Raw genomic sequence first — 111,840 nt, 5'->3', positions numbered from 1 at the left:
CAGGTCAAGGTCGTCGGCTGGTACGACAACGAGTGGGGCTACTCCAACCGCCTCATCGACCTCGCCAAGCTGATCGGCACCTCACTCTGACCCCTGCTCACCTCTCCTCGCCATGGCAGCCGTCCGCCGGACGGGCGGCTGCCGTTGCGCCGTGCCTGCGGCACGGCGCGCCGCGCTCGCCGGCGGCCGCCGATGGAAATCGGTCGGCCCCGCCGCTGACAGGCATGCAGAAGTACAGTTGTCGCAGTTCCCCGGAGGCTGAGTCGGCGCAATTCTCCAACATAAGACGAGCGGGGACCCAACTGATTACCGATCAGGTAGTTCCGTCAGTCACTTCGCGCATTGCACCGGAATTCGTCCTGCCCGACATCCTTTCCGCGCATTCGCCGCGAAGCTGATGGGCTGCCATTTATCGCCGCTGCAAAGAAACGGCTCCGGCATTCCACCGGACGTCGAGCACACACGTGCCAGTCGTCACAGTCAAGCCACTCCGACTCTGCCGCCGAAATCCCTGACTCGCACTTATTGACATAGAAACCCGAGCATATGATCGTGATTACATGAAGGAACTCCCCAGGTTACCTTTCGATAATCCGGACATCATCGGCATCGCGCCCCAGATGCGCGCACTGCAGCAGGAGGGGCCGATCACCAGGGTGCGGACCCCCGGTGAAGACGCCTGGCTGGTCACCCGCTACGACGAGGTGAGGACACTGCTCGCCGACCGTCGACTCGGTCTCAGCAATCCCAACCCGGAGCAGTCGGCAAAGAGCGCGGCCAGACGCTTCATGGTCGCGCTGATGGCCGGGGACGACTACGACACCGAGTCCACCAGGCACGCGCAGATGCGCTCGCTGCTCGTGCCCCGGTTCTCCACGCGCCGGATGCGCCTCATGAAGACCCGGATCGAGCACCATGTGGACGACCTGCTCGACCAGTTGGCCGCCAGCACTCCGCCGGTCGACCTGCACCGCGCGCTGTCGTTTCCGTTGCCGACCATGGTGATCTGCGATCTGCTCGGCGTGCCGTTGGACGACCGGGAGCGGTTCGGGCAGTGGGCGAGAGGCACATTCGACCAGAGCGACAACCAGCACTCGGCGAACACCTTTCAACAGGTTGTCGACTACATGACGGACCTGGTGGCGCGCAAGAGAGTCGAGCCGGGCGACGACATTCTGTCCGAGCTGATCGCCGACAAAGACGGCGCACTGTCCGATGCGGACATCGCCCACTTGGGCAACGCCATTCTGTTGTTCGGCTACGAGACCACCATTGTGCGCATCGACCTGGGCACCCTGCTGCTGCTGCGCAATCCGGCCCAGCGTGCCCTGCTGGCCGAGAATCCCGAACTCGCGCCGGCCGCGGTCGAGGAAATCCTGCGTCTGGGCGTCGGCGGCAAGGGATCCAACGCGCTGATACCCCGCTACGCGCACAGCGACATAACCGTCGGCGAGACGGTCATCCGCGCCGGCGACGCGGTGATGCTGGCCATCGGCGCGGCCAACTACGACAGCCGGGCGTTCCCCGACGGCGACCTGTTCGACCTGGCCCGGAACAAGCCCAAGTCGCACCTGGCCTTCGGGCACGGCGTCCGGCACTGCATCGGCCGCACGCTGGCCCGGATCGAGCTGACCGCGGTGTTCGAGCGGCTGTTCCGCAGGCTGCCCGACCTGCGGCTCGCGGTGCCCGAGGAGTCACTGCGCTGGCAGGAGCACCGGATCACCGGCGGGTTCGATGAAATCCCCGTCACCTTCTGAGTGGCATGGCACGAGCGAGAACACAGCCGTCCTCCGTTCAGGGCCTGTATCAACGGTTGCGTCCCTCTGACCGGCCCGGCCCTCACCCTCCTGAACGTCAGCACCGCCGTCCCCGGCGGTCGTCCCTCGTCACCTCCCCCTCGCCCGGCGCCATCGAAGCCGTCGGCCCGCCCCGATGTTTGACGCTCCCTCCCCCAAGCACAGACGTCACGAGGACAAGGAACCATGACGGACACTTTCAGCGACTACGTCGACTGCACGCCTCTTCTCGACGACCGTGAGGCCCTCGACCGGTTCTACGACGAGCACGGCTACCTCTATCTGCGCGACGTTCTGGACGGTGACCTCGTGCGGACCGCCGCCGAGCAGATGCTCCAGGGCCTGATCGCGCTCGGCCACGCCGCCCCCGGCACCACGCTCGACACCCTCACCATCGAGTCCTTCGAGGCGGTCGACGAGGTCGCGATGCACGACTACGTCAAGTACGACGACCTGTGGAACCACCCCTCGACCCTCAAGGTCTGGGAGAAGGTCTTCGGCGAGCCCGTCTTCGTCTTCAAGTCGACGACGATCCGCTACTACCCCTCCGCCGCGGGCTCCGCGGAGCCGAGCTTCCTGACCCCGCTGCACCAGGACGGCTTCTACATCGGCCCGAACAAGGACTTCCGCACCGCCTGGATACCGCTGCTCCCGACGAGCCGCAGCATAGGCGGCGTCGCCGTCGCCGACGGCAGCCACAAGAAGGGCCCGCGCCAGCACGTCGTCACCGAGAACTTCCGCCGCTTCGGCCACCCCGTGCGCGGTATCCCGGCGGAGGAGTTCGGCGCGGACGAGCAGCTGCTGTTCTCACCCATGGAACCGGGCGACGTGATCCTCTTCCACGCCTTCATGTGTCACAAGTCCATCCCGAACGTCTCGGTGGACCCGGCCGGCATGAGGATGTCGATGGACACCCGCATCCAGCCCGCCTCCTCCCACCGCGGGTTCAACGCCCTGACCCCCTGGCCGGAGTCCGCGAAGGACCCCTCCAAGGGAATCCTGTCGAAGATCACCGGCACTCCCACCACCGTCGAGTGACGTTGTCGTCCCCGCACCCGTCTCAACCGTCCCCCACGAACGCCTGGTAGGCAGCACATGACGAAACGCGAGGGCCTCCCCCCTCTGAAGGGGCCCAACGCGACACCGGAGCCCTCGGCCGGCACGACACCGGCCGCCGCGGGGCTCAGTGGCATCGCCCTCGTGGTGGTGCTCACCGGATACGCCCTGTCCATCGTGGACGCCTCCATCGTCAATGTGGCGCTCACCTCGATCAGTGACGACCTCCACGGCGGCCCCGCGGCACTGGAGCTGGTGGTGTCCGGCTACGGCCTCACCTACGCCCTCGGCCTGGTGCTGGGCGGACGGCTGGGCGACGCCTTCGGCAGACGGCGCCTGTACGCCTACGGGCTCGCGGCGTTCACCGTCACCTCGGCGCTGTGCGGACTCGCCCCGACCATCGAGTTCCTCGTCGCGGCCCGGCTGCTGCAGGGCGCCGCCGCCGCCATGCTCGTACCGCAGGTGCTGGCGACGATCCAGGCGGCCACCGAGGGCCAGGCGCGCGCCCGCGCGATCGGCATGTACGGCGCGACCGCGGCCCTCGGCATGGTCACCGGGCAGATCCTGGGCGGGCTGCTGGTCTCGCTGGACGTCGCCGGGATCGGCTGGCGGTCGGTCTTCGCGATCAATGTGCCGATCGGAGTGGCCGCGCTGCTGGCCGTCCGGCGCGTCCCCGCGACCAGGGCCGACAGGAAGCCGAGCTTCGACCCGGTGGGCACCGTGCTGTTCGGTGTCACCATGGTCTGTCTCCTGGCCTTGGTCGTGGCGGGCCCCGACCTGGGCTGGCCGCTGTGGCTGTGGTCGCTGCTCGCGGTCGCCGCGGCGGGGGCGCTGGCACTGGTGCGGGCCGAACGCGGACTGGAGGCGCGGGGCGGCTCACCGCTGCTGTCCCCGTCGGTGCTGTCCCATCCGGGGATGCGCAGAGGGCTGGCGGCGATGGTGCCGTTCTCGGCCGGCTTCGGCGCCTTCCTGTTCGTCTACGCGCTGATCGCGCAGGGGCACTTCGGCCTGGACGGGCTCGCCTCCGGCGGGGTGCTGACGCCGTTCGCCGCGGCGTTCTTCGTGGTGACGCTGTTCACCCCGAGGATCGCGGCGGCCCTGGGCGGCCGGATCGTCACCCTGGGCGCCCTCGTCCAGGGCACGGGGCTGCTGCTGCTGGCGCTGGTGATCCGGCTGGGCTGGCCGCATCCCTCCCTGGCGCTCGTGCTCGTCGGGATCGGCCTGTTCGGCGTGGGCGCGGCGCTGACCGGCCCGACGCTGTTCCGGATGATCCTCGCCGACGTGCCCCCCGCGCAGGCCGGCATGGGCAGCGGTGTGCTGGTGACCAGCCAGCAGATGGCGACCGCGCTGGGCGCGACCGTCGGTGGAACCCTCTATGTCTCCCTGGCCGGTTCGCTGTCGACGGCGTCGGCGGCCGTGCTCGTTCTCGCCCTGTTGACGTGTTTCTCGGTGACGGTTCTCGTGATCAGCCTGAAGCTCCCCGATCCCGGCTGACGCCCGCGCCCCTCGGACCGCGCGATCTGATCCAGACCTTCTCGTGGGCAACGGCGCGCCGTCCTTCGGTGTGCCCGCGCGCAGAAGCGGAGACAGCCAAGTGCAGTCACAGACACAGTTACAGACGCAGTTACAGACGCAGTTACAGACCGGGACAGCCGTGGTGACCGGCGCGGCCAGCGGCATCGGCCTCGCCCTCAGCGCGCGCTTCGCACGGGCCGGCGCCTGCGTGGTCATGGCGGACGTCGAAGGCGACGCCCTGCACCGCCGGGCCGCCGAACTCACCGCTCAGGGCGCTCAGGTCACCGCGGTGACCGCCGACCTGACCGACCCGGACGCCGTCGAACGGCTCGCGGAGGCGGCGTTCGACCTGCACGGCGACATCGACGTGGTGTGCAACAACGCCGGGGTCCTCGGCCCCGTGGGACAGCCCCTGTGGGAGGTGCCGCTGGAACGGATGCGGCAGGTCTTCGAGGTGAACCACTGGGCGCACGTCCTGGTGGCCCGCGCCTTCGTCCCCCGGCTGCTGGAGCGCGGCCGGCCCGCCCATCTGATCCACACCGCCTCGATGTCCGCCTTCGTCGTCGGCGCCGGCAGCGCGGCCTACGCCGCCTCCAAGCACGCCGACCTCGCGGTCGCCCGCAGTCTGCGTGCCGATCTGCGGGGCACCGGGGTCCGGGTGTCAGTGCTGTGTCCCGGCCGGGTCGACACCCCCATGGTCCACGGCCTGACGGCCCCGCGCGGCGCGGGCGGCGCCACCTCGGTGAGCGCCGAGGACGTCGCCGAACTCGTGTGGGAGGCCCTCGGCTCCGACCGCTTCTATCTCTTCAGCAACTCCGACGCGCCGCTGCGGCTGCGCGATCAGTTCGACGACGTATGGCGTCATGTTTCCCTTCCGCCCCCTTCCCCCGAGGAGGAGCTGTGGCACGCGCCGAAAGCGACGACCGAAGCGATGAAACACTGACCATCGACCTGGAAGCGGTGAGGGAGAAATACCGGCAGGAACGCGACAAGCGCAGCGTCGGCCGCACGTACCAGTTCGCGCGCGGTGACTTCAGCCGCTACGCGCGAGACCCCTACACCGAGCGACAGGAGCGCGAGCCGCTCACCGACGAGGTGGACGTCGCCGTCGTCGGCGCCGGCATCGGCGGCCTGCTGACCGGCGCCCATCTGCGCAAGGAGACCGGCCTGAAGCGCATCCGGCTGATCGACGAGGCCGGCGACGTCGGCGGCACCTGGTACTGGAACCGCTTCCCCGGCGTCCGGTGCGACGTCGAGAGCTACATCTACATGCCGCTGCTCGAAGAGATCGGCACGATACCCACCGAGAAGTACGCCACCGGGCCCGAGATCTTCGCCCACCTCCAGCGGATCGCCCACAAGTACGACCTCTACCGCGACGCCCTCTTCCAGACCAACGTCACCGAGCTGCGCTGGGACGAGGCCGCCGGGAAGTGGCTGGTGAGCACCGACCGCGGGGATCTGATCCGGGCCCGGTACGTGGCCATGTCGATCGGTCTGATGCACCGCCCCAAACTCCCCGGGCTGCCGGGCCTGGAGACGTTCGCCGGGCACTCCTTCCACACCAGCCGCTGGGACTTCGACTACACCGGCGGCGACAGCACCGGCGGCCTGACCAAGCTGCAGGACAAGAAGGTCGGCGTCATCGGCACCGGCTCGACGACCGTCCAGCTCGCCCCGCACCTCGCCGAGTGGGCCGAGCAGCTCATCCTCTTCCAGCGCACCCCGGCCGCGGTCGACGTCCGCGGCAACCGGCCCACCCCGCCCGGCTGGGCGGAGAGCCTCGAACCGGGCTGGCAGCAGCGCCGGATGGAGAACTTCCACGCGCTGACCTCAGGTATCCCGCAGGACGAGGACCTGGTCCAGGACCGCTGGACCCAGACCACGGCCAAGCTGGCCGCCGCGATCCTGCCCACCGGCGACACCGGGGGCGATCCCAAGGAGCGGGCGCTCGCGGCCGAGCGGGCCGACTTCCTCAAGATGGAGGAGCTGCGCGCCCGCATCGACAGCGTCGTCACCGACCCCGCGACCGCCGCCGCGCTCAAGCCGTACTACCGCGTGTACTGCAAGCGGCCCTGCTTCCACGACGGCTACCTCCAGACCTTCAACCGGCCCAATGTGACCCTGGTCGACACCCAGGGGCGGGGCGTGGAGCGGCTCACCCCGGCCGGGGTGGTCGCGAACGGCCGGGAGTACCCGGTCGACTGCCTGATCTTCGCCACCGGCTACGAGCACGAGTTCTCCGTCCCGTACACGGACCGCGCCGGCTACGACATCGTCGGCCGCGACGGCGTGAAGCTGTCGGAGAAGTGGGCGGACGGGGCGCGCACCCTGCACGGACTCCAGGTGAACGGCTTCCCCAACTGCTTCATCCTGTCCAAGGTCCAGGCCGGCCGGCACGTCAACATCGCCTACATGCTGGGCGAGCAGACCCGGCACCTCGCGTACATCGTCAAGTCCGTCGAGGAGCGGGGCCACCGGGTCGTGGAGGCCTCCGAGGCCGGCGAGAAGGAATGGGTCGAGGAGATCCTCCGGCTCGCCAGCAACGACATCGACTTCCTCGAGAACTGCACGCCCGGCCTCTACAACAACGAGGGCGACCCGAGGGGACTGCCCCTGCTCAACTCCAGCTACGGCGGCGGCTCGGTGGAGTTCGTGAACATCCTCAGGCGCTGGCGGGAGGCGGGCGACCTCGCCGGTCTCGAACTGCGCTGACCACCTCACCCTTCTGCGAAAGGCGGCAACGCCCATGGACGTAACGCCGATACCCGGCGCCGCTCTCGGCGCCGTCGTGCACGGAGCCCCGGTCACCGGTGACATGGACCAGGCCCAGTTGGAGGAGATCTGGGCGGCGCTCGACGCACATCTCGTACTCGTCTTCCGCGGCCACAAAACCCCTTCCTACGAGGAGTTCCTGGCCTTCGGCCGGCGCTTCGGGTACATCCCGAAGACCGGTCTGACCAGCGGCGCCCACCCCGACCACAACGAGATCCTGATCGTCTCCAACCTGGTGGAGGACGGCCGCAAGATCGGCGTCGGCGACGCCGAGTGGATGGGCTGGCACACCGACTACTCCTTCCGCCCCCGCGTCTCCCAGGTCGGCTTCCTGGAGGCCGTGGAAGTTCCGTCCTCCGGCGGCGGGGAGACCCTCTTCACCGACATGTACGCCCTGTACGAGTCGCTGTCGCCCGAAGAGCGCCGGCGCCTGCACTCCTACCGGGTGCGCCACGCCCTGCGCACCGGGTACGAGGAGACCATCGAAGAGGAGCTCCAGGGCGAGGTGTCCCTCGGCGAGAGCACCGAACACATCCAGCCCGAGGACGGCACCTCCACCATCCACCCGCTGATCGCCCGCAATCCGCGCACCGGCCGCCAGTCGGTCTACATCAGCACCCTGAACACCAAGCGGATCGTGGACCTGTCCCCCGACGACAGCCGCAAGCTGCTCGACGAACTGCTGTCGCACGCGGGCAAGCCCCAGTACACCTACGTCCACACCTGGCAGCCCGGGGACATCGTCATGTGGGACCAGCTCGGCACCGTCCACGCCAAGCAGGCGTTCAACCCGGCCGAACGGCGCATCATGCGCCAGGTCGTCAGCATCTTCGACGACCCGACCGCCCCCTGGCGTGCGGAGGTCGCCGCATGAGCACCGCTCCCGCCTGCCTCAGCCACAGCCGGGACACGATCACCCCGGCGCTGCGCGCCGCCGTCGACCGGCTCGACCACCGCTCACGTCACCAGGCGGCCTACCACTTCGGCTGGATCACCGCCGGCGGCGCGCCCACCAGAGCCGACGCGGGCAAGGCCGTACGGCCGGCGCTCGCGCTGCTGTCGGCCGAGGCGGTCGGCGCACCGCCGGAGGTCGCCCTGCCCGGGGCCGTCGCCGTGGAGCTCGTGCACAACTTCTCCCTGGTGCACGACGATCTGATGGACGGCGACGAGGAGCGCCGCCACCGGCGCACGGTGTGGAAGCTGTGGGGTCCCTCCAGCGCCATCCTGACCGGTGACGCGATGCTGGCGCTCGCCCAGGAGGTGCTGCTGGACACCGGGCTGCCGACGGCGGCGCCCGCCGCCCGGCTGCTGGCACGCACGACTCGGCATCTGATCCGCGGCCAGGTCCAGGACCTGTCCTTCGAACAGCGCTCGCACGTCACGGTCGAGGAGTGCGTCGACATGGCCGCCGGCAAGACCGGCGCGCTGCTGTCGGCGAGCGCCGCGATCGGCGCCGTCCTCGCCGGGGCACCGGAGGCGACGGTGGACGCGCTGGCGCTCTACGGCGACCAGGTCGGTATCGCCTTCCAGCTCGTCGACGACGTTCTCGGCATCTGGGGCGACCCGGCCGTCACCGGCAAGCCGGTCCATTCCGATCTGCGCTCCCGCAAGAAGTCCCTGCCGGTGAGCCACGCGCTGAACCAGGACGGTCCGCTCAGCGCCGAGCTGGCCGCCTGGCTCATCGCCCCCGGCGAACCCGACGAGGAGGAACTGCGGCGCGTGGCCGGCCTGATCGAGGGCGCCGGCGGCCGGGACTGGGCGCTGGCCGAGGCCGCCCGGCGGTTGGCACTGGCCGAGGACGCGCTGCGCGGTGTCGAGCTGGACGCCGGTGCGCGGGACGAACTCCTCGCGCTCGGGCGGTTCGTCGTCGACCGGGAGGTCTGAGACCGGGTTCGCCCCCGTACCCGTATGCCCCTTTCCGACTTCTGAGGCTGCGATCAGCGCAGCGCCCCCGCCAGGGCACCGCCATGCCCGCTGTCCCTCCGCAACCCACTCCCAAGGATTCCCTCATGCCCCAGGACGTCGACTTCTACATACCCCTGCCGGGCCGCCAGAGCCCGGACCATGCGCGGGCCGACGCCGAGCAGCTCGCCTGGCCGCGGTCGCTCGGGCTGATCAAGTCCGAGGCGGCGGCGACGCGTCATCTGCGCGGTGGCTACGCCGACCTGGCCTCCCGTTTCTACCCGCACGCCACCGGCGCCGACCTGGACCTGGGCGTCGACCTGATGTCGTGGTTCTTCCTCTTCGACGACCTCTTCGACGGGCCGCGCGGCGAGAACCCGGAGGAGGCCAAACAGCTCACGGACGCGGTCGCCGCGGCGCTGGACGGCCCCCTCCCCGACACCGCGCCGCCCATCGCCCACGGCTTCGCCGACATCTGGCGGCGCACCTGCGAGGGCATGACGCCCGCCTGGTGCGCGCGCAGCGCCCGGCACTGGCGCAGTTACTTCGACGGCTACGTCGACGAGGCGGAGAGCCGCTTCTGGGACACTCCGTACAACTCCGCGGCCCAGTACCTGGCCGTGCGCCGGCAGACCATCGGGGTGCAGCCGACGGTCGACCTCGCCGAGCGCGCGGGCCGCTTCGAGGTGCCGCACCGGGTCTTCGACAGTGCCGTGCTCTCCGCGATGCTCCAGATCGCCGTCGACGTCAATCTGCTGCTCAACGACATCGCCTCGCTGGAGAAGGAGGAGGCCCGCGGCGAGCAGAACAACATGGTCATGATCCTGCGCCGGGAGCACGGCTGGTCCAAGGCCCGCAGCATCTCCCACATCCAGAACGAGGTGCGCGCCCGCCTGGAGCAGTACCTCCTGCTGGAGTCCTGCCTGCCGCAGGTCGGCGACATCTACCGGCTCGACGAGGCCGAGCGCGAGGCCCTGGAGCGGTACCGCAACGACGCCGTGCGCACCGTGATCAGGGGTTCCTACGACTGGCACCGCTCCTCGGGCCGCTACGACGCCGAGTTCGCGCTCGCCGCCGGTGCCCAGGGCTACCTGGAGGAGCTCGGCAGCACCGCCCGCTAGCAGTACCGCACACCAGCACCACGCACCCGCGCCCGGCCGTCGCGGCGGCACAGCTGTCAACAGACCGGAACAGCCGTCAACAGATCAGTAGAGACGGGAAGTTGAGAATCGAATGACCGAGCAGACCACCTTCTCGGCGGGAGCGGCGCCCGGGGCGCTCCCCATCGTGGGACACGCCCTCCAGATGATGCGTCACCCGGTGAACTTCATGACCTCGCTGTCGGCCCACGGCGACCTGGTCGAGATCAAGATCGGACCCACGACGGCCTACGTCCCGACCCACCCCGAACTGCTGCGGCACGTCCTGACCAACGACCGCGTCTTCGACAAGGGCGGCGTGTTCTACGACCGCGCCCGCGACATCGCCGGCAACGGCCTGGTCACCTGCCCGTTCGCCGACCACCGCCGCCAGCGCCGGCTGATGCAGTCGGCGTTCACCCGCTCCCAGCTCAAACGCTACGCCGAGGCCATGCACGCCGAGATCGAGGCCACGGCGTCGCGCTGGCACGACGGCATGGTCGTCGACGCCTTCCAGGAGATGTACGGCATGGCCCTGCGCACGGTCGGCCGCACCCTGTACTCCACACCCGTCAGCCCCGAGCTGGCGGCGAAGGTGGAGCGTTCCTTCGACGTGGTGCTCAACGGCCTGTTCCGGCAGATGTTCCTGCCGGCCTCGATCCGCCGGCTGCCCCTGCCGTCCCAGCGCCGCTACCGGAGCAATCTGAACTTCCTGCACGAGACCACCCAGCGGCTCATCGACGACTACCGCAGCTCCGGCACCGAGCGCGACGACCTGCTCGCCGCCCTGATCGCCTCCCGCGACGACGACGGCGGCCGGCTCGGCGACAAGGAGATACACGACCAGGTCATCACCGTCATGGCGGCCGGCACCGAGACCGTCGCCGGCACCCTCACCTGGGTCTTCTACCTTCTCTCCCAGCACCCGCAGATCGAGGCCGCGCTCTACGACGAGATCGACACCGTCCTCGACGGCCGCGCCCCGCAGTGGGACGACCTGCCGAACCTCTCCCTGACCGACCGGATCATCTCCGAGACGCTGCGACTGCACCCGCCGGCCTGGCTGTTCACCCGCCTCACCGCCGCCCCGACCGAACTCGCGGGCCGTCGGCTGCCCACCGGCTCCACCGTCGTCTTCAGCCCCGCCGCGGTCGCCCAGTACGAGGACGCCTTCGACAACCCCGGGAAGTTCGACCCCGACCGCTGGCTCCCGGACCGTATCGCGCCGGCCTCCCGCCACGCCTACGTGCCGTTCGGCACCGGCGCCCGCAAGTGCATCGGCGACCTCTACGCACGCACCGAGGCCACCCTGGGGCTCGCCACCATCCTCGGCCGCTGGCGGGTCACCTGCGAGCCCGGCATGGACATCCGCCCGGTCCCGCTGGCCACCGTCTACCACCCGCGCCGGCTGCGCCTGCGGCTGGACGCACGCACCCCGCGCCGGACGGCCTCCGCCGTCCCCGCACCGGCCGGGGGTGACGCGCCGTGAGCGAAGGGAACGTCGTCCTGGCCCAGCCGCGCGGCTTCTGCGCGGGCGTACGGCGCGCCATCGGCATCGTCGAGCGGGCGCTGGACCTGCACGGGGCGCCGGTGTACGTCCGCAAGGAGATCGTGCACAACCACTACATCGTCTCGGAGCTGCAAAAACGCGGCGCGGTCTTCGTCGACAGCGAGGAGGAGGTTCCGCAGGGCGCGGTCTGTGTCTTCTCCGCGCACGGCGTCTCCCCCTCGGTGCGCTCCGCCGCCGCCGGCCGGCAGCTCGACGTCATCGACGCCACCTGCCCGCTGGTCTCCAAGGTTCACCAGGAAGCGGTGCGCTTCGCCCGCGACGGCCGCACCGTCCTCCTCGTCGGGCACGAGGGCCACGAGGAGGTCGAGGGCGTCCTCGGCGAGGCCCCCGACCGGATCGTCGTCATCGGGACCGAGGACGACGTACGGCGCCTCGGCCTGCCCGACGACACCCCGGTCGCCGTCCTCACCCAGACCACCCTCTCGTTCGACGAGACCGAGCGCGTCGTCGAGGCCCTGCGCGCCCGCTTCACCGACCTGATCACCCCCGGCGACGACATCTGCTACGCCAGCCAGAACCGGCAGAACGCCGTCAAGGACCTCGCACGCGACAACGACCTGGTCCTGATCGTCGGCTCGCGCAACTCCAGCAACTCGCTGCGCATGGTGGAGGTGGCCCGCGACCACGGCGCCGCCGCCCATCTGGTGCCCGACGTACAGCACCTCGAAGCGGCCTGGCTGAAGGACGTGTCGTCGATCGGCATCAGCGCCGGGGCCAGTGCCCCGGAGATCCTCGTCGACGGGCTCCTCGCCCGGCTCGCCGAACTCGGCTTCGACCAGGTCGAGCTCCAGCGGGGCATCGCCGAGGACGTCGTGTTCTCCATGCCCGGCCGGCTGGCCGACCCGGTCACAGGCCGCGTCCCGCGGACACCGCTGGCCGGCGAGGTCTCGTCCGCACCCGGTGGGGTGCGATGAATCCACCACTGGAGAGAGAGGGTCGCGCCATGCCACGCCTGGAGGAGATCCGGGGGCCGGAGGACCTGCGCGCCCTGTCCCCGCAGGCGGCCCGTGAACTGGCGCCGCAGATCCGGCGGCTGCTGGTGGACACCTGCACCGCCAACGGCGGCCACCTCGGCCCCAACCTCGGCGTCGTCGAACTGTCCATCGCCCTGCACCGCGTCTTCGACTCCCCGCGCGACAAGATCCTGTGGGACACCGGCCACCAGGCCTACGTCCACAAGATCCTCACCGGCCGCGCCGAGGCCCTCGCCACGCTCCGCCGCACCGGCGGCATGTCCGGCTACCCGTGCCGCGCCGAGTCCGAGCACGACGTCATCGAGAACTCGCACGCCTCGACCGCCCTGTCCTGGGCGGACGGCCTCGCCCGCGCCAACGCCCTGCTCGGGCGGAGCGACCGCGCCGTGGTCGCCGTGCTCGGCGACGGCGCGCTCACCGGGGGCATGGCCTGGGAAGCCCTCAACAACATCGGCGCGGCCCCCGAACGCCCCGTCGTCGTGGTCCTCAACGACAACGGCCGCTCCTACGCCCCCACCGCCGGCGCCATCGCCGGACACCTCGCCGACCTGCGCGCGGGCGAGGCCCCGGGGGCGCTGTTCGAGAACCTGGGGCTCGCCTACGTCGGCCCGGTGGACGGCCATGACATCGAGGCCGTGGAGACGGCGCTGCGCGAGGCCGTCGCCCTGCGCAGGCCCGTGGTGGTGCACTGCGTCACCGAGAAGGGCCGCGGCCACCTCCCCGCCGAGCAGGACGACACGGACCGCTTCCACGCCGTGCGCGCCGCCTCCGCCCGGAAGGCGGGGGGCGCACCCAGCTGGACGTCCGTGTTCGGCAGCGAGCTGGCCGACCTCGCCGCCGACCGGCCGGACCTGGTGGTCATCACCGCGGCCATGCTCGACCCGACCGGGCTCAGCGAGTTCGCCCGCCGCCACCCCGAGCGCGTCATCGACGTCGGCATCGCCGAACAGCACGCCGTGACCACCGCCGCGGGGCTGGCCCTCGGCGGGGTGCACCCGGTCGTCGCGCTGTACTCCACCTTCCTCAACCGGGCCTTCGACCAGCTCCTGATGGATGTGGCCCTGCACCGCGCCCCGGTCACCTTCGTCCTGGACCGGGCCGGCGTGACCGGCGACGACGGCCCCTCGCACAACGGCATGTGGGATCTGTCGCTGCTGAACCTGGTGCCCGGCCTGCGGCTGGCCGCCCCCCGCGACGCCGCCACCCTGCGCCGCGCCCTGCGGGAGGCCGTGGCCTGCGACGACGGCCCCACCGCCCTGCGCTTCCCCAAGGGCTCCAGCGGAACGGACATCCCGGCCGTGGACGTCTACGCCGATCTGGACGTCCTGCACCGCGGCGAGCGTCCGGACATTCTCCTGGTCTCCGTCGGCGCCATGGCCGCCACCTGCCTCGACGTCGCCGAACGGCTGGCCGGGCACGGCGTCGGGGTCACCGTCGTGGACCCCCGCTGGATCAAACCGGTGCCGCCCGAGCTGACCGGGCTGGCCCTGGATCACCTGCTGGTCGCCACGGTCGAGGACAGCGGCCGGGTCGGCGGCGTCGGGGCGCGCGTCGCCCAGGCGCTGAGCGACGCCAAGTCGGGCCTGCCGGTGCACATCTTCGGTATCCCGCAGCGCTTCCTCGACCACGGCTCACGGGCCGACGTCCTGGAGGCCGGCGGCCTCACCCCCCGCCATCTCACCCACGCGCTGCTGGAGGCCCTGCCCTCCAAACGGCAGGCCCGGCAGGGAGCCACCGCCTCCCTCGCCGTCGGCTGACAGCCGGGCACCCCGACGGGCGGTCGGCGCCCACCCGCACGGTGACGACCCCGCCGACCGCCCGAGGGGCCGGCTGCCGGCACCTCCACGGCCCGCAACGGCACACAGTCATCAGCCATGACCCGGTCCGCCCGGACCGGCCGACCATCTTGGGGAACTGCCATGCCTGTCGCTCTCGGAGTGCCGACGGTGCCGCCGAGGCCGGCCCGACGGCGTACCAGCCGTCAGATCCACGTGGGGACCGTACCGGTGGGCGGGGACGCCCCGGTCTCGGTCCAGTCCATGACCACGACCCGCACGTCCGACATCGGCGCGACCCTCCAGCAGATCGCCGAACTCACCGCGTCCGGCTGCCAGATCGTCCGCGTCGCCTGCCCCACGCAGGACGACGCCGACGCGCTGTCGACGATCGCGCGCAAGTCGCAGATCCCGGTGATCGCGGACATCCACTTCCAGCCCAAGTACGTGTTCGCCGCCATCGAGGCCGGCTGCGCGGCCGTGCGCGTCAACCCGGGCAACATCAAGCAGTTCGACGACAAGGTCCGCGAGATCGCGCGGGCCGCCCAGGATCACGGCACTCCGGTCCGTATCGGGGTCAACGCGGGCTCGCTCGACCGCCGTCTGCTGAAGAAGTACGGCAGGGCCACCCCGGAGGCGCTGGTCGAGAGCGCGCTCTGGGAGGCGTCGCTGTTCGAGGAGCACGGCTTCCGGGACATCAAGATCTCCGTCAAGCACAACGACCCCGTCATCATGGTCGAGGCGTACCAGCAGCTCGCGGCGCAGTGCGACTATCCGCTGCACCTCGGTGTGACGGAGGCGGGCCCCGCCTTCCAGGGCACCGTCAAGTCGGCTGTCGCGTTCGGCGCGTTGCTGTCCCAGGGCATCGGCGACACCATCCGCGTCTCCTTGAGCGCGCCGCCCGCCGAGGAGGTCAAGGTCGGCATCCAGATCCTGGAGTCCCTGAACCTCAGGCCGCGCGGACTGGAGATCGTCTCCTGCCCGTCCTGCGGACGCGCCCAGGTCGATGTCTACAGGCTGGCCGACGAGGTCACGGCCGGCCTCGCGGGCATGGACATCCCGCTGCGCGTGGCCGTCATGGGGTGCGTGGTGAACGGCCCCGGGGAGGCCAGGGAAGCGGACCTCGGCGTCGCCTCCGGCAACGGCAAGGGGCAGATCTTCGTCAAGGGCGAGGTCGTCAGGACCGTACCCGAGTCGAAGATCGTCGAGACACTCATCGAGGAGGCGTTCAAGCTCGCCGAGCTGATGCGGCAGGACGAAGAGGACGCCGCCGACGAAACAGGGCGGCACGGGGCACATCTCCTATGACCCCGCCCACCACGGAACCGCACACCGACCACCACCCGAACAAAAGGAAGCATCCGTGACCTACGTCATCGCCCAGCCCTGTGTGGACGTCAAGGACAAGGCCTGCATCGAGGAATGCCCCGTCGACTGCATCTATGAGGGCCGGCGGTCCCTGTACATCCACCCGGACGAATGCGTCGACTGCGGCGCCTGCGAACCGGTCTGCCCCGTCGAGGCGATCTTCTACGAGGACGACGTGCCCGGGGAGTGGGCGGACTACCACAAGGCGAACGTCGAGTTCTTCGACGACCTCGGCTCGCCCGGCGGCGCCGGCAACCTCGGCCCGGTCGAGCGCGACCACCCGCTCGTCGCCGGACAGCCGGTCCGCACGGCGTGAGCCAGGTCGGAGGGGGTGCCGACGCGACGGCCGCGCTGTGGGGTCCCGGCCTCTTCTCCAGGGCCTGTGGCGTGCCGGACGTCGCGCGGCAGGGGCCACGCTCACCACAGGCCCTGGGAGACGACAGGTCCTAGAACAGCGCCGTTCCGCTCTCGAAGTCCAGCAGGCGCTTCTTGCGGTCCAGGCCGCCGCCGTACCCGGTCAGGCTGCCGCCCGCGCCGATGACCCGGTGGCAGGGGACGATGATGCCGATGGGGTTCCTGCCGTTGGCGAGGCCGACGGCGCGGGAGGCGGTGGGGTTGCCGAGGGCGGCGGCCAGGTCGCCGTAGGTGCGGGTCTCGCCGTAGGGGATCCGGCACAGCTGGTCCCAGACGCTGCGCTGGAACGGGGTCCCGGACAGCCGCAGTGGGAGTGTGAACTCCTTCAACTCGCCCGCGAAGTAGGCCTCCAGCTGTTCCTCGGCCTCCCCGAAGAGCGTGTCGTCGCGTGCCCCGAAGGTCTCCTCCGGGGGGCGGTGGCGTTGGCCGGTCATGTAGAGGCCGCACAGGACGCCGTCGTCGGCGACGAGAGTGAGGGGGCCGTACGGGCTGTCGATCACGGTGTGTTGTTTCACGGGGTTCCCTTAGACCGGAAGGAAGTTGATCGGGTGGCTGTCGGTCGCCCACAGATACTGCACCGCGTACGCTCGCCAGGGCCGCCAGGCCGCCGCGCGTGCGGTGAGCGCCGCCGGGGTCGACGGCAGGCCCAGTTCTCGGGCGGCGCGGCGGATGCCGAGGTCGGTGGGGAGGAAGGCGTCGGGGTCGCCGAGGGCGCGCATGGCGATGACGTCGGCCGTCCAGGGGCCGAAGCCGGGGAGGGCGAGCAGGCGGGCGCGGGCCTCGGGCCAGTCGCTCTCGACGCCCAGGTGAAGGGAGCCGTCGGCGAGTTGACCGACGAGGGTGGTGAGGGTGGTCCGGCGGGTGCGGGGCATCGCCAGCGTCTCCGGGTCCACCGACGCCAGCGCCTCGGCCGACGGGAAGAGGTGGGTCAGACCGCCCTCGGGGTCGTCGACCGGTTCGCCGTGTGCGGTGACCAGGCGGGCCGCGTGGGTGCGGGCGGCGGCGGTGGAGACCTGCTGGCCGAGTACGGCCCGTACGGCGAACTCGGCCTCGTCGACCGTACGCGGCACCCGGCGGCCCGGTGCCTTGTCGACCAGGGGCGCGAGGACCGGGTCCGTGCGCAGCTGGTCGTCGACCGCGACCGGGTCGGCGTCCAGGTCGAGCAGGCGGCGGCAGCGGCTGATGGCGACGGTCAGGTCGCGCAGGTCGCTGAGGGTGAGGCGGCAGGAGATGTGGTCGGGGTTCGGGGTGAGCGCCACGATGCCGTGTCCGTACGGCAGCCGGAGCGTGCGCCGGTAGGCGCCGATGGGGGTACCGCCCACGCCGTTGAGGCAGTGGGGGAGCCACTCCTCCACACCGGGTACGGCGGTGGCGGCGAGGTGGCCGAAGAGGTTGTCGGGGTTGAGGGGGGCGCGGAAGGGGAGGCGGAGGGTCAGCGCGCCCGGGGTGCCTGAGGCGGTCCTCTTCGGTGCCCGGGCGCGCAGGTCGCTCGGCGAGAGGGCGAAGACCTCGCGCACGGTGTCGTTGAAGGTGCGGATGGAGGAGAAACCGGCGGCGAAGGCGATCTGCGCCATCGGCAGCTCCGTCGTCTCGATGAGCAGCCGGGCCGCCTGGGCGCGTTGGGCGCGGGCGAGGGCGAGGGGGCCCGCGCCCAGCTCGGCGAGCAGCTGGCGTTCGATCTGCCGGGTGCTGTAGCCGAGCCGGGCGGCGAGGCCGGGCACGCCCTCGCGGTCCACGACGCCGTCGGAGATCAGCCGCATGGCGCGGGCCACCAGGTCGGCGCGCTGGTTCCACTCCGGGGAGCCGGGGCTGGTGTCCGGGCGGCAGCGCTTGCAGGCCCGGAACCCGGCCTGCTGGCAGGCTGCCGCGCTCGGGTGGAACACCATGTTCTCCGGCTTCGGCGGCACCACCGGGCAACTGGGACGGCAGTAGATGCGGGTCGTCAGGACGGCCGTGAAGAACCATCCGTCGAACCGCGCGTCCTTGGACTGGACGGCGCGCACGCAGCGCTCGGTGTCGGTGTGCATCCCCTTCTGCATGCGTCCAGCATCGACTACGGACCGCGCCGGGGCTGGCGAGAATCCGACATCGACCTCAGCTGTCCTGGACCGTCCCGGATCGCCAGGCGGACTCCCGCAGCAGCCGCAGTCCGTTGAGGCCGACCAGCACGGTGGAGCCCTCGTGGCCCGCGACGCCGAGCGGCAGCGGCAGATGTCCGAGCAGGTCCCACAGGACGAGGCCGGTGATGGCCGTGCCCGCGATCACCAGGTTCTGGAGCACCAGGCGGCGGGCGGTCCGGGACAGCCGTACGACCGCTGGTACGGCCGCCAGCTCGTCGCGCACCACCACGGCGTCCGCCGTCTCCAGCGCCAGGTCGGAGCCCGCGCGGCCCATGGCGACACCGGCGTGCGCGGCGGCGAGGGCGGGGGCGTCGTTGACGCCGTCGCCGACGAAGAGGACCTTGCGGCCGCCGTGCTGGAGGTCGCGGACGGCGTTCACCTTGTCCTCGGGGAGCAGGTCCGCGCGGACGTCGGTGAGGCCGGTGGCCTCGGCGACGCGGGCGGCGGCCCGGGCGTTGTCGCCGGTGAGGAGAACGGGAGCGGTGCCGCCCAGGGCGGTGAGCGCGGCGGTGGCCGCGGCGGCGCCGGGGCGGAGGCGGTCGGTGAGGACGAGGGTCCCGGCGGGGGTGCCGTCGCGGGTGACCTGGACGACGGTCGCGTCGCTGTCGGCGTCGTCCGCTCGGCCGACGCCCACCACGCGGCCCTCGACGGTGGCCGTCACCCCACGGCCCGGCGCGGCCGTGAAGTCCTCGGCGGGCGCGATCCGCAGACCGCGGGCCCGTGCCGCGGCCACGATCGCGCGGGCCAGCGGATGCTCGCTGGGGTGCTCGGCCGCGGCGGCCAGCGCGAGCAGGGCGTCCTCGTCCAGGCCGGAGTCCGGCAGCGGCCGTACGGACGTCACCTCGGGGGCGCCTTCGGTGAGGGTGCCGGTCTTGTCGAGGGCGGCGGTGTCGATCTCGCCGAGGCGTTCCATCGCGACGGCCGACTTGACCAGGACACCGTGGCGGCCGGCGTTGGCGATGGCGGACAGCAGGGGCGGCATGGTGGCGAGGACGACCGCGCACGGGGAGGCGACGATCATGAAGGTCATCGCCCGCAGCAGCGCGTCCGTGAGGTCGGCGCCGAAGGCGAGCGGCACGCCGAAGACCGCGAGCGTGGCGGCCACGACGCCCACCGCGTACCGCTGTTCGATCTTCTCGATGAACAGCTGCGTCGGCGCCTTGGTGCGGGACGCCTCCTCGACCAGGGTCACGATCCGGGCGATCACCGAGTCGGCCGGGTCGCGGTCGACGCGGACGCGCAGGGCGCCGGTGCCGTTGAGGGTGCCCGCGAAGACCTCGTCGCCCGGGCTCTTCACGACCGGCAGGGACTCGCCGGTGATGGTCGCCTGGTCGGCCTCACTGGTGCCCTCGACGACCGTGCCGTCGGCGCCGATCCGCTCCCCCGGCCGGACCAGCAGCACGTCGCCGACGGCGAGGGCGGCCGTCGGGACCGTCTCCTCGCCGTCGTCGGTGAGCCGGGTCGCGGTGGTGGGCGCGAGGTCGAGCAGGCCGCGCACGGAGTCGGCGGTGCGGGCGGTGGCCAGGGCCTCCAGGGCGCCGGAGGTGGCGAAGATGACGATCAGCAGCGCGCCGTCCAGGACCTGCCCGATCGCGGCCGCGCCGAGCGCCGCGACGATCATCAGCAGGTCGACGTCCAGGGTCTTCTCGCGCAGCGCCCTGAGGCCTTCGAGGGCCGGTTCCCAGCCGCCGGTGACGTAGGCGACGGCGTACAGGACTCCGTGAGCCCAGGCGGGGGCGCCGCCGAGGTCCAGGGCGAGGCCCAGCAGGAACGCCAGCAGCGAGGCGAGCGCCCAGCGGGCCTCGGGCAGGGCGAGGACGCGGGTGCGGCGGCGGGGCGCCGGGTGGACGGGTGACGGCGTGGCTGTGGGGGTGAGAGTGGCAGACACCCGGCCACCATACAGGAACACATGAAGACTCATTCATTCGTTCATGCGTGATGGGTAAGATGTGGCCATGGGTCATGGAGCCGTCATTCCCGCGCAGGACGCCGAGCGGGTACGCCTGGACGCGGACAACGTCGCGAAGGTCGCCACCACGCTCCAGGCCCTGTCCACCCCCTCACGCCTGCTGATCCTCGCGCGGCTGCGCGAAGGGCCGCTGCCGGCCACGGAGTTGGCCGCCGAGGTGGGGATGGAGCAGTCGGCGTGCTCCCACCAGCTGAGGCTGCTGCGCAACCTCGGGCTCGTGGTGGGTGAGCGGCGCGGCCGGTCGGTGGTGTACGCGCTGCACGACCACCATGTCGCCGAACTGCTCGACCAGGCCGTGTACCACGTGGAGCATCTGCGCCTGGGGATCAGTGACACCGCCGAGTGAGGCGCCGCCGGCCGTGTCGGCGCGCCGGATGTGGCCGCTGTACGCGGCCGGATTCACCACCGCGTTCGGGGCGCACGGCATCGCCGCGAACCTCGGCGGCTCCGGCGAGGACGCGGTCACCTCGCTGCTCGTCCTCGGCGGGCTGCTCGCGCTCTACGACGGCGCGGAGGTGCTGCTGAAGCCGGTCTTCGGCACGCTGGCCGACCGGATCGGGGCGCGCCCGGTGCTGCTCGGCGGGCTGGTGGCCTTCGCGGCCGCGTCCGCGCTGTACGCCCTGGCGGGCAGCCCCGGCTGGCTGTGGGCCGCCCGGCTCGGGCAGGGCGCGGCGGCCTCGGCGTTCTCCCCCGCGGCCTCGGCGCTGGTGGCCCGGCTCAACCCGGCGGCGAAACACGGCCGGGCGTTCGGGAGTTACGGCTTTTACAAGTCGGTCGGCTACACGCTGGGCCCGCTGCTCGGCGGCCTGCTGGCGTGGGCGGGCGGGCTGCGGCTGCTGTTCGCCGTTCTGGCGCTGCTCGGCGCGGGGGTGGCGCTGTGGGCGCTGCTCGCGGTACCGCATGTGCCGCCGCTCCCCCGCGCCCGGCAGACGGTGCTGGATCTGGCGCGCCGCCTCGCCGACCCGGCGTTCCTCGTCCCGACGGCCGCGCTCGCGGGGGCGACCGCCGCGCTGTCGGTCGGCGTCGGTTTCCTGCCGGTGTCGGGCGCGGCCGCGGGGCTGGGCACGGTGGCGACGGGCGCCGCGGTGTCGGTGCTGGCCGCCTGTGCGGCTGTCGTCCAGCCGCGCGCCGGGCGGGCGTTGGACGCGGGCCGGATCACGGCGCGCGCCGGCCTCACCACCGGGCTGCTGCTCACGGCCGCGGGCCTCGCCTGCGCGACGCTGCCCGGTTTGACCGGCGTCCTGCTCGCCGCCGCCCTGATCGGCACCGGCACCGGCCTGATCACCCCGCTCGGTTTCGCCGCCCTCGCCTCGGCCACTCCTCAGGAACGGCTGGGACAGACCATGGGCGCGGCCGAGCTGGGCCGCGAACTGGGCGACGCGGGCGGCCCCTTGCTGGTGGCCGGGGTGGCCGCGGCGGCGACGCTGACCTACGGGTACGGGGCACTGGCGGTGCTGCTGGCAGTGGGGCCGGCGATCGCCGTCCTGACGGGCACCCGGCGGGGCGCGGCCGACGCGGGATGACCGGCTCGGCCACGAGCGACCGTACCCGGTCAACCGGAACACGAGACGCCGACAGTGGAGCCCGCCGACCGCCGTCGCGACGGGACGCGACCGACACCGGGCGACAGGACGCGACCGACGCCGGGCGGCCGGCTCGGCCACGAGCGACCGTACCCGGTCGACCGGAGTACGAGGCGCCGGCGGCGGGGCCGCGGTCGCCGTCCTGACGGGCACCCGGCGGGACATGGACGACGCCGGATGACCGGCTCGGCGCCAAGTGATCATGCCGGCCAACCGGAGTACAGGGCACTGGCAGTGAGGCCGGTAATCGCCGCCGCAGCGGGCACACGGCAAGGCGCGGCCGACGCCGGATGAGCGTGCCCGGTCGGCCGGGCACGAGGTCAGGCCGCCGCGGTCCGCGCCTCCTCCTCCCGCCGGGAAGCGGACATGACGCGGTCCCGGTGCCAGGCGTACCAGCTCAGCAGGATGCCGAGAGCGGTCATCGCGGCGGCGGCGACGTACACGGATCGCAGACCCGGGCCGTCCACCACCCGGCCGCCCAGCCACCCCGCCAGCGCGGCGGCGAGCTGGTAGGCGGAGGCGTTCACCGCGACGGCAAGGGTCGGCGCCGAACCGGCGGAGTCGAGGACCCGGGTCTGCATGCCCGGAATGACCGAGAAGCCCAGCGCGCCGATCAGGAACACCATGACGGTCGTGGCGACCGGGCTGCCGCTGACCGCCCAGGTGAGCAGCAGCCCCGCGGTGAGCAGCCCCAGCAGGCCGATCTGCGACGGCATCAGGGCCCGGTCGGACAGCCGGCCGCCGACGAGGTTGCCGACCGCCGCGCCGACGCCGTACAGCAGCAGCAGTACCGCGATCGCGCCGTCGGCGAACCCGGTGACCGTGGTGAGGAGTGGCGCGAAGAAGGTGAACACCATCAGCAGGCCCATGTTGGTGACGGCGGTGATGACGATCGCGAGCTGCACGCCTCGGTCGCGGAACACCCTCAGCTCCGCCACCGCGGAACTCGCGGGCGTCGCACGGCCCACGTCCGGGACGAAGAACACCACCATCAGCAGGCCCAGCAGGCAGACGACCGCGATGACCCCGAAGGTCGCCCGCCATCCGAAGCGGTCTCCGACGAGGGTGCCGAGGGGCGCGCCCAGCATCATGGACAGGTTCATTCCGAAGACCAGCCGGGAGACGGTCGAGGCCTGCTTTCCCGGCGGGGCGGTGGAGGCGGCGATCACGATCGCGTTGGCGAAGAACGTGGCGGTCACCAGCGCGGTCACCACACGCGCCACGAACAGCACGGAATAGGCGGGAGCCAGTGCGGAGGCGAGATTTCCGGCGACCACGATCACCAGCAGGCCCAGGACGAGCGGTTTACGTGCGCTGCGCGCGGTGAGCGCGGTCAGTACCGGACCACCGATGATCATGCCGATGGCGTACGCGGTGACCAGGAGCCCGGCTGTCGGGACCGACACGGTGAGGTCGTCGGCGACGTCCGGCAGGATGCCGGCGATGACGAACTCACCGGTCGTGATGCCGAATACGCAGAGCATGAGGGAAAAGAGCTTCAACGGCATGCTTTCTCTGGTGGGCTTTTCGAAGACGCTTTCCGGAAAGCGATGCAAGCTTCTCTCCGACGCGCGGATCGGCGCAATCATCGATCGATTAACATGCTTGATGGACAGGGGAGTTGGCGGTGGAGCGAGGGGAGGCGCGGACAGTGCCTGGTGCGAACGACCCGGCCGTTCACCAACTGCGCTCGCTGCTTGTCCTGGCCGAGGAGCTGCATTTCGGCCGTGCCGCCGCACGGCTCTTTCTCACCCAGCCCGCCCTCAGCACACAGATCCGCTCCCTGGAACGCCGCCTGGGCGTACGGCTTTTCAGCCGCACCAGCCGGAAGGTGGAGCTGACCGCGCTGGGCCGGGCATTGCTTCCGCTCGTGCGGAACGTGGTGGAGGCGGCGGACGAACTGGGCGATGCCGTGCGGCGCTCCACGGCCGGCGATGACGGGCTGGTCTTGCGGCTGGGACTCACGGACTGTGCGGCCTCGCTGGCCGCCACGCGCCGTGTGATCGCCGCGCTCACCACCCTGCACCCCTGTCTGGAGGTGGACTTCCGGGTGCTGGACCTTGCCGAGCAACCGTCGGCGCTGGCGGCCGGGAGGATCGACGCGGCCTTCGTCTATCTGCCGGCGCCCGCCGGCTTCCACGCCGAGCCGCTGACCACCGAGCCGCGGGTGGTGTGCCTGTCGTCCCGCGACCCCCTCGCCCGGCGGCCGACGCTGCGGCTGGCGGACCTCGCCGACCGGCCCATGGTGGGTCTGGCTCCGGAGGTCTCCTCCGTCGAACGGCGTTACTGGGCCGCGGATCCCCGTCCCGACGGGACCGCGGTCCGCTACACCGATCACCGTGTGACCCGGGTGGAGTCACTGTTGTCAGCCGTGTCGTTCGACGAGGCCATTGCTTTCCTGCCCGCCGTGGCGGCAGAGCTCTTCCCCCGGCCGGACATCCACTACCGGGCGGTGGCCGATCTGGCACCGTGCACCTTCGCGGTGGCATGGCCCGAGTCGGCCCGGGAGAACTCCGGCGTCACGGTCCTGGCGGACGTGTGCCGTCGGCTGCGCGACCAGGGCGGGCTGCCGGCGGGGGCGATGCGGGAGGCCGACGACCTCTCGACGCCGTCCGGGACGGGGTGTGACACCCGGGCACCGGCCCCCCTCCCCTGCCGGTAGCGGAGGGTGGACCGACGCCACGGGTGTCCGGGCCCGGACACCGGCGCGGATGCGCTCGGACCGCGCTACCCGCCGAAGTCCGTCGCCGTCGGCCGCCGCGAGGCGGTCATCGCCTTGCTCACGTCCGTCAGCGGACGCAGCCGGTAGGTGTACGCGTAGTCGCGGTCGGCGAAGAGCTTGTACTCGTCGTGGGTGTGGGCTCCCCAGCTGTTGTCGCCGCCGACGCCCATCTGCCGGTGGTTCACGCGCAGGACGACCTGCTTGCGCGGGGTGAGCTGGTAGTCGTGCCGTGCTCCGACCGACAGGTCCTCGGGCGTGAAGTGCGAGGCGTTGACCTCCAGCAGCGGTTCGCCGGAGACCAGCAGGCCGGCACCGTCCCGGCCGGTCAGGGCGATCCAGCGGACGTCGGTCTTGTTCCCGTTCTCCTGCGGGCGCAGGTAGGAGGTCCACTGTCCGGAGACGGTGCCCGAGTACAGGCCCACATCGGTGCCGTTGTTGCGGTCCCAGTGGTTCTCCTCGGGGCCGCGCCCGTAGTAGTGCAGGCGGTCCAGGTGGTGCGGCAGGAACAGCAGGTTGCCGACCTCCGGGATGTAGGGCAGGTTCGACGCGCCCGGGTGCAGGGTGTTGTCGACCTTGATCTCACCGTTGCCGAAGACGGTGTACGTGGTGGTGTACGTCGACTCGGTCGTGGTGGGCAGTGTGCCGCTGACCCTGATCTCGACGGCCCGGTCGCGCACCGCGCGCACGCTGACGTCCGTCACCTTGCGGGCGGCCCCGGCGTCGCGCCAGGTCTGGTTGCGGGTGTGCTGGCCGTTGCCCCGGTCGTTGTCGGTCGGCGCCCGCCAGAAGTTCGGCACCGGGCCGGAGGTGATCAGGCGGACGCCTCCGGCCTCGTAGGACGTGATGGTGCCGCTGTTCTTGTCCACGGTGACCGAGAAGCCCCTGCCCTTCACCTTGACGGCGGTCGCGCCGTCGTCGTGCCGCAGGGCGGGGACGCTCTCCAGCGGTACCAGGGGCACGGTGGGGCTGTCCGCGTCCACGGGGAGTTGCTGCTTGGCGACCTCGAAGCCGGCCCTCGCCCACTTCGTGGGCTCCTTGGTGGTGAAGGAGAGGTTCAGGAAGTACTCCGTGCCCGGCTTCGGGTGTGCCGGAAGCCGCACCGGCACCGTGATGTCCTTGCTGGTCAGCGGTGCGACGTCCAGCTGGTCGCGGGTCAGCCTGCCGCGCTGGACGACCTTGCCGTCGGCGGCGAGCTCCCAACGGCCGTCGAACTCACGGAGGTTGGTGAACAGGTACTCGTTGGTGAGGGTGACCGCACCGGGGCCGCCCGAGGCCCGGGTGACGTTGATCGCCTGGTAGATCTGCTTGATCTCGACGGCCTTGCCGGTGTGGCCGCGGTCGGCGGTGACGATGCCGTCCCCGGCGAAGGCACCGTCGTTCGGGTTGTCGCCCCAGTCGCCGCCGTAGGAGTAGAACGTCCTGTCGCGGGGCCGCTTCTCGTCGAGCTCGACGGTGGCGGCATCGAACCAGAACCGCACGCCGTCGTCGCCGGGACCACGGCTGTCGGAGGCCAGTTCGGCGGCGCTCAGGGCACGGGCGTACACCCGGGCCCGCCGGATGGTGCCGCTGAACTCCCGGGTCGGGTTGTCGACGTCGGTGGCGAGCGCGAGGCACGCGGTGTTGTTGCCGGGCCGCCGGGTGGTGGTCCGGGTGGCCTTCACCTCTCCGTCGACATGGAGGGTCAGGGTGCCCGCGTCCGCGTCGAAGACGCCCGCGATGTGGTGCTCGGTGCCGGTCCAGCCGTCGGGCAGCGCCCAGCTCGCCGTGATCCACTGGCCGCCGCCGTGGATGAAGAACTCCAGGTTCCTGTCGGTCTGCTTCAGGGCGTACTGGGTGTCGCCCTTGGCGAGGATCGGCTGGTGGTAGCCGGTCACATGCGGGGTGACCCAGGCCTCCAGGGTGAGGGAGCCGGTGAGGTCCAGGCGCGGGTCGCGGGCGAAGAGGGTGCCGCCGGACACGCCCTTGGCGCGGTCGAAGGTGCCGCTGGGCGCGATGATCTCACCGGCGAGCCCGGCCGGTCCGGTTTCGGTGAGCAGCTTGCGCGACGGGGTGGGCCAGCTCAGGGCCTGGTCGACGAAGTCCCAGATCCAGCCGCCCTGGAGCACGTCGTAGCGGCGGACGATGTCCCAGTACTTCTTGAAGTTGCCGTTGGAGTTACCCATGGCGTGGGAGTACTCGATCATCACGTACGGCCGGGTGTCGCCGGTGTCCTTCGCCCGCTGCTCGACACGCTGGGGGGAGTCGTACATCTCCGAGCGGATGTCACTGATCCCCGGGCGGTCGTCGCCCTCGTACTGGATGACGCGGGTGGGGTCGTAGGAACGGATCCAGTCGTGCATGGCGTTGAAGGTGCTGCCGCCGCCCGCCTCGTTGCCGAGTGACCAGATGACCACCGAGGCGTGGTTCTTGTCGCGGTGGACCATGTTCTGGGCGCGGGCCACGCACGCCTTGGTCCACTCGGGATGGTTGCCCGGGTACTCGCCCCGGATGCCGTGGGTCTCCAGGTTGGTCTCGTCCACGAGGTACAGGCCGTACTCGTCGGCGAGTTCCAGCCACAGCGGGTTGTTGGGGTAGTGCGAGGTGCGGACGCTGTTGATGTTCAGCCGCTTGATGATCTCGATGTCCTCGACCAGCTCCGCACGGGTGAGCGCCGAGCCGCGTACGGGGTGCATCTCGTGCCGGTTGGTGCCGCGGAAGGAGACGGGCTTGCCGTTGATGCGCATCAGCCCGTCCTTGAGCGCGAACTCGCGGATGCCGACCCGGTGCGAGAGGGTCTCGATCACCTTGCCCGCGGGGTCGCGCAGCCGGAGTACGGCGGTGTAGAGGTACGGGTGCTCGGCCGACCAGAGCTTCGGTGCGGGGACGGCCCTGTCGGCCTTGACGGTCACCTCCTCGCCGGCCGGGACTTCGGCGGACCGCTGCAGTGGGCGGGACCAGACGGCGTGCCCGCGCGCGTCGTACAACTGCGTCTCGACCGTGTACTTCCCGGCGCCGTTGCCGCCGTAGTCGCGCACGCTCGCTGTCACTGACAGCCCGGCCGCCTTGTAGTCGTCGCTGAGCGGGGTGTCGAGCTTGAAGTCGCGCAGGTGCACGGCCGGGGTGGAGTACAGGTAGACCGAGCGGAAGATGCCGCTCAGCCGGATCATGTCCTGGTCCTCCAGCCAGTCGCCGTCGGAGTAGCGGTAGACCTCGACGGCGATCTGGTTGGTGCCGGGCTTCAGATGCTCGGTGATGTCGTACTCGGCGGGCGTGTAGGAGTCCTCGCTGTAGCCCACCAGCTCGCCGTTGATCCACACGTAGTGCGCGGACTTGACGCCCTCGAAGTGCAGGAACGTCCGCCGTCCCGCCCAGTCGCGGGGGACCGTGAAGGTGCGCCGGTACTGGCCCACGGGGTTGTAGCGGGTCGGGGCGGCCGGCGGCTGCGCCTCCTCGCCGAGGCCGTTGGGGCCCCACCACGGGTAGGTGATGTTGACGTAGATCGGGAAGTCGTAGCCGTGCAGCTGCCAGCAGGAGGGGACCGGGATGGTGTCCCAGGCGCTGTCGTCGACGTCGGTGCGGTAGAAGTCGGCGTTCCGCTCGTCGGGGCGGTCGGCGTAGGCGAAGCGCCACTTGCCGTCGAGGCTCATCCGGTACGGCGAGCGGCTGCGGTCGGCGGCCAGGGCGCCTCTGACGTCCGCGTACGGCATGAGGGTGGTGTGCGCCGGCTCGGTGCCGATGCGGAAGACGCCGAAGTCGTTCCACTCCGGGGAGCCGTCCGCCGCGGTGCGCCGGCCGGCCGCGTGCGCCGCGGTGGGCGACGCGGACAGGGCGAGGGCGCCGAGGACGGCGGCCCCTGACTCCAGGAGACGGCGTCGGCTGAGCAGTTGCCGGGGGCGGGACGGGTGATCGGCGTTGAGCTCGTGCGGGTGCGGCATGACCGTGCCTTCCTCGGACGGAAGTTGATGATGGGTCAGATCACAACTGGGGGTGACACGGGGGCGTCTGAGACAGCGTCACCCTAGGACCCGAACACAAACGAAGCAATCACCTCGTCGGACTTTGTGCAGTCCTGTTTGTGTCGCCCTGGACACGCGTCCCTATATTGATCCGGTTCGGGATTCGACGAAGCCACTTGATCAACAGGTTGAGGCCATGCACCCCAAGCACGACTGGATCACCACGCCCGTCACCGCCGACCTCCTGCGCGGCGCCCTCGACGTGGAGCGCACCGAGCACGGCCTGCTGCCGCACCGGCTGCCCGGCTGGGCCCGCGCCCAGTGCGCCGACGGCCAGCTGGCCATGGCGGAGGCCCAACCCTCCGGCGTACGGCTCGCCTTCCGCAGCCGGGCCACCACCGTCGAGCTGGACACGCTGCCCACCAAGCGGCTCTACGTGGGCGCGCCGCCCCGTCCGGACGGCGTGTACGACCTGCTCGTCGACGGCCGCCTGACCGGCCGGGCGAGCGCGACGGGCGGCAACACCGTGGCCATCGACATGACCACCGGCTCCGCCGAGCACCGGCCCGGCCCGCCCGGCACCGTCCGCTTCGCCGATCTGCCCGAGGGCGTCAAGGACATCGAGATCTGGCTGCCGCACAACGAGATCACCGAACTGATCGCCCTGCGCACCGACGCCCCGGTCGAGCCGGCGCCGGACCCGGGCCGCAGGGTGTGGCTGCACCACGGCAGCTCGATCAGCCACGGATCCGACGCGGCCAGCCCCACCACCACCTGGCCCGCGCTCGCCGCCTCGCTCGGCGGCGTGGAACTGATCAACCTCGGCCTGGCCGGCAGCGCCCTGCTGGACCCGTTCACCGCCCGTACCCTGCGCGACACCCCCGCCGACCTGATCAGCGTCAAGCTGGGCATCAATCTGGTCAACGCCGACCTGATGCGACTGCGCGCCTTCGGTCCCGCCGTCCATGGCTTCCTCGACACCATCCGCGAAGGCCACCCCACCGCACCCCTGCTGGTCGTCTCCCCCCTCTACTGCCCCATCCACGAGGACACCCCCGGCCCCGGGGCGTTCGACTTCAGCGCGCTCAGTGAAGGAAAGCTGCGGTTCCGGGCCACCGGCGACCCCGCCGAGCGCGCCGCGGGGAAACTGACCCTCACCGTCATCCGGGACGAGCTGTCCCGCATCGTGCGTCAGCGGGCGGAAGACGACCCCCACCTGCACTACCTCGACGGCCTCGATCTCTACGGCGAGGCCGACTTCGCCGAACTGCCGCTCCCCGACCAGCTCCACCCCGACGCCGCCACCCATCGCCGCATCGGCGAACGCTTCGCCCGGCTGGCCTTCTCCGCCGACGGCGCCTTCGCGGACATCGGGCGAGCCGGAGAGGTTTAGATCGCCGAGAAGTGGTGAGGCGGCCGGGATGTCCTCCCTCCACATCCCGGCTGTCACTCCCGCAAGAGGCGTATGCGCCCGTGCCCGTTTCCCACGAGGTGTGGAGGGGGCAGGGTGACGGACACGACCCACACCGCACACGACGACGAGGGGACGGTACTCACCGCGAGGGCGGCCGCCGTCGACGGCGGGGCGGCACCCCGGCCGGCGTCCGCGGCCTCGGCCGCGTCCCGGCCGGCGAAGCACCGCGACGCCTTCTTCGACAACGCCAAGTACCTGGCGATCGTGCTGGTGGCGGTGGGACACGCCTGGGAGCCGCTGCGCTCCGGCGACCGCACGACGACCGCGCTCTACATGCTGGTCTACGCCCTGCACATGCCGGCGTTCATCGTCATCGCCGGGTACTTCTCCCGTAATTTCGACCCGAGCCCCGCTCGCGTCAAACGCCTGGTCACCGGTGTCGTCGTCCCGTACGTCGTCTTCGAGACGGCGTACACCCTGTACACCCGGTGGACCGACAGCGCCCCGGACCGCGCGATCAGCCTCCTGGACCCCCTGTACCTGACCTGGTTCCTCGCGGCGCTGTTCATCTGGCGGCTGACCACACCCCTCTGGCGTCACGTGCGTTGGCCGTTGCCGCTGGCGCTCGCCGTGGCGATGCTGGCCACCCTCTCGCCGTCCATCGGCGAGGACCTCGACCTCCAGCGCACCTTGCAGTTCCTGCCGTACTTCGTGGTGGGCCTGTGCCTGAAGCCGGAGCACCTGCGGCTGGTGCGCCGCCGCGAGGTGCGCATGCTGGCCGTGCCGGTGTTCGTCTGCGCGCTGGCCATGGCGTACTGGGCGGTGCCACGGATGTCGTACGCCTGGTTCTACCACCACGACAGCGCCACGGAACTCGCCGCGCCCGCCTGGTACGGGCCGCTGATGACGCTGGCCACCTTCGGCTGCTCGATGGTCCTGGTCACCTGCTTCCTCGCCCTGGTACCGCGGCGCCGGACGTGGTTCACCGCGCTGGGCGCGGGCACGCTGTACGGCTACCTGCTGCACGGCTTCTTCGCCCAGGGCGCCAAGTTCTGGGGCTGGTACGACCCGGTCTGGATCCATCAGCCGCTCGGCGAGATCACGGTCACGCTCGTCGCGGCGGCGCTCGTCACCGCGCTGTGCACCCCGCCGGTCCGGCGGGTCTTCCGTTGCGTCATGGAGCCGGGGATGGACTGGGCCTTCAGGCCGCACACGGCCGAACCCGGCCGTCGCTGACGGTCGTTCTCGGGGCGCCCTCCCACCGGCCGCCGAGTAACCGGCGCGCACGGCGCCGGCAGCCTGACGGCCTGCGGACGGCGTCACCGGGCCGCCGCGAGGCCGGGGCGAGCGCGCCCCCGGTGCGGTGGTCGCCATCCGCGCCGGGAACGACCAGCCGGACCGGGCCGCTTCGCGCGGGGGCGCGCGCGAAGCGGCCCGGCGGTCAGGTGGCGGCCGGTGCCCGGCCGACCAGCTCGGACAGGACGTCCTCCATCGTCACGAAGCCCAGGACGGCGCCCGTCGCCCCGGTCACGGCGGCCAGGTGGCTGCCGTCGGCGCGCAGGGCCGTGAGGGTGTCGTCCAGCGGGGTGTCGATGCGGACGCGGGTCACCCGGTGCAGGGCGCTGCGGGGGAACGGCTGGTTCCGGTCGGTGACGCCCAGGGTGTCCTTGATGTGCAGATAGCCCAGCAGGGCGCCGCCCGCGCCGGTGACGGGGAACCGGGAGTAGCCCGCCTCGGCGGCGACCCGTTCCAGTTCGGCCGGGGTGACGGTGTGTCCGACGGTGCGCATCTGCTGCGTGGGCACGAGGATCTCGCCGACCGGGCGGGTGCCCAGCTCCAGGGCGTCGCGCAGCCGCTCGCCGTCGGCGGGCGAGAGCAGGCCCGCCTCGCTGGAGTCGACGACCATGCGGGCCAGCTGATCGTCGGTGAAGACCGACTCGACCTCGTCCTTCGGTTCGACGCGCAGCGCCTTCAGCAGGACGTTGGCGAAGGCGTTGATGCCGAAGATCACCGGCCGGAGCGTCCGGGTGAGGGCCACCAGGGGCGGGCCGAGCAGCAACGCGGTGGGGACCGGTGCGGCCAGCGCGATGTTCTTCGGGACCATCTCGCCGACCAGCATGTGCAGATACGTCGCCAGGGTGAGCGCGATGACGAAGGCGGCCGGGTGCACCAGGCCGTGCGGCAGGTGGACGGCCTCGAAGGCGGGCTCCAGCAGGTGCGCGATGGCGGGTTCGGCGACCGCGCCCAGCACCAGCGAGGAGACGGTGATGCCGAGTTGGGCGGTGGCCATCAGCGCGGAGAGGTGCTCCAGGCCCCACAGGGTCATCCGGGCCCGCTTGTCGCCGGCCTCGGCCCGCGGTTCGATCTGACTGCGCCGTACGGAGATCAGGGCGAACTCGCCGCCCACGAAGAAGGCGTTGGTCAGCAGGGTCAGGGCACCGATGGTGAGCTGCAGGACGGTCATCGGGGCTCCTCCCCTGCCTGGGCCGGCACCTGGACCCGGGCCGGTTCGGTGATCAGGACTCGGTCGGCGCGGTGGTGCTCCACAGCGAGGACGTCCAGGCTCCAGCCGTCGTCCAGGTCCACGACGTCCCCCTTGACGGGGATGCGGGCGAGGCGGGTGGCGACCAGACCGGCGACCGTCTCGTACGGTCCCTCCGGCGGCGTCATCCCTATCGCGGCGAGCTGGTCGATACGGACGGAGCCGTCCGCCTCCCAGGCCGCACGGCCGCCCTCGGACCTCGGGTCGGGGAGCAGGTCGGGGGCCTCTACGGGGTCGTGCTCGTCGCGGACCTCGCCGACGACCTCCTCGACGATGTCCTCCACCGTCGCCACACCCGCCGTGCCGCCGTACTCGTCCACGACCACGGCCATGGTGCGCGTCGCGCGCAGCCGCTCCAGCAGCCGGTCGGCGGTGAGGCTGTCGGGGACCAGCAGGGGCGCGGTGGCCAGCTCGGTGACCGGCGTGACCGCGCGCCGGTCCGGGTCCAGGGCGAGGACGTCCCGGATGTGGACGGTGCCGACGACCTCGTCGAGGCTGTCCCGGTAGACGGGGAAGCGGGACAGGCCGGTGGCATGGGTGAGGTTCGCGGCGTCCGCGGCGGTCGCGCGCGCTTCGAGTGCCTTCACGTCGACCCGCGGGGTCATCACGTTCTCGGCCGTCAGCTCGCTCAGGTGCAGCGTGCGGACGAACAGCTCGGCGGAGTCGGCCTCCAGGGCGCCCTCGGCGGCCGAGTGCCGTGCCAGCGCGACCAGTTCCTCGGCGGTGCGGGCGGAGGCCAGCTCTTCGGCGGGCTCCATGCCGACGCGGCGCACGAACCGGTTCGCGGTGTTGTTCAGGTGGTGGATGAAGGGGCCGAAGGCAGCGGTGAAGCCGCGCTGCGGGCCCGCGACCACCTTGGCGACGGCCAGCGGCCGGGAGATCGCCCAGTTCTTCGGCACGAGCTCGCCCACCACCATCAGCACGACGGTGGACAGGGCCACGCCCAGCACGGTGGCCGCCGAAGAGGCGGCACCGCCCAGGCCGGCGGCCTGCAGCGGACCACGCAGCAGCGCCGCGAGGGACGGCTCGGCGAGCATGCCGATCAGCAGGGAGGTCACCGTGATGCCGAGCTGGGCGCCGGACAGCTGGAAGGTCAGACAGCGTACGGCCTTCAGCGCGCCCTCGGCGCCGCGCTCGCCCGCCTGGGCTGCCCTCTCCAGGTCGCCGCGCTCGACGGTGGTCAGCGCGAACTCGGCGGCCACGAACAGGGCACAGGCCAGTGTGAGGAGGAGGGCCAGCAGAAGCAGCAGGACCTCGGTCACCGCGCCACCCCCGCTCCCTCGTGCTCGGGCAGCGGGGGCTGCGGGCGGGGTGTGGCGCGGCTGGTACTGGGAGGCTCACCCATTTGCGGGAGTCCGGCTCCTTCGCGGTTCGGCGTATCGGTACGGGTGTCATCACCCGCCCCTATGGTAAAGGACAAGCAAAGGGAACTGGTCAAGTCTTTTGACGGCCATCGAGGCAAGTCGGCCGGATGGCGGCCGTCCTCGGCCAACCGGTGGCCCGTGCGGGGCTGTTGCCGATCCGGGGCAGGGCGCCGGATCGCCGAGGGGGGCGCCGGGCGTCGGCCGCGTGGACGGGGCCTGTCGTCCGGGGGGACGATGGAGGCCTAAGCGCCTGCAGACAGTGACGGGCCCCGCTTCCACCAGTCCGGCGGAGCCCCGTGCGGCGCGGGCAGGCGGAAGGAGTGCCTGCGATGAGCGGAGCCGGATGGCCCGAGGCGCGCGTCGGCTGGGCGGGCGTCCGCGGCCCGGAGAGCGGGCCGACGCAGCCGAGCGGGCTGCTGGACCTCCTCGGCGTGGCGGCGGTACTGGTGGACGCCGGCGGGCGGGTCGTGCTGTGGAGTCCGCAGGCCGAGGAGCTGTACGGGTACGGCGCCGAGGAGGTGCTGGGAAAGTTCGCCGCACGCCTGCTGGTCGACGAAGAGCAGTGGGACTGGGTGATCAAGAAGTTCGCCGAGGTCATGGAGACCGGACGGAGCTGGAACGGTACGTTCCCCGTCCGGTGCAAGGACGGCAGCACGCGGCTGGTGGAGCTGCGCACCATGCGCCTGCTGAACGACCGCGGCGAGTTCTACGCCCTGGGGCTCGGCACCGACTCCCCCATGCTGCACGAGATCGAGTGGGACGCCGCCCTGTCCACCCGGCTGATCGCCCAGTCCCCCATCGGAATCGCGATCCTCGACACCGAACTGCGGTACGTGGCCATCAACCCCGCTCTGGAGCGGATGCACGGCATTCCCGCGGAGCAGCACCTCGGCCGCCCGTACCGCGAGATCATGCGCGACAAGAGGTTCGAGCCGGCCGAGTCCGCGATGCGGCAGGTCCTGCGGACGGGGGTTCCCCTGGTCGACCGGTCCACCGTCGTCGCCTCCACGCCGGCCGACCCGAAGGACAAGCGCGCCTGGTCGATCTCGCTGTACCGGCTGGAGGACGCACAGGGCCGTGTGCTGGGGGTGGCCGACCTGGTGGTGGACGTCACCGACCGGTACCAGTCGGCCAAGGAGGCCACCGAGACGCGGCGGCGCCTGGCCCTGATCGCCCACGGCACCGCCCGGATCGGCACCACCCTGGAGGTCGACCAGACGGCCCGTGAGCTGGCCGAGGTCACCGTGCCCGACTTCGCCGACCTGGCGGCCGTCGACGTGCTCGACTCCGCGATCGACGAGCACCGCCGGGCCACGAGCGAAGGCCCCGCGGCCTTCCGCGCTCTCGCGGTGAAGGCCGCCTACCCCACCGACGCCGTGGACGCCGCCGATCCGCCCGGGCAGATCGCCTGGTACGGCGCCGACCGTGTGGCCACCTGGTGCGTGCGCACCGGCCGGCCCGTCCTGATCCGCCACGCCGACGGCAACGACCTGACGCGCATCGCCCGCGACGAGACCGCCGCCACCCTGCTGGCCCGCGCCGGAGTCCACTCCTACCTGGCCGTCCCGCTCACCGCGCGCGGCCAGGTCCTCGGCTTCCTGGGCCTCGTCCGGGCCCGCGATCCACGGCCCTTCGACGAGGACGACCTCGCCATCGCGGCGGAGCTGGCCTCCCGTGCCGCGGTGTGCATCGACAACGCCCGTACGCACCAGAGCGTGCGCAACGCCGCGGAGACGCTGCAGCGCAGCCTGCTCCCGGACCACCCGCCCCGGCTCCCCGGCCTGCGGGTCGCCTCCCGCTATCTGCCCGCGCAGGCCGCCTACGAGATCGGCGGCGACTGGTACGACGTCCTCCCGCTGACCGGCGACCGGACCGCGCTGGTGGTGGGCGACGTCATGGGCAGCGGCATCGACGCCGCCGCCACGATGGGCCGGCTGCGCACCGCCACCGCCGCCTTCGCCGAGCTCGACCTCGACCCCGCCCAGGTCCTGCAGCACCTCGACACGCTCACCTCACGGCTGGAGCAGTACATCGCCACCTGCCTCTACGCCGCCTACGACCCCCACCGCGGCGAATGCCACATCGCCAACGCCGGCCACCTGCCTCCCGTGCTCGTCCGCCAGGGCCGGCACCCTCGGCTGCTCGACCTGCCCACCGGCACGCCACTCGGCGTCGGCGGGGTCCCCTTCGAGACCACGACCGTCGGCTTCGGCCCCGCCGACGAGCTGGTCCTGTACACCGACGGACTGGTCGAAACCCGCCGCCGCCCCCTCGACGAACGCCTCGACGCCCTCCTCCAGCTCGTCGACACGCCGGACCTCTCCCTGGAGGAAACCTGCGACCGGCTCCTCCACAGCCTCCGGCACCCCGACGACCCCGACGACGTCGCCCTGCTGATCGCACGGGCGCAGCCCCTGCGCTGACCTTCTCGACACATACCCCTAGGGGGTATACAGTCGAGGTCATGGACCACAGCGCTCACCACACCGGCACCGCCCACGACCAGATGGCGGCTCCTTGGGGGACCGCCGCGAAGGCGACGCTGCACTGCCTGACCGGCTGCGCCATCGGCGAGATCCTCGGCATGGTCATCGGCACGGCCCTGCTGTGGGGCAACGTGCCCACCATGATCCTGGCGATCGCGCTGGCGTTCCTCTTCGGCTACTCGTTCACGCTGTTCGCGGTGCGCCGGGCCGGCCTGGACCTCAAGTCCGCGATCAAGGTCGCGCTCGCCGCGGACACCGTCTCCATCGCCGTGATGGAACTGGTCGACAACGCCATCGTCGCCCTCACCCCGGGCGCCATGGACGCCGGCCTGTCCGACGGCCTGTTCTGGTCGGCCCTGCTGGGCGGCTTCGCGGTGGCCTTCCTGATCACCACTCCGGTGAACAAGTGGATGATCGGCCGCGGCAGGGGCCATGCGGTCGTCCACTCCTACCACTGAGGCAGGCCGGCAGCCGCGCCCTCAGCCCACGTGCGCGGCGAAGGCCGCGTACGCCCGGTCGTCGAAGAGCACGAAGCGCACTTCTTCCACGGCCGTCTCCGTGTTCGCCACCGTCTCCACCGCGATCCGTGCACCGTCGTCCAGCGGCCATCCGTAGACGCCGGTGGAGACGGCCGGGAAGGCCACCGTACGAGCGCCCAGCTCGTCGGCGACGCGCAGGGACTCCCGGTAGCAGGAGGCCAGCAGGCCGGAGCGGTCCTCCGTCGGGCTGTGGACCGGGCCCACCGTGTGGATCACCCACCGCGCGTCCAGCTCACCCGCGGTGGTGGCGACCGCCTGGCCCGTGGGCAGGCCCTTGCCGTACTTCGAGGCGCGGAGCCTGCGGCACTCCTGAAGGATCGCGGGCCCGCCGCGCCGGTGGATCGCGCCGTCCACGCCTCCCCCGCCGAGCAGCGAGGAGTTCGCCGCGTTGACGATCGCGTCCACGCGCTCGCGTGTGATGTCGCCCTGGACGAGCCTGATGCTGGTCATGTCTGCCTCAGCCTCCTCCAGACGGCCTTCGCCGCGTTGTGTCCGGACATGCCGTGCACGCCCGGCCCCGGCGGGGTGGCCGACGAGCAGATGAAGACGGCCGGGTGCGGTGTGGTGTACGGGAACAGGGACAGTTTGGGGCGCAGCAGGAGCTGGAGGCCGGAGACCGCGCCGGAGGCGATGTCTCCGCCGATGTAGTTGGCGTTGCGGGCGGCGATCTCGGGCGGGCCCGCGGTCGCACGGGCCAGGACGCGATCGCGGAAACCGGGGGCGAAGCGCTCCAGTTGGCGTTCGATGGCGTCGGTGAGGTCGCCGGTCCAGCCGCTCGGGACGTGGCCGTACGCCCAGAAGACGTGCTTGCCGGCCGGGGCCCGGGTGGGGTCGACCAGACTGGGCTGCACGGTGATCATGAAGGGTTTGTCGGGCGCGCGGCCCTCGCGGGAGGCGGCGCGCAGGGCGGTGCCGATCTCCGCGCTGCTCGCGCCGATCTGCACGGTGCCCGCGACGCGGGCCTCCCGCGCGGTCCACGGCACCGGACCGTCCAGGGCGTAGTCGATCTTGAAGACGCCGGGGCCGTAGCGATAGCCCTCGTAGTACCGGCCGAAGCCGGCGATCCGGGCGAGGGCGGTGGGCGAGGTATCGAAGACATACGCACGCGCGGGCGGCAGGTCGTCGAGGCGTTTGACCTCGTAGTCGGTGTGGACCGTGCCGCCCAGGTCCTTGAGGTGGGCGGCGAGGGCGTCGGAGATCGACTGGGAGCCGCCGCGGGCGACGGGCCAGCCGCGGGCGTGGGCGGCGAGGGCGAACACCAGGCCGATGGCGCCGGTGGCGAAACCGCCGAGCGGGGCCATGACGTGGGCGACGAGGCCGGAGAACAGTGCCTTGGCCTTCTCGTCGCGGAAGCGGCGCATCAGCCAGGTCGACGGGGGCAGGCCGACGAGGCCGAAGCGGGCGAGGGTCACCGGGTCACGGGGCAGCGCGGTCAGCGGCAGGGACATGAAGTCACGGGCCAGCGTGTCCCACTGAGGCAGGAACGGCTCGACCAGCCTGCGGTACCGGCCCGCGTCGCGTGGTCCGAACGAGGCGGCCGTCTCGCCGACCGACCTCGCCAGCACCGCGGCCGAGCCGTCCGGGAACGGGTGCGCCATGGGCAGCTCGGCGTGCAGCCACTGAAGGCCGTAGCGCTCCAGGGGCAGGGCGCGGAAGGCGGGTGAGTTGATGCCGAGCGGATGCGCCGCGGAGCACGGGTCGTGCCGGAAGCCGGGCAGGGTGAGCTCTTCGGTGCGGGCTCCCCCGCCCACGGTGTCACGCGCCTCGAATATGGCGACGGAGAAGCCGCGGCGGGCCAGCTCCACGGCAGCGGTCAGTCCGTTCGGCCCCGCACCCACCACGACCGCATCGAGCATCGACGGCACCTTCGGACCCCTTCGTCAGCCGACGGCCACTGAGGATCAGGATATGCCGGAGGACTGACAATCTCCGGTCGAGGGGGCGCCCCCGCGATCAGACTGCCCCGCCCGCGAGCAGACCGGCCACCCGTCGGGCCGTGGCCGCGTCGCGGGCCGCGGTGAAGGGGAGGTCGTTGCCGCCCGTGATACGGAAGGGCTCACCCGCGCGGGTCAGGTGGGTGCCGCCCGCCTCCTCGACGAGCAGCACGCCCGCGGCGTGATCCCACGCTGCTTCCCAGGAGAACGCCACGGCGTCCAACTCGCCGCGGGCGACGGCGAGATACTCCAGACCGGCCGAGCCGCAGGGGCGCGGTGCCACGCCCGGCGTCCACAGGCCGAGGAGAGCGCGCTTCTCCTCGTCGGTCGTGTAGTCCGGGTGGGAGGCGGCGATCCGCAGGTCCCGGCCGGGCTCCGGCGGGCCGGCGTGGAGCCGCTCGCCGTCGAGGTGGGCGCCCTGACCCCGCACGGCCGTGGCGAGTTGGTCGAGGGCCGGCGCGTAGGTCCAGGAGGCCAACAGGACTCCGCGGCGCGCCAGCGCGACCAGGGTGCAGAACCCGGACTCGCCGCGCACGAACTGCCGTGTCCCGTCGACGGGATCGACGATCCAGACCGGGGCCTCGCCCCGTATCGCCTCGTACGACGCCGGGTTGGCGTGCACCGCCTCCTCGCCGACCACCACGGAGCCGGGCAGGAGGGAACCGAGCGCGTCGGTGAGCTGCAGTTCGGCCTTGCGGTCGGCGTCCGTCACCAGGTCGTGCGGGCCCGCCTTCTGGTCGACCTCGTGCTCGGCGAGCTGCCGCCAGCGCGGCATGATCTCGGTCGCGGCCGCCTTGCGGACCGCCTCCTCCACGTCGGCCGAGCGCTGGGCGAGAAACTCGTCGATGGTCTCGCTGTCTTCGATCATGACTCCATGAGAGCACGCGCCACTGACAATCCCCACCCGTCCGGTGCACTCCGGGTGGAATCGCCATGAACATGAGGGCGCACGGTCACCGTCCGACCGCGTACCCCTGCATCCCCCGCGGATTGGCCGCCGCCGACAGCACCCCCGTCTCCGGATCCCGCGCGACCGCGCACAGCCGCCCCTCCGACCAGGGGCCGCCGACCGTCACCTCATGGCCACGGCGCCGCAGCTCCTCGACGACGGCCGGGTCCGTGCGGGACTCCACGGTGACGCTGCCCGGCCGCATGCCGCGCGGGAAGAAGGAACCGGGGAAGCTGTCGTTGTGCCAGTTCGGGGCGTCGACGGCGCCCTGGAGGTCGAGGCCGCCGCGCACCGGGGAGCGCAGTGCCACGGCCAGGAAGAAGTGCAGCTGCCACTGGTCCTGCTGGTCTCCGCCGGGGGTGCCGAACGCCATGACGGGCACGCCGTCCCGCAGGGCGATCGAGGGCGTCAGGGTGGTGCGCGGTCGACGGCCCGGCGTCAGCGAGTTCGGCAGGCCCTCCTCCAGCCAGGTCATCTGCAGCCGGGTGCCGAGCGGGAAGCCCAGTTCGGGCACGACGGGGTTGGACTGCAGCCAGCCGCCGCTGGGCGTGGCCGCGATCATGTTGCCCCAGCGGTCCACGACGTCGAGGTGGCAGGTGTCCCCGCGCGTGCTCCCGTCGGCGGCAGTGCCCAATGCGTCTGGTTCGCCCGGCACCGGCGAGGCCGGGCTCTTGGCGACCGTCGGCTCGCCGATGCCCAGCGCGTCGAAGCCGGGTCCCTCGACCGCCGCCACGCGCGCGTGGGCGCACAGCCTCGGAGTGCGCCCACCGGGGCTGCCGGGCCGCAGCTCGAAGGACGCCTTGTCACCGACGAGATGGCGCCGCTCCGCGTTGTACCGGGCCGACAGCAGGTCGCCGAGCGGCACCTCGGCCGCGTCCCCGTACCAGGCCTCCCGGTCGGCCATGGCGAGCTTGCAGCCCTCGATCAGCAGGTGGACGTAGTCGGCGGATCCGTACCGGGGCAGTTCGGGCGGGAGCAGCGCGAGTTGCTGGAGGAGGACCGGTCCCTGGCTCCAGGGGCCGGCCTTGCACACGGTCCAGCCGTTCCAGTCGTATGTCACGGGCGTCTCGTACGTCGCGGACCAGCCGGCGAGGTCGGCGGCCGTGAGGGTGCCGCTGTGGCGCTCGCCGCTGGTGTCCAGGGTGGGCCGCTGGGCCTGCCGTACCAGGGCGTCGGCGATGAATCCGGTGCGCCACACCTCGCGGGCCGCCTCGATCCGCGCCTCCCGGTCGCCCGCCCCGGCGGTCTCGGCGAGCAGCCGCTTCCAGGTGGCGGCGAGCGCGGGGTTGCGGAAGAGTTCGCCGGGCCGTGGAGGCCGCCCGCCGGGCAGGTAGATCTCCGCCGACGAGGTCCACTCCGTCTCGAACAGCTCCCGTACGGTCGCGACGGTCTCGCCGACGCGCTCCACGGGCGCGTGCCCGTGTTCGGCGTACCCGATGGCGTACTTCAGCACGTCGTCGAGGGACTTGGTGCCGTGGTCGCGCAGCAGCAGCATCCAGGCGTCGAAGGCGCCGGGGACGGCCGCGGCGAGCGGGCCGGTACCGGGTACGAGCTCCAGACCCAGTCCCCTGTAGTGCGCGACCGTCGCCCCCGTGGGTGCGACGCCCTGTCCGCACAGCACCCGCACGTCACCGCCCGCCGGGGCGAGCAGGATCGGCACCTCGCCGCCGGGCCCGTTGAGGTGCGGCTCGACGACGTGCAGGACGAACGCGCCCGCCACGGCCGCGTCGTAGGCGTTGCCGCCGTCCTCCAGGACGGCCATCGCCGACTGTGAGGCCAGCCAGTGGGTGGAGGACACCATGCCGAAGGTGCCCTGGAGGGTGGGGCGGGTGGTGAACATGGGCGTCTCACCTCGCTGTTTGTGCCCATCGGTCCTTCTGATCGGCGCTCGGGAACCGGCCTGGGGAGTTTTTGGGGAGTTCGAGTCAGGACCCGCGTTCCCCTGATCACCAAGCAGGCTACCGATCGGCCTGTGCCCCTGAACAAGAGAAGGCCACCGCGCAAGTTCCCCTGGTGAACCGGTGGTTCGACCCGAGGAGCGCGCGATGGCCTTGTCCCGGTCCGTCAGCCGGTCAGGAACCAGAGCTGGGATGCGGTTGCGCGTCCGCCCGGCATCTCCCGTAGCGGCGCAACGTTGTCGTCGCCGTAGGTGGCGGTCACCGCGAGGTCCTCATTGAGGTAGGGCACCAGGGCCCAGGCATCACCGTCGACGGTGGGCCGCAGCCGCCACCACTGAGCCTTCTTCGTGGACTGGCACGGGGCCAGGTAGACGTAGGTGCCGGCGTCGCCTCGTACCTCCGCGCAGTTACCGGTGGTCGTGATCGTCCACTCGTAGACGGTCTCGCCCTGCGCTGTCCGGGTCGGGGTGAACCGGAACGTGCGCGGGAACGGGTGGTCGGCCCGGTAGTACACCTGCAGGTAGGTGTTGTTGCCGCCTGCGGCGTCGTCCGGGATGAGGTAGTTGGTGTGGGCCACGCTGGTGATCACCACGGGCCCCGAGGGAGCAACGGGGGCGGCGGGCGCCGCCTGGGCGGGAGTGCTGAGCGCGAGCCCGATCAGCGCCGCGAGCGCGGCACAGAGGGCAAGGATGCGCTGTCCAACGAGGTTGTGCTGTCGAATCGGCAGGGTCATGGAGAGTTCGCCCTTCCTTTTGAATGCCACGGGATTTCGCCTGTGGCATCTGCGATTCAACCGCGACTGTCTCCTGTTGGGGATCACTCAGGCGGGTGAAGGCAGGGCCCCTGACGTGCAGAAACGACCCTTCTCAAGGATGGGCTTCACAGATCCCGGGGACCGGGTCAGGCCGTCGCCCCAGTCCGCGACCCGCACGGCGGCATCACCGGCGGGACGTCCTGCCCAGGGGCGATCGGCGATCCACGTCATCCGTCCTCGGCGTCCTCGGCCTCCCAGCGCAGCAGGTCGCCCGGCTGGCACTCGAGCACCTCGCAGAGGGCGTCGAGCGTCGCGAAGCGCACCGCCTTGGCGCGGCCGTTCTTGAGCACCGCCAGATTGGCGGGCGTGATCCCTACGCGGTCCGCGAGCTCGCCCACGGACATCTTCCGCCGGGCCAGCATCACGTCGATGTCGACGGCGATCGGCATCAGATCACCTCGTCCAACTCGGCCTGCATCCGCGCCGCTTCGACATCGCGCGCGACGGCCTGGGCGAGCAGCATCCGCAGTACGAGCACGATGAGCGCGACCCCCAGGACGGCCACGCCGATCCCGCCCATGATGACGGTGACGCCCGGGTCGTCCCGCTGGCCCGGCGCGTTGATGATCGTGACCGCGAACCACAGGACAGCAGCCGCCACGATCGCGCCGATCACGCCGTCCACATACCGGAAGGCGGCGTGGGAGAACACGGTTCCGCGTCGCACCATCGTCACCAGCCGCCATACGCAGACCACGGCGACCTGGACCGACACCATGCCCAGGATCGTGATCACGCGCAGTGGGGTCAGCGGGAGCGACCCGTCCTCCGGGTCGGTGGCCAACGCCCACACCATCATTGCCTGCACGAACACCGTGCCGGCGAGCACCACCGCGAGCACGGCGCGCAGCGCACGCACTGTCAGCTTTCCCACGACCCACCCTCTATCGACGCTCTCCTATCGAATTGCGATGGGAATCTATCGAATGTCGATAGGTGCGGCAAGAGGCACGAGGTGAGGCGCAACAGGCCGCAGTCACCGCACATGCACGGAGCGAGTTCACCCTTCCGCACCGCAAGGATGCATGTGACACTGTCATACCGTCCGCTGTGCGGACCTCTCCGCACACCGTCCCCCACGAAAAGTGCGCCGTGCGTTCCCTTCCCCTGCCGCTCGCCCTGACCGCACGTCTGTCCCCGGTGGCCGTGCTCGCCGTCGCGGGCTGGGCGCTGTCGTCAGGCCCGTTCGCCGCGACGCCGGCCGTCGAGCACAAGGCGGAGCAGCAGCCGGACACCCAGTCCGCGTCCGCCCCCGCGACCTCGGCGGCGTCGAAGACGTACGCCTCCTCCCCCGCGCCGTGCACCAGCCTGGCGAAGAAGACGATCAAGTCGCTCGTGCCGGGCGCCAAGACCGCCGGGAAGGAGATCCCGTCGACGGACCGCAGCGTGCGCCGCACCTGCTCGTGGAACGCGTTGGAGGGCTACGACTACCGCTGGCTGGACGTCTCCTACGAGATCATGGAGACGGACGAGGCGGCCGAGAAGGCCTATCGGCAACGCGTCGAGGAGAAGAGCGGCGGAGGCCCGGTCCCCGGCGTCGGCGACGCGGGCTACTCCGTCGTGAACCTCACCACCGAGGACAAGCAGCAGACACGCGAGGGCGTGGTCGTGGTCCGCGCGTCCAACGCGCTGGTGGTCGTCACCTACAACGGCAGCGACTTCGAGACGAAGAAGGCACCCGGTACGGACGTGATCAACAAGGGGGCCATCAAGGCGGCGAAGGAAGCGGTGGCCTCGCTGGAGGACGGTCAGCAGGGCTGACCGTCCTCCAGCGGACGCGTCAGACGGCGGCCCTCCTCGGGGGCAGCGCCAGCATCAGCACCAGGTACAGCACCATCGAGGTGCCGAGGCCCACAGCCCAGCCGTAGTCGGCCAGGCCGGCCAGCGCGGGGATCGGCCGGCCGTCGATCAGCGGCTTGAAGTCGGCACCGCCGACCGCCAGGACACCGCCGGTCGCGAAGGCGACGACGGCCCGCCAGTTCCAGCCGCCCTCGTACCAGTAACGGCCGCCCGTGCGGTACAGGTCGACGAGGTCGAGCCGGGCGCGGCGCAGCAGCCAGTAGTCGGCGATGAGGATGCCGGCGACCGTGCCGAGCAGACCGCCGACCAGCCCGAGCCAGGTGAAGATATAGCCCTGCGGGTCGGAGTAGAGCTTCCAGGGGAAGATGAGCACCCCGAGTACGCAGGTGGCGAGCGCACCCGCCCGGAAACTGATCTTCCGCGGCGCGATGTTGGAGAAGTCGAAGGCCGGGGAGACCAGGTTGGCCGCGACGTTCACGGACAGGGTCGCCACCAGGACCGTGACCAGGGCGAACAGCAGGCCCACGACGTTGTCCGTCTTGGCGGCCAGCTGCACCGGGTCCCAGATCGCCTCCCCGTACACCGCCTGCGAACCCGAGGTGACCATCACGGACAGGAACGCGAACAGCGTCATGGTCGTCGGCAGACCGAGCGCCTGACCCCACGTCTGCGCCTTCTGACTCTTGCCGTACCGCGTGAAGTCCGGGATGTTCAGCGACAAAGTGGACCAAAAGCCGATCATGCCCATGAGTGCGGGCGCGAACAGCTTCCAGAAGTCCGCGCCCCAGCCGAGCTTGGACGGCTGGTCGAACAGCGGGCCGAAACCGCCCGCCTTGCCGCTCATCCACCACAGCATGACGAACGCGCCGACGAGCACGAAGGGCGCCGCCCAGTTCTCGAAGCGGCGGATCGTCTCCATGCCCCGGTAGATGATGACGACCTGGAGCGCCCAGAAGATCGCGAACGACAGCCACATGGTCCAGGCGTAGCCGCCGAACTTCGCGGCGTTCGCCCAGCTGTCGCCGATGAGCTTGCCGGCGAGGAAGTAGATCGCCTCACCGCCGATCCAGGTCTGGATGCCGAACCAGCCGCACGCGACCAACGCCCGTACGACCGCGGGCAGGTTGGCACCGCGGATGCCGAAGGAGGCCCGGGCGAAGACCGGGAAGGGGATGCCGTACTTCGGTCCCGCGTGCCCGGTGAGCAGCATCGGCACCAGCACGATCACATTGGCCAGGGCGATGGTGAACACCGCCTGTTTCCAGTCCATGCCGACGGCGATCAGACCGGAGGCCAGGGTCCAGGAGGCCGTGTTGTGGGCCATGCCGACCCACAGCGCGGAGAAGTTGTACGTGGTCCAGGTGCGCCTTTCGACGGGGACCGGCAGCAGGTCCTCGTTGGCGTACGGACCGCTCGGCAGCGGGGAGCCCTGGGCGATCTCCACGCGCCCGTCGGGGAGGGTGACTTGGGCGGACGGCGGTATCGCCGTGGGAGCGGTGTCGGTCATGGGCAGGCCAATCAATGCGGTGGGTCGGGAAAGGCCGTGCGGGCCGATGGGGGGTGCGCGGATGCGCCCTGGCCCCCTCCCCGGGCCCGGGGAGGGGGAGATCGGAGGAACCAACGGGGACGGGTTCAGCCGTTGACGGCCGGGATCACCTGCGATCCGTACGCGTCGATGACGGCTTCCTGTGCGTCGTGCATGTCGTAGACGGCGAACTGGTCGACGCCCAGCTCTCGCAGGGCGTTCAGCTTCTCCACGTGCTTCTCGACCGGCCCGATGACGCAGAACCGGTCCACGATCTCGTCGGGCACGAACTGGGTGTCGGGATTTCCGCTGCGCCCGTGGTGGGAGTAGTCGTAGCCCTCGCGTGCCTTGATGTAGTCGGTGAGCTCCTCCGGTACGGCGCCCGTGTGCTCGCCGTACTTGGCGACCAGGTCGGCCACGTGGTTGCCGACCATCCCGCCGAACCACCGGCACTGCTCGCGCGCGTGGGCCAGCGCCTCGGGCGAGTCGTCATCGGTGACGTACGCCGGGGCGGCCACGCAGATCTTCACCTCGTCAGGGTCACGGCCGGCCGCCACCGCCGCGTCCTTCACCGCCTTGACCATGTACTCGGTCAGATACAGGTCGGCGAGCTGGAGGATGAACCCGTCGGCCTCCTCGCCGGTCATCTTCAGGGCCTTGGGGCCGTACGCGGCCATCCAGACGGGGAGTTCGGCGCCGGGCCGGATCCACGGGAACCGGACGACCGTGCCTCCGCCCAGGTCGGCCTCCTCGCCGCTGCCCAGGGCCCGGATGACCTTCATGGCCTCGCTGATGCGGGCCAAGGTGTTGGGCTTGCGGCCGGCGACGCGCATGGCGGAGTCGCCGCGGCCGATGCCGCAGATCGTGCGGTTGCCGAACATGTCGTTGAGGGTGGCGAAGGTGGAGGCGGTGACCTCCCAGGTGCGGGTGCCCGGGTTGGTCACCATCGGGCCGACCTTCAGTTTCGTGGTGTTCGCGAGGATCTGGCTGTAGATCACAAACGGCTCCTGCCACAGCACGGCGGAGTCGAAGGTCCAGCCGTGGGTGAAGCCGTTGCGTTCGGCCCGCTTCATCAGGCTGACGACACGGGAGGCCGGCGGGTCGGTCTGCAGGACGAGTCCGAAGTCCATCTGCGCCACTCCTAGTTGAGGTACTGACAGGTGGAGCGCGGGGTGTAGACGCCGTGACCCTTGCGTCCCGTGTACTCCCGCTCGGTGATGACCGGCTCGCCGCGGGAGAGCACCGTCTCGACACGGCCGGTGACCCGCTTGCCCTCGTACGCCGAGTAGTCGACGTTCATGTGGTGCGTCTCGGCGGACATGACCTGCTCGGCGTTCGGGTCGTAGAGGACGACGTCGGCGTCGGCGCCGGGGGCGATGGTGCCCTTCTTCGGGTACAGGCCGAACATCCGGGCCGGGGTGGCGCAGGCGATCTCGATCCAGCGGCGGCGGGAGATGTGCCCGTCGAGGACGGCCTGGTGCAGCAGGTCCATGCGGTTCTCGACGCCCGGAAGGCCGTTGGGGATCTTGGAGAAGTCACCGCGGCCCAGCTCCTTCTGGCCGACGAAGCAGAAGGGGCAGTGGTCGGTGGAGACGACCTGCAGGTCGTTCGTCCTCAGTCCCTTCCACAGCTGGGCCTGGTGCTCGCGGGGCCTCAGCGGCGTGCTGCACACGTACTTCGCGCCCCCGAAGTCCGGTTCCGCGAGGTTGTCGGTCGACAGGAACAGGTACTGCGGGCAGGTCTCCCCGAAGACGTTGAGCCCCTCGTCGCGCGCCCGGGCCAGTTCGGCGACCGCCTCCATCGCCGAGACGTGCACGACGTACAGGGGCGCCCCCGCGACCTGGGCGAGCTTGATGGCGCGGTGGGTGGCCTCGGCCTCGAGGAGAGCCTTCCGCACTTCCCCGTGGTACCGGGGATCCGTCTCTCCCCGGGCCAGCGCCTGTTCCACCAGCACGTCGATCGCGATGCCGTTCTCGGCGTGCATCATGATCAGCCCGCCGTTCTCGGCGGAGCGCTGCATCGCGCGCAGGATCTGGCCGTCGTCGCTGTAGAAGACGCCGGGGTAGGCCATGAACTGCTTGAAGGAGGTGACGCCCTCCTCGACCAGCAGGTCCATCTCCTTCAGCGTCTCCTGGTTCACATCGGAGACGATCATGTGGAAGCCGTAGTCGATGGCGCAGTTGCCCTCGGCCTTGGCGTGCCAGGCGTCCAGGCCCTCACGCAGGGAGTGGCCGACGCTCTGCACCGCGAAGTCGACGATCGTGGTGGTGCCGCCCCAGGCGGCGGCCCGGGTGCCGGTCTCGAAGGTGTCGGAGGCGAAGGTGCCGCCGAACGGCAGCTCCATGTGGGTGTGGACATCGACCCCGCCCGGGATCACGTACTTCCCGGTCGCGTCGATGACCCTCTCCGCCGTGAAGGCCCCGGCGGCCGGGGTGCCGGACGCGGCGAGGGCGGCGATACGGCCGTCCTCGATCAGGACGTCGGCGTGGATCTCGTCGGACGCGGTGATGACGAGGCCACCGCGGATGACGGTACGGCTGCTCATGCTGCTCCCTCTCCCTGTCCTGCCGTGGTCGGTGCGGATGACGTACGGGCCGGCCCGGCGCCCGCCGGGGGAGCGGTGGGCGCCGGGACGACCGTCAGGGGGCGGTCAGCGGCGTGTACGCACCCGGCGCGCGGTCGCGGTAGAACTGCCAGCGGTCGCGGACCTCGCGCAGCTTGGCCATGTCCAGGTCGCGCACGACGAGTTCGGTCTCCTTGTCGCCGGCCACCTCCCCGACGAACTGGGCCTCCGGGTCCACGAAGTACGAGGTGCCGTAGAAGTCGTTGTCGCCGTACTCCTCCACCCCGACCCGGTTGATCGCGCCCACGAAGTACTCGTTGGCGACGGCCGCCGCCGGCTGCTCCAGCTGCCACAGGTAGCCGGACAGGCCGCGCGAGGTGGCCGACGGATTGAAGACGATCTCGGCACCCGCGAGGCCGAGCGCCCGCCAGCCCTCCGGGAAGTGGCGGTCGTAGCAGATGTAGACGCCGATCTTCCCGGCCTTGGTGTCGAAGACCGGCCAGCCGCTGTTGCCCGGGCGGAAGTAGAACTTCTCCCAGAAGCCCCTGACCTGCGGGATGTGGGTCTTGCGGTACTTGCCGAGGTAGGAACCGTCCGCGTCGATCACGGCGGCGGTGTTGTAGAGGACGCCGGGCTGTTCCTCCTCGTACATCGGCAGCACCAGGACGATGCCGTGTTCCTTCGCGAGTGCCTGGAAGCGCTGGACGATGGGGCCCTCGGGGATCTGCTCGGCGTACTCGTAGAAGGCCGGGTCCTGGACCTGGCAGAAGTACGGTCCGTAGAACAGCTCCTGGAAGCACAGGACCTGGGCACCCTGGGCCGCCGCGTCCCGGACCGCCTGCTCGTGTACCTGGATCATGGATTCCTTGTCGCCGGTCCAGGCGGTCTGGAAGACGGCGGCACGGATCACTCTGCTCATCGGGACCTCCGGTCGCTCGGTGTGCGCTGAGCGTAGGAAGTCCGGATGGCCGGTATGAGGTGCACGGTGTCACGTCTGCGGTGGTGCCGCGTGTCACGGTGTCACCCTCGAAGCGCCCCATGTTTCACCGCCGTTTTCCCAGGTCGCCGCGTGTTTCACCGCTGTTGCGCGTCGTGCGCGAGAAGTGCGATGTGCACGGAGGCGGCCTGCTCGAAGTCGTCGAGGTCCACGCCGAGCCGGGCCTGTATCGCCTCCAGGCGGCGGTAGAGCGCGGGCCGGGAGACGTGGTGGAGCTGGGCGGTGCGGGACTTGTTGCGTCCGGTCGCGAGGTAGGTCCGCAGGACGGCGAGCAGGGCCGCCGCCTCGTCGTCCCGCCCGCACAGCAGCCCGTCCAGCTCCCGCTCCGCGAAGGACTGCACGTGGGGGTCGTCGCGCAGCAGCCGTATCAGGCCGCGCAGGTGGACGTCCCTGAGGCGGACGACGGCCGGGAGGTCGAGGGCGTCCGAGGAGTCGGCGACGGCGTCCGCCACGTGCTGTGCCTCGCGCAGGCCGGCCGGTACCTCGTCCCAGGCGGTGCGCGCGTCGGCCGCCGCCACCACGGTCTTCGTCGCCCCGGACTCCGAGCGCAGCCGGGCCGCGAAGTGGGCGGTGAGCGCCTCGGCGTCCTGGTCGCGGGCGAGGCTGAGCAGGACGGCGGTGGCTCCGTCGGCCAGTTCGGCGACGATCCCGGACAGTCCCAGCAGGCGCAGGACCCGGTCGAGCCGGGCCGGTTCGCCGTGCCGGACGACCAGCGGGACGAAGCTGCGCCGGCCCACCGGCAGTCCGGCCGCGCGCGCCCGGGGCAGCAGCTGCCGTACCGGTACGACGCCGCTGACCAGGTCGGTGAGCAGGCTCTGCGCGGACTGCTCCTCCCAGGAGCACGCCGCGTTGCCGCTGAGCATGCGGTGCAGGACGAGGGCCTCGGCGGCGCGGTCGGCGAGCAGCCGCCCGGTGGCGGTGTCGCCGCGGTAGCCGCACAGCACGATCCGGCCCCATCGCTCCCCGCGCCCGGTCAGTTCGGCGCGGATCCAGCCGTCGCCCTCGCTGCCGCCGGCCTGCCGGGCGATGCGCTCCCAGTCGCGCAGCACGTCGTCGACCGCGGGCCGCTCCCCTGCCGTGGCGAGGACGCGGTGGGCGAGGTTGGTGACGACGACGGGGCAGCCGCTGTGCCGGGCCACCTCGTCGAGCAGGCGTTGCAGCGGGGCGCCCGCGGTGATGAGGCCGGTGAGCTCGGTGCGGACGGCCTCGGAGAGGCTGACGGCGGCGAACTTGCGCCGCACCAGCCGGGACTGGACCTCCTCGGTCAGCTGGGCGAAGGGGAAGGGCCGGTGCAGGACGACCATCGGCAGCCCGCACCGCTCCGCCGCCCGGCGCATCACGTCGGGCGGGGCCGGGAAGGCGCGGCCGAGGCCGAGGACGACCGCCGCGGCCTCCGCCCGGTACAGGGACTGGATGTACTCGGCCTGTTTCTCCTCGTCACCGGCGAGCAGTACACCGGTGGTGAGGACCATCTCGCCGCCGCTGAGCATCACGCCGACGTCGGCGGCCTCGGCGACGTGCACCCAGCGCACGGGCCGGTCGAGCTGGCTCGCGCCGGCCACCACCTCGGGATCCCCGGCGAGGACCCGCTCCAGCGTGAGGACCTGGCGGACCGACAGGGCCGGTTCCAGGGGCTCCCAGGTGGTGGTCATGGCGCATTCCCCTTTTTTTGCCGTTCGCCTCCGGGGCGCTGCTACAGGATGCTTCTCAGAGCGCTCTCGAGGATCGCGGCGCCCTCCTCGGCCTCCGCGACGGTGAGGGACAGCGGCGGCGCGATGCGCAGCGCGCTGGTGTTGTGCCCGCCGCCCTTGCCGATGAGCAGCCCGCCCGCGCGGGCCGCCTCCAGCACGGCGGCCGCGGCCTGTGGATCGGCCTCGTCGGTGCCGGGCCTGGTCAGCTCGACGCCGATCATCAGTCCACGGCCCCGCACCTCCCGTACGGCCGGCACCTGCGCGGCGACGCCCCGCAGCCGCTCGATGAGCATCCCGCCGACCCGCCGGGCGTTGCCCTGGAGGTCGTGCTCCAGCAGGTAGGTGAGGTTGGCGAGGCCGGCCGCCATGGTGATCTGCGTGCCGCCGAAGGTGGAGATGCTGTTGGAGTCGATGCAGTTCATGATCTCGGCGCGGGCGACGACCCCGCCGATGGACATGCCGTTGCCGATGCCCTTGGCGAAGGTCATGATGTCCGGCGGTCCGCTCTGCCCGTGCGCCTGCCAGCCCCAGAAGTGGTCGCCGGTACGGCCCCAGCCGGTCTGCACCTCGTCGGCGATCCACAGGATGCCGCGCTCGTTCAGCACCTCGCGGAAGGCGGCGTACAGGCCGTCCGGCGGCGAGGTGAAGCCGCCGACGCCCTGGATGGGCTCGGCGATCAGCGCGGCCGGGGGGCGGGTGTGGCCGAGCAGGTCCTTGAGGTCGTCGACGCAGGCCGCGACGAAGTCCTCGTCGCTCAGCGCGGCGTACGGGCCGCGGGTGCGCACGCCGCCGTGGACGTACAGCGTCTGCAGCGGGGACAGGGACGTGGGCGACCAGCCGCGGTTGCCGGTGATGCCGACGGCGCTGAAGGAGCGGCCGTGGTAGCTGTTGCGCATCGCCAGGATGGTGTTGCTCTGGCGGTACGTCGTCGCCAGCAGCAGGGCCGTGTCGTTGGCCTCCGTGCCGGAGGTAGTGAAGAAGACCCGGGCGTCCGGGATGCCGGACACCTGGGCGATGCGCTCGGCGAGTTCGACCATCGGCCGGTTGAGGTAGAGCGTCGAGGAGTGGATGATCCGCCCGGCCTGCTCGCTGACCGCCTTGGTCACCTCGGGCAGGGCGTGCGCGGTCATCGTGGTGAGGATGCCGCCGAAGAAGTCGAGGTAGCGGTTGCCGTCGGCGTCCCAGACGTGCCGGCCCTCGCCGTGCGTGATCTCGATGGGCTCCTCGTAGTAGAGGGCGAGCCAGTCCGGGAGGACGGCCCGGTGGCGCCACAACAGGTCCTTGGTCACGGCTGCACCAGCCCTTCGTACGCGTCGGGGCGGCGGTCGCGGTAGAACGCCCACTGCTGCCGCACTTCTTCGATGAGGTCGAAGTCCAGGTCGCGGACCACGAGCTCCTCCTTGGTGTCACTGGCGACCTCGCCGACGAACTGTCCGCGCGGGTCGACGAAGTACGAGGTCCCGTAGAAGTCGTTGTCGCCGTACTCCTCCTGGCCCACGCGGTTGATCGCGGCGACGAAGTACTCGTTGGCGACGGCCGCCGCCGGCTGCTCCAGCCGCCACAGGTGGCCCGACAGGCCCCGGTGCGTGGCGGACGGGTTGTAGACCAGCTGGGCGCCGTTCAGACCGAGCTGCCGCCAGCCCTCCGGGAAATGACGGTCGTAGCAGATGTAGACGCCGACCTTGCCCACGGCGGTGTCGAAGACGGGCCAGCCGAGGTTGCCGGGTTTGAAGTAGTACTTCTCCCAGAAGCCTCTGACCTGCGGGATGTGGTGTTTTCTGTACTTGCCGAGGTAGGTGCCGTCGGCGTCGATCACGGCCGCGGTGTTGTAGTAGAAGCCCGACTGTTCGACCTCGAACACCGGCACGACGATCACCATGCCGGTCTCGCGCGCCAGCTCCCGCATACGGCGCACGGTGGGCCCGTCGGGGACCGGCTCGGCCCAGCGGTAGTGCTCCGGCTCCTGGACCTGGCAGAAGTAGGGGCTGTTGAAGACCTCCTGGAAGCCGATGACCTTCGCACCCTGCCGGGCCGCCTCGCGGGCGTGCTCCTCGTGTTTCGCCACCATGGACTCCGTGTCGCCGGTCCAGGTGGCCTGGACCAGTGCGGCACGTACGACGTCGGCCATGAGCTGCTCCTTCGACGGGACGTCAGAGCCTCTACGCCCGTAGACGCGGGTCGTAGAGGGATGAACGTAAGCCTCCGGGACAGGCTTGCCAAGACCATCGTCGCTTACCCGTGAAGTCGGTGGCGTTTCTGACTCCTGTGGGTGAGTGGTACGGGGCGGGTGTGAGGAGGTCAGGGGTGGTGTCAGGCCGGGAAGCCGGCGACGCGGAGGGCGTGCACGAGGTCCCAGTGCCGCTCGTCCGAGACGCCCCGGGCGGCCTCCAGCAGCAGGGGCACGAGCGCCTGTGGATCGGGTGCCACGCTGCGGGCGGCCTCCTCCGGGGTGCGGACGCGGACGTACGCGTCGAGGAGCACGCGCACCTCGCGGTGACGGCCCTCGGCGACCAGCCCGAGCACGGACTGTCCGATCTCGGCGGCGGGCCGGATGACGCCCTGCCGCAGGATCTGCTGGCCGTCCTCGGTGCGGCCCGCCTCGACCAGCGCGTCCGCGGCGGCGACCAGCCGGCCGGCGGGCAGCGAGGCGGCCTCCCACAGCAGGGTCGCCCAGTCGGCTCCCAGCCCGGCGCTCTGCATCCCGGCGGCGAGCAGCGGGAAGCGGGAGGCGGGCCAGTAGGCGATCTCGACCAGCAGCGCGTGCGCCTCACCGGTGCGTCCCTCGCTCCGCAGCCGCGTCAGCGTCTCGACGGTCCGGCCGACCTCGCGCCAGTCCTCCGCGTCGAGCACCTCGGCCTGCGAGGCCCCCTGCTCCACGGCTTCCGCCGCCCCGGCGAACCGGGCTCCGCGCGGGGTACGGCGGGTGGTGGGCGCCGACGTGGGCGGGGCCGGTGCGGCGGTCGGCGGTACGACGACGGGGGCGGCCTCCTCCTCGGCCATCCCGGCGAAGCGGGCGCTGCCGCGTCGGCGTTTGCGCTGCTTGGGGGCGGGTTGCTGCGCTGCGGGGGGCTGGGGGTCCAGGGGCGCGGGCTGGGCGTTGCCGTACTCGCCGGGCGCGCTCCCGGTGGGGGCCGGGTGCCCGTGGCGGGGGTCGTGCGGGTCGGCCGCCGCGGCGCCGGCGGTGGCCTGCCGGCCGTCATGCCGGTCCGCCGCCGCGCCCTGGGAGGAAGCGCCGCGCTGCCGCGGCATGCTCGGGAATCCTTCGTCGTACGAACCGTGCCCGCCCGGACGCGCATCCTCCGCCGGGAATCCGCGGTCGATCCGGTGCACGGTGCCGTCCGCCGTGGCGCCTCGCCGCTGCATCTCCAGGCCGTGCGCCCGCCGGTCCAGCTCCGCCATCCGCGCCCGCAGTTCGGCGCACCGGGCGGTCGCCCGTTCGTGGTCGTCGCGGGCCCAGGCGAGGTCGAGGCGGAGGGCGTCGGCCTCCTCCCGGGTGGCGGCGGAGGCGAGCAGGCGGCTCAGTTCCGCCTGCCGTTCGGCGGCGTACTTCTGCTCGCGGAGCATGACGTCGAGCCGGTCCCCGAGGGCGTCCCGCCCGCCGGGCCGGGCGTCGTGGGCGGTGAGCGCGGCGGCGTGCAGGGCGCGGGCCCGTTCCCTCTCCGGGCGGACGACGTCGTCGCCGGGACCGTAGGCGGCGGCGAGATCCTGCAGGAGCGCCTCCACGACGTCCCAGGGCGGCACCTCCCGCCCGTCGAGACAGGCCTGCATGCCGTCCGGGTCGCGCTGCCAGAACACACCGCACCAGCCGCCGCCCTGGTCCAGGCGCGCCAACAGGCCGTCCAGGTACGTCGCGAACTCCCGCACCCGAGCCGGGAGCCGATCCACGGTCATCGCCCAACTCCCGCCAGACTGGAGCACTCCGTCCGGTAGCGAACACCAGCCGTGTTACAGGAGTGCTACGCCGATTTTTCGTGGGTGTGCGGAGGCATCGTTGCACGGGCGGTCAAAGCGGTGGCCAAGACCGGCTCTCCACCCGGTCAAACCGGCGCGAGCACGCACTGTCCGGCCAGCTCGTCCATCGACAGACCGAGTGCGCCGGCCAGCGCGGCCACGGTGAAGAAGGCCGGGGTCGGGGCGCGGCCGGTCTCGATCTTGCGCAGGGTCTCTGCGGAGACGCCGGCCCTCGCCGCGATCTCCGTCATGCTGCGGTCGCCGCGCGCCTCGCGGAGCAGCCGCCCGAGCCGCTCTCCGCGTTCACGCTCTTCCGGGGTCAGTGGGGTGCGCACCATGCCCCCATTCTAATACCGGTATAGTAATTGGCATGGTGGAGCTGAAGACGGACACATCGATCGACGCCATGTACGAGGCCGGCCAGGTCGTGGGCAGAGCCCTGACCGCCGTACGGCAGGCCGCTGACGTGGGCGTCTCCCTGCTTGAGCTGGACGCGGTGGCACGGGAGGTGCTGCGCGGGGCGGGAGCGACCTCACCCTTCCTCGGCTACCGGCCCGCCTTCGCGCCGACTCCCTTTCCCGCCGTCATCTGCGCCTCGGTGAACGACGCGATCGTGCACGGCATCCCGGACGGCTACCGGCTGCGCGACGGCGACCTCGTCTCCATCGACTGCGGCGCGCAACTGAACGGCTGGGCCGGCGACTCAGCGATCAGTTTCGTCGTCGGCCGCCCGCGCGCCGACGACGTGCGCCTGATCGACACCGCCGAGCGCGCCCTCGCCGCCGGTATCGAGGCGGCCGTCGTGGGCAACCGCCTCGGCGACATCGCCCACGCCATCGGCTCGGTCTGCCGAGCTGCGGGCTACGGCATCCCGGACGGCTTCGGGGGCCACGGCATCGGCCGACGGATGCACGAGGACCCTCCGGTGGCGAACGAGGGCCGGCCGGGGCGAGGCATGCGGCTGCGCCACGGCATGGTCCTGGCGATCGAGCCGATGGTGATCGCCGGCGGCGGGGACGACTACCACGCGGCACGGGACGGCTGGACCCTCCGCACGAACGACGGCTCCAGAGCCGCCCACGCGGAACACACGGTGGCGATCACGCAGGACGGTCCCCGCATCCTGACAGCGAGGGAAGAGGCCCGCATGTCACGGAGCGGGAGGTGACGCCCTGAGCGGCGCGGCACTGTTTCGCCATGCGGCTCCGCCGCCTGGGCGCGAGCAACCACACCGAACGAGGGCCGCCCCGGGCGAGGCACGCGGCTGCGCCACGGCATGGTCCTGGCGATCGAGCCGATGGTGATCGCCGGCGGCGGGGACGACTACCACGCGGCACGGGACGGCTGGACCCTCCGCACGAACGACGGCTCCAGAGCCGCCCACGCGGAACACACGGTGGCGATCACGCAGGACGGTCCCCGCATCCTGACAGCGAGGGAAGAGGCCCGCATGTCACGGAGCGGGAGGTGACGCCCTGAGCGGCGCGGCACTGTTTCGCCACGCGGCTCCGCCGCCTGGGCGCGAGCAACCACACGCGACCCGCGGCCGCCGGCAAACCCGTACCCCCCGAACAGCGGGCGCCGCTGCACATGCCCCTCGCAGAGGATCGTGCCATCGTTGCATGAGCGACCCCTCACACGGTTACCCGGCTCCGGCAAGTCGTCAGCGAAGGAACGGAAACCATGACGAGCGGCTACATAGGCCCGGAGGGCGACCCCTTCGCAGAATTCCTCGCGCGTTTCTTCGGCGGCCCCCGCCCCCGGCAGATAGACATCGGCCGACTGCTCAGCCAGCCGGCCCGGGAGCTGGTCCGCGGAGCCGCCCAGTACGCGGCCGAGCACGGCAGCCGGGATCTGGACACCCAGCACCTGCTGCGGGCCGCGCTCGCGACCGAGCCGACCCGGAGTCTGCTGAGCCGGGCCGGCGCGGACCCCGACTCGCTGGCGTCGGAGATCGACGAGCGGTCCGGCCCGGTCCAGCACACGAAGAACGAGGCGCCGGCGCCGACCTCGCTCTCCCTGACGCCGGCCGTCAAGCGGGCCCTGCTGGACGCGCACGAGCTGGCCCGGACGAGCGGCGCCGGGTACATCGGCCCGGAGCACGTGCTGAGCGCGCTGGCCGCGAACCCGGACTCGGCCGCCGGGCACATCCTGAACGCGGCGCGTTTCGCCCCCTCCGGCCTGCCGCCCGAGGCACCGGACACCGGGCAGGCCGCGCGCGGCGCGGAACGGCCACGGCCCACGAACACACCCACGCTGGACAAGTACGGCCGCGATCTGACCGACCTGGCCCGGCAGGGCCGTATCGACCCCGTGATCGGGCGGGACGAGGAGATCGAGCAGACCGTCGAGGTCCTCTCCCGGCGCGGCAAGAACAACCCGGTGCTGATCGGTGATGCGGGCGTGGGAAAGACGGCCATCGTGGAGGGCCTGGCGCAGCGCATCGCCGACGGGGACGTGCCGGACGTGCTGATCGGGCGGCGGGTGGTCGCCCTGGACCTGACCGGTGTGGTCGCGGGAACCCGCTACCGGGGTGACTTCGAGGAGCGGCTGAACAACATCGTGGGCGAGATCCGCGCCCACTCCGACCGGCTGATCATCTTCATCGACGAGCTGCACACCGTGGTCGGCGCCGGGGGTGGCGGCGAGAGCGGGTCGATGGACGCCGGCAACATCCTCAAGCCGGCCCTGGCCCGCGGCGAGCTGCACATCGTGGGCGCCACCACGCTGGAGGAGTTCCGCCGGATCGAGAAGGACGCGGCGCTGGCCCGCCGGTTCCAGCCGATCCTGGTGCCGGAGCCGACCACCGCGGACGCGATGGAGATCCTGCGCGGGCTGCGCGACCGCTACGAGGCCCACCACCAGGTCCGCTACACCGACGAGGCGCTGGTGGCGGCCGTTGAGCTGTCCGACCGCTATCTCACCGACCGCCGCCTGCCGGACAAGGCGATCGACCTGATCGACCAGGCCGGCGCGCGCGTGCGACTGCACGCCCGTACGAAGGGCACGGACGTACGGGCCCTGGAGCGTGAGGTCGAGCAGCTGATCCGGGACAAGGACCAGGCGGTCGCGGACGAGCAGTACGAGCAGGCCACGCAGCTGCGCGACCGCATCACCGAGCTGAAGCGGCGCATCGCCGAGTCCGGCGACGGAGAGGCCGACGAGGGGCAGAACCTGGTGGTCGGCGCGGAGGCCATCGCCGAGGTGGTGTCCCGGCAGACCGGCATCCCGGTCAGCAGCCTGACGCAGGAGGAGAAGGACCGGCTGCTCGGTCTGGAACAGCACCTGCACCAGCGGGTGATCGGCCAGGAGGAGGCGGTGCGGGTGGTCGCCGACGCGGTGCTGCGCTCGCGCGCCGGGCTCGCGAGCCCGAACCGGCCGATCGGCAGCTTCCTCTTCCTCGGCCCGACCGGCGTCGGCAAGACGGAGCTGGCGCGGGCGCTGGCCGAGGCGCTGTTCGGCAGCGAGGACCGCATGGTGCGCCTCGACATGAGCGAGTACCAGGAGCGGCACACGGTCAGCCGCCTGGTCGGCGCCCCGCCCGGCTACGTCGGGCACGAGGAGGCCGGCCAGCTCACCGAGGTGGTGCGCCGGCACCCGTACTCGCTGCTCCTGCTGGACGAGGTGGAGAAGGCGCACCCGGACGTCTTCAACATCCTCCTCCAGGTCCTCGACGACGGGCGGCTGACCGACTCTCAGGGCCGGACGGTCGACTTCGCCAACACGGTCATCGTGATGACCAGCAACCTCGGCTCCGAGGTGATCACGCGCCGCGGGGCCGGCATCGGGTTCGGCGCGGGCGGCAGCGACGCCGACGAGGAGGCCCGGCGGGAGCAGGTGCTGCGGCCGCTGCGCGAGCACTTCCGGCCGGAGTTCCTCAACCGCATCGACGAGATCGTCGTCTTCCGGCAGCTCAGCGCCGAGCAGCTGCGGCAGATCACCGACCTGCTGCTGGAGCAGACCCGCCGTCTGCTGAAGGCCCAGGGCATCACGGTGGACTTCACCGAGGCGGCCGTGGACTGGCTCGCCCAGCGCGGCTACCAGCCCGAGTACGGCGCCCGCCCGCTGCGCCGCACCATCCAGCGGGAGGTCGACAACCAGCTGTCCCGGCTGCTGCTCGACGGCCGCGTGGAGGAGGGCCGCCGGGTGACGGTCGACGTCGAGGACGGGCGGCTCGCGTTCCGCACGCAGGAGCAGCCCTCCCCCGAGCTGTGACCCGGGGCGCCGTCACGGCGCCGGGCGCACCACCATCGCCGAGCCGCCGCCCCGCCGTACCTTCTCGGCGGCGGCGAGCCACCTGCCGTTCGGCAGCCGCTGCACGCCCGTCGCCGCGCCGATCTCGGGGTTCGGTTTGAAGGAGTGCCCGATGGCCTCCAGTTGCTTCCGCAGAGCGCTGTCGTAGAGGCCGGGTTCGAGTTCGGTCTGGGCGGCGTTGCGCTGGCTGGCGCGGGGCGCGGCGATCGCGTCGACGAGGGGCAGCCCGCGGTCGAGGAACCCGGTGAGGGTCTGCAGCACCGTGGTGATGATGGTCGCGCCGCCCGGTGAACCGAGCGCGACGACCGGCTTGCCGTGCTTGTCCAGCACGATCGTCGGCGCGATCGACGAGCGCGGCCGCTTGCCCGGACCCGGCAGGTTCGGGTCGTGCACGGCCGGGTTGGCCGGGGTGAAGGAGAAGTCCGTCAGCTCGTTGTTGAGGAGGAAGCCACGGCCGGGGACGGTGATCCCGCTGCCGCCGGTCTGCTCGATGGTGAGGGTGTAGGAGACGACGTTCCCCCACTTGTCGGCCACCGTCAGGTGCGTGGTGTTCTCGCCCTCGTACGTCGTCGGGGCGGCCGTGCCCGCCGTGCCGCAGGCCGCCGGGTTGCGCGGGTCGCCCGGCGCGAGGGGGCTGGTGAGCACCGCGTCGTCCTTGATGAGGCAGGCGCGGGAGTCGGCGTACTTCTGCGAGAGCAGTTGCCTTGTCGGTACGTCCTCGAAGGCGGGGTCGCCGACCCAGCGTCCCCGGTCGGCGAAGGCGATACGGCTCGCCTCGATGTAGCGGTGCAGGTACTGCACCTCGCTCGCCTTGGAGAGGTCGGTCTTCTCAAGGATGTTGAGGGCCTCGCCGACGGTCGTGCCGCCGGAGGAGGAGGGCGCGATGGAGTAGACGTCGAGGCCGCGGTACGAGGTTTTCGTCGGCGCCTGGAGCTTGGCGCGGTAGGCCGCGAGGTCCTTCTCGGAGAGCTTGCCCGGGCGGGCGTTCCAGCCCGAGGCCGGGTCGACCGGCGGCTTGTTGACGGTGTCGACGATGTCGTCGCCGAGGTCGCCGTGGTAGATCGCGCCGACGCCCTTGCGGGCCAGCTCCTGGTAGGTGCGGGCGAGGTCGGGGTTCTTGAAGGTGGAGCCCACGACCGGGAGCTGACCGTCCGGCAGGAACAGTTCGGCGGTGGCGGGGAAGTAGCGGAACCGGGTCTCGTTGGCGGCGGTCTGCGAACGGAACGTGTCGTCGACGGTGAAGCCGTTGCGGGCGATCCGCTCGGCGGGCCCGAGGACCGTACCGAGCTTCCTGCTGCCCCACTTGTCCAGTGCCGTCTGCCAGGTGGCGGGCGTGCCCGGGGTGCCGACGCCGAGGCCGCTGCTGACGGCGTCGGCGAAGGCGATCGGCTTGCCGTTCTCCACGAAGAGGTCGGAGGTCGCGGTCAGGGGCGCGGTCTCGCGGCCGTCGATGGTGTGCACCGTACGGGACTTGGCGTCGTAGTAGACGAAGTAGCCGCCCCCGCCGATACCGGCGGAGTAGGGCTCGGTCACGCCGAGCGCGGCGGCCGTCGCGACGGCCGCGTCGACGGCGTTGCCGCCCTTCCTCAGGACCTCGATCCCGGCGGCGGAGGCGTCCGCGTCGACGCTCGCGACCGCGCCGCCGTAGCCGACGGCGACCGGGACCTTCGGTGGTGTCCCGACCGGCTTGCTCTGCGCGGCGGGTGGCGCTGCCGCCCCCACCGAGACCACGGCGGCCGAGACCGCCAGGACCGTCAGATTCCGAGCGACAGGACGACGCATCCGCACCTCCAGTGAAAGGCCGTTCGCGCAGCCTAATCCATCATCATGACCGCGTCAGGGAGCCACGCCCGCCCCGTGATCGACGAGGCGGGGCGGGGTGGTCCCGTCGGTACGGCGAACACCTGCGCGGTCGCGGCGCTACCATGCCCGCCCATGAACGACGACGTGCGCAACATCGTCCTCGGCGTGATGGCCGCCGGCATCAGTGCCGCGCTCGGCTGGGTGGCCCGGACCTACCTGTGGAAGCGGAAACTCCGCCGCAAGCAGGCCTTCTTCGGGCTGCCGGACAACTCCGAGTCGTTGCTGGTGGTGAACCGCGGTGCGGCCGGACCGGATCTGGCGGTGATGCGCTACGACGTCTTCGCGCTCCTCGAACTCGCCGCCCTCATCAAGGACTGCAGCGCCCACGCCCAGGTCGTCCCGCACGACATGGCTCGTCAGGGCTTCGGCGAGCGCACCGAGTTCTGTGTCGGCGGCCCGGCGTCGAACCGCCGTATGGCGGCGCACCTCGCTTCCCTGCTGCCGGGCGTGCGGGTGAACGTGGACGCCGAGCCCAGCCCGGACCGGGGCGCCTTCCAGATCGGCTCCGAGCGCTATCGCGTGGAGCCGGGCAGGGAGGAGTACGTGCTCCTCGCCCGGCTGACCGTCGGCCAGAACCGGAACACCCGCCCCGTCTTCCTCTTCTGCGGCCAGACCGCCATCACCAACCAGGCCGCCACCCGCTACCTCGCCCGCAACCACGAACGGCTGGCCCGCAAGCACGGCACCGGCTCCTTCGCCCTGCTGCTGAAGGTGGTCAACTCACAGGCGTACGGCCCGGACGTCGTCGAGCTCGTGGCCGACGTGACCCGGGCCGCGACGACCCCGCTGCCGACGCAGGCTCCCCGCAATACCCACCGCGCCTCCTGAGTTTCCGCACACCTCAACAATCGTTACTACCACGTAACTTACCGATGGGTTACCTTCGGTAAGCAGGCGCGGTTACCGTCTGGTCACTTTGCACTGACACGAGTGAGGAGTGACCGTGGGACACCATCGCAAGGCCCTGCGCACCACTGCCGTGGGTGCCGTCTCGGCGACCCTGATCGCCGGTAGCGCCCTCGGCCTCGCCCCCACCGCCCAGGCGGCCACACCCGGCATTCGCTTCGTCGACATCCAAGGCGAGGGCGGCACGGTCCTCAAGGCCAACGTCATCACCCCGGCGGGCGCCGACGGCACGCGCCGCTACCCCCTGCTCGTCATGCCCACGAGCTGGGGCCTGCCCCAGGTCGAGTACCTCGCGCAGGCGCAGAAGCTGGCGAACTCCGGCTACATCGTGCTCACCTACAACGTGCGCGGCTTCTGGCAGTCGGGCGGCGAGATAGAAGTGGCGGGCCCTCCCGACATAGCCGACGCGTCCCGGGTCATCGACTGGGCGCTCGCCAACACCCCTGCCGACGCACGGCACATCGGCATGGGGGGCGTCTCGTACGGCGCGGGCATCAGCCTGCTCGCCGCCGCACACGACAAACGGATCCGGGCGGTGGCCTCGCTGAGCGGCTGGGCCGACCTGATCGACTCGATCTACTCCGGCCGCACCCAGCATGTACAGGCGGCCGCCCTGCTGGACGGGGCGAGCCTGGTCACCGGCCGTCAGAGCGCCGAACTCCGGCAGATCTTCGACGACTTCTACTCCTCCAACCTGGCCAAGGAGGACGAGATCGCCACCTGGGGGAAGAAACGTTCCGCTGCGACATACGTCGACCAGATCAACAAAAACGGCGCGGCCGTCCTCCTCGCCAACGCCTGGGGCGACACGGTCTTCCCTCCCAACCAGTACGCGGACTTCTACGAGAAGCTGACCGGCCCGAAGCGACTTCAGCTGCGCCCCGGCGACCACGCCACGGCCGAGCTGACCGGGCTGTTCGGGCTCCCCAACGACGTGTGGACCGACACCGAGCGCTGGTTCGACCACTACCTCAAGGGCGAGGACAACGGGATCGACCGTGAGCAGCCCGTGCAGCTCAAGTCCCGCTCCACCGGCGGCTACGAGAGCTACCCCGACTGGAAGTCGGTCGGCGCGACCAGCCGGAAGATCGCGCTGGCGGGCACGACCACGATCCACGCCAACGTCGACTCCGGCGCGGACGGCGGAATCCTCTTCCTCTCCAGCATCCTCGACCAGGTGGCCCAGCTGCCCCCGGTCGCCTCGATCCCGCTCCTCCCCCGCCGCTGGGCGGCCGTGTGGCAGTCCCAGAAGTACGCCACGGCCCAACGCGTCCGGGGAACCGCCGAGCTGCACACCACTCTCACCCCGACCAAGGAGAGCGGCACCCTCGTCGCCTATCTCTACGACGTGGGACCGCTCGGCCTCGGCAAGCTGGTCAGCAACGCGCCGTACACCTTCCACGGGCGCACGCCCGGGAAGCCGTTCGACGTCGACCTGGAGCTGTTCTCCACCGCCTACGACGTCCCGGCCGGGCACCGGCTGGCCCTGGTCGTCGACACGGTCGACCCGCTCTACATCGAGCACAACCCGTCCGGCGCGCGGCTGACCTTCTCCTCACCGGCGGACGACCCGTCGTACGTGTCGATTCCGCTGCGCGAGCAGTGATCTCCGGCTGCCACCGGGCGGCACGGACGCGTCCCACTCCCCCGGTCAGTGCCTGAGGATCTTGGAGAGGAAGTCCTTGGCCCGGTCGCTCTCCGGGTCGGTGAAGAACTCGTCGGGGCCGCGGTCCTCCAGGATGCGGCCCTCGTCCATGAAGACGACGCGGTTGGCGGCTCCGCGGGCGAAGCCCATCTCATGGGTGACGACGACCATCGTCATGCCCTCGGAGGCCAGCTGCCGCATGACCTCCAGGACCTCGTTGATCATCTCCGGGTCGAGGGCGGAGGTGGGCTCGTCGAACAGCATCGCCTTGGGTTCCATGGCGAGGGCCCGGGCGATGGCCACGCGCTGTTGCTGGCCGCCGGACAGCTGCGCCGGGTACTTGCCGGCCTGGTCGGCGAGGCCCACGCGGTCGAGGAGCCGGCGGGAGCGCTGGTCGGCGTCCTCCTTCCGGCGCCCGCGGACCTTGATCTGCCCCAGCGAGACGTTCTGCAGCACGGTCTTGTGGGCGAACAGGTTGAAGGCCTGGAAGACCATGCCCACGTCGGCACGCACGCGGGCGAGGGCCTTGCCCTCCTCCGGCAGGGGCTGCCCGTCGAGGACGATCGTGCCGGACTGGATGGGCTCCAGCCGGTTGATCGCCCGGCACAGGGTCGACTTCCCCGACCCCGAGGGGCCGATGACCACGACCACCTCCCCCTTGCCGACGGTGAGGTTGATGTCCCTGAGGACGTGCAGCTCCCCGAAGTACTTGTTGACGTCACGCATCTCGATCAACGGATCGAAGACCATACCCAGCCCTCCTCACGGTCGGCCTCACGGTGGTCCGGGTCAGGGGTTCACGCCTCGGCGACCTCCGCGTACAGCTGGGAGAGCTCGGGCACGCCGCTGACGGCCCACGCGTGCCCTGAGGACACGACGTCGAACTCGCGACCGGAGGCCAGCCGGACGACGGGCTGGCCGTCCGGCCAGATCCGCCAGGCCGCGCCGGGCACGGTCCGCACGATGACGGTGCCCAGGTAGAGACCGGCGTCGTTGCCGAGCCAGGGCAGGATCTCCTCGTCGTCCCGCCAGCGCGGCACCAGCTGGTCGAGCGCCTCCAGCGAGGCCGCCGAGTCGTCGAGTCGGACGCCCTCCCGGGACGCCTGGGAGCGGAGCAGTTCGCACTCGGCGAGGAGATCGGCGATGCCCTCGGGATCGGGGGCCGCTGATTTCTCGCGCCGGTTGCCCAGGAAGGGGATGTTCATACCTCCAGCCTGTCATTCGTACCGCCGTGCGCACCACAGGCGCGCGGACGGTCGATTCCGGTCGACCGGTCGACTTCACGCCGACTTCCCGCATGATTCGTTGACGGGTCACGAGGGTCTCCCTAGCGTCGCGATGCGTCTTTCGTCGCGTCGTGTCCCGTGTGCGGGAGGAGTCGGCCGTGCGCCGAAGTGGCTGGAGTTCCGCGGTCGTCCTCGCCCTGCTCGCCGTCCTGGCACCGGCCGCCTCCGCGCGGGCCGCCGATGCCGACGGCGCGGGCAGACCGGGGCCGCTCCCGCTGGAGCGGCTCTTCGACAACACGGCCGTCAGCGACGACAGCCGGCCCGGCGAGGCGGATTTCGACGGCTCGGGCGCCTCGCTGTCGGCCCAGGACCTCGGGGCCGCGGGCTGGACGCCCGGCCGCACGCTCACCGTGCAGGGCGCCCGGCTGACCTGGCCGCGCCGGCAGGCGGGCGAGCCGGACAACGTCCGGGCCGACGGGCAGGCGGTACGCGTCACCGGGCGCGGCGACGCCCTCGCCTTCCTGGTCGCGGGCACCGACGGCGGCCAGGTGAGCGGCGCGGGCACGGTGGCGTACGCGGACGGCACCCGCTCCCCGTACCGGCTGACCGCCCCCGACTGGCGCACCGGCCCGCTCGCCACAAAGGTGGTGGCCCTGCCGCACGTCAACACGCCCGGCGGCCAACTCACCGAGAAGGCACGGCTGTACGTGGTGACCGTGCCGCTTACGCCGGAGCGCGAGGTGGTCTCGGTGCGGCTGCCCCGCGCGGCCGGCCTGCATGTGTTCGCGCTGTCCGTGCGGTCCGTCGCGCGAGGCTGGACGGGCAGCTGGGCGGCGTCGACGTCCGGCTGCACCGCCGTGGGTCCGTGGACCGACCGGACACTGCGGCTGGTGGTGCACACCTCGACCGGCGGGCCTCGGGTGCGGCTGCGGTTCGACAACACGTTCGCGGCGGGCCCGGTACGGATCGGCAGCGCGACGGTGGCGGTGCAGGCGGCGGGCGCCGAGGCTCGGGGCGCGCCGGTTGCGCTGTCGTTCGGCGGGGCGGCGGGCGTGGAGGTGCCGGCGGGGGCGCAGGCCTACAGTGATCCCCTCGCCTTCGAGGTGCCGGCCGACGCCAACCTGCTGGTGAGCTTCCACCTGCCCCAGGCGGTGCCGGCGGCGCCGGTGCACCGGCTCGCGCAGCAGCGGTCGTACATCAGCGAGCCGGGCGATCACACGGCGGACGGCTCCCCGGACGCGTACACCTCGGTCCTGACGAGCTGGCCGCTGCTGACCGGGGTGGACGTCGGCGGCGGCCCGGGGTCCGTGGTGCTGCTCGGCGACTCGATCACCGACGGCGACAAGTCCACGCTCGACGCGAACCGGCGGTGGCCCAATGTGCTGGCCACACGTCTGCTGCGCCAGGATGTGGTCCCGCACTACGGGGTGCTCAACCAGGGCATCTCGGGCAACCGTGTGGTCACCGACCGCTATCCCGGCGACGGGGTCTCCACGGACACGGCCGGGGTGAGCGCCCTCCACCGGTTCGACCGCGATGTCCTCGCCCAGACGTCGGTGCGTACGGCGGTGGTGTTCGAGGGCGTGAACGACGTGCGGTGGGGTGCGTCGGCGGAGCAGGTGATCGCGGGGCTGCGGGAGCTCGCGGACCGGGGCCACGCGCGCGGCCTCAGGATGCTGGCGGCGACGATCCTGCCGTGCGAGGGCGAGGCGCGGTGCACGGCCGCGGTGGATGCCGAGCGGGTCGCGGTGAACGAGTGGCTCCGGGACGCCGAGACGTTCGAGGGCGTGCTCGACTTCGACGCGGTCCTGCGGGACCCGCAGCGGCCGGCCCGGATCCTGCCCGAGTACGACAGCGGCGACCACCTGCATCCGGGGGACGCGGGGCTGGCGGCCCTGGCGGAGTCGGTGGACCTGCGGCTGCTGTGACGGCCAGTAATGCTTCGATACGTTGAGTGATATCGGCTGATCGTGGGGCAGCTTCCCGGAGTGAGGTTGGGGGAAGTGGAACGGCTCCGGGCGAGTTGGCGGAGTTCGTTGCCGATGTGTTCGGGGTCGTTTCCGCGGGCGTCGGTCGTGGTCGCCGACGCCGGCTACGGCGTCAGCACCCCGTTCCGGCTCGGCCTCGAGGAGCGAAGGCTGTCCTATGTCCTGGCCCTGAACGGGAAGGAAGTCGCCCACCCGGAGGATGCCGAGCCGCACCAGCCTGCCTATGGCGGGCTCGGACCACCCACCCTTCCCCGCTACCGCACCCCACCGCGAGCCGTCCGCGTCCTCGCCGCGGAGGCGGGTGCGGAGCGGTTCACCGAGGTGACCTGGAGACAGGGCAGCAAAGGCGCGATGACCTCACGGTTCGCGGTGCTGACAGTGCGGCCCGCAGGCAAGCAGTCCCTGGCTGCGGCTCAGGAGACCGGCGGCGGCCGCAACCTGTGGGACGGCGTCCTGCCCGTCCAGACACTCCTCGTCGAATGGCCAGACGGCCAGGACACCCCGACGGATTACTGGATATCGAACCTGCCCGCCACCACACCGGCCGCTGACCTGGTGCGGTGGGCCAAGATGCGCTGGCGGATCGAGCACGATTACCGCGAGCTCAAGCATGGCCTCGGACTGGACCACTTCGAGGGCCGCACCTGGCGCGGCTGGCACCACCACGTCACCCTCGTCACCGCCGCCCAGGGCTTCCTCACCCTCAGGCGGCACGACCCAAAAGTCCGCACACCGGCCTGACTCTCCACCAGGTCCTCGACGTTCTTCAGGACCTGCTGAGGTGCTGGACCGGCACCTGCACCACCTGCGGACGCCCCCTGCCCAGCCCTCGGAGCCATAGACAACCCAGAACCTAACCTCGGGCTTTCACGAGCGGTGCCGTCTACCGCTGCTCGGAGACGGGAGAAGTGCTCCTGACCTGCAACGATGAGACTGGTGAAGGGTCCTGGCCGTTGCCGACGAAGGAGCACTTCTTAGGTGAAGAGTGCTGACCTATATCCGCATGTCCGCGTCCAGCGCCACGGGTGGGGTCGGACGGGTGAGGGTGCCGTTGGCCGAGACAGTCAGCAGTACCAGCCCGCATCGGGCGATAATGATCGTTAGCTGCCTGTGCGTATTACTTGGGGGGTCTTGTGAGTCTGAGTCCGCGTGAGGTGTTTCTCCGGCTTGTTCATGGGGTCGCCGACGGGAACTTAAGCGAGTTGCCTGACCTGTATGGCGAGGCCACCGATGTCCGGCATCCGATGGCGACGCCGGAGTCCGAGCCGTTGATGAGTCGGCGTGCGCTCCGGGAGCACTTCACAGTGCCGCCGGAAGCTCGGGAGTCCTTGCCGAAGAGGAGTGTCGTCGATGTCGTCGTTCACGAGACTGCCGATCCTGAAGTGATCGTCGCCGAGTTCGCCTACGAGTTCACGTTGCCGGACGACTCCACGGCCAAGGTGCCCTGCATCTTCGTCATGCGTGTGCGGGACGGTCAGATCATCGAGTCACGCGACTACATCGACCCGATCCGTACGTACACGGCACGCGGGGACCTTGACCGCCTCATCGATTCGTTGCGCAGGGGCGTTTCATAACCCCGCGCTTTCCGAGGTGGACTGTCCAAGAGTTGACCAGAAACACGGAAAGTGCCTTTGACCTGCAACGATAGGACTTGCTGAGGGTCCTGTTGGTTGCGAGGAGAAGAGCACTTTCCAGGTGAGTGAGCCTATCGCGTCGTACCCGCGTGTCCGTGTCCAGGGGGGCGGCCGCCAGGTGGTCTCGCAGGCCGGCTCGGTCCTGCTGGTGGAGACGGTCCGCAAGGTCGGCCTTGACCGGGCGATATCTGTGGCACTGGCGCCGTGGCGGAAGCCGCGGGCCGTCCATGATCCCGGGAAGGTCCTCCTGGACGTCGCACTGGCGGTCGCGTTGGGCGGGGACTGCCTGGCCGATGTCGGCATGCTGCGGGCCGCGCCTGCCGTGTTCGGGCTGGTCGCCTCCGACCCGACGGTCTCGCGCGTGGTCGACACCCTCGCCGGATCCGGAGAGAAAGCCCTGCAGGCCATCCGTGCCGCACGGGCCGAAGTGCGCGAAAACGTCTGGCGGTTGGCCGACCGGAAAGCGCCTGACGCGGTCGGGTCGGTGACTGTCGACCTCGACGGGGTGCTGGTGATCGCGCACTCGGACAAAGAGGACGCCGCTGCGACATGGAAGAAAACCTACGGTCACCACCCGCTGATGGGCTTCATCGACCACGGACCGGGCGGCACCGGGGAGCCGGTGGCGGCCCTGCTCAGGCCGGGGAACGCGGGCTCGAACACGGCCGCCGACCACATCACAGCCGCCCAACTGGCCCTGGCCCAGCTCCCGAAGAAGTACCGGCGCGGGAGGCAGACCCTGATCCGCACCGACTCAGCCGGCGGCACTCATGACTTCGTCGCCTGGCTGGCCCGGCGGGGACGGTGGCTGTCCTACTCGGTCGGCATGGTGATCACCGAGGCGATCCACGAGTACGTGCTGAAGGTTCCGGCATCAGCCTGGACGGCGGCCGTCGAGGCAGACGGCGAGATCCGTGACGGGGCCTGGGTCGCCGAACTCACCGGCGACGTCCTGGACGGCTGGCCGAAGGGCATGCGGCTGATCGTCAGGAAGGAACGGCCGCACCCTGGTGCTCAGTTGAGGCTCACGGACGCGGACGGCATGCGACTGACCTGTTTCGCCACCAACACCTTGGGCCGGCCGATCGCCGAGCTCGAGCTCCGTCACCGGCTGCGGGCCCAGGCCGAGGACTGCATCCGGGCCGCCCGGGCCACCGGACTGCAAAATCTCCCTCTGCACCGCACGGCCCAGAACCGGATCTGGCTGGAGATCGTGCAGATCGCACTGGATCTGCTGGCTTGGATGCCGATGCTCGCGCTGACCGGAAAGGCCAGGCTCTGGGAGCCCCGCCGCCTGCGGCTCCGCCTGTTCACCACGGTCGGACAGCTCGTTACCACCGGCCGTCGGCGGATCCTCCGCCTGGCCCGGCACTGGCCCTGGACCCGTCACATCACTACCGCACTCGAATGCCTCGCACTCCTGCCGAACCCCGGCTGACCGGCGGATTCCCCGTCCCCACGACAGCGGCTCAACGCCCGGAGCAGTGGAACCCGGCGCCACCCCGAGACGACACTCGGGTCCTGGGCATATACAACTCAGATCGCGGCACGAAAACGGTCCACCGACTCCGTCGGCGGACCGTCACAAAACTTCGAGGCTAACGAAGCACTAGTAGAGCGTGCCTCCTTGATGGGTTAGTCGGTTGATCGGATGAACGGTAGGACAGGACCTAGCCCGGGAATCCAACCGAAGGCGATGGAGGACACGGGCCGGAACCCTTGATGGCCGTTTGATTGTGCGGCTCCACCGGCTTCGGTCTTTCCGTCGTCGATACGCCCCTATCCTTCACTTGTCCATTGCTGGTTAGTGGATCCGTCGCAGCGGAACTGTGCGGCCTGGGCGCCGTTCGCGGTGCTCGCACCCGAAATACCCAGGCACAAGCCGCTCTTGTGATTGATCATTCTGAAGTAGCCGTTGTCGGTCCAGTCCCTCTCCCAGTCCTGGTTGAGGTCACTGGAACCATTCGCAATGATGGCCGCCGCGCCGGACGCGGTGCTGGCACCGTCAATTCCCAGGTTCCGCCCCGCTGCGGAGTTCTCGTACGTGTAGTAGCCGTCGAACGTGTAGGTTTCCCAGGTCTGCAGGCGAGAGTCGCTGTACGACTGCTGAACAACCCTTGCGCCGTTGGCGGTACTCACGGCCTGCAGGTACTTCCCTGATTTGCGGTTCTTGAGCCGGGTAGCGCCGACCAGCTCACCGGACGCCGACGCCGGCCTCGCTGTCGGGTCACCGCTGGGCGACGACTGAGCGTGTGCAAGTGCCGGGCTGGCCACCGCCAGCAGCGCTCCGGCCAGCATGGTCGCGACGGTCTTCTTGCGTGTTGTGGGCATGACACATTTCCTTGTGGTGGCTGAGTTGATGTTGCGGCGAGTACTCAAGCAGCCCATCGAGGGATTCGCTATCTCGTTCGATGACTTAGGCTGAAAACGCTTACTTGGCGAACCTCACTGGCGTGATCACGTACCACCGCCGACCGCCGCAGTGGCAGCCGCTGCCAGGGCCTCAGCTGCCATTGCCTTGCACCGTTGATGGTCGCTGCATGAGGCGTGAGTGCTCGGCGCCCGTATCGCGTGGATGTGTCCGATGCCCGATGGGCCTTGGTCGAACCGGTCTTCACCTCTTGGCGGGCGAGACGGACAGGGCCCGGCACGGCAGCTCGGGTGCACGACTACGAGAGATCGTCATCGCGATCCTGCATGTCAACCGCAGGGGAGCCCGTGGCCGTGATGGCTGCTCTTGCCGACGTCCAAGCCGAAACGCCCGTCTCATCGATGTCGATCACTCTGCCCCCACATGCGTCGATGCTGTGCCGGCCTCGGCGGCAGGGCCGTTCGCGCGCATCCACGTTATGCCGACCTGCCGCCGCGAGCTGCCCGCATTGCGCCGGACCGGGCAGGGACCGGACCTCTGATCAGCGTCTCCGACGGCACCCCTCGGACCTGGTGACACCCTCCAGGTCATTCGATCGACAGGGGGCAACAGTCATGCCAGGCCCGGAGGCCAGCGGCCCTCTTGCAGGACCGCGAAGAAAATAACGGGGGCAGGTGCGAGCATGCTTTCGCGTTGGATGCGATCGACGCGGTGAACTGGGGCGCCATCCCGGGCCATCCCGGCTGATACGAACCGGCCCAACCTTTTTGGTCCGGGACCTCCCGTGCTCCAAGCGGAATGGGCGCGGCTGAACGGTGCCTCTCCGACGACGTCCCGCCCCTGGTGGCACGGACTCTCGTCACGGCCGCCGAAAGCGCTGCGCCACCTTTCGCCCCAACGTCTGCCCAGGCGCTTCGATGTAACGGTAGGTCAGTACGCACAGAGGCAAGAGCACGGCGTAGAAGGCCAGCTCGAGCAAGGGCTTGTTCTCCCGCCAGCGGCCGATCGTGCCGTCGGTGACCGCCAGCAGGACTGGATGCACCAAGTAGACCGAGTAGCTGATCGTCCCGAGCCATGTCAGCCAGCGCGGAATCAGACGCCGTCGAAACGCCAGCCCGACGCCGAACGTGAGCACGGCCAGGAGGAACGACACGATCCAGGCGCGCCGCGTGAAGTGGGCTCCGTCGCCGTAGGTGTAGGCCGCCCCTATCGCGCAGGCCACTACGACGATCGCGGTGCAAGCCGCATACCTCCAGGTACTCTGACCGCTCTCGGCTCGGTACACAGCGGTGCCCAGGAACATGACGGCAAGAATCACCAGCCCCTCCCACATGGGGACAGTGCTGTTGAAGGCGACCAGTACAAGCCCCAACACCCCGCCCAGTACACCCCCCGACACCCGTAGCGCGGCTGGTGTGCCGCTCGCACAGCAAATGGCGACCACCATGGCGGTCGCGGCGACGGCTACCAGCGGGCCGGTTCCGACGCAATCGGTGAGAGCGGACACGGGCAGTGCACTCGCCGCGGTCACGCTCACTGCGGCCAGCGCTGCCAGGGTCACGGCGACCGGTGCTGACCGCTGGTGAAGCCGCAGCGAGAAAAGAGCCACTACCAGCAGGTAGAAGGCCATCTCGTACGAGAGTGTCCATAGGACAAGCAGGAGGTTGGGCGTTCCCAGCAGCTCCTGGAGCAAAGTGACATGGGCGGCGGCCACCGTGGCGAAGCTCTGCCCGCCGAAGTCACGGATCTGTGCGATCCCCAGCACGTTAGCAGCAAGGACCGCGGCGACGACAGCCGCCCACAACGGATAGATACGGAAGATCCGTCCAATCCAGAAGGTCCGGACACAGCCCCGCCGCTCCAGCGAGGCGGGAACGATATAACCGCTCACGAGAAAGAACACCATGATGCCGTACCTACTGGTGTTGAATTCCGGCATCAAATCGCCCCGGAATTCCGCCATGAAGGCATACGACGAGTGGTCGAACACCACGACGAGCGCCGCGATTCCGCGCAACGCATCCAGCCAGCCCAGCCGCGCTGGACCCGCCGACGCCCGACGTGCGGGTGATCGTTGCAGTGCACAGGGTGACGGCCGCAACGCAGGCTCGACGCGGTGGGAGGCTTCCATACCCGTCTTCACGTTCAGTGGCCCACCGATGTTCAACTGCGCGCCGATCAAGGCAAGGACAACCGCACCGCCTGGAGCCCCGCAGCAAGCTCTTCCGCACCAGCATCGAGGGCACCTTCCACAAAATGCGGGACCTTGCGTCGACACGGCGGCTGGAGGTGATCACGCCCGAGACGGGCCAGTTCCTGATCGGCGACAACCCGGCCCTGACCCTGTCCGTGGAGGGAGGCCGCACCATGTACGGCATGGCGTTCGGTGACGCTCAGACCCTCGTACTTCCCATCGGCCCACAGCACATGCTGTCCTTGGGTCCCGAGGACGTCATGCTCACCGTCCCCCAGTTTTCTTCGTCGACCGCCTCAACGCCGTGCAGGTCCACGCCGCCGACCGCTACGTGTACATGCACCTGCTGTACCTCTGCGAGAACCTGCGGCGGCGCGTCGGCCGGCGCATCCCAGCCGACCGGCTGATTCAGGTCCAGGTAGCAGCGCAGCCGTACGCCGGGCTCGCCCGCGTCCCGGGTCGTGTGTTCCGCTGTCGCCCTCGCCCACCGGTCGGCGAGCATCTGCTGGAAGGCCAGGGCGGGGGCGTCGTCGGCGGCCGCGACGTCGACGACGACCAGGCCCGAGTCACGCACGTGTGCCTCGATGATCGGATCCATCTACGGCACTACGCCTGGGCGCCCAGGGAGAGTTCCGCCTCTGCCGTGTCTTCACCCGACCGAGTGGCAGGCCGTCAGGGGCTGTCGCCGCCCCAGTCCCAGCGGGCCGGATCGCCTGGGCGCGGGTCGTACAACGCCCGGCCCTCGGGGCCGAACTGCCCGAGCTCCGTGAGGAGGAAGACACCGTCGTCGATAGCCTCCGGCCAGTGATGTCGAGCAGCAATCCGTCCAGCGGTCCGCCCACCAGTTCAGCGTAGCTGTGCCCTGGCTTCGGGCCCGGGTGGTCGTGGTCGGCTCCGTAGATCCGGCCGCGCAGCAGCTGCTCATCGTCGCTGTCCATGTCTTTCAGCCTCGCAGCCGCCACCGACAAACGGGGCTTGCCCGTGTCAGCTGCGCCAGCGTCCGAGCCAGCCGCCGGCCTTCGAGCTTGCGCCGCCTCCGCCTCCTGGCGCTCCTGCTCCTGGCGCTCGCGTTCGGCCTGTTCCGCCTGCCATTCCGCTTCGGGCGCCCTCGCCTTGCAGTCGTAGCACAGGTGCGGGTTGCTGTCCCCGCGGCCCAGGTGACCGCGATGCTGACTTTCCACCGGTCGCCGGTGAACTTGGTGCCGCAGTCCGCGCACACCGGGCGCTGAGCCTCGGGTTCGGCTGTTTCCTGCGCTTTGCGGCGCCGCTCCTCTTCGGCGCGGCGGGCGAGAGCGGCGTCCCGGCGGGGGTTGCCGATCGCGTCCCAGAGATTCTGTCGGTCCTCGCGGCCGAGGCGCCAGAACGCGGGCCCGGCCGGGCCGTGCTCGCGCAGCAGATCCAGCGTGGTCGCCACGATCGGCATCTTCCCTCTGTAGAGGTGGAAGCCGCCTTCGGCCCACTGGCCCTGCCAGTGCTCACGGGTGAGGTCAGCGAGCTTCTCTATCTGCTTCAGCGCAGGCGGACGGCCGTCGCCGAGGCAGCCCGCGCGGATCTCATGCCGGCTCCTCCGCGCCGTCTAGGTGACTGCGTACGCCGGAGATGAAATCAGTGCGGGCTTGGTTCAATTGTTGGCGTGCAAAGTGGAGGACGCCGAGTATCACGAATCGGCCGTTGTTGGCAGCGTCGTTGATAAGCGACTGAGCCTGCTGATCGTCGATCGCATTGCATCGGGCGAGCGCCTCGGTGGCTGCCGTGTGAGCGGCTTCCAACGCTTCGTACGCGGCGGCAGCGTCCGGGTACCTGGGGCCGAGCGGCTGAGTGTCTTCACCGCGAGCCGAGTCACGGACGGCTTGAGCAACGGTACGGAGGTGTTCCAGTGCGGTGTGGGCGTAATGGGCCGACATCCATGTGTCCCGGCTGAGGCTGGAGCGCTCGAAGGCAGGCCGGTTCGGATGGGTTCGCTCAGTCTCCATCGCTGCCTCGAGTGCACGCCAGGCTGATGACGCTTGTTCGTCATGAGCTGCATGTCCCAGAAGTTCGCGGCATCTCTCCACCAGGAGCTCGGCTGCGGCCACGACCGAGGGCGGGCCCTCAAGCTCTAGGACCACGAAGGCTGCCCCCGAGTCGCGCCGGATTATGGCCAGGTCTGTCGGCTGTCCGGTCAGTGCCCGCTCCGCTGTATGCACCGCGTCTTCGATGACGAGAAGAAACTTCGACCATGCGTCACGGCGGATGTTCCGCCTCCACTGTTGGTATGACGCGGTGTTCTGTGCCTTGGTTTGGTCGAGGGCAGCCCGGTAGGTGGCTTCGGCTTGGGCGATGCCGGTCTGGCTGGTTGCCTCAGCACTGCGCAGAGCGGCACGTAGCTGCCACCGACCGACGATCAGGGCCGCGGGTATGCCAACGGCGGCCACACCCGCGGCAGCCAGGGCGCCAACTCCTTGAAGGTCCATAGCGAGCCATCGTGCCGGGCCGTCACCGCCCTCCGCGACACCGCCCTCACCCGCAGGAAGCCACTTACACGGACGCAGCATCAGCAAAGGCCATCCGCCAACTACACACAGTCGCGTCTTGAGTCGGCCGCCTCAGGTCGCGCTGGAGGCCTTGGACGAGCACTGCACCCGGCGCGGCCGGCGCAGCGCCACTACACGGCCGTGCGCAAGCTGCTGTGCGAGGAGCGCCAGGCACATGTCCTGCCCGGGGTCACGGTCCAGAGACAGGACGTCGGCAAGGGCTCCAGCGACGCAGGCAGCACACTGTCTGGCAGGGCTGATGGACGGACAGCACGAGCGCCTGGAGCAGTACGGAGCACACCTGCCGACTCACTGTAAGATCAACTACGGGTAGAGGACCCAGAGGTTCCAGTCAAGGGAGCTCGGATTGCACTGGTAGGCAATCCATTCGCCCCGTTCCTGGCCCCGCTGGCCCGCGCCGTGGCACCCATCGTAGGTCGACATGGACTGCAGCGGCGCGGTGTTCTCCGACGCTTTGATCAACTTGGATGGGGCGGGGAGAACCCGACACATTTGCCGGGTTCTCCTTGAAACGCATCAGCCCCGGCCGGCGAGGGCACGGGTCGAGGATGACCAGCGTGCGTGGTCGTGAACGGCGGTCACCTACGCTCCATGAGACTTCAGCCGCACGATCGGCCTCAAGGGCAATAGATGAGCCCCTGGGGACACTGCCCCCTTCACCAACCGACAGCGCCCGGCAGATGTTCCCACCTCACGGCCGCAGCCCAATGATCGGCGCGGCAGCGGGTGACGGCCCTGCCCCGGGAGATGAAGCACTGCACGGTCGCAGCCCCGACGTCTTCCTCTTGGCGGCCTTCTCAGGGCTGCTTCTTCGCCTTAGCCGCCGTGGCTAATTGGTGAACGCCCAGCCCTGATTTGCCTTCCCGTCACAGGGGAACTGGGCTGCCTGTGCGCCGTTGTCTTCGCTGGCGCCCGAAATGCCCAGACACAGGCCGCTGTTGCGGTTCCTCATTTCGAAGACGGTGTCTGAGCGCCACTTAAGGGTCCAGTCCTGATTTTCGTCGCCGGACGGGTTCGCCAGGATGGCCGCCGCGCCGGCTTCCTTGCTCCCGCGATCGATGCCCATATTCTTGTCTGCAGTGGGGGTCCAGAAGCTGATGAAGCTGCCATCCTCGACGATCCCCCAGCGCTGCGACGTGGAGGAGCTTAAGGGCTGCTGAACGATCTTGGTGCCGACGGCGCTGCCACCTCCTGAAGACTGCAGGTACTTCTGGGACTTGGTGTTCTTGATCCGGTAAGTTACGGCCGCCGCGGACTGGATGTCCGCGCGCGTCATGGCCGTCGGGTCACTGCTCTGCGGCGACTGGGCGTCAGCCACCGCCGGACTGGCTGCTGTCATCAGCGCCCCGGCCAGAACTGCCCCGACGAGGTTCCTGCGCACGTTTGCTCTCCTTGCGTTGAGTGCTCTCAGTGTTACCGAGAGCACTCAAGCAGGCCCTCTACCGAGTTCGCAAGCAAGTTCGATCAATCGACCGAAAGCGCTTGCTTGACGCGCACATGCCGCATGTGCGAACCCCGTCGCGAGTCATATCGCGAACCACCAATGACGCACAGGGCTCCGCCGGGCGGGCGTCACCTGCGGCCGCAGTGGCTGGCAAGTCCGAACTGAGCTGCGGCCGGCGGACGGATCGCCACGCGTGCTACCTACTCTGAGCTGCACAAATACCTCGATCTTGTCCAGCACTCTGACACCCCCTCCCGCCCCGCGCCGTCATTCACCGCCGGGGGCTAACCCGTGATGGACACCCCCTTCGGCCACACACCTGACTGAGCCAGGTGCATTCTTCGTGTTCGTCAAGACGACCCGGGCAGCCGCTGTGCGGCATGACGGTGAACCAACAGTCAAGAAAGCGCTTTCGGCCGATCTCTCGGATGATCTAGCTATCCATGTGGCGCATCGCTTTTGACATGGCTTTGGTTCGGGCGAACCAAAGTGGACTGCTTAAAGCTGGTGGCGGCCTTGCCCTCGTTAGTGATGTCAATCCCCTCGCAGCGTGGAGACGATCTATGCAGTCAGTCCCTCGGCGAGGGTGGCTCGGTAGCCACGTTCGTAGTCGGCGGGCTCTTGAACCCGCACACGCTGTGTAGCCGTCTACGCGGCCCAGACCCTGGACGTGGTGTCCCGCAGCGATGAGGCACTCACTCTGCAGGTCGCCAGCCGGGGCGACGTCCGGTCGCTGCGTGCACTCCATGACTGGCTCGACCGCGCCTCGCTCACCGTAGACGAACTCCAGGTCCACAGCGTCGCCAGTTGCGGCACATGCTGCGCTACCCGACGCTCACCCTCACCGCCGCCGGGGTCCCGGTGGTATTCCTGCTGCTGTTCGTCTACGTCCTCGGCGCATCCTCGGCAGGAGCCCGCCCGATGAGCACCGCCACCCACGCCTTCAACGGAAGACGATCTGCGGCCGGTCGGCCGGCACGCCACAAGCCGTGCTTCTGGCCCGCGACGGGGCTGCCCACCGAGGCTGTCGATCAGGCGCGGACCAGCGGTGCGCCACATCGGCTTGTCCTGGCCGTCGGTGTCCTTCACCTTGCGGTGGAAGTGGCGCATGTACTTGTCGAACTTCGCCGCCATCTTCGCGGCGTCCTCGGTGCAGTTGTCGGCCCCGATGAACAACAGCGGCAGCCCCGGAGGAACTGCTCGAATCTGCGCTCGTCCGAACATCCACCGCCAGGACCTCGAAGAGCTCGACGAGGCCAGCGCGTTGCAACGGCTGCTCGCCATCCACGGCAGCCAGCGAGCCCTCGCCAAAAGACTCCACCGTCCGTCATCGAGTCCATGGGGGAATAGCGGACCTTGGTGCCGGGCCGGCGAGCGTCGATCGTCCAGCCACCGCCGATGTAGACACCCGGTGTACGGCTGCGCTGCTTCCTTGACTTGCGTCAGGAGTCCGACTCGTAGCGCTGCGGGCGTCCGGCCATGCTCCCCTGACCAGCCGTGGTCGGAGTCATGGTCGGGGTTGGTGGCAGCGTGGTCGGTCTATTCGGTGCTGTGGCCAGGGTCGGGGAACTCCGGCGGGAAGTACCGCTCCAGGATCTCCGCCCACCGGCGCAGGACGACGAAGCCAGTGGTGTCGGCCTGCGCCTTGACCACTCGGTCAGAGCGTCGACGAACGGCTCGGCGGCCTGCTTCAGGCGGCTGGCCAGAGCTTTTGGCGTGCCTTCCAGGGCGGTGACCTCACGATATGACCAGCTGCGGAGAAGGTGAGGAACCGACGAGTTGGGGCTCCAAGGTGACGCAAGTGCCTCACTTGAGGAGTACTAGGTAGCCCGGCTGCACGCCGTCAATCGTTGCGATGGTTGTGCTGGAGGTGACCCAGGACCCAGATGCTGGTCGGCTGTTGCCCGGTTGGGATCTGGAAGATTCCGTGTATCGGTCCCCGGCTGCCCGGGTTGAGCCCGAAGGTTGGCCCAACCTATCCCTTGCAATACAGCCGCGGCGACGGTGTCGGACACCTTGAGACGTGCGTCCATACCCTCATGCTCGCGGCGCGGCCACAAGTACGCACCCTCGGCCACATCCGCGCCGGGCAGGCCGGCGTCGAATGGCGCTGCTGTGGATCGAGAACACCGCCATCCAGCTGACCGAGGGCCGGTCGTAGGTAAGCCTGTGGGGGCGAGCGGCGCTCTGGCCTGCCGTGGTCGGGGCGACGGTCAGGGTGTGTCGCCACACTAGTAGAAGCGGCAGCTCACACCCGGGCCGGGTGTGCGGGGTTCGCCAGGACGCGGGTCGTACAGGGCGCGGCCGCCGGGCCACCGTCCGAGTTCGGTGGACAGGGCCACGCCGTCTTCGGCTTCTTCGGTCCGCCATCCGTGGATGTCCACCAGCAGGCCGTCCAGGGGCCCGCCCACCAGTTCGGCGTAGGTGCGGTGTGGTCCGTTCAGCAGCTGCTCATCGCCGTTCATCTGAGCTTGTTCCTTATGGTCTGAGCCGCCTGGTGAGTGCGGGACGCGACCGATCAGATGCTGAGTAGGGTTGTGGTCATGACCGAGGGGATGGGGCAGCGACCCAAGGTGGACCTGGACAGCGGCGTCGAGGACGTGACGCTGTCCATTCTGGAGTGGCTTGGCGAGCAGGGAGTCGGTGCCATGATCCGGGTCGACGCGGAGCGCATGCGTGACGGTCAGCCGGCGTGGACATTCGCCGCTTCAGGTGGGCCGCTGGACGGTGGGATGAGGGCCGACGGGGCCTCGGTCGCCGAGTGCATGGGCATGGCACTGCTTCGATTGCGCGAGGCCGGGCTGGCTGTTCCATTTTGACGTCGTGCTCCGTCTCTAAGCTGATCGCGTTCGGTGAGCTTTCGGGGCGTCTGGTGGTCTTGCCCACGTCGTAGCGGGTGGCGGAGTGGTGCCGGTTTTTCGAGCCGAGTGGCCTGCCGGGGCCCGGCCGACTGGGTTTGGGTGCACGCGCCGGGCAAGGCAGGTTCGGGCGGAGGTTCCTGAACCCCCGGCGGATCCGGGCGGGGGTGAGCCGGCCGGGCTCGGCCGGCCTCTCCCAGGGGGAGCGGAGGTCCCTCGCCCGCCACCGGGACCGGCTTGCGCATCACACGGTCCGTGCGCATCCGCCCAGGACCTCCACCGACAGTCCTTCCAGCAGATAGGCCATGCGCGAAGCGTCATAGCCCGCGTCGAAGACGACCAGGATGTCGCGGTCACCCGCCTGCCAACGACCCATGTCGATGAGGTCCTCGACCACACGGCGGACCTGGGCAGGGGTAACCTCGGCGATGTCCTCGGACGGTCCCAGCCGCAGCACATCCAGGATCTGACACCACGAGGTCCGGCCCGACTCCAGCGCGGCGACGAACGAGTAGGGCCAGCCGGGAACGAAATGGTCCGAGGAGCGCCCGCTTTCCCCCACGGCCTTCGTACTGGTCAAGTGCCTCTCTGGTCGGAGCACATGATCAGATGGAGGCCGTGTTCACGTGCCCGGAATCCCTGTATGAGTGATCATGTTCGGGGCATCGTTCGAGGTCAGACCATAAAGAACAAGCTCAGAGGTGCGAGTGCGGACATCGAAACACCGGGCGGAACGGGTCAGCTGCCCCCGACCGCGGCGTGGGACGCGGGCCCGTCCGGACCCCGGATCGCGGGCCGCCGATCGTGCCACGGCCCGCGATCCGGCCGCACTGCCCGGTCCGGCCTCACTGCCCCGTGTTGCCGCCCCGATTGAGCCAGCAGCGGATCGCGCCGCCGTCGTAGATCACGACGTAGTCCGCCCGTCCGTCGCTGCCGATGTCGCGGAAGGTGGACTTATCGGCGGGGTAGTGGGTGGCGTTGACGAAGTTGCGTACCTCGGTGAACCGGCGGCCCGGGGGCGTCGGGGTCGCTCCGGTCCCAGTTGTTGAGGTAAGCGTTGACCGTGCCGCTCGGCTGGACCATGAGGTAGTCGGCCTTGCGGTCGCCGTTGACGTCGGCGAGGCGCAGGTCGTGCCGGGAGCCGCCATTGACGCCGGGAGCCCAGTCGAGGTGCTCCTCCCAGCCCGTACCGGTGTTGACGTACGCGTGGATGGCACCGTTGGCGCCGATCCGCAGCAGATCGTCGCGGCCGTCGCCGTCAATGTCGGCGAAGCGGACGGCTTCGCGCGGGATGCCGCCGAGGCCCGGTTGTCGCCGTTCAGCTCGACGAGGTCGGTGCGGCCCGCGGGGGACTGCATCCCGGAGGCGATGACGCCGAGAGAGCGCCAGCCGGGGCCGACCCCGCTCACGGGCTCGTTATCCGCGACGTCGCACGGCGCCGTGCTGTCCGCGGGCACCGGGTCGTCGATCCAGCCTTCGGCCTCGGCCTGGGCGAGAGCCCCGTGGAAGGCATCGGCCATCTTGACGTAGCCGCTGTCGCCGGGGTGTGAGGGCTCGACGAGGTCGTCGGCGGTGACCTCGCCCATGTCCACCAGCCGTACCTGCCCGCCCTGTTCCCGCCGTCGTTCCACGATCGCCGGCAACTGGGCGTTGTACGCGTCGATGCGAGGTTGCAGGCCCGTCTTGTACGACGGTACGAGCGTGGCGACCAGCACGGTCGCGTCGGGCGCGTTCCGCAGGATCTGGTCGATGAGCGAGCCGAGGCGGCCTGGGGCGTCTTCGAGGTCGAGTGCCTCGTTCATGTCGTTCGTGCCCGCGTGCAGGGTGACTACGTTCGGCCGGTAGTGCCGCACGGGACAGTAGGCGTTGTCCGCGATCTCGTCGATGGTGTCACCGGGGTGGCCCTCGTGGTCGGGGTCGGCGAACGTCCCGCGCCTCTGGGTACCGACGAAATCCACGGTGCGCGATCCCCCGGTCAGGCTGTCCCACAGGTGGGACCGGTAGCCGTTCCCCGTGGAACTCCCTGGCCGAAGGTGATCGAGTCGCCCAGGGGCATGACGCGCAGGTCGCCGGCCGCCGTCGACCAGCCGAGTCGGCGCGCCGCCTCCAGCAGTTTCGCGTAGATGACCGTGCCGACACCGTCGATCCCGTCCCCGACGAGGGCAGCCGCCCAGCGCTCGATCTGCCGCCCGGCGGCGCGTACGGCGTCGGCGGTCTTCCGGAACACATCGGCGAGCCCGCCGACCTTGGCCCACGGCGCGATCCAGCGCCCCCACGCGGCCGCCCCGACCGCCGAGATGACGCCGTTGGCGACCGCTTCGCCCCAGACGTCCGCGTTGATCTCTTCACCCTTGAACACGGCCGCCAGCATCGTGCTGAGGAAGCCCGTCGTGAAGGCGGCCAGCGCCTCACAGATCATCGTCGCCACCGGTCCGGCCTCGGGGAAGGCGAGGAACCACAGCGTCCCGACCCGATTCCCGTGGCCACGCCGAGCAGCGTGGCCACGGCCCCGCGCCACCAGTTCGACGACGTCTGCACCTCGTCCTTCGGGAGGACGACCGAGAGGCCGGTCGATCTGGGGATGATGGTGCCGTTGTACTCGAAGTCGAACTGCTCGAGCCGCTGGCCCGGCATCTCCATGTCGTACGCCGCGATGTTCCGCTTCGCGCTGTCGTTCAGCGAATCGCCGGGCTTCTGCTGCCGCGCGATCTCCTCCCGGAGGACTTTCGGATCCAGCCCCGCGACGGTGTAACTGACGACGACGTCCTCGGCGGCGGCCGCGGCGTAGTCCTCCGGCCAGCAGGACGGCCATGCCTCTCGGCACCGCGCGGGGCAACAGACTGGGTAACTGCACGAGCACATCTCCCGATGCTTCGGACGAATGGTTTCCGCGGACACCTCATGCCCATGAGGTCCGAGGCGAGGGGCGGGCCTGTACCCGCCCCTGGGGGCTCACACAGCCGTGGCGGCGCGCCTGCCCAGCTCGACGGCGTTGACGAAGGACTGGGCGCTCATGCCCATGGCGGGCACGTTCTCCTGCATCAGGCGCATGCGGTGCGGGGCATCGTGGAACGCGGGGTCGAGCTGGAACTCGGCGGCCAGGGAGAACCAGGTCACCGGGACGGCACCGGCTTGGATCATGCGCTGTATCGCCGTGTTGTGGGCCTCGAGTGAGGGGCTGGCGGAGGCGTCGACCGCCACGTGCACGCGGTAGCCCTCCCGCAGGCCGCCCAGCACCGTCTGCAGTACGCACCCGTCGGTGGCGATGCCGCCGATCACCAGGTTTGGCCGGCCCTCCGCCCGGACCGCCTGGGCGAATGGCTCGTCCAGGAAGGCGTTGAAGTCGCTCGGGCGCTCGATGACCGGCTGGTCACCGAGCGCCTCCAGCAGCTCCGTGTAGAGCGGGCCGGACGGCTTGCCGGACTGACCGTTGGTCACCACCAGGCCGCTCTCGTACCACTTCGCCGTCTTCGCCAGGCCCACGACGTTGTTGAGGTGCTCGGCGAGGGCGTGAGAGCGCAGGAGGCCGGCGAAACCGACGGCGTAGTCGACGAGGACGACGGTGGTGTTGGCAGGGGTGAGGGGCTCAGGCGCCATGAGAGGACCTCTCGTCGAGGGAGGCGGACGGTGACGAAGGGATCGCGCAGCGGCACAAGGGGCCGCTGCTCGCTGGTGTCCGCTCGGTCATCGCCGACCGTACAGACCCCACCAGATAGTGTCCAGATGGTCACTTATAGCCCTTGAGAAATGGCCGGGTTTGTGAGGAACGACGCCGCTTATGAGCTAAATTGCGCCGCACCTGCTGACCACTTGGTGAATAACTTGATGACCACATGTACACTTGCGCAATGGACGAGTCACCGCCGACGGACACCGCCGCGAGCGATCACGACGCCGCAACCCCGGCCAGGCGCAGGCGCGCACCCGAAGAGCGCCGGGCCGCCATCGTCGAGGCCGCGCGTGCCGCCTTCGCCGAGCTGGGCTTCGGCAAGACGACCATCCGCGAGGTCGCACGCCGGGCGGGAGTGACGCACGGCCTGGTCATACGGCACTTCGGATCCAAGGAGCAGCTGTTCCTCGCCGCAGTGCCCAGCCCCCGCACACTGATGGAGGAAGTGGCCGGCGACCCCAGGACGTTGCCGACACGCGTCGCCCGGTCCTACGTCCGGCGCATGGCCGTCAGCGGCGGCAACGACCCCTTCGTGGCCCTGCTGCGCGCTGTGGCCACGGACGAGGAGACGGCCAAACGACTCTTCGCCGCAATGCAGGAAGACAGTCTCGAGATGTACCGGCACGTGATCCCCGGCCCGAAACTGGAGGAGCGCGTCGCCTCCGTGGGCGCCTACCTCATCGGCGTGACGTTCTCCCGGTACGTCTTCAAGAGCGGACCCCTGGCCTCGATGCCGGACGAAGATCTCATCCGCCACCTCGTCCCCAACCTCCGCATGATCCTGCTCGACTGACGGCCGTCGCGCGCCGACGGCGGCAGCGAAGTCACCCGTGCGGGACGGATCATCCGGAAGCCGGACGGCCCGCAGGCACGGATGCAGAACCCGTGCCGCATCCCCCCTCCACCGGCATCATGATCCCAGTCAGGTAGGAGGCGGCCCGGGGGACAGCAGGAACGCCGCCGTGCGCCCGAACTCCTCCAGGGTGCCGTACCGCCGCAGCGGGATCCGCGCCTCGTTGGCCGCGCGCGTGGCCTCGGGGTTCGCCGACATGCCGTCCAGCTCGCGCACACGGTCCGCGCCCATCCGGGCCAGCAGCAGCCCCACCACCCGGATCCCGCGCGGACCCAGCTCGTCCGCCAGCGACTTCGCGAAGCCGGCCAGGCCGGGCCGCAGCCCGTTGGAGATCGTCAGTCCCGGGATCGGCTGCACGGACCCGGACAGGATGAACCCGATGACGCCCCCGGCCTCCAGTTCGGCCGCCACCGCGCGGGCCAGCCGTACCGCGCCTAGACCAGGGCCTGTCTCTTTGATGGGTTAGTCAGTTGATCGGATGTGTCTGTCCGATTAGTGATCACTGATGCGATGTGGGACCGGATCGAGCCGCTGATGCCGGCGGATCCGGTCCGCGGACGGCGATGGGCCGACCACCATCGCACTCTTGAGGCCATCGCGTGGAAGTACCGCACCAACTCGCCCTGGCGCGACCTTCCCGAGGAGGTCGGCTCTTTCCAGACCGGCCTCGGACAGAACCTAGACGTCGAGGTCCACCACGACCGGCGCGTGGTCCGAGGCGCCCTTGCCCTTGCGCTCCTCGCGGTCCACGTACGCGTCGGTGACCGCCTTGGCGAACGGCTGGTTGCCGTAGACCAGGTCGATGCGCATGCCGCGGTTCTTGGGGAAGCAGAGCTGGCGGTAGTCCCAGTAGGTGAAGGGCTGTTCGTACTTCAGGGGGCGCGGGACCACGTCGTTCAGGCCGGCCTCGCGCAGGGCGGAGAGGGCGGCGCGCTCGGCGGGGGTGACGTGGGTGGAGCCCTCGAAGGCGGAGCGGTCGTAGACGTCGTCGTCGGTCGGGGCGACGTTGTAGTCGCCCATCACGGCGAACGGGCGGCTGCCGCCGGCGTCGCCCGCGACGGCCGCCCTGAGGGCCTCGAACCACTGGAGCTTGTAGGCGTAGTGGGGGTGGTCCACCTCGCGGCCGTTCGGCACGTACACCGACCAGACGCGGACCGGGCCGCAGGTCGCGGAGATGGCTCGGGGCTCCTCGACGCCGTCGAAACCGGGGTCGCCGGGCAGGCCCTTGACGACGTCCTCGATGCCGACGCGGGAGAGCACCGCCACGCCGTTCCACCGGCCGGTCGCGTGGACCGCCGCCTCGTAGCCCCTCTCGCGCAGCGCGTCGAACGGGAACTGCTCCTCGGCGACCTTGGCCTCCTGCAGGCACAGCACGTCGGTGCCGCTGCTCTCCAGCCAGGCCAGCAGCCTCGGCAGACGGGCGGTGATCGAGTTCACGTTCCAGGTCGCGATGCGCATGCGTCACAACCTACCGGGCGGGTCTGACAACGCGGCCCGCCCGGGGTGCCCTCACACCTGCGCGGAATCGCCCGGCGTCAGCCGCAGGTGCTCCGAGCCGCCGAGAGCGCCGATCTGGCGGTCGTAGATCGGGCGGGCGAGGTCGGTGAGCAGGGCGTCGTGGATGTCGTAGGCGCGCTGCGGCCCGACCTCGCGGACGTAGTCGATGACCTCGGAGATCTTGTTCCACGGGGCCATGACCGGCAGCATCAGCGTCTCGACCGGGTGGTCGGGGACGGTGAGGGCGTCGCCGGGGTGGAAGACCTTGCCGCCGTCGACGAGGTAGCCGACGTTGGTGATGCGCGGGATGTCCGGGTGGATCACGGCGTGCAGTTCGCCGTGGACCTGGACGTCGAAGCCGGCGGCGGTGAAGGTGTCGCCGTGGCCGACGGTGTGCACGCGGCCCGGGAAGGCCGATGAGATCTTCTCCGCGACCGACCTCAGGGTCCAGATCTGCGCGGCCGGGTTGTTCTCCATCGCGGCGCGCAGCCGGAACTCGTCGAAGTGATCGGGGTGCTCGTGGGTGACGAGGATGGCGTCCGCGCCGAGCGCGGCGTCCTCCTCGCTGAATCCTCCCGGGTCGACGACGAGTGTCCGGCCGTCCTTCTCCAGGCGGATGCAGGCGTGCGACTTCTTCGTGAGCTTCATGGATCCATCCTGCCTCTGACGCCTGCCGGGCGGGTGGCTCACTCGGTGGGCGTGGTCTCCTCCCTTATCACCTGCTGGGCCACCCGGAACGCGCTGTTCGCCGCCGGTACGCCGCAGTAGACGGCCGCCTGCAGCAGCACCTCCTTGATCTCGCCCGGGGTGAGGCCGTTGCGCAGGGCGGCCCGGGTGTGGAAGGCGAGTTCCTCCAGGTGGCCGCCGGCGACCAGGGCGGTGAGGGTGACGCAGCTGCGGGTGCGGCGGTCGAGGCCGGGCCGGTCCCAGATCTCGCCCCAGGCGTACCGGGTGACGAACTCCTGGAAGTCCCCCGAGAAGTCGTCGGCCTGCTCCAGCACCCGGTCGACGTGCGCGTCGCCGAGCACTTCGCGGCGCACCTTGAGCCCCGCGTCGTACGGGTCGGGCCGCCCCGGCGGCTGTGGCGGCACGGCGGCCGGGGCGATCTCGGCTCTGGGCGGCGCGGTCTGCGGCTGCGCGGCGGCCAGGACCGGCTTCACGGGGGCGGCCGGAATCGCCGTCTGGCCGGTGGAGTGGTCGAAGGCGGGCTGCCAGGCGGTGGAGAAGTGCCGGACCAGGAGGTCGGTGACGGCCGCCGGCTGCTCCACGGGGACCAGGTGGGAAGCGCCGGGGACGACGGCGAGGCGTGCGTCCGGGATGCCGGCGACCAGGGTGCGGGCCTCGGCGGGGCCGGTGACCTGGTCGTCGGAGCCGACGAGGACGAGGGTCGGGACGCCGACGCGGGCGAGTTCCGCCCGTGTGTCGAAGGAGGCGAGCGCCTCACAGGCGGCGATGTAGCAGCCGGGGTCGGTGGTGCGCACCATTTGCACGGCCCACTCGGTGATCGCGGGCTGCGCGGCGGCGAACCCGCTGGTGAACCAGCGGTCGGGCGAGGTACGGGCGATGGGGTCGAGGCCGTTCGTCCGTACGATCACGCCTCTTTGCCGGAACTCGTCGGCCGTGCCGAAGCGGGGCGAGGCGGCGATCAGCGCGAGCGAGGCGAGGCGCTCGGGGTGGCGCAGGGCGAGCTCGACGCCGATGGCGCCGCCGAGCGCGCAGCCCGCGTAGCCGAAGCGGTGCACGCCGAGTCCGTCGAGGGTGGTGAGCAGGCGTGCCGTGAGGTCGGCGACGGAGCCCGCGGGGTAGGCGGGGGCGCCGCCGTGTCCCGGAAGGTCGAAGCGGAAGACGCGCCACTGCTTCATCAGCTCCGGAACCTGCCGGTCCCACATGTGCCAGGTGGTGCCCAGGGAGGGACCCAGGATCAGGACGGGAGCCTCTTCTGGCCCGTCAAAGCGGTATTGCAGGGTGTTCGGTGCTGTCTCGCTCACCCGTCAGACCCTCTCATCTCTCACGGGATCTCACATGGCCGGTCCCAACCTAACGGCTCTTGTTCCTCTCGCTACGACAGGCCCGGCACTGCCGGAAGCCTCGGGGGGCCGGGTACGTGTTCTCCAGCGTGTACTCGTGACATCCAGGTGATGCGGGTTACAGCATCGAGTGTGGTCCGGGCACAAGCAGAATCCCGGTGCCCGCGCACGCGCTTGTGCGATCCCTTGCGGCTGGCCCAGCCCCATGTTGGGCTGCTCGACGCTCCAACCCTTGGTGCGCCTCAGTCCAGTCCGACACCAGCCCCGCGTCCACGGGCGACACCGCAACGCCTCCCCGACGAAAGCCCGAGGTCAGTTGTAGACGTTGAATTCTGCGACTGACCACCAGCTGCGCGCAACGTCGCCGGTGTTGACGACCTTGATGTAGCGAGCTGTCTGCGTGGGGAAGGACATCAGGTGGACTCGTTGGCCGTCCGCCGTGGAAGAAACCTTGGTCCAGTCGGTTCCGTCTGTGGATACGTATACGTCTGCGCTGCGCGCATAGTCGTTGACACTGCCACCGACATCCAACACGATCTTGTTGAAGGTCTGCGTTTGCCTCATGTCCACTTGGATCCAGAGGCCGTCGTACTGCCCTGTCCCGGAGCTGTACCGGGTGTCGGCGTTGCCGTCGAGCATGTTTCCGGGCGCATCCCACTGGCCCGCGTCCGAAGCCTTTGCGGTCCACCCCGTCCGCGGCAAGGCAGGTCCGAGATCTATGACGTCGAACGAGGATCCACCTGCGTCTGCTCCGCTGGCTCCCTTCACGGAAACCGTGACCTTCCCCGCCGGCAGCCCCTTCGGAACGTAGGCGCTGATGCTGGTGTCCGACCAGGTGTCTATTTCGGCATAGCTCGATCCGACATACACCGTACCCAGCCCTTGTGCATCGCCGAAACCAGAACCCCGAATCGTGAACTTGGAGCGCGGGATGCCTCGTTCCGGCTTCAGATCGCTGAAGGTCGGCGACGGGAAGCTCGACAGCTTCTTGGTCGTGAACATCGCCGAGGTGCCGCCCGGCAGCGTATAGGTGTACGAGCCGTCGGTCGACATCTTGAAACTCTTGCTGTCGCTGGTCCCGTTGAAGACTACGGTGACCTGCTCCCCCTCCTTGCTGGTCCAGGTCTTCATCTGGAGGCCGTTCGATACCGCTGTCGGAGCTGTGATCGAGCCGGTTCCGCGCGAGGACCCATACACTTCGATGTCGCTGATGGCCCACCAGAAACCGGATGCCGCGGTACTGACGATGCGAATGTACTGTGCCGTAAGGGTCGGCAGCGTGACGGCTATTTTTCCGATTCCCCCGCTGCCGCTCGCAATCGCGCTGCCCCAATCGACGCCGTCGTTCGACGCGTAGATCTGATACTTCGTGACGTAGTCGAACGAATTGTTCACGCCGGTGTCGAGGACGATCTTATTGAAACTCGTGGGGGTCCCCAGGTCGATCTGGAACCAGTCGCCGCTCGTCGTCCCGTGCCCGAGGCTCCATTTGGTGTTGATGTCGCCGTCGATCGCGTTCGCGGCCACACCCCAGTCCGGCTGCGCGGAAGCCGTGGCGGTCCACTTGCTGCGGTTCAGCGCCCTTCCTGTCGTCTGGACGGAAGCTCCGATCGGCAAGGAGTACGTGATCAGCTTGTTTCCGGTGCGGATGGAGTTCTGGTAGGGCAGCAGTGCCGGGTCGTACGTGACGGTGACCGGACCGGATGCCGACGTGAACGTGAAGTCGTGTGTCGGATCCGCAGCCTTGGTCGCTGCGGGGGTACGGCCGCTCTGCGCAGGCCCGGAGTACATGAAGGTGACGGCGTCGCCGGCGTTCAGCGTGTAGTCGAACGAGTGTGTCCCGTCGGCGACGCTGAAGGTTTTCGCCGCGCTTCCCGAGTTGTGCGCGATCAGGACCTTCGATCCGTCCGGGTTCTGGAACGCGACGTTCTCTATGCCGCCTTCCCCGAAGGTGTTCGAGTAGATCCGGCGTGCTCCGGGCTTGACGAACCTACTGGCGTGAGCGAGGGCGTGGTAGTCCACGTTGTAGGTCACCCGCCCGTCGGCCGGGTCGATCGTGAGCAGACCCCGCAGCATGGGTATGCCGGCGGTGTCGCTGTTGAGCGGGCCCCTGTCGGGGTCGAGTGCGATGTTCCACAGCATCACCCCGTTCGCCCAGTTGCGCGTGCCGTTGATGATCCACGTACCCAGGGCTTCGCTGAACGCCGTCTGATTGCTGTCCTGCCAGACGCCCCCGGTGGCTTCCGTGATGAAGGTTTCCTTGCTCGGATAGTCGTTGTGGACCAGCGTCTGGTAGTTCGGGTTGCCGCTGTAGATGTGCCAGCCGGTTCCCGCGGTGTACTTGGATGCTGCGGGGTCGCTGAAGACCGTCTCCGGGTACGAGGGCACGTCCCAGTTGTGGTCCCAGGCCAGGATCTTCGTGGAGATTCCGTTGGCTTCGAACGCCTTGCCGATCTCCTGAATCAGGTCGGCTTCCTGGTACGCGGACAGGAACATTCCCGGCCAGGTGGGAGTACCCATGGGTTCGTTCTGCGGGGAAATGTAGGAGATGGGCACGCCGGCTTCGCCGTAGGCTTGGATGAACTTGACGAAGTAGTTGGCGAGTGTGGAGGTGTACTCGCTCTTGAGGGTGCCTCCAATCATGGAGTCGGAGGTCTTCATCCAGCCTGGTGGGCTCCACGGGTTGGCCATGATCTTGAGGGAGGGGTTGAGCGAGAGGGCCTGCCGCAAGGCGGGAACGATGTACGGCACGTCATGCTGGACGGAGAAGTTGGACAGCGTCGGGTCCGTTTGACCCTTCGGCATGTCGTTGTAGGAGTAGTTTCCGGACGCGTTGAAGTCCGTCGCGCCCATCGGCGAGCGGAGCAGGCTGAGGCCGATTCCCTTCGAGGGATCGAACAGCTTCGTCATCAGCTTGGTCCGCTCAGCAGCGGACAGCTTGTCGATGAGCCAAGCGGATGAGTCGGTCATGGCCGCGCCGAAGCCCTGAACCTTCTGGTACTTGACGGTGTCGTCGATCTTGATCGTCAGCGGGTTGGCCGTTCTCCTCGCCTTGAACAGCACATCGTCCTGGCCGGCGACCCACTTGTCGGCCGATACGTCCGTCAGCCACACACGGACGGAATTGTCACGTGAGGCTTGCTTCAACTGGGGGGCGGCGACGGCGTTCCCTGAAACCTGGGTCCACGCGGCGGCGACACCGACGGCGGTGGCCAGGAACTGGCGTCGTCCGAGACCGTACGAGCTCATGGAAGATCCTCCTTCGGACCTGCTTGTTCAGTACTTGGGAGAGAGGGTGGGACACATTGCCGAGGTGGGGGATCGACCGGTTGGGGCCGGTTCTACGGCGACGCCGGCGCCGACTCTGCGGCGCCGGTGCTCGGCTCCTTGATCACGAGCGGGTGCAGTTCCCAGGCATCCACCGCGAAGCCGAGGCGCGTCCCCGGTGCGGTGCGGGCCTGCAGTCGCCACGGGCTCTGCCCTGTGGGGTAGAAGCGCAGGGTGAGAACCTGGCCGGTGGTGATCAGGAAGATTTCGGCGATGGAATGGTCGACGACCACGCGCAGGTCGATGGGCCGGCCGGTTGGGCAGGGCATGTGGTAGGCGCCGCCGCGGGCCCGGCTGTCCAGTGAGGCATGGTCGCGGTCGACGACCAGTTCGCCCGCCTCGACGTCGAGACGGATGTCGAGGTACTCGGAGCCGTCCGGGGTGGTGAGCAACCGCAGCCCGGCGTCTCCGGTCGGCTCCAGACGTGCCGGCAGGTCGAAGGCGTGGCCCACGCTGCCGAGGTGCATCGGTTGCTGGCCGTGCGCCGCGCCTGCGGCGTGGATGGCGTGCCTGCCGCGCAGGGCGAGCAGTTCGGTGGCGGGCTGCTGGCGCAGTATGCCGTCGTCGTCGACATGGATCTCGCGAGGCAGGGTGAGGACGCCTGCCCAACCGTCCGCGACCGCCCAGGCTTCGTCGCGAGCCTCCCATGACCAGCCCCACAACAGCCACCGGTTCCCCGGTGCGCGCAGCAGAGCCGGCGCGTAGCAGTCAGGGCCGTGGTCGGCGGGCACCACCGGGCCGGCTTTGAAGTGGCCGTCGTGCTCCTCGCCGATCAGAGCTGCGACGCTCAGCGGGCCGGTGGGTTCCGTCCATGCACCGAAAATGAGGGCGCCGCGCCCGTCGGCCGCCGGAAGGTACTGGGGGCACTCCCAGCCCTCGCCGGAGAGCAGCTCGGTGTCGCCGACGGACTCCGGGCGACGGGCCGCGAAAGGCTCCCGGTAGGTCCAGTTCTCCAGGTCGGGCGAGTCGTAGAGCAGTGCGGCGGCGCGGCCGTCCGCGAGGGCGGCGCCGACCAGCATCCGCCAGCCGTCGCCGTCCTGCCAGACATACGGGTCGCGGTACATGGTGCAGCCCTCGGGCAGCTCCCGGATGAGCAGTTCCCCGCGCGGGCTGAAGGTCCGGCCGCCGTCCTCGGAGAAGGCGCAGGTGACCGGCTGGTGCTGGAACGAGCGGTCCTCGCGGTGCGCGGAGTAGAAGGCGACCAGCCGTTCGCCGTCGGAGACGGCGTTGCCGGAGAAGCAGCCGTCGGCGTCCACGCCACCCGGGGTCGGGGACAGGGCGATCGGCAGCGGCTCCCAGGTCAGCAGGTCGGGGCTGCGGAAGTGGCCCCAGTTGAGGTTCGCGTGGGTCGCCCCGTACGGGTTGTACTGGTAGCACACGTGGTAGTGGCCGTCGTGGAAGACCAGCCCGTTGGGGTCATTGATCCAGTTGCGGGACGGGCGCAGGTGCGCCACGGGGCGGTGCGGATCGCGGGGTGCGGTGGACACACGCGTGCCTTTCGGTATGTCTGTGGGTCCCGTCCCGCCGGCCCTCGGTTTGGCGGGGCGGCAGGCCGGCGGGGCGGGGTCTTCAAGCCCGCATACGGCCTTGTGGTCCGGATGCGGTCAGCTTCGGATGCGGAAACGTGCGCTCAGCTGCTGCTCCCGCCGTGAGCTGGGCCCGACGCGGAGTGCGAACTCACCTGGTTCGACCACGCGGCGGTTGTCGGCCGTGACGAGTGAGCACTGTGCGGCAGGGATGCCGATGCGGACGTCCAGGCTTTCACCGGGAGCGATCTCGACCTGGGTGAAACCCTTCAGCTCCTGCTCGGCCCAGGTGACGCTGGTGGTCAGGTCGCTGATGTACGCCTGGACCGTCTCCAGGGCCGGTCGGCTGCCGCTGTTGGTGAGTCGTACCGTCGCGTGGACGGTTCCGTCGGCGGAGACGTCGTCCTCGTGCACCGCAAGGTCGGAGTAGGTGATAGTGGTGTAGGTAAGGCCCTCGCCGAACGCGAACAGGGGGTCCTGGGTGAGATCCGCGTAGCGATTGCCGTGCTGGCCTCGCACCTGGTTGTAGAAGACCGGTTGCTGTCCGACGTGGCGTGCGAAGGAGACCGGGAGCCGGCCGCTGGGTTCGATGAGTCCGAGGAGGAGTTCGGCGACGGCGCGGCCCCCGCGCATGCCCGGGTTGAAGGCCTCGATGAGTGCTGCCGCGTTCAGTGCCGAGTCCGGGAGGGTGCTCGGTTTGGACTGGGCGAGGACGACGATCATGGGTGTGCCGGTGGCGGCGACCGCGTCCAGCAGTGCGATCTGGCCTCCTTGGAGGTCGAGTGTGGCTGTGGAGCGCACCTCGCCGGTGAGGGCGATGGTGTCCCCCACGACCACGACGGCGTAGTCGGCGGCCTCCGCGGCGGCAGTGGCCTCCCGAAGCTGTGCCTGGTCGACCGGGGCAGGGGTGAAGACGTTGGGCTGCGGTTGGCCGTCGGGCCCGGTGGACCACCCGGTGTCCTGGTCGGGGCTTGCGATGTCGGCTCCGCGGGCGTACGTGATGGTCCAGTCGGCGGGTGCGACGGCGCGGAGGCCGTCGAGCACCGTCTCCACCGACTCCCGTGGATGTCCTTCCGGCATCCACGGGACCTGGCCGGAAGCCCCCGCCCAGTCGCCGAGCATCGCTTCCGTGCTGTCGGCGTTGGGGCCGATGACCGCGATCGTCCGCGGGGTGCCCTGGCTCGCGGCGCGGCCGGTTCCGTCCGCGGTCAGCCCTCCTTCGAGGGGCAAGGTGCCGTCGTTGCGCAGCAGCACCAGGGAACGACGGGCGGTCTCAAGGTTGAGGTCGGCGTGTTGGCGGCAGCCGATCACCTGCGCCTGCCGCTCCGGGTCGGGCGTACGGGGGTCCTCGAAGAGCCCGAGTTCGAACTTCAGCCGCAGAACCCGCCGTACGGCGTCGTCGATCTGCTTTTCCTCGATCAGGCCGCGGGCGACCGCTTCCTGAGCGCCCTCGAAGAACGCCGGGGTGGCCATGATGAGGTCGTTCCCGGCGTTGACGGCGACCGCCGCCGCCTCGGCGTAGTCGGCGCAGGTCCGCTGGTCGTAGACCATCCGGCCGACGTTGTCCCAGTCGGTCACCAGCGTCCCGGTGAAGCCCCACTCGCCCTTGAGCACGTCGTTGATCAGCCACTCATTGGCGGTGATGGGCACGCCGTCGATCGACTGGTAGCCGAGCATGATGCCGCGGCAGCCGGCACGAACGGCCTGCTCGAAGGGGGGCAGGAACCACGAGCGGAGCTTGCGTGGGCTGAGCTCGGCTTCGCTCGCGTCGCGCCCGCCCAGGGTCTCGGAGTAGCCCGCGAAGTGCTTGGCGTACGCCAGCACGGCTGTCGGGTCGCCGAGGCCCTCACCCTGGTAGCCGCGCACCATCGCCGCTCCGAGTTCACCGATCAGGAACGGGTCCTCGCCGAACGTCTCGTTGATCCGGCCCCAGCGCAGGTCCCGGGTGATGCACAGCACCGGGGAGAACGTCCCGTGGATTCCGGTCGCCGCGATTTCGGTCGCGGCCGCACGGGCCACCCGGTGGAGCAGACCGGGGTCCCATGTGCAGGCCATGGCCAGCTGGGTCGGGAAGATGGTCGCGCCGGGCCAGAACGAGTGGCCGTGGATGCCGTCGTCGGCGGTCAGCAGCGGAATGCCGAGGCGTGTCTGCCGGGCCAGTTCCATGGCCCGCGGCATCAGGTCGGGAGACACATGCAGGACCGATCCGGCCAGCTTGGCCGACACGATGTCCGCCAGGTCCCCGTGTTGTGCGTCGAGCATCAGCAACTGCCCGACCTTCTCCGGCAGGGTCATCCGTGACAGCAAGTCCTCGATCCTCGCTTCCACGGAAGCTTCCGGATCCAGGTACGCCGCGGAGCGGACCGGCTGTCCCACTTTGGTCTCCAAGTGATGAGTCGTACGGAGTCAGAGAGTTGATCGGCGATGGCGAGCGCTTCGTCGCAAGGGCGCTGCCGCCTGCCATGGCGGGGCGCGCGCACCGGCTGCCCGCCGCGCAGGGCAGTGAGGTAAGGGCCGGCCTGTCACTTCAGGCCGGTGGTGGCGATGCCGGCGACGAACTGGCGCTGGAAGAGGAGGAAGACGATCATCACCGGCAGCAGGACGACCACGGCGCCGGCGAGCAGGATGCCGAAGCGGGTGAAGGACTGTCCGCTGCTGGCCAGGGCGAGCCCGACGGGGAGGGTGTACTGGCTCTCGTTCTGGGCCACGACCAGGGGCCACAGGAAGTTGTTCCAGGAGCCGAGGAAGGTGATGATCCCGAGGGTGGCGAGGGCCGGCTTGGTCAGCGGCAGGATGATCCTCGCGAAGATGGCCAGTTCGCGGCAGCCGTCGACGCGGGCGGCGTCGATGAGTTCGTCGGGCAGGGTGGAGATGAACTGCCGCATCAGGAACACCCCGAAGGGGCCGGCCAGGAACGGCAGGATCAGCCCGAGCAGGGAGCCGGTCAGCTGCATGTTGGACACGAGCACGTACAGCGGTACGAAGGTGACCAGGCCGGGGATCATGAGCGTCCCCATGACCAGCAGGAAGACGGCGCGCTGTCCGCGGAACTCCAGCTTGGCCAGGGCGTATCCGAGCATCGAGCAGAAGATGAGGTTGCCCGCGGTGACGGCCAGTGCCACGATCACGGAGTTGGCGAACATGCTCGTGAAGTCGAGCGTGCTGAACAGCTCACCGTAGTTGGCGGTCGTGGGTGCCGTGGGGATCAGAACGGGCGGGACTCGCCGGATGTCGGCCTCGGGCTTGAAGGAGCCGGAGAGCATCCACAGGAACGGCGCGATCATCAGCAGCAGGGCGCCGGCGAGCGGCAGATACAGCCAGGGTTGGCCCCAGGTCTGCCGGATGCGGCGACGCCTGAGGGTGCGGTCCATGCCCGGGTGTGCGGTTGGGAGGGTGGAGAGGGTGCTCATGGGTCGTCAGTCCTTGTCTCGCAGCACGCGGAACTGCAGTACGGTCAGCGCCACGATGAGGACGAAGATGACGTAGCTGGCGGCTGACGCCATGTCGTAGTTGCCGTTGCCGAACTGGTTGTAGGCGTACAAGGTGGCCGACAGGGTGGAGTCCAGCGGCCCGCCACCGGTCATCACGAACGGCTCGTCGAAGAACTGCAGGTAGCCGATGCCCGTGGTGACCGCGGTGAGCAGGAGGGCGGGGCGCAGGAGCGGGAAGGTGACCCGCCAGAACCGCTGCCAGGGCCCGGCGCCGTCGAGTTCGGCCGCCTCCATCAGGGACTGCGGGACGGACTGCAGCCCCGCCAGCATGATGATCATGACGGTGCCGAGGTTGCGCCACACCGCCATCACGATCATGACGGGCAGAGCGAAGCGGGTGTCCGCCAGCCAGGCCGGACCGTCGATCCCGAACCAGCCCAGCACGAGGTTCACCAGTCCCGCCCGCGGTTCGAGGAGCGTCTTCCACACCACGGCGACGGCCACGATGCTCGTGATCACCGGCAGGTAGAAGCCGACCCGGAAGACGGCGCGGAAGCGGCGGATGCCCCGGTCGAGGGCAACCGCCGCGGCGAGCCCGGCGCCCAGCGTCAGGGGCAGGGCCACCAGGACGAACACGCCCGTGTTGCGCAGGGCCGTGAAGAACTGATCGTCCTGGAAGAGCCGTGTGTAGGTGTCGAGGCCCGTGAACGACACGTTCAGGGGAGTGCGCAGGTCGGCGCTCTTGGTGTCGGTCAGGCTCATCAGCAGCGACCACACCACCGGCAGCAGCATGAAGGCCGCGAACAGCGCGAGGAACGGGGCGGCGAGGACCCAGGCGGCCCGCGCCTGCCTGCCCCGCGCCGTGCTCCTCAGCCCGGAGTGCCGGCGACCGGCACTCCGTTCCCGCCCAGCGGTGCTCTGATCGTGGATATCGCCCCGCTCGGGGAGCGTTTTCGTGGACATGGATGTCATCCGTCCGTACGAGGGTTGTCCGTACGAGGGGTACTCAGGCGGCGGCGCTCAGCGCCCGGTGCCGATGCTGGTGGCCTTGGACTGCAGCGTCTTCTGCACCTCGGCGACGCTGGCCTTGCCGAGGGCCAGCTTCTCCAGTTCGGAGTCGATGGCGTCGGCGATCTGCTGCCAGGTCGTGATGGCGGGCGGCGCCTTGCTGACCTTGAGCTGCTCGTCGAACGCCTTCATGTTCTCGTCCTCGCTCAGCTTCGCCTCGGTCCACGCCTGGGGCGACGGGGGCAGACTGCCGGTGGCCTTGGCATAGGCCGCGAGGTTGGCGGGCTCGGTCAGGAACCGGGCGAACTTCCATGCGGCGTCGGGGTTCTTGGCTTGCTTGAACACCGCCAGGTTGCTGCCGCCGGCGAACCCGGCGGGCTGCTTGGTGTACGGCACCGGCATGGTCTTCCACTTGCCGTCCAGCTCCGGGGCGTCCTTGTGGAGGCTGCCGCCGGCCCACGCGGCCTCCTGGTAGGTGGCGATCAGCCCGTCACGGAAGCCCTGCACGTTGTCCGACCTGTCGGTCGGTCCAAGGCCCTGCTTGGGAACGCGTGACCAGTACTCCAGCGCCTTGGCGACCTCGGGCGTGTCGAAGGTGAACTTCCCGGTCTTGGCGTCGTAGATGTCACCACCCTCCTGCCAGACCATCGGCAGCCAGAAGATCCAGGAGTTGAAGCCCATCACCAGCCCGGTGGCGTGGCGCAGCTTGGGGTTCTGCTTGCCGGCGGTGGCCTGGATGGCCTTGAGGTCCTTCAGGTATCCCTCCCGGTCGCCGGCCAGGGCACCCTTGATACCGGCCTTCGTGGTGATGTCGGTCCGGTAGTAGACCACCGTGGTGTCGGCGATGAACGGGACGCCGTAGGACGTGCCCTTGTACTTGGTGGTGTCCCACTGGCCGGGGTAGAAGTCCGACGACTTGATCGACGTCGGGGTGGCCTGGAAGGCGTTCATGGCGGCCATCTCGGCCATCCAGGTGCTCCCGACCATGGAGATGTCCGGTGTGTTGCCGCCGGCGACCGCGGTGGTCAGCTTGTCGTGGGCGGCGTCCCACGGGACCGCGGTGATCTTGACGGTCGCGCCCGGGTTCTCCTGCTCGAACTTCTTGGCCAGGTCCTTCAGGTTGTCGTCGGGGTCGCCCAAGGACCACATGACCACCGTCCCCTTGGCCTTGCCGGCGCCGACCTTCGCGGGCGCGTCGTTGCCGGGACCGGAATCCTCGCTCCGGCCGCAGCCGGTGGCCACCAGGGCCGCCGTGACAGTGACGCACAGCATCTGGACGGTTCTGACAGCGTGACGGGTGGATATACGCATGGTGCGGCTCCTAGCCGTTGAGCGATACAGAGGCGGGGGGCGGCGAAAGGTAAGAAAGGGCGGGTGCCTGGATGGGTCGGCCCACGCGTGGAGACCGTCTGTGGTGACAGCGGTGTCGGCGGTCAGTCGCAGGTCGCGGCCGGAGCGTCCGACATGGAGTGGGTAGCTGCCGGGCGGGTGTGCCAGGCGCCCCGCTCGGTGTCCGGATCGGGAACGCGCGGGCTGAAAGGTGCATGTGGGCGGTGCCGCGTGAACGCAGGTGCAGCCGCCAGGAGTCGTGAGGAGGGCGAGGCCGAAGTGGTTCGCCGAGGTTTTCAAGGAGACAGGGGGCGGTGCGTCACCGGCAACGCACCGCCCGGCTGCGAGCGTCATCGCTTGGGCGTAGCGATGACGTCGCGTCAGTTCGAGCTCGGCTCCAACGTCGAGCCACGGATCACGAGGCTGGTGGGAATGATGCGCGAGGGGGCGGCCTCCGGCGATCTGCGCACGTGGTCGAGCAGCAGACGGGCCGCCGCCTCACCCATTTCCCGCATCGGCTGACGGATGGTGGTCAGCGCCGGATAGGTGTACGACGCCAGTTCGATGTCATCGAACCCCACCACGGCGACATCCCGCGGAATCCGAAGGCCGGCCTCGTGCAAGGCGGCGAGAGCGCCGGCTGCCGTAGGGTCGTTGTGCCCGAAGACCGCATCGAACTCCACGCCGTCCGCGAGAGCCCCCGCGACCGCGCTCCGGGCGCTGTCGAACAAGAAGTCACCAACGATGATGCTGCGCGGGTCGAGCTCGATCCCGGCCTTCGCATAGACGTCGACGAAGCCGCCCAGCCGTTCCTGAGTACAGCCGTACTCGTCAGGGCCGGTCACCACCAGAGGGCGACGGCGACCAAGTTCCAGCAGGTGGCGCGCCGCCTGCTCACCGCCCTCCCGGTTGGTGGTGGCCACGTAGGGGAATCCCGGCCGCTGGAAGCGATCGTCGATCAGCACCACCGGCAGTCCGGCCTCGTGCAGTTCCGTGATCGCTGCCAGGGCCCCCTCGGGCTCTATCACCAGCAGGCCGTCGAACGACTTGGCGGCAACCTGCAGGCCCAGCCTGCGCAGTGACTCCTCACCGCGGGTCACGGTCAGCATGCGCAGCCCGAAGCCCTCGGTCTCCAGCGTTTCGACGACCGCCTGCACGATGCCGGCCCACGCCCAGGCCATATCGGGGACCAGCATGCCGATCATCTGTGTCGTGCCGCGCGCGAGCCCCACAGCACCGGCACTCGGCACATAGCCGAGCTCCGAGATCGCCTCGCGGACCTTCAAGACGGTGTTCTCGTTGATCTCGCCCTTGCCGTTCAGCACCCGCGAGACCGTCGTCTTGCTGACCCCGGCCCGCGCGGCCACGTCGGTAATCGTGACTCCCATGTCACCTCCCCTCCCTTCCTGCAGAGGCGGAAGACTTCCTCCCGCACCGAAGGGCCGATCGTACAGAGCCCTGTGGAACCGGTACCGGAATCGGTCCCGGAACCGGTTTCGGTACCGGTTCCGGAAGTGAAGCACCGCGAGGCCCTACCGGTCAACACCCCGGAAACAACTCGTTAACCGGCCGATCTCCGTCTGGCACGATGCCGCGGGAAACCTTCCGGTTGCCACCTCAAGCTACTGCTCTGACCTGCGCGGATGCCGCCCCCACCCGCCATGGCCGTACCCGTGGGAACGCCGACGACGCCCGACGGACCGCAGGCCCGTACCGGAACAATCGCGCCCGCACCGTTGACGGACTGGCCGGATCGCGCTTCATAATCGGGCACTCGCTGTCATCGATGACACAAGTCATCGTCAGTACCCCAGTCGGCTGCGTGGACGTCGACGCCGCTGGGATGTCACTTTTCGGTCCGTCCGCGCCGGGGCCGCAGTCAGTGCTGCGCCGACGAGCCGCGGGACTAGGAGACACCATGAGCTCTGCACGCGTATCCCGGCATGCCCGTATACGGATGATGGCGGCGGTCGCGACCGTCTGCGCCCTGTCCGCAGCACCGCTCGCCCCCCAGGCCGTCGCGGCCGACACCCCTGCGTACACCGAGACCTACAGACCCCAGTTCCACTTCACCCCGGAGAAGAACTGGATGAACGACCCCAACGGCCTCGTGTACTACAAGGGCGAGTACCACCTCTTCTACCAGTACAACCCGAACGGGAACACCTGGGGCGACATGTCCTGGGGGCACGCGGTGAGCCGGGACCTCGTGCACTGGGAGGAGTTGCCGCTCGCCCTGTCGCACGACGACGAGGAGATGGTGTTCTCCGGCAGCGCGGTCGTCGAGTGGAACAACACCACCGGGTTCGGCACGAAGAAGAACCCGCCCATGGTGGCGATCTACACCAGCGCCTACAAGAACGGCGGCAAGCAGGCCCAGTCGCTCGCCTACAGCACCGACCGAGGCCGCACCTGGACCAAGTACAAGGGCAATCCCGTCATCGACATCGGCTCCACCAACTTCCGCGATCCCAAGGTCCAGTGGTACGCGCCGACCAAGAGCTGGCTCATGACGGTGTCGCTCTCCGCCGAGCACAAGGTGCGGTTCTATTCGTCGAGGAACCTCAAGGACTGGGATCTCCTCAGCGAGTTCGGGCCGGCCGGTGCGACCGGTGGCGTGTGGGAGTGCCCCGACCTGTTCCCCCTCGCGGTCGACGGGGACAAGAAGAAGATCAAGTGGGTCCTGGTCGTCAACATCAACCCCGGGGGCATCGCGGGTGGTTCGGCCGCCCAGTACTTCGTCGGTGACTTCGACGGCAAGAAGTTCACCGCCGACGACAAGGGGACCTACACCCCGCCCACCGGCACGGTGATGCAGGACTTCGAGGGCACCGGCTTCGGTAAGTGGACGACGACCGGAACCGCGTTCGGCCAGGGACCGGCGACCGGGGCGGTGGACTGGCAGGGGGCCGTCACCGGCTTCGACGGCCAGGGCCTTGCCAACAGCTTCCACGGCGGCGACGGCGCCACCGGCACCCTCACCTCCCCCTCCTTCACCGTGGACAGCCCCTACCTGAACTTCAAGATCGGTGGCGGACGGCATCCGCACGAAGCCGGAACCGTCCTGGGCGGGTCCGCGCCCGAGGGGACGGTCCTCGCCGACTTCGAGGGCGGCACCTACGGCGACTGGACGAAGACCGGCGACGCCTTCGGCTCCGCACCGGCCACCGGCACCCTCCCCAACCAGCAGGAGGTCTCCGGCTTCCTGGGAGGCGGGCTGGTCAACACCTTCCTGAACGGCGACTCCACCACCGGCACCCTCACGTCGCCCGAGTTCACCATCGACAAGAAGTACATCGACTTCCTCATCGGCGGCGGCAACCACCCGGCCGGCTCCGCCAACCCCACCGCTATCGAACTCCTCGTGGACGGCCAGGTGGTGCGCAGCGCCACTGGAAAGGACGCCGAGGCTCTCAACTGGGCGTCCTGGGACGTCAGCGCCCTTGCCGGCAAGAAGGCGCGGATCAGGATCGTCGACGACAACACCGGCGGCTGGGGCCACCTCAACGTCGACCACATCGTGCTCTCCGACACCCAGGCCCAGCGCGCCTCCCAGGAGACGTCCGTCAACCTGCTCGTCGACGGCAAGGTCGTCCGCAGCGCGACCGGCGCCGACAGCGAGACCCTGGACTGGGCGTCCTTCGACATGCGCCCGTACGTCGGCAAGAAGGCTCAGATCCAGGTCGTCGACATGAACACCGCCGGCTGGGGCCACGTCATGGCCGACCAGTTCACCACCGCCGACAAGCCCGCCAAGTCCGTCGTACAGCGCGCCGACTGGGCCGACTACGGCAAGGACTACTACGCGGCGGTGTCCTGGGAGAACACACCGGGCGGCAAGCGGTACATGATCGGCTGGATGAACAACTGGGACTACGGCCAGTCCATTCCCACCTCCCCCTGGCGCGGCGCGCAGAGCGTTCCGCGGGAGATGGCCCTGCGCACCGTCGACGGCCGGATCCGGCTGACCAGCAAGCCGGTGGGCAGCCTGGACTCCCTCCGCTACAACCGCCCGGCAGCAACCGCGTCCGACGTCACCGTCAAGAGCACCTCCAAGCCCCTGACCGGCCCCACGGCCAAGGGCAGGTCACTCGACATCGAGGCGACCTTCTCTCTCAAGGACGCCGACCGCTTCGGCCTGAAGGTCCGCACCGGCGCGGGCGGCGAGGAGACCGTCATCGGCTACGACACCACGACCCAGGAGCTGTACGTCGACCGCACCCGCTCCGGCGCCGGCGACTTCAACAGCACCTTCCCCGGCGTTCAGACCGCGCCCCTGAAGGCCAAGAACGGCAAGGTCAAGCTGCGCATCCTGGTCGACTGGTCGTCCGTGGAGGTCTTCGGCGGCAACGGCGAGGCCGTGATCACCGATCAGATCTTCCCCGACCCCTCCAGCACCGGCGTCGAGGTCTTCGCCGAAGGAGGCACCGCCACCCTCGACCACATGCAGGCGTGGCAGCTGAGGTCCATCTGGAGGTGACGAGCCGGGGGTCGTGCGCCAGTCGGAGAGGAGTGGCTTTCACCTAGGCCCTGTCGTTTGGATCATCCCGGCGTCGCTGGGCCTGGGGCCCCTGCGCGCCCCGCGATGGACGGCATAGAGGCCACCCGGCGTATCACCGAGCGCGGCAACGGCACGCAGGCGGAGCGGGAGCGCGACGTGCTGGCACTGGTCGGCCGTGGGCTGACCAACACCGGGATCGCCGACGAGCTGTACATCAGCGTGGCCACCACCAAGACCTATATGACCCGGCTGCCGGCCAAACTCAACGCCCGCGATCGGATCCACCTGGTCATCACCGCCTACGAGACCGGTCTGGTGGGCCACTCCCGACAGGTGCGCCTCACAGGGCCGGAGGGCCGCGGGGTGGGGTGGTCAGAGGTCGCTCGGTATGCCCAGGCCTGTCAGGGCGCCGACCGGGTCGAGGTCGGGCGTGCCGCGGGGCCACCAGTCGTCGCGGCCCGGCTCCGACTCGTAGGCGTACCAGAGGCCGTCGCGGCCGAGGCGGAGCTGGAGGTGGCCTTGGGGGTGGGTGAGGTGGTTGCGCCAGGGCCGGAAGGCGGGGAGGTCGGCCGCTAGCAGGAGAGGGCGGGCGCGGTCGAAGCGTCCGGCCGGCGGGTCCCAGGGCTCTTCGAGGACGGTGAGGCCCGCCAGGCCGCCCTGACGCCAGGCGGCGACCGCGCGCGCCAGCTCGGCGGGGGTGCGTCCCGCGGCGGAGGCGAGGGAGGAGTAGAGCGCGCGGGTGCCGGCGGTGAGCCCGGAGCCGGGGCGGGCCGCGGCGAGGCGTACGGCGTCCTGCCACAGTGTCAGCTCCCCGACGGGGTCGCGGCCCGTGGTGAGCAGGGCGTGGGCGCGGGCGGCGGCGTCGGTGGCCAGCTGGTCCAGCGCGAAGGGGTCCGGGCCGCCGGGGGCCGCCGGGTAGACGGGGGGCTGTTCGGGATGCGGGGGTGGGGGCAACGGCGCCGGCAGGGGCGGGAGCGGGCGCGGGGTGAGGGCGTCGCTGGCCCGTACCCCGGGGAGGGTTTCCGGTTCTCTGCCCTGGGCGGCGCGGGCCGCGCGGGCGGCGCTGAGGCGGGACAGGGCGTCGAGCAGCTCGCGTTCGCCGCGGCCGCGCAGCAGGAGCAGCACGAAGGGGTCGGCGTCGAGCAGGCGTGCGGTCTGGTAGCAGAGGGCGGCGGCGTGCTTGCAGGGGTGGCCGGAGTCGGGGCAGCTGCAGCGCGGGACGAGGTCGCCGGGGCCGGGGAGAAGGGGGACGCCGCAGTCCGCGAGGGACCGGGGCAGCTCCTTGTCGAGGAGGGCGGCGATGTGTCCGGGCCGCTCGGCGGCGGCGTCCAGGAACCGCTCCCAGTCGGTGTCGTCCAGCGTGCGCAGCCGCACCTGCACGCGGTACGGCCGCGGACGGCTGCCCCGCACGTACGCGAGCACGAGCCCGGGCGTCACGGTGATGGCGTCCACGTGCCCCTGCTCGGCGTACCCCCGTCCCCGCGCCAGCCGTTTGGGATCCAGTGCGCCCTCCTCCAGGGCGGTGACCCAGGCGTTTCCCCACCAGGTCTCGGCGAAGGCGGAGCCGGTTCCTTCGGTCGGCGTCCGGGGCGGGAACGCCGGGAAGGTGCGGCGCAGGTCGCCGTCGCGGCCGGGGGCGGCCATGGAGTGGGGAGTGCGCGCGGTTGCGGGCGGGGTTGAGGGGGTCTGCTTCACCTGGGGTGACGTGGTGGCGACCGGTCCCTCCCCGGCGGGGGTCGCGTCGTCGGAGGGCAGCCGGAACGCGTCGGCGAGCAACTCCCGTACGTCGCGGGCCCGTCTACCGGCCGCGTGCTGTGAGGAGGCCCGGGCCGGGGAGGCGGACGACGTGGCACGGGTGGACCGGCGTGCGTCCTCGGCCGCCCCCTTGTTCGTGGTATCCGCACGGGTGCGGCGTGCCTCATGGAGGGCGGCCCGCAGTGCCTCGCGCGCGGCGTCCCCAGGGCGTGCGCCGCCGTGCTCGGCGTCGCCGTGCTCCGCCTCCGGGGCCGACTCCGCCGCGTCCTCGGAGCGGTCCCCTTCTCCTTGGGGGTGTTCCCGTGACTGTTGGGGCTGCTCTCGGGACTGTTCCTGCGTTTCTTCCGGGGACATACGGCCCCCCGCATCCCCGTCCATGTCGTCCGTGCTCTTCGCCGCGGAACGCCGGGCGGACACCGCACGCCGCAGCGCCGCCCGGGCGGCGTCACCGGGCCGGGGCTCGGGACGCTCGGGCGTGCCCGGCACCGGCTCGGGTGTGTCCGGCGCCGCCTCGGGGCGCGCGGCACTTCCCGGCACCGCGCCTTCGCGCTCCCGCGCCTCCCTCAGGGCGCGGCGGGCCTCGTCGGACGGGCGGGGTGTCATGACGGCCTCCGCAGGGACACCAGGTCGGACAGCTCGCGGTCCGTCAGTTCGGTGAGGGCGGACTCGCCGGAGCCGAGGATGGCGTCGGCCAGGGCACGCTTGGACTGGAGCATCTCGGCGATGCGGTCCTCGACGGTGCCTTCGGTGATGAGGCGGTGGACCTGGACCGGCTGGGTCTGGCCGATGCGGTAGGCGCGGTCGGTGGCCTGTTCCTCGACGGCCGGGTTCCACCAGCGGTCGAAGTGGACCACGTGGCCCGCGCGGGTGAGGTTCAGGCCGGTGCCGGCCGCCTTCAGGGAGAGGACGAGGACCGGTGTCGACCCGCTCTGGAAGCGGTCCACCATGCGTTCGCGCTCCGGGACCGGCGTGCCGCCGTGGAGGAGGTCCACGGGGACCGCGCGGGTGGACAGGTGGGAGGTGATCAGGCGGGCCATGCCGACGTACTGCGTGAAGACGAGCGCCGAGCCGTCCTCGGCGAGCAGCGTGTCCAGCAACTCGTCCAGCAGGGCGAGTTTGCCGGAGCGGGCGGCCGGCCGGTCGTCTCCCTGCCGGTGCTCCTCCTTCAGGTACAGCGCCGGGTGGTCGCAGATCTGTTTCAGCGAGGTCAGGAGCTTCAGCACCAGGCCCCGGCGGGCCATGCCCTGCGCGGTCTCGATGGTGAGCATCGACTCCCGCACCACCGCCTCGTACAGCGCGGCCTGTTCACGGGTGAGCGGGACCGGGTGGTCGGTCTCGGTCTTCGGCGGCAGCTCGGGCACGATGCCCGGGTCGGACTTCCTGCGGCGGAGGAGGAAGGGGCGGACCAGGCGGGCCAGACGCTCCACCGCCTCCTCGTCCTCGCCGGTCTCCACCGCGCGCGCGTGTCGGGCGCGGAAGGACTTCAGGGGGCCGAGGAGTCCGGGTGTCGTCCAGTCGAGGAGCGCCCAGAGTTCGGAGAGGTTGTTCTCCACCGGTGTGCCGGTCAGGGCCACGCGCGCGGGGGACGGGATGGTGCGCAGCGCCTTGGCCGTGGCCGAGTACGGGTTCTTGACGTGCTGTGCCTCGTCGGCGACGACCATGCCCCATGGCTGCTGGGCCAGGGCCGGGGCGGCCGACCGCATGGTGCCGTACGTGGTGAGGACGAAGCCGCCGTCCAGTTCCTCCAGGGTGCGGTCGGGGCCGTGGAAACGGCGGACGGGGACGCCGGGGGCGAAGCGGGTGATCTCCCGCTGCCAGTTGCCCAGCAGCGAGGCCGGGCAGACGACGAGGGTCGGCTCGCTGCGGGCCCGCTTCAGGTGCAGGGCGATGACGGTGATCGTCTTGCCGAGGCCCATGTCGTCGGCGAGGCAGCCGCCGAGGCCGAGGGAGGTCATGAGGTCGAGCCAGGCCAGGCCGCGCAGCTGGTAGTCGCGGAGGGTGGCGTTGAGGCCCGGGGGCGGCTCGGCGGGCCGCACTCCGGCCGTCAGGCGCTCGCGCAGGGCGGCCAGCGCGCCGACCGGTACTGCCTCGACCGTCTCGCCGTCGACCTCCGCGGTGCCGGTGAGCGCGACGGACAGCGCGTCGACCGGGTCGAGCAGGCCCAGTTCGCGTTTGCGGGCCTTGCGGACCAGGGCCGGGTCGACCAGCACCCATCGGTCCCGCAGCCGGACGACCGGGCGGTGGGCCTCGGCGAGCGCGTCCATCTCGGCCTCGCTGAGGGCGTCACCGCCGAGCGCCAACTGCCAGCGGAACTGCAGGAGTTCCTCGCTCTCGAAGAAGCCGGTGCCGTCGGTCGCCGAGCCGGGCGCCGGCCGGACCACCGCGGTCGCGGTGAGGTCCTGCGCCAGGTCCCGGGGCCAGTGCACGGCGACCCCGGCCGCGGCGAGCCGGCCGGTCGCGACCCCGAGCAGGTCGCTCAACTCCTCTTCGGACAGGGCCAGGACGTCCGGCACGTCCTGCTCGGCGAGCCGGTCGAGGGGCGGCCAGACCCGGGCCGCGCGCCGCACCGCCAGGGCCGCGTCCACGCGCGCGCGTGGGCCGAAGGCCACGTCCGCGGCGCCCGCCCACAGGTCCGCCGCGTCGGCCACGAGGGTGGGGTCGGCGAGGCTGTGCACCTGGACGATCGCCGCGCCCGCGCTGCGCGCGCCGCCGCTGCCGTCACCGTCGAACAGGTCGTACGCCGACAGGTCCAGACGCAGCGAGATCCGCACGCCCGCGTCCATGCCGGCGGCGACCTCCGCGGCCCAGTCGTGGGCGTCGGGCAGGAGCTGGGCCTCGCGGGCCGCGAAGGGTTTCCCCGAGGCGTGCGGCGCGGCCGGGGTGCGGGGAAGGGTGTCCGCGACCGCGTCCAGGAAGGCACGCAGCAGCGCTTCCGGCTCCGGCAGCCGGATGGGGCCCGGACCGGGCAGCGGGACCGCGTGACCCTCGGGCGGCAGGGCGGCTGCCACCGCGCGCAGGTGCGCGATGTCGTCCGGCTCCAGCGGGCCGGCACGCCAGGCGTCGTGTCCGGTGGGCGTGAGGCCGGGCAGCAGCCGGCCGCGCGCGGCGAGCCGCAGGGCGTGCAGGGCGGCGGCGCCCCAGCAGGCGGTGGCGGGGTGGGCGGCCGGGTCGTGCCGGGCGCGCACCAGCAGCGGCAGGGCCTCGCCGAGCGGGAGCGACAGCGCCGGCGTGCTCCTGCGCCGCACTCCTGTGCCGTGGCGTCGTACGACTGTCAGCTCGGTGCCGTCGGCGGGCAGCTCCCCGCCGTCGGGGTCCCAGAAGGCGATCCGGCCCTCGCGCGGCAGGGGCGCGGGCAGGAAGACGGCCGGGAGCCGCACCGGAACGGCGATCTCCCCCGTGCGCTCGGCCGGCGCGGCCGTGTCGGTCATACGTCCTGTCACCTCCCGCCCGTGTGTCGGTTCAGATGTCTTCGACTCTACGGGCGGGGTCTGACAATCGGCCCCGGCGGCCGGCCACCGATCAGCCGCGTGAACAACGCTCCAGGTCAATACACCTAGGGGACCGTGCGCGAGACGATGTAGACGAACGGGTTGTTCGGGTCGGACATGCTCACCACGATGTCCAGCGTGGGCGCCGGGTTCTTCTGCCGGTGCACGAGGCCCAGCCACGGGCCCGGACCCGTGAACTTCCAGCCGGTGATCCGCTGGTCGCGGGCGCCGATGGTGATGTCGCCCTTCTTCAGGTCGTCCCGGGTGACGCCCACGCCGGCCAGGAAGGCGTCGAGGCCGGCGTTGGGGGTCTGGAACTGGACGTAGAGACGGCTGGTCTTCCAGTTGTTCGTCTCGTAGTAGGCGACCTGGCCGGAGGGGTGCGGGACCGGCACCTGGTAGAGGCGACGCTGCAGCTTCGACGGCCAGCCCGCGGTCAGCCCGGTCGCCGAGTACTTCGCCTCCTTGTCCTTGCCGCTGTCGCGGCTCTGGTTGGCGGAGATCACCAGGTAGCCGGCCGGGATGCCGATCAGCAGCACGATGATGAGCAGGGTGAGCGCCCTGCGGCGGATCATGTGGCGACGGTCCTCGGCCGGACGCCCGGGCCGGTCCGCGGGGCCGGGCTGATGCGGGAGGGTACCCGTCACAGTGACCCCCGGGTCGCGCGGCGGGCCTCCACGTACCTCTCGTAGCGCTCGTACCGCTCCACCCGGCGGCGCTTGGCGCGGCGGAACCGGCGGGCGACCAGGCGGGCCAGGTCGGCGGCGCCGACCATGCCGGCCTCGGGGCCGAGCTGGGCCCGGGTGACGCGGGCCTCGGGGCGGTAGCCGCGCCCGGTGAGATGGCGGCGGAAGGCGTCCCGCGCGGGCCCGATCAGCAGGTCGTCGGCGGCCGAGACACCGCCGCCGATCACGAAGCAGGACGGGTCGAGGGCGGCGGCGAGGTTGGCGATGCCGACGCCGAGCCACTGGCCGATGTCCTGCAGCAGCTCGATGCACATGGCGTCGCCTTCGCGCGCCAGCTCGGTGATCATCGGGCCGGTGATGTCGCCGATGTTGCCCTTGACGTGCTCGATGATCCCGTACGCCACCGGCGAGTCCGCCGCGGCCAGCTCGCGTGCCTCCCTGACCAGCGCGTTGCCGGAGCTGTACTGCTCCCAGCAGCCGCGGTTGCCGCACGGGCAGCGGTGGCCGCCGGGCACGACCTGCATGTGCCCGAACTCGCCGGCGACGCCGTACTTGCCGCGCTTGACCTGGCCGTCCTCCAGGATCGCGCCGCCGATGCCGGTGCCGAGCGTGATCATGACGAGGTGGTCCTCGCCACGGCCGGCGCCGAAGCGCCACTCGGCCCAGGCGGCGGTGTTGGCGTCGTTGTCCACCAGGACGGGCACCGACAGGCGGCCCGAGAGGCGGTCCCGGAGCGGTTCGTTGCGCCAGGACAGGTGCGGAGCGAACAGGACGCGGTTGCGGTCGGCGTCGACCCAGCCGGCGGCGCCGATGCCGACCGCGTGCACGTCGTGCCGGTCGGACAGGTCCAGGACCAGCTCGACGATGGTGTCCTCGACGACCTTGGGGCTCTTGGACTTGTCCGGGGTCTCCGTGCGGACCTTCTCCAGGATGTTGCCGTCGGCGTCGACGACACCCGCCATCACCTTGGTGCCGCCGATGTCGATGCCCACCGTCGGCACGCGGGGTGCCGTCAGGTGCGAGCGGCGCTCCCTCGTGCCGACCGTCCGGAGCACGGGGGCACGGCGGGAGCCGATGGGGGCGGTGAAGTCGCGGTAGGTGCTCATCGGGCCCGATTCTGCCGTACGCGTGCGCCGGATGCCGGGGCGGGGAGCGATGGGACGGTACCGGGTGATCTGCCGGGGCACCCCTTCACCGCGTCGGCTCGCGGCCGTGCGGTCGCAGCCGCGTGTCCGCACGGCACGCGCGCCCCTGAAGTCCGCCGCCTTGTCCGGACATTGCGACGAATCCGGCGTGCCGGTCAGGAGCGCACGAGCAGCTGGAACTCGAAGGAGTAGCGAGTCGGGCGGTAGGTGTGGGTGCCGTACTCGACCGCGCGGCCGGTGTCGTCGAACGTGGTGCGCTGCATGGTGAGCAGCGGGGCGCCCTCCTCCTCGCCGAGCCGCTCGGCCTCGGCGGCGGTGGCGGCACGGGCGCCGATGGACTGGCGGGCGCTGTGCAGGGTGATGCCGCCGGCCCGCATCAGCCGGTACAGGCCGGTGGCCTCCAGCTGCTCGGTGTCGAGGTCGATGAGGCCGGGCGGGAGGTAGTTGCACAGGTAGGCCATCGGCTCCCCGTGCGCGAGCCGGAGCCGTTCCACCCGGTGGACGTCGCTGTCCTCCGCGACACCGAGCGCGGCCGCGACCTCCGCGCCTGCCGGGACGACCGTGTTGACCAGGACCTTGGTGGCCGGGCGCTGCCCCGCCGCCTCCAGGTCGTCGTAGAGGCTGCTGAGCTCCAGCGGGCGCTTGACCTGGCTGTGCACGACCTGGGTGCCGACCCCGCGGCGGCGCACGAGCAGTCCCTTGTCGACGAGCGACTGGATGGCCTGGCGAACGGTGGGACGGGACAGGCCGAGCCGGGCGGCGAGCTCGATCTCGTTGCCCAGCAGGCTGCCCGGGGTCAGCGCGCCGTGCTCGATCGCCGCCTCCAGCTGCTGGGACAGCTGGAAGTACAACGGCACCGGAGAACTCCGGTCCACACTGAGGTCGAGCGACACGGTCGGGTCCACTTCTGGTTTCGGCACGGGCTGAGCGTAGCCCCGTGGGAGGTTGACGGGAAGTCGTGTAGTTCGATTGTCCGGACATATGGATTGACAGCGACGGGCTCGGCACGCACTTTGTTTCCATGCGCATCGGGGTCATCGGTACGGGACGCATCGGCACCATCCACGCCCACACGCTCAGCCGTCACCGCGAGGTCGGCTCCCTGATCCTCACGGACGCGGACGCCTCGCGGGCCCAGGAGCTGGCACATCGGCTGGGTGAGACGGCGGCGCCGGGGGTCGACGAGATCTACCGCTGGGGGGTGGACGCCGTGGTGATCACGACGGCGACGCCGGCCCACGCCGAGCTGATCGGCCGGGCGGCGCGCTCCGGGCTGCCGGTGTTCTGCGAGAAACCCATCGCACTGGACCTGGCGGGCACCTTAAGCGCGATCGCCGAGGTCGAGACGGCCGGGACGATCCTGCAGATGGGGTTCCAGCGCCGCTTCGACACGGGCTACACGGGGGCCCGCGAGGCGGTGCGGTCGGGGCGGCTCGGGCGGCTGCACACCGTCCGGGCGCTGACCAGCGACCAGACGCCGCCGCCGGCCGGGTATCTGCCGCTGTCGGGCGGGCTGTACCGGGACACGATGATCCACGACTTCGACGTCCTGCGCTGGGTGACGGGGCACGAGGTGGTGGACGTGTACGCCGTCGGG

The 111,840-nt window shown here is 70.5% G+C and carries 84 protein-coding genes and 9 pseudogenes (1 of these 93 running past the window's edge); 37 read left to right on the top strand and 56 right to left on the bottom strand.

Going from position 1 to position 111,840, the window contains the following annotated elements; translation table 11 throughout:
* Positions 1 to 560: 560 nt before the first annotated feature.
* From penM to fdxA, 13 genes are all read left to right on the top strand, one after another.
* A complete protein-coding gene (gene penM, locus NW895_RS38550; protein WP_289941700.1) occupies positions 561 to 1,757 on the top strand; it encodes a pentalenolactone synthase in 1,197 nt (398 codons plus the stop codon).
* Between the two features lie 225 nt (positions 1,758 to 1,982).
* Positions 1,983 to 2,834, top strand: a complete 852-nt coding sequence (ptlH, locus tag NW895_RS38545; protein ID WP_289941699.1) for a 1-deoxypentalenic acid 11-beta-hydroxylase — start codon at positions 1,983 to 1,985, stop codon at positions 2,832 to 2,834.
* Between the two features lie 57 nt (positions 2,835 to 2,891).
* Positions 2,892 to 4,346 carry an MFS transporter gene (locus tag NW895_RS38540; RefSeq protein WP_289941698.1) on the top strand — a complete coding sequence of 485 codons (1,455 nt, stop codon included), beginning with the start codon at positions 2,892 to 2,894 and terminating at the stop codon, positions 4,344 to 4,346.
* Between the two features lie 163 nt (positions 4,347 to 4,509).
* Complete coding sequence (gene ptlF / locus NW895_RS38535) at positions 4,510 to 5,310, top strand: 1-deoxy-11-beta-hydroxypentalenate dehydrogenase (protein WP_289941696.1); 801 nt, start codon at positions 4,510 to 4,512, stop codon at positions 5,308 to 5,310.
* On the top strand, positions 5,268 to 7,082 hold the full coding sequence (gene ptlE, locus NW895_RS38530) for a neopentalenolactone/pentalenolactone D synthase (protein WP_289941694.1): 1,815 nt from the start codon (positions 5,268 to 5,270) through the stop codon (positions 7,080 to 7,082). Before ptlF ends, ptlE begins: the two co-directional genes overlap by 43 nt.
* 34 nt (positions 7,083 to 7,116) lie before the next feature.
* Entirely contained in the window at positions 7,117 to 8,016 is a 900-nt protein-coding gene (gene ptlD, locus NW895_RS38525; RefSeq protein ID WP_289941692.1) for a neopentalenolactone/pentalenolactone F synthase, read from the top strand.
* On the top strand, positions 8,013 to 9,026 hold the full coding sequence (locus NW895_RS38520) for a polyprenyl synthetase family protein (protein WP_289941691.1): 1,014 nt from the start codon (positions 8,013 to 8,015) through the stop codon (positions 9,024 to 9,026). Before ptlD ends, NW895_RS38520 begins: the two co-directional genes overlap by 4 nt.
* Before the next feature lie 125 nt (positions 9,027 to 9,151).
* On the top strand, positions 9,152 to 10,165 hold the full coding sequence (gene ptlA / locus NW895_RS38515) for a pentalenene synthase (protein WP_289941690.1): 1,014 nt from the start codon (positions 9,152 to 9,154) through the stop codon (positions 10,163 to 10,165).
* Positions 10,166 to 10,277: 112 nt separating this feature from the next.
* Positions 10,278 to 11,672, top strand: a complete 1,395-nt coding sequence (ptlI, locus tag NW895_RS38510; RefSeq protein WP_289941688.1) for a pentalenene oxygenase — start codon at positions 10,278 to 10,280, stop codon at positions 11,670 to 11,672.
* Positions 11,669 to 12,667, top strand: coding sequence for a 4-hydroxy-3-methylbut-2-enyl diphosphate reductase (gene ispH, locus NW895_RS38505; RefSeq protein WP_289941686.1), 999 nt, complete (start codon positions 11,669 to 11,671; stop codon positions 12,665 to 12,667). Before ptlI ends, ispH begins: the two co-directional genes overlap by 4 nt.
* A gap of 29 nt (positions 12,668 to 12,696) precedes the next feature.
* Complete coding sequence (locus NW895_RS38500) at positions 12,697 to 14,484, top strand: 1-deoxy-D-xylulose-5-phosphate synthase (RefSeq protein WP_289941684.1); 1,788 nt, start codon at positions 12,697 to 12,699, stop codon at positions 14,482 to 14,484.
* Between the two features lie 162 nt (positions 14,485 to 14,646).
* Positions 14,647 to 15,810, top strand: coding sequence for a flavodoxin-dependent (E)-4-hydroxy-3-methylbut-2-enyl-diphosphate synthase (ispG, locus tag NW895_RS38495; protein ID WP_289941683.1), 1,164 nt, complete (start codon positions 14,647 to 14,649; stop codon positions 15,808 to 15,810).
* Positions 15,811 to 15,865: 55 nt separating this feature from the next.
* Positions 15,866 to 16,186 (top strand): ferredoxin, encoded by a 321-nt coding sequence (fdxA, locus tag NW895_RS38490; protein WP_289941682.1) that lies wholly within the window; start codon positions 15,866 to 15,868, stop codon positions 16,184 to 16,186.
* A gap of 130 nt (positions 16,187 to 16,316) precedes the next feature.
* Here the strand turns inward: fdxA and NW895_RS38485 are convergent, their stop codons facing one another.
* The 3 genes from NW895_RS38485 to NW895_RS38475 are packed head-to-tail and all read right to left on the bottom strand — an operon-like array spanning position 16,317 to position 20,325.
* A complete protein-coding gene (locus tag NW895_RS38485; protein ID WP_289941680.1) occupies positions 16,317 to 16,799 on the bottom strand; it encodes a methylated-DNA--[protein]-cysteine S-methyltransferase in 483 nt (160 codons plus the stop codon).
* A gap of 9 nt (positions 16,800 to 16,808) precedes the next feature.
* On the bottom strand, positions 16,809 to 18,323 hold the full coding sequence (locus tag NW895_RS38480) for an AlkA N-terminal domain-containing protein (protein WP_289941678.1): 1,515 nt from the start codon (positions 18,321 to 18,323) through the stop codon (positions 16,809 to 16,811).
* 55 nt (positions 18,324 to 18,378) lie between these two features.
* The gene (locus tag NW895_RS38475) at positions 18,379 to 20,325 is read right to left on the bottom strand and encodes a heavy metal translocating P-type ATPase (protein ID WP_289941676.1); all 1,947 of its coding nucleotides are present in this window, start codon (positions 20,323 to 20,325) and stop codon (positions 18,379 to 18,381) included.
* A 34-nt stretch (positions 20,326 to 20,359) separates the two neighbouring features.
* On the opposite strand from NW895_RS38475, the gene NW895_RS38470 reads away from it, so the two are divergent.
* Entirely contained in the window at positions 20,360 to 20,719 is a 360-nt protein-coding gene (locus tag NW895_RS38470; RefSeq protein WP_289941674.1) for a metalloregulator ArsR/SmtB family transcription factor, read from the top strand.
* 28 nt (positions 20,720 to 20,747) lie between these two features.
* The gene (locus tag NW895_RS38465) at positions 20,748 to 21,896 is read left to right on the top strand and encodes an MFS transporter (RefSeq protein WP_289941710.1); all 1,149 of its coding nucleotides are present in this window, start codon (positions 20,748 to 20,750) and stop codon (positions 21,894 to 21,896) included.
* A 380-nt stretch (positions 21,897 to 22,276) separates the two neighbouring features.
* Here the strand turns inward: NW895_RS38465 and NW895_RS38460 are convergent, their stop codons facing one another.
* Entirely contained in the window at positions 22,277 to 23,440 is a 1,164-nt protein-coding gene (locus NW895_RS38460; RefSeq protein WP_289941673.1) for an MFS transporter, read from the bottom strand.
* A gap of 167 nt (positions 23,441 to 23,607) precedes the next feature.
* Between NW895_RS38460 and NW895_RS38455 the strand changes: the two genes are divergently transcribed.
* Entirely contained in the window at positions 23,608 to 24,618 is a 1,011-nt protein-coding gene (locus tag NW895_RS38455) for a LysR family transcriptional regulator (protein WP_289941672.1), read from the top strand.
* A 65-nt stretch (positions 24,619 to 24,683) separates the two neighbouring features.
* Here NW895_RS38455 and NW895_RS38450 read toward each other — a convergent pair whose 3' ends face one another.
* On the bottom strand, positions 24,684 to 28,592 hold the full coding sequence (locus NW895_RS38450) for a glycoside hydrolase family 2 TIM barrel-domain containing protein (protein WP_289941671.1): 3,909 nt from the start codon (positions 28,590 to 28,592) through the stop codon (positions 24,684 to 24,686).
* A 217-nt stretch (positions 28,593 to 28,809) separates the two neighbouring features.
* On the opposite strand from NW895_RS38450, the gene NW895_RS38445 reads away from it, so the two are divergent.
* Together NW895_RS38445 and NW895_RS38440 are read left to right on the top strand one after the other, a co-directional pair.
* Complete coding sequence (locus NW895_RS38445) at positions 28,810 to 30,006, top strand: GDSL-type esterase/lipase family protein (protein WP_289941670.1); 1,197 nt, start codon at positions 28,810 to 28,812, stop codon at positions 30,004 to 30,006.
* 114 nt (positions 30,007 to 30,120) lie between these two features.
* Positions 30,121 to 31,263, top strand: a complete 1,143-nt coding sequence (locus tag NW895_RS38440) for an acyltransferase family protein (RefSeq protein ID WP_289941669.1) — start codon at positions 30,121 to 30,123, stop codon at positions 31,261 to 31,263.
* A gap of 205 nt (positions 31,264 to 31,468) precedes the next feature.
* Here the strand turns inward: NW895_RS38440 and NW895_RS38435 are convergent, their stop codons facing one another.
* Both NW895_RS38435 and NW895_RS38430 read right to left on the bottom strand, forming a co-directional pair.
* Positions 31,469 to 32,491, bottom strand: a complete 1,023-nt coding sequence (locus tag NW895_RS38435; protein ID WP_289941668.1) for a hemolysin family protein — start codon at positions 32,489 to 32,491, stop codon at positions 31,469 to 31,471.
* A complete protein-coding gene (locus NW895_RS38430) occupies positions 32,488 to 33,831 on the bottom strand; it encodes a hemolysin family protein (protein WP_289941667.1) in 1,344 nt (447 codons plus the stop codon). The genes NW895_RS38435 and NW895_RS38430 overlap by 4 nt, the downstream gene beginning before the upstream one ends.
* Positions 33,832 to 34,262: 431 nt before the next feature.
* On the opposite strand from NW895_RS38430, the gene NW895_RS38425 reads away from it, so the two are divergent.
* Both NW895_RS38425 and NW895_RS38420 read left to right on the top strand, forming a co-directional pair.
* Positions 34,263 to 36,356: a SpoIIE family protein phosphatase gene (locus tag NW895_RS38425; protein WP_289941665.1), complete on the top strand. Its 2,094-nt coding sequence runs from the start codon at positions 34,263 to 34,265 to the stop codon at positions 36,354 to 36,356.
* A 41-nt stretch (positions 36,357 to 36,397) separates the two neighbouring features.
* Positions 36,398 to 36,877, top strand: a complete 480-nt coding sequence (locus tag NW895_RS38420; RefSeq protein ID WP_289941664.1) for a DUF4396 domain-containing protein — start codon at positions 36,398 to 36,400, stop codon at positions 36,875 to 36,877.
* A 21-nt stretch (positions 36,878 to 36,898) separates the two neighbouring features.
* On the opposite strand, the gene NW895_RS38415 is transcribed toward NW895_RS38420, so the two are convergent.
* From NW895_RS38415 to NW895_RS38385, 7 genes are all read right to left on the bottom strand, one after another.
* Positions 36,899 to 37,408: an O-acetyl-ADP-ribose deacetylase gene (locus tag NW895_RS38415; protein WP_289941662.1), complete on the bottom strand. Its 510-nt coding sequence runs from the start codon at positions 37,406 to 37,408 to the stop codon at positions 36,899 to 36,901.
* On the bottom strand, positions 37,405 to 38,814 hold the full coding sequence (locus NW895_RS38410; protein ID WP_289941661.1) for an NAD(P)/FAD-dependent oxidoreductase: 1,410 nt from the start codon (positions 38,812 to 38,814) through the stop codon (positions 37,405 to 37,407). The genes NW895_RS38415 and NW895_RS38410 overlap by 4 nt, the downstream gene beginning before the upstream one ends.
* A gap of 97 nt (positions 38,815 to 38,911) precedes the next feature.
* The gene (locus NW895_RS38405; protein ID WP_289941659.1) at positions 38,912 to 39,760 is read right to left on the bottom strand and encodes an inositol monophosphatase family protein; all 849 of its coding nucleotides are present in this window, start codon (positions 39,758 to 39,760) and stop codon (positions 38,912 to 38,914) included.
* Between the two features lie 85 nt (positions 39,761 to 39,845).
* Positions 39,846 to 41,681: a gamma-glutamyltransferase gene (locus NW895_RS38400; RefSeq protein ID WP_289941658.1), complete on the bottom strand. Its 1,836-nt coding sequence runs from the start codon at positions 41,679 to 41,681 to the stop codon at positions 39,846 to 39,848.
* A gap of 224 nt (positions 41,682 to 41,905) precedes the next feature.
* Complete coding sequence (locus NW895_RS38395) at positions 41,906 to 42,472, bottom strand: hypothetical protein (RefSeq protein ID WP_289941657.1); 567 nt, start codon at positions 42,470 to 42,472, stop codon at positions 41,906 to 41,908.
* A 248-nt stretch (positions 42,473 to 42,720) separates the two neighbouring features.
* Positions 42,721 to 42,942, bottom strand: a complete 222-nt coding sequence (locus NW895_RS38390) for a helix-turn-helix transcriptional regulator (protein WP_289941655.1) — start codon at positions 42,940 to 42,942, stop codon at positions 42,721 to 42,723.
* Positions 42,942 to 43,427, bottom strand: a complete 486-nt coding sequence (locus NW895_RS38385) for a DUF2975 domain-containing protein (protein ID WP_289941654.1) — start codon at positions 43,425 to 43,427, stop codon at positions 42,942 to 42,944. Before NW895_RS38385 ends, NW895_RS38390 begins: the two co-directional genes overlap by 1 nt.
* A gap of 218 nt (positions 43,428 to 43,645) precedes the next feature.
* Between NW895_RS38385 and NW895_RS38380 the strand changes: the two genes are divergently transcribed.
* Positions 43,646 to 44,314, top strand: a complete 669-nt coding sequence (locus NW895_RS38380; protein WP_289941653.1) for a hypothetical protein — start codon at positions 43,646 to 43,648, stop codon at positions 44,312 to 44,314.
* 19 nt (positions 44,315 to 44,333) lie between these two features.
* Here the strand turns inward: NW895_RS38380 and NW895_RS38375 are convergent, their stop codons facing one another.
* From NW895_RS38375 to NW895_RS38335, 9 genes are all read right to left on the bottom strand, one after another.
* Positions 44,334 to 45,860 carry an NCS1 family nucleobase:cation symporter-1 gene (locus NW895_RS38375; protein WP_289941652.1) on the bottom strand — a complete coding sequence of 509 codons (1,527 nt, stop codon included), beginning with the start codon at positions 45,858 to 45,860 and terminating at the stop codon, positions 44,334 to 44,336.
* 125 nt (positions 45,861 to 45,985) lie between these two features.
* Positions 45,986 to 47,008 carry a TIGR03842 family LLM class F420-dependent oxidoreductase gene (locus NW895_RS38370; protein ID WP_289941651.1) on the bottom strand — a complete coding sequence of 341 codons (1,023 nt, stop codon included), beginning with the start codon at positions 47,006 to 47,008 and terminating at the stop codon, positions 45,986 to 45,988.
* An 11-nt stretch (positions 47,009 to 47,019) separates the two neighbouring features.
* Entirely contained in the window at positions 47,020 to 48,423 is a 1,404-nt protein-coding gene (hydA, locus tag NW895_RS38365) for a dihydropyrimidinase (protein ID WP_289941650.1), read from the bottom strand.
* A 94-nt stretch (positions 48,424 to 48,517) separates the two neighbouring features.
* Complete coding sequence (locus tag NW895_RS38360; protein WP_289941649.1) at positions 48,518 to 49,360, bottom strand: nitrilase-related carbon-nitrogen hydrolase; 843 nt, start codon at positions 49,358 to 49,360, stop codon at positions 48,518 to 48,520.
* A 155-nt stretch (positions 49,361 to 49,515) separates the two neighbouring features.
* Positions 49,516 to 51,090 (bottom strand): PucR family transcriptional regulator, encoded by a 1,575-nt coding sequence (locus NW895_RS38355; RefSeq protein WP_289941647.1) that lies wholly within the window; start codon positions 51,088 to 51,090, stop codon positions 49,516 to 49,518.
* A 41-nt stretch (positions 51,091 to 51,131) separates the two neighbouring features.
* Positions 51,132 to 52,418 (bottom strand): aspartate aminotransferase family protein, encoded by a 1,287-nt coding sequence (locus tag NW895_RS38350; protein ID WP_289941646.1) that lies wholly within the window; start codon positions 52,416 to 52,418, stop codon positions 51,132 to 51,134.
* The gene (locus NW895_RS38345; RefSeq protein WP_289941645.1) at positions 52,415 to 53,257 is read right to left on the bottom strand and encodes a nitrilase-related carbon-nitrogen hydrolase; all 843 of its coding nucleotides are present in this window, start codon (positions 53,255 to 53,257) and stop codon (positions 52,415 to 52,417) included. Before NW895_RS38345 ends, NW895_RS38350 begins: the two co-directional genes overlap by 4 nt.
* Positions 53,258 to 53,439: 182 nt before the next feature.
* A complete protein-coding gene (locus tag NW895_RS38340) occupies positions 53,440 to 55,020 on the bottom strand; it encodes a hypothetical protein (RefSeq protein ID WP_289941643.1) in 1,581 nt (526 codons plus the stop codon).
* Positions 55,021 to 55,166: 146 nt separating this feature from the next.
* The gene (locus NW895_RS38335; protein ID WP_289941642.1) at positions 55,167 to 55,418 is read right to left on the bottom strand and encodes a helix-turn-helix transcriptional regulator; all 252 of its coding nucleotides are present in this window, start codon (positions 55,416 to 55,418) and stop codon (positions 55,167 to 55,169) included.
* A gap of 32 nt (positions 55,419 to 55,450) precedes the next feature.
* Between NW895_RS38335 and map the strand changes: the two genes are divergently transcribed.
* The 3 genes and pseudogenes from map (at position 55,451) to NW895_RS38320 (ending at position 59,295) form a co-directional block, all read left to right on the top strand.
* A complete protein-coding gene (gene map, locus NW895_RS38330; RefSeq protein ID WP_289941641.1) occupies positions 55,451 to 56,248 on the top strand; it encodes a type I methionyl aminopeptidase in 798 nt (265 codons plus the stop codon).
* Positions 56,249 to 56,311: 63 nt separating this feature from the next.
* Positions 56,312 to 56,551: pseudogene (locus NW895_RS38325) on the top strand (hypothetical protein); the annotation flags it as partial.
* A 212-nt stretch (positions 56,552 to 56,763) separates the two neighbouring features.
* Positions 56,764 to 59,295 (top strand): ATP-dependent Clp protease ATP-binding subunit, encoded by a 2,532-nt coding sequence (locus tag NW895_RS38320; protein ID WP_289941640.1) that lies wholly within the window; start codon positions 56,764 to 56,766, stop codon positions 59,293 to 59,295.
* 12 nt (positions 59,296 to 59,307) lie between these two features.
* Here the strand turns inward: NW895_RS38320 and ggt are convergent, their stop codons facing one another.
* Positions 59,308 to 61,116 (bottom strand): gamma-glutamyltransferase, encoded by a 1,809-nt coding sequence (gene ggt / locus NW895_RS38315; RefSeq protein ID WP_289941639.1) that lies wholly within the window; start codon positions 61,114 to 61,116, stop codon positions 59,308 to 59,310.
* Between the two features lie 153 nt (positions 61,117 to 61,269).
* Between ggt and NW895_RS38310 the strand changes: the two genes are divergently transcribed.
* Both NW895_RS38310 and NW895_RS38305 read left to right on the top strand, forming a co-directional pair.
* Positions 61,270 to 62,025, top strand: a complete 756-nt coding sequence (locus NW895_RS38310; RefSeq protein WP_289941638.1) for a hypothetical protein — start codon at positions 61,270 to 61,272, stop codon at positions 62,023 to 62,025.
* Positions 62,026 to 62,140: 115 nt separating this feature from the next.
* The gene (locus tag NW895_RS38305) at positions 62,141 to 63,709 is read left to right on the top strand and encodes a CocE/NonD family hydrolase (RefSeq protein WP_289941636.1); all 1,569 of its coding nucleotides are present in this window, start codon (positions 62,141 to 62,143) and stop codon (positions 63,707 to 63,709) included.
* A gap of 45 nt (positions 63,710 to 63,754) precedes the next feature.
* Here NW895_RS38305 and NW895_RS38300 read toward each other — a convergent pair whose 3' ends face one another.
* Together NW895_RS38300 and NW895_RS38295 are read right to left on the bottom strand one after the other, a co-directional pair.
* Entirely contained in the window at positions 63,755 to 64,498 is a 744-nt protein-coding gene (locus tag NW895_RS38300) for an amino acid ABC transporter ATP-binding protein (RefSeq protein WP_289941635.1), read from the bottom strand.
* Positions 64,499 to 64,545: 47 nt separating this feature from the next.
* A complete protein-coding gene (locus NW895_RS38295) occupies positions 64,546 to 64,953 on the bottom strand; it encodes a DUF6278 family protein (protein WP_289941634.1) in 408 nt (135 codons plus the stop codon).
* Between the two features lie 179 nt (positions 64,954 to 65,132).
* Here NW895_RS38295 and NW895_RS38290 point away from each other — a divergent pair, with 179 nt between their 5' ends.
* The 4 genes and pseudogenes from NW895_RS38290 to NW895_RS38275 all read left to right on the top strand — a co-directional run bounded on the left by NW895_RS38290 (position 65,133) and on the right by NW895_RS38275 (position 70,037).
* Positions 65,133 to 66,902 carry an SGNH/GDSL hydrolase family protein gene (locus NW895_RS38290; RefSeq protein ID WP_289941633.1) on the top strand — a complete coding sequence of 590 codons (1,770 nt, stop codon included), beginning with the start codon at positions 65,133 to 65,135 and terminating at the stop codon, positions 66,900 to 66,902.
* Positions 66,903 to 66,962: 60 nt separating this feature from the next.
* Positions 66,963 to 67,703 (top strand): annotated as a pseudogene (locus tag NW895_RS38285) (transposase); the annotation flags it as partial.
* A 392-nt stretch (positions 67,704 to 68,095) separates the two neighbouring features.
* Positions 68,096 to 68,539 (top strand): nuclear transport factor 2 family protein, encoded by a 444-nt coding sequence (locus NW895_RS38280; protein ID WP_289941632.1) that lies wholly within the window; start codon positions 68,096 to 68,098, stop codon positions 68,537 to 68,539.
* 121 nt (positions 68,540 to 68,660) lie between these two features.
* The gene (locus tag NW895_RS38275) at positions 68,661 to 70,037 is read left to right on the top strand and encodes an IS1380 family transposase (protein ID WP_289941630.1); all 1,377 of its coding nucleotides are present in this window, start codon (positions 68,661 to 68,663) and stop codon (positions 70,035 to 70,037) included.
* 341 nt (positions 70,038 to 70,378) lie between these two features.
* Here NW895_RS38275 and NW895_RS38270 read toward each other — a convergent pair whose 3' ends face one another.
* The gene (locus NW895_RS38270) at positions 70,379 to 70,930 is read right to left on the bottom strand and encodes an RICIN domain-containing protein (protein WP_289941629.1); all 552 of its coding nucleotides are present in this window, start codon (positions 70,928 to 70,930) and stop codon (positions 70,379 to 70,381) included.
* 216 nt (positions 70,931 to 71,146) lie between these two features.
* Here NW895_RS38270 and NW895_RS41390 point away from each other — a divergent pair.
* Positions 71,147 to 71,248: pseudogene (locus NW895_RS41390) on the top strand (IS5/IS1182 family transposase); the annotation flags it as partial.
* Between the two features lie 581 nt (positions 71,249 to 71,829).
* Here the strand turns inward: NW895_RS41390 and NW895_RS38265 are convergent.
* From NW895_RS38265 to NW895_RS38235, 7 genes and pseudogenes are all read right to left on the bottom strand, one after another.
* Positions 71,830 to 73,152 carry an acyltransferase gene (locus NW895_RS38265; protein ID WP_289941628.1) on the bottom strand — a complete coding sequence of 441 codons (1,323 nt, stop codon included), beginning with the start codon at positions 73,150 to 73,152 and terminating at the stop codon, positions 71,830 to 71,832.
* Between the two features lie 211 nt (positions 73,153 to 73,363).
* Positions 73,364 to 73,762 carry a DUF6207 family protein gene (locus NW895_RS38260; RefSeq protein ID WP_289941627.1) on the bottom strand — a complete coding sequence of 133 codons (399 nt, stop codon included), beginning with the start codon at positions 73,760 to 73,762 and terminating at the stop codon, positions 73,364 to 73,366.
* Positions 73,763 to 73,836: 74 nt separating this feature from the next.
* Positions 73,837 to 74,102, bottom strand: a pseudogene (locus NW895_RS38255) (hypothetical protein).
* A 615-nt stretch (positions 74,103 to 74,717) separates the two neighbouring features.
* A complete protein-coding gene (locus NW895_RS38250) occupies positions 74,718 to 75,617 on the bottom strand; it encodes a hypothetical protein (RefSeq protein WP_289941626.1) in 900 nt (299 codons plus the stop codon).
* Between the two features lie 910 nt (positions 75,618 to 76,527).
* On the bottom strand, positions 76,528 to 77,079 hold the full coding sequence (locus NW895_RS38245; RefSeq protein ID WP_289941625.1) for an RICIN domain-containing protein: 552 nt from the start codon (positions 77,077 to 77,079) through the stop codon (positions 76,528 to 76,530).
* A 711-nt stretch (positions 77,080 to 77,790) separates the two neighbouring features.
* Positions 77,791 to 78,366, bottom strand: a complete 576-nt coding sequence (locus tag NW895_RS38240) for a hypothetical protein (RefSeq protein ID WP_289941712.1) — start codon at positions 78,364 to 78,366, stop codon at positions 77,791 to 77,793.
* A gap of 1,007 nt (positions 78,367 to 79,373) precedes the next feature.
* A complete protein-coding gene (locus tag NW895_RS38235; protein WP_289941622.1) occupies positions 79,374 to 79,607 on the bottom strand; it encodes a hypothetical protein in 234 nt (77 codons plus the stop codon).
* Positions 79,608 to 79,685: 78 nt separating this feature from the next.
* Between NW895_RS38235 and NW895_RS38230 the strand changes: the two genes are divergently transcribed.
* Positions 79,686 to 79,961, top strand: a complete 276-nt coding sequence (locus NW895_RS38230) for a hypothetical protein (RefSeq protein ID WP_289941621.1) — start codon at positions 79,686 to 79,688, stop codon at positions 79,959 to 79,961.
* Between the two features lie 37 nt (positions 79,962 to 79,998).
* Here the strand turns inward: NW895_RS38230 and NW895_RS38225 are convergent.
* The 6 genes and pseudogenes from NW895_RS38225 to NW895_RS38205 all read right to left on the bottom strand — a co-directional run.
* A pseudogene (locus NW895_RS38225) lies at positions 79,999 to 80,553 on the bottom strand (transposase); the annotation flags it as partial.
* A 401-nt stretch (positions 80,554 to 80,954) separates the two neighbouring features.
* Positions 80,955 to 81,212 carry a hypothetical protein gene (locus NW895_RS41385; RefSeq protein WP_354670161.1) on the bottom strand — a complete coding sequence of 86 codons (258 nt, stop codon included), beginning with the start codon at positions 81,210 to 81,212 and terminating at the stop codon, positions 80,955 to 80,957.
* Positions 81,213 to 81,538: 326 nt separating this feature from the next.
* A pseudogene (locus tag NW895_RS41380) lies at positions 81,539 to 81,979 on the bottom strand (SGNH/GDSL hydrolase family protein); the annotation flags it as partial.
* Positions 81,976 to 82,428, bottom strand: coding sequence for a hypothetical protein (locus tag NW895_RS38215; protein ID WP_289941619.1), 453 nt, complete (start codon positions 82,426 to 82,428; stop codon positions 81,976 to 81,978). The pseudogene NW895_RS41380 and the gene NW895_RS38215, both read right to left, overlap by 4 nt.
* A complete protein-coding gene (locus tag NW895_RS38210; RefSeq protein ID WP_289941618.1) occupies positions 82,416 to 82,862 on the bottom strand; it encodes a hypothetical protein in 447 nt (148 codons plus the stop codon). The genes NW895_RS38215 and NW895_RS38210 overlap by 13 nt, the downstream gene beginning before the upstream one ends.
* A gap of 90 nt (positions 82,863 to 82,952) precedes the next feature.
* Complete coding sequence (locus NW895_RS38205) at positions 82,953 to 83,597, bottom strand: isochorismatase family protein (RefSeq protein ID WP_289941615.1); 645 nt, start codon at positions 83,595 to 83,597, stop codon at positions 82,953 to 82,955.
* 251 nt (positions 83,598 to 83,848) lie between these two features.
* Between NW895_RS38205 and NW895_RS38200 the strand changes: the two genes are divergently transcribed.
* A complete protein-coding gene (locus tag NW895_RS38200; RefSeq protein ID WP_289941614.1) occupies positions 83,849 to 84,463 on the top strand; it encodes a TetR family transcriptional regulator in 615 nt (204 codons plus the stop codon).
* Positions 84,464 to 84,512: 49 nt separating this feature from the next.
* Here NW895_RS38200 and NW895_RS38195 read toward each other — a convergent pair.
* Positions 84,513 to 84,961: pseudogene (locus NW895_RS38195) on the bottom strand (SDR family oxidoreductase); the annotation flags it as partial.
* Positions 84,962 to 85,003: 42 nt separating this feature from the next.
* On the opposite strand from NW895_RS38195, the pseudogene NW895_RS38190 reads away from it, so the two are divergent.
* A pseudogene (locus NW895_RS38190) lies at positions 85,004 to 85,186 on the top strand (transposase); the annotation flags it as partial.
* A 15-nt stretch (positions 85,187 to 85,201) separates the two neighbouring features.
* On the opposite strand, the gene NW895_RS38185 reads toward NW895_RS38190, so the two are convergent.
* The 10 genes from NW895_RS38185 to NW895_RS38140 form a co-directional block, all read right to left on the bottom strand.
* Positions 85,202 to 85,981: an exodeoxyribonuclease III gene (locus tag NW895_RS38185; protein ID WP_289941612.1), complete on the bottom strand. Its 780-nt coding sequence runs from the start codon at positions 85,979 to 85,981 to the stop codon at positions 85,202 to 85,204.
* A 51-nt stretch (positions 85,982 to 86,032) separates the two neighbouring features.
* Positions 86,033 to 86,668, bottom strand: a complete 636-nt coding sequence (locus NW895_RS38180; RefSeq protein ID WP_289941610.1) for an MBL fold metallo-hydrolase — start codon at positions 86,666 to 86,668, stop codon at positions 86,033 to 86,035.
* A gap of 38 nt (positions 86,669 to 86,706) precedes the next feature.
* Entirely contained in the window at positions 86,707 to 88,008 is a 1,302-nt protein-coding gene (gene pcaC, locus NW895_RS38175; RefSeq protein WP_289941608.1) for a 4-carboxymuconolactone decarboxylase, read from the bottom strand.
* A 351-nt stretch (positions 88,009 to 88,359) separates the two neighbouring features.
* Positions 88,360 to 91,296, bottom strand: coding sequence for a discoidin domain-containing protein (locus NW895_RS38170; protein WP_289941607.1), 2,937 nt, complete (start codon positions 91,294 to 91,296; stop codon positions 88,360 to 88,362).
* A gap of 92 nt (positions 91,297 to 91,388) precedes the next feature.
* Positions 91,389 to 92,861, bottom strand: a complete 1,473-nt coding sequence (locus NW895_RS38165; protein ID WP_289941606.1) for a GH32 C-terminal domain-containing protein — start codon at positions 92,859 to 92,861, stop codon at positions 91,389 to 91,391.
* Positions 92,862 to 92,978: 117 nt separating this feature from the next.
* Positions 92,979 to 95,276, bottom strand: coding sequence for a glycoside hydrolase family 3 N-terminal domain-containing protein (locus tag NW895_RS38160; protein ID WP_289941709.1), 2,298 nt, complete (start codon positions 95,274 to 95,276; stop codon positions 92,979 to 92,981).
* A gap of 146 nt (positions 95,277 to 95,422) precedes the next feature.
* On the bottom strand, positions 95,423 to 96,310 hold the full coding sequence (locus tag NW895_RS38155; protein ID WP_289941604.1) for a carbohydrate ABC transporter permease: 888 nt from the start codon (positions 96,308 to 96,310) through the stop codon (positions 95,423 to 95,425).
* Positions 96,311 to 96,316: 6 nt separating this feature from the next.
* Positions 96,317 to 97,294, bottom strand: a complete 978-nt coding sequence (locus tag NW895_RS38150) for a sugar ABC transporter permease (protein ID WP_289941603.1) — start codon at positions 97,292 to 97,294, stop codon at positions 96,317 to 96,319.
* Between the two features lie 57 nt (positions 97,295 to 97,351).
* On the bottom strand, positions 97,352 to 98,650 hold the full coding sequence (locus tag NW895_RS38145; protein WP_289941600.1) for an extracellular solute-binding protein: 1,299 nt from the start codon (positions 98,648 to 98,650) through the stop codon (positions 97,352 to 97,354).
* A gap of 398 nt (positions 98,651 to 99,048) precedes the next feature.
* Entirely contained in the window at positions 99,049 to 100,056 is a 1,008-nt protein-coding gene (locus tag NW895_RS38140; protein ID WP_289941598.1) for a LacI family DNA-binding transcriptional regulator, read from the bottom strand.
* A gap of 530 nt (positions 100,057 to 100,586) precedes the next feature.
* On the opposite strand from NW895_RS38140, the gene NW895_RS38135 reads away from it, so the two are divergent.
* Both NW895_RS38135 and NW895_RS38130 read left to right on the top strand, forming a co-directional pair.
* The gene (locus NW895_RS38135) at positions 100,587 to 103,148 is read left to right on the top strand and encodes a GH32 C-terminal domain-containing protein (protein WP_289941597.1); all 2,562 of its coding nucleotides are present in this window, start codon (positions 100,587 to 100,589) and stop codon (positions 103,146 to 103,148) included.
* A 162-nt stretch (positions 103,149 to 103,310) separates the two neighbouring features.
* Positions 103,311 to 103,487, top strand: a pseudogene (locus tag NW895_RS38130) (LuxR C-terminal-related transcriptional regulator); the annotation flags it as partial.
* Between the two features lie 54 nt (positions 103,488 to 103,541).
* Here the strand turns inward: NW895_RS38130 and NW895_RS38125 are convergent.
* The 5 genes from NW895_RS38125 to NW895_RS38105 all read right to left on the bottom strand — a co-directional run bounded on the left by NW895_RS38125 (position 103,542) and on the right by NW895_RS38105 (position 111,136).
* Positions 103,542 to 105,527: an SWIM zinc finger family protein gene (locus NW895_RS38125; protein ID WP_289941596.1), complete on the bottom strand. Its 1,986-nt coding sequence runs from the start codon at positions 105,525 to 105,527 to the stop codon at positions 103,542 to 103,544.
* Positions 105,524 to 108,352, bottom strand: a complete 2,829-nt coding sequence (locus NW895_RS38120) for a DEAD/DEAH box helicase (protein ID WP_289941594.1) — start codon at positions 108,350 to 108,352, stop codon at positions 105,524 to 105,526. The genes NW895_RS38125 and NW895_RS38120 overlap by 4 nt, the downstream gene beginning before the upstream one ends.
* A gap of 125 nt (positions 108,353 to 108,477) precedes the next feature.
* Positions 108,478 to 109,059 carry a sugar kinase gene (locus NW895_RS38115; protein WP_289941593.1) on the bottom strand — a complete coding sequence of 194 codons (582 nt, stop codon included), beginning with the start codon at positions 109,057 to 109,059 and terminating at the stop codon, positions 108,478 to 108,480.
* Positions 109,056 to 110,204: an ROK family glucokinase gene (locus tag NW895_RS38110; protein WP_289941592.1), complete on the bottom strand. Its 1,149-nt coding sequence runs from the start codon at positions 110,202 to 110,204 to the stop codon at positions 109,056 to 109,058. Before NW895_RS38110 ends, NW895_RS38115 begins: the two co-directional genes overlap by 4 nt.
* A 194-nt stretch (positions 110,205 to 110,398) precedes the next feature.
* Positions 110,399 to 111,136 carry a GntR family transcriptional regulator gene (locus NW895_RS38105; RefSeq protein ID WP_289941708.1) on the bottom strand — a complete coding sequence of 246 codons (738 nt, stop codon included), beginning with the start codon at positions 111,134 to 111,136 and terminating at the stop codon, positions 110,399 to 110,401.
* A gap of 128 nt (positions 111,137 to 111,264) precedes the next feature.
* Here NW895_RS38105 and NW895_RS38100 point away from each other — a divergent pair, with 128 nt between their 5' ends.
* Positions 111,265 to 111,840: the 5' portion of a Gfo/Idh/MocA family oxidoreductase gene (locus NW895_RS38100; protein ID WP_289941590.1), read on the top strand. It continues 447 nt past the right edge of the window; only the first 576 of its 1,023 coding nucleotides appear in the window; the start codon lies at positions 111,265 to 111,267; the stop codon falls past the right edge of the window.

It is taken from the genome of Streptomyces sp. S.PNR 29, assembly GCF_030386795.1.
In the GTDB taxonomy this organism is placed as follows: Bacteria; Actinomycetota; Actinomycetes; order Streptomycetales; family Streptomycetaceae; genus Streptomyces.
This window is presented reverse-complemented; position numbering and strand designations above follow the sequence as displayed.

Coding starts and splice junctions, on each gene's coding strand:
- penM (WP_289941700.1), top strand. CDS start 561: ATGAAGGAACTCCCCAGGTTACCTTTCGATAATCCGGACATCATCGGC.
- ptlH (WP_289941699.1), top strand. CDS start 1,983: ATGACGGACACTTTCAGCGACTACGTCGACTGCACGCCTCTTCTCGAC.
- NW895_RS38540 (WP_289941698.1), top strand. CDS start 2,892: ATGACGAAACGCGAGGGCCTCCCCCCTCTGAAGGGGCCCAACGCGACA.
- ptlD (WP_289941692.1), top strand. CDS start 7,117: ATGGACGTAACGCCGATACCCGGCGCCGCTCTCGGCGCCGTCGTGCAC.
- NW895_RS38520 (WP_289941691.1), top strand. CDS start 8,013: ATGAGCACCGCTCCCGCCTGCCTCAGCCACAGCCGGGACACGATCACC.
- ptlA (WP_289941690.1), top strand. CDS start 9,152: ATGCCCCAGGACGTCGACTTCTACATACCCCTGCCGGGCCGCCAGAGC.
- ptlI (WP_289941688.1), top strand. CDS start 10,278: ATGACCGAGCAGACCACCTTCTCGGCGGGAGCGGCGCCCGGGGCGCTC.
- NW895_RS38500 (WP_289941684.1), top strand. CDS start 12,697: ATGCCACGCCTGGAGGAGATCCGGGGGCCGGAGGACCTGCGCGCCCTG.
- ispG (WP_289941683.1), top strand. CDS start 14,647: ATGCCTGTCGCTCTCGGAGTGCCGACGGTGCCGCCGAGGCCGGCCCGA.
- NW895_RS38480 (WP_289941678.1), bottom strand. CDS start 18,323: ATGCAGAAGGGGATGCACACCGACACCGAGCGCTGCGTGCGCGCCGTC.
- NW895_RS38475 (WP_289941676.1), bottom strand. CDS start 20,325: ATGAGTCTTCATGTGTTCCTGTATGGTGGCCGGGTGTCTGCCACTCTC.
- NW895_RS38470 (WP_289941674.1), top strand. CDS start 20,360: ATGGGTCATGGAGCCGTCATTCCCGCGCAGGACGCCGAGCGGGTACGC.
- NW895_RS38465 (WP_289941710.1), top strand. CDS start 20,748: ATGTGGCCGCTGTACGCGGCCGGATTCACCACCGCGTTCGGGGCGCAC.
- NW895_RS38460 (WP_289941673.1), bottom strand. CDS start 23,440: ATGCTCTGCGTATTCGGCATCACGACCGGTGAGTTCGTCATCGCCGGC.
- NW895_RS38450 (WP_289941671.1), bottom strand. CDS start 28,592: ATGCCGCACCCGCACGAGCTCAACGCCGATCACCCGTCCCGCCCCCGG.
- NW895_RS38445 (WP_289941670.1), top strand. CDS start 28,810: ATGCACCCCAAGCACGACTGGATCACCACGCCCGTCACCGCCGACCTC.
- NW895_RS38435 (WP_289941668.1), bottom strand. CDS start 32,491: ATGACCGTCCTGCAGCTCACCATCGGTGCCCTGACCCTGCTGACCAAC.
- NW895_RS38425 (WP_289941665.1), top strand. CDS start 34,263: ATGAGCGGAGCCGGATGGCCCGAGGCGCGCGTCGGCTGGGCGGGCGTC.
- NW895_RS38420 (WP_289941664.1), top strand. CDS start 36,398: ATGGACCACAGCGCTCACCACACCGGCACCGCCCACGACCAGATGGCG.
- NW895_RS38415 (WP_289941662.1), bottom strand. CDS start 37,408: ATGACCAGCATCAGGCTCGTCCAGGGCGACATCACACGCGAGCGCGTG.
- NW895_RS38410 (WP_289941661.1), bottom strand. CDS start 38,814: ATGCTCGATGCGGTCGTGGTGGGTGCGGGGCCGAACGGACTGACCGCT.
- NW895_RS38405 (WP_289941659.1), bottom strand. CDS start 39,760: ATGATCGAAGACAGCGAGACCATCGACGAGTTTCTCGCCCAGCGCTCG.
- NW895_RS38400 (WP_289941658.1), bottom strand. CDS start 41,681: ATGTTCACCACCCGCCCCACCCTCCAGGGCACCTTCGGCATGGTGTCC.
- NW895_RS38395 (WP_289941657.1), bottom strand. CDS start 42,472: ATGACCCTGCCGATTCGACAGCACAACCTCGTTGGACAGCGCATCCTT.
- NW895_RS38390 (WP_289941655.1), bottom strand. CDS start 42,942: ATGCCGATCGCCGTCGACATCGACGTGATGCTGGCCCGGCGGAAGATG.
- NW895_RS38375 (WP_289941652.1), bottom strand. CDS start 45,860: ATGACCGACACCGCTCCCACGGCGATACCGCCGTCCGCCCAAGTCACC.
- NW895_RS38370 (WP_289941651.1), bottom strand. CDS start 47,008: ATGGACTTCGGACTCGTCCTGCAGACCGACCCGCCGGCCTCCCGTGTC.
- hydA (WP_289941650.1), bottom strand. CDS start 48,423: ATGAGCAGCCGTACCGTCATCCGCGGTGGCCTCGTCATCACCGCGTCC.
- NW895_RS38360 (WP_289941649.1), bottom strand. CDS start 49,360: ATGAGCAGAGTGATCCGTGCCGCCGTCTTCCAGACCGCCTGGACCGGC.
- NW895_RS38355 (WP_289941647.1), bottom strand. CDS start 51,090: ATGACCACCACCTGGGAGCCCCTGGAACCGGCCCTGTCGGTCCGCCAG.
- NW895_RS38345 (WP_289941645.1), bottom strand. CDS start 53,257: ATGGCCGACGTCGTACGTGCCGCACTGGTCCAGGCCACCTGGACCGGC.
- NW895_RS38340 (WP_289941643.1), bottom strand. CDS start 55,020: ATGACCGTGGATCGGCTCCCGGCTCGGGTGCGGGAGTTCGCGACGTAC.
- NW895_RS38335 (WP_289941642.1), bottom strand. CDS start 55,418: ATGGTGCGCACCCCACTGACCCCGGAAGAGCGTGAACGCGGAGAGCGG.
- map (WP_289941641.1), top strand. CDS start 55,451: ATGGTGGAGCTGAAGACGGACACATCGATCGACGCCATGTACGAGGCC.
- NW895_RS38320 (WP_289941640.1), top strand. CDS start 56,764: ATGACGAGCGGCTACATAGGCCCGGAGGGCGACCCCTTCGCAGAATTC.
- ggt (WP_289941639.1), bottom strand. CDS start 61,116: ATGCGTCGTCCTGTCGCTCGGAATCTGACGGTCCTGGCGGTCTCGGCC.
- NW895_RS38310 (WP_289941638.1), top strand. CDS start 61,270: ATGAACGACGACGTGCGCAACATCGTCCTCGGCGTGATGGCCGCCGGC.
- NW895_RS38300 (WP_289941635.1), bottom strand. CDS start 64,498: ATGGTCTTCGATCCGTTGATCGAGATGCGTGACGTCAACAAGTACTTC.
- NW895_RS38295 (WP_289941634.1), bottom strand. CDS start 64,953: ATGAACATCCCCTTCCTGGGCAACCGGCGCGAGAAATCAGCGGCCCCC.
- NW895_RS38270 (WP_289941629.1), bottom strand. CDS start 70,930: ATGCCCACAACACGCAAGAAGACCGTCGCGACCATGCTGGCCGGAGCG.
- NW895_RS38260 (WP_289941627.1), bottom strand. CDS start 73,762: ATGGATCCGATCATCGAGGCACACGTGCGTGACTCGGGCCTGGTCGTC.
- NW895_RS38250 (WP_289941626.1), bottom strand. CDS start 75,617: ATGGACCTTCAAGGAGTTGGCGCCCTGGCTGCCGCGGGTGTGGCCGCC.
- NW895_RS38240 (WP_289941712.1), bottom strand. CDS start 78,366: ATGTTCGGACGAGCGCAGATTCGAGCAGTTCCTCCGGGGCTGCCGCTG.
- NW895_RS38235 (WP_289941622.1), bottom strand. CDS start 79,607: ATGAACGGCGATGAGCAGCTGCTGAACGGACCACACCGCACCTACGCC.
- NW895_RS38230 (WP_289941621.1), top strand. CDS start 79,686: ATGACCGAGGGGATGGGGCAGCGACCCAAGGTGGACCTGGACAGCGGC.
- NW895_RS38210 (WP_289941618.1), bottom strand. CDS start 82,862: ATGTGCTCGTGCAGTTACCCAGTCTGTTGCCCCGCGCGGTGCCGAGAG.
- NW895_RS38205 (WP_289941615.1), bottom strand. CDS start 83,597: ATGGCGCCTGAGCCCCTCACCCCTGCCAACACCACCGTCGTCCTCGTC.
- NW895_RS38200 (WP_289941614.1), top strand. CDS start 83,849: ATGGACGAGTCACCGCCGACGGACACCGCCGCGAGCGATCACGACGCC.
- NW895_RS38185 (WP_289941612.1), bottom strand. CDS start 85,981: ATGCGCATCGCGACCTGGAACGTGAACTCGATCACCGCCCGTCTGCCG.
- NW895_RS38180 (WP_289941610.1), bottom strand. CDS start 86,668: ATGAAGCTCACGAAGAAGTCGCACGCCTGCATCCGCCTGGAGAAGGAC.
- NW895_RS38170 (WP_289941607.1), bottom strand. CDS start 91,296: ATGAGCTCGTACGGTCTCGGACGACGCCAGTTCCTGGCCACCGCCGTC.
- NW895_RS38155 (WP_289941604.1), bottom strand. CDS start 96,310: ATGAGCACCCTCTCCACCCTCCCAACCGCACACCCGGGCATGGACCGC.
- NW895_RS38150 (WP_289941603.1), bottom strand. CDS start 97,294: ATGTCCACGAAAACGCTCCCCGAGCGGGGCGATATCCACGATCAGAGC.
- NW895_RS38145 (WP_289941600.1), bottom strand. CDS start 98,650: ATGCGTATATCCACCCGTCACGCTGTCAGAACCGTCCAGATGCTGTGC.
- NW895_RS38140 (WP_289941598.1), bottom strand. CDS start 100,056: ATGGGAGTCACGATTACCGACGTGGCCGCGCGGGCCGGGGTCAGCAAG.
- NW895_RS38135 (WP_289941597.1), top strand. CDS start 100,587: ATGAGCTCTGCACGCGTATCCCGGCATGCCCGTATACGGATGATGGCG.
- NW895_RS38125 (WP_289941596.1), bottom strand. CDS start 105,527: ATGACACCCCGCCCGTCCGACGAGGCCCGCCGCGCCCTGAGGGAGGCG.
- NW895_RS38120 (WP_289941594.1), bottom strand. CDS start 108,352: ATGACCGACACGGCCGCGCCGGCCGAGCGCACGGGGGAGATCGCCGTT.
- NW895_RS38110 (WP_289941592.1), bottom strand. CDS start 110,204: ATGAGCACCTACCGCGACTTCACCGCCCCCATCGGCTCCCGCCGTGCC.